This window comes from Rhizobacter sp. P5_C2, from assembly GCF_054049715.1.
The window spans coordinates 1-107,693 of the sequence record NZ_JBFULV010000005.1 but is presented as its reverse complement, the minus strand read 5'-3'; the positions used below and the strand labels follow the sequence as shown (position 1 = coordinate 107,693).

114 protein-coding genes, 2 tRNA genes and 2 pseudogenes (1 of these 118 running past the window's edge) are annotated in these 107,693 nt (G+C 67.6%); 58 read left to right on the top strand and 60 right to left on the bottom strand.

The genetic code is table 11. The features are described 5' to 3' along the window. A protein-coding gene (locus ACXJLU_RS03150; protein ID WP_457329018.1) for an RICIN domain-containing protein crosses the window boundary here: on the top strand, nt 1-1,317 show its 3' portion. The gene continues 807 nt to the left of window position 1, outside the view; the window shows 1,317 of its 2,124 coding nt (coding positions 808-2,124); its start codon lies off the left edge, out of view; it ends in the stop codon at nt 1,315-1,317. 255 nt (nt 1,318-1,572) lie between these two features. On the opposite strand, the gene ACXJLU_RS03145 is transcribed toward ACXJLU_RS03150, so the two are convergent. Both ACXJLU_RS03145 and ACXJLU_RS03140 read right to left on the bottom strand, forming a co-directional pair. Further along, a complete protein-coding gene (locus ACXJLU_RS03145) occupies nt 1,573-2,736 on the bottom strand; it encodes a PepSY-associated TM helix domain-containing protein (RefSeq protein ID WP_457329017.1) in 1,164 nt (387 codons plus the stop codon). Between the two features lie 2 nt (nt 2,737-2,738). Then, the gene (locus tag ACXJLU_RS03140; RefSeq protein WP_457329016.1) at nt 2,739-4,952 is read right to left on the bottom strand and encodes a TonB-dependent receptor; all 2,214 of its coding nucleotides are present in this window, start codon (nt 4,950-4,952) and stop codon (nt 2,739-2,741) included. Between the two features lie 112 nt (nt 4,953-5,064). Here ACXJLU_RS03140 and ACXJLU_RS03135 point away from each other — a divergent pair, with 112 nt between their 5' ends. Then, a complete protein-coding gene (locus tag ACXJLU_RS03135) occupies nt 5,065-5,475 on the top strand; it encodes a hypothetical protein (RefSeq protein WP_457329015.1) in 411 nt (136 codons plus the stop codon). A 12-nt stretch (nt 5,476-5,487) separates the two neighbouring features. Here ACXJLU_RS03135 and ACXJLU_RS03130 read toward each other — a convergent pair whose 3' ends face one another. Then, the gene (locus ACXJLU_RS03130) at nt 5,488-5,856 is read right to left on the bottom strand and encodes a hypothetical protein (RefSeq protein ID WP_457329014.1); all 369 of its coding nucleotides are present in this window, start codon (nt 5,854-5,856) and stop codon (nt 5,488-5,490) included. A 94-nt stretch (nt 5,857-5,950) separates the two neighbouring features. On the opposite strand from ACXJLU_RS03130, the gene ACXJLU_RS03125 reads away from it, so the two are divergent. The 3 genes from ACXJLU_RS03125 to ACXJLU_RS03115 all read left to right on the top strand — a co-directional run bounded on the left by ACXJLU_RS03125 (nt 5,951) and on the right by ACXJLU_RS03115 (nt 7,763). Further along, complete coding sequence (locus tag ACXJLU_RS03125; RefSeq protein ID WP_457329013.1) at nt 5,951-6,718, top strand: class I SAM-dependent methyltransferase; 768 nt, start codon at nt 5,951-5,953, stop codon at nt 6,716-6,718. Further along, nucleotides 6,715-7,152 carry a nucleotide triphosphate diphosphatase NUDT15 gene (locus tag ACXJLU_RS03120; protein ID WP_457329012.1) on the top strand — a complete coding sequence of 146 codons (438 nt, stop codon included), beginning with the start codon at nt 6,715-6,717 and terminating at the stop codon, nt 7,150-7,152. Before ACXJLU_RS03125 ends, ACXJLU_RS03120 begins: the two co-directional genes overlap by 4 nt. A 77-nt stretch (nt 7,153-7,229) precedes the next feature. After that, on the top strand, nt 7,230-7,763 hold the full coding sequence (locus tag ACXJLU_RS03115; RefSeq protein ID WP_457329011.1) for a hypothetical protein: 534 nt from the start codon (nt 7,230-7,232) through the stop codon (nt 7,761-7,763). Here the strand turns inward: ACXJLU_RS03115 and ACXJLU_RS03110 are convergent. After that, nucleotides 7,744-8,691: a ketopantoate reductase family protein gene (locus ACXJLU_RS03110; protein WP_457329010.1), complete on the bottom strand. Its 948-nt coding sequence runs from the start codon at nt 8,689-8,691 to the stop codon at nt 7,744-7,746. The genes ACXJLU_RS03115 and ACXJLU_RS03110 overlap by 20 nt on opposite strands. 57 nt (nt 8,692-8,748) lie before the next feature. Continuing rightward, a complete protein-coding gene (locus ACXJLU_RS03105) occupies nt 8,749-9,606 on the bottom strand; it encodes an oxidoreductase (RefSeq protein ID WP_457329009.1) in 858 nt (285 codons plus the stop codon). A 111-nt stretch (nt 9,607-9,717) separates the two neighbouring features. On the opposite strand from ACXJLU_RS03105, the gene ACXJLU_RS03100 reads away from it, so the two are divergent. Beyond that, entirely contained in the window at nt 9,718-10,686 is a 969-nt protein-coding gene (locus ACXJLU_RS03100) for a LysR family transcriptional regulator (protein WP_457329008.1), read from the top strand. A gap of 203 nt (nt 10,687-10,889) precedes the next feature. After that, on the top strand, nt 10,890-11,213 hold the full coding sequence (locus ACXJLU_RS03095) for a helix-turn-helix domain-containing protein (RefSeq protein ID WP_457329007.1): 324 nt from the start codon (nt 10,890-10,892) through the stop codon (nt 11,211-11,213). Between the two features lie 9 nt (nt 11,214-11,222). On the opposite strand, the gene pssA is transcribed toward ACXJLU_RS03095, so the two are convergent. From pssA to ACXJLU_RS03080, 3 genes are all read right to left on the bottom strand, one after another. Continuing rightward, nucleotides 11,223-11,837 carry a CDP-diacylglycerol--serine O-phosphatidyltransferase gene (pssA, locus tag ACXJLU_RS03090; protein WP_457329006.1) on the bottom strand — a complete coding sequence of 205 codons (615 nt, stop codon included), beginning with the start codon at nt 11,835-11,837 and terminating at the stop codon, nt 11,223-11,225. A gap of 75 nt (nt 11,838-11,912) precedes the next feature. After that, nucleotides 11,913-14,714, bottom strand: coding sequence for an AbfB domain-containing protein (locus tag ACXJLU_RS03085; RefSeq protein WP_457329005.1), 2,802 nt, complete (start codon nt 14,712-14,714; stop codon nt 11,913-11,915). A gap of 172 nt (nt 14,715-14,886) precedes the next feature. Then, nucleotides 14,887-15,978, bottom strand: a complete 1,092-nt coding sequence (locus ACXJLU_RS03080) for a LacI family DNA-binding transcriptional regulator (RefSeq protein WP_457329004.1) — start codon at nt 15,976-15,978, stop codon at nt 14,887-14,889. 142 nt (nt 15,979-16,120) lie between these two features. Between ACXJLU_RS03080 and ACXJLU_RS03075 the strand changes: the two genes are divergently transcribed. The 6 genes from ACXJLU_RS03075 (at nt 16,121) to ACXJLU_RS03050 (ending at nt 22,364) form a co-directional block, all read left to right on the top strand. Then, nucleotides 16,121-17,230: a glycoside hydrolase family 16 protein gene (locus tag ACXJLU_RS03075; RefSeq protein WP_457329003.1), complete on the top strand. Its 1,110-nt coding sequence runs from the start codon at nt 16,121-16,123 to the stop codon at nt 17,228-17,230. A gap of 40 nt (nt 17,231-17,270) precedes the next feature. Further along, a complete protein-coding gene (locus tag ACXJLU_RS03070; protein WP_457329001.1) occupies nt 17,271-17,909 on the top strand; it encodes a phosphoribosyltransferase in 639 nt (212 codons plus the stop codon). Nucleotides 17,910-18,007: 98 nt separating this feature from the next. Further along, nucleotides 18,008-18,292, top strand: a complete 285-nt coding sequence (locus ACXJLU_RS03065) for a helix-turn-helix domain-containing protein (protein ID WP_457329000.1) — start codon at nt 18,008-18,010, stop codon at nt 18,290-18,292. 73 nt (nt 18,293-18,365) lie between these two features. Next, nucleotides 18,366-18,764: a DUF2946 domain-containing protein gene (locus tag ACXJLU_RS03060; protein ID WP_457328999.1), complete on the top strand. Its 399-nt coding sequence runs from the start codon at nt 18,366-18,368 to the stop codon at nt 18,762-18,764. Nucleotides 18,765-18,851: 87 nt separating this feature from the next. After that, nucleotides 18,852-20,276 (top strand): PepSY-associated TM helix domain-containing protein, encoded by a 1,425-nt coding sequence (locus tag ACXJLU_RS03055; protein ID WP_457328998.1) that lies wholly within the window; start codon nt 18,852-18,854, stop codon nt 20,274-20,276. Nucleotides 20,277-20,402: 126 nt separating this feature from the next. Next, nucleotides 20,403-22,364, top strand: a complete 1,962-nt coding sequence (locus ACXJLU_RS03050; protein ID WP_457328997.1) for a glycosyl hydrolase family 18 protein — start codon at nt 20,403-20,405, stop codon at nt 22,362-22,364. A gap of 81 nt (nt 22,365-22,445) precedes the next feature. Here ACXJLU_RS03050 and ACXJLU_RS03045 read toward each other — a convergent pair whose 3' ends face one another. Beyond that, nucleotides 22,446-23,330, bottom strand: a complete 885-nt coding sequence (locus tag ACXJLU_RS03045; RefSeq protein ID WP_457328996.1) for a LysR family transcriptional regulator — start codon at nt 23,328-23,330, stop codon at nt 22,446-22,448. 98 nt (nt 23,331-23,428) lie between these two features. Here ACXJLU_RS03045 and metE point away from each other — a divergent pair, with 98 nt between their 5' ends. After that, nucleotides 23,429-25,756 (top strand): 5-methyltetrahydropteroyltriglutamate--homocysteine S-methyltransferase, encoded by a 2,328-nt coding sequence (gene metE / locus ACXJLU_RS03040; RefSeq protein ID WP_457328995.1) that lies wholly within the window; start codon nt 23,429-23,431, stop codon nt 25,754-25,756. A gap of 72 nt (nt 25,757-25,828) precedes the next feature. On the opposite strand, the gene ACXJLU_RS03035 is transcribed toward metE, so the two are convergent. Further along, nucleotides 25,829-26,197: a DUF1428 domain-containing protein gene (locus tag ACXJLU_RS03035; RefSeq protein ID WP_457328994.1), complete on the bottom strand. Its 369-nt coding sequence runs from the start codon at nt 26,195-26,197 to the stop codon at nt 25,829-25,831. A gap of 123 nt (nt 26,198-26,320) precedes the next feature. Next, entirely contained in the window at nt 26,321-26,971 is a 651-nt protein-coding gene (locus ACXJLU_RS03030) for a tRNA-uridine aminocarboxypropyltransferase (protein ID WP_457328993.1), read from the bottom strand. Nucleotides 26,972-27,111: 140 nt separating this feature from the next. On the opposite strand from ACXJLU_RS03030, the gene ACXJLU_RS03025 reads away from it, so the two are divergent. Genes ACXJLU_RS03025 through ACXJLU_RS03010 form a run of 4 tightly spaced genes read left to right on the top strand, consistent with a single transcriptional unit; the run spans nt 27,112 to nt 29,356 of the window. Then, the gene (locus ACXJLU_RS03025; RefSeq protein WP_457328992.1) at nt 27,112-27,564 is read left to right on the top strand and encodes a nuclear transport factor 2 family protein; all 453 of its coding nucleotides are present in this window, start codon (nt 27,112-27,114) and stop codon (nt 27,562-27,564) included. Between the two features lie 16 nt (nt 27,565-27,580). Next, on the top strand, nt 27,581-27,946 hold the full coding sequence (locus ACXJLU_RS03020) for a COG4315 family predicted lipoprotein (RefSeq protein ID WP_457329034.1): 366 nt from the start codon (nt 27,581-27,583) through the stop codon (nt 27,944-27,946). 19 nt (nt 27,947-27,965) lie between these two features. Then, entirely contained in the window at nt 27,966-28,478 is a 513-nt protein-coding gene (locus tag ACXJLU_RS03015; RefSeq protein ID WP_073462929.1) for an RNA polymerase sigma factor, read from the top strand. A gap of 5 nt (nt 28,479-28,483) precedes the next feature. Further along, nucleotides 28,484-29,356 (top strand): anti-sigma factor family protein, encoded by an 873-nt coding sequence (locus tag ACXJLU_RS03010; RefSeq protein WP_457328991.1) that lies wholly within the window; start codon nt 28,484-28,486, stop codon nt 29,354-29,356. Between the two features lie 356 nt (nt 29,357-29,712). On the opposite strand, the gene ACXJLU_RS03005 is transcribed toward ACXJLU_RS03010, so the two are convergent. From ACXJLU_RS03005 to ACXJLU_RS02995, 3 genes are read right to left on the bottom strand one after another with little or no spacing between them, the layout of a single operon-like run. Then, complete coding sequence (locus ACXJLU_RS03005; RefSeq protein WP_457328990.1) at nt 29,713-29,958, bottom strand: guanosine-3',5'-bis(diphosphate) 3'-pyrophosphohydrolase; 246 nt, start codon at nt 29,956-29,958, stop codon at nt 29,713-29,715. Continuing rightward, complete coding sequence (locus tag ACXJLU_RS03000) at nt 29,955-31,367, bottom strand: M20/M25/M40 family metallo-hydrolase (RefSeq protein ID WP_457328989.1); 1,413 nt, start codon at nt 31,365-31,367, stop codon at nt 29,955-29,957. The genes ACXJLU_RS03005 and ACXJLU_RS03000 overlap by 4 nt, the downstream gene beginning before the upstream one ends. 35 nt (nt 31,368-31,402) lie before the next feature. Continuing rightward, nucleotides 31,403-31,813 (bottom strand): nuclear transport factor 2 family protein, encoded by a 411-nt coding sequence (locus tag ACXJLU_RS02995; RefSeq protein WP_457329033.1) that lies wholly within the window; start codon nt 31,811-31,813, stop codon nt 31,403-31,405. Here ACXJLU_RS02995 and ACXJLU_RS02990 point away from each other — a divergent pair. Next, nucleotides 31,766-32,056 (top strand): annotated as a pseudogene (locus tag ACXJLU_RS02990) (tyrosine-type recombinase/integrase); the annotation flags it as partial. The gene ACXJLU_RS02995 and the pseudogene ACXJLU_RS02990 sit on opposite strands and share 48 nt — an antisense overlap. On the opposite strand, the gene ACXJLU_RS02985 reads toward ACXJLU_RS02990, so the two are convergent. After that, nucleotides 32,013-32,089 (bottom strand) — tRNA-Ile (locus tag ACXJLU_RS02985). The pseudogene ACXJLU_RS02990 and the gene ACXJLU_RS02985 overlap by 44 nt on opposite strands. 72 nt (nt 32,090-32,161) lie before the next feature. Next, on the bottom strand, nt 32,162-33,184 hold the full coding sequence (gene hrcA / locus ACXJLU_RS02980) for a heat-inducible transcriptional repressor HrcA (RefSeq protein ID WP_457328988.1): 1,023 nt from the start codon (nt 33,182-33,184) through the stop codon (nt 32,162-32,164). A gap of 69 nt (nt 33,185-33,253) precedes the next feature. Here hrcA and ACXJLU_RS02975 point away from each other — a divergent pair, with 69 nt between their 5' ends. The 4 genes from ACXJLU_RS02975 to ACXJLU_RS02960 are packed head-to-tail and all read left to right on the top strand — an operon-like array spanning nt 33,254 to nt 37,453. Continuing rightward, entirely contained in the window at nt 33,254-34,126 is an 873-nt protein-coding gene (locus tag ACXJLU_RS02975; protein ID WP_073462925.1) for an NAD kinase, read from the top strand. A gap of 7 nt (nt 34,127-34,133) precedes the next feature. Continuing rightward, the gene (recN, locus tag ACXJLU_RS02970) at nt 34,134-35,831 is read left to right on the top strand and encodes a DNA repair protein RecN (protein WP_457328987.1); all 1,698 of its coding nucleotides are present in this window, start codon (nt 34,134-34,136) and stop codon (nt 35,829-35,831) included. Nucleotides 35,832-35,855: 24 nt separating this feature from the next. Further along, the gene (rapZ, locus tag ACXJLU_RS02965; protein ID WP_457328986.1) at nt 35,856-36,803 is read left to right on the top strand and encodes an RNase adapter RapZ; all 948 of its coding nucleotides are present in this window, start codon (nt 35,856-35,858) and stop codon (nt 36,801-36,803) included. A 29-nt stretch (nt 36,804-36,832) separates the two neighbouring features. Continuing rightward, on the top strand, nt 36,833-37,453 hold the full coding sequence (locus ACXJLU_RS02960) for an LON peptidase substrate-binding domain-containing protein (protein ID WP_457328985.1): 621 nt from the start codon (nt 36,833-36,835) through the stop codon (nt 37,451-37,453). A 6-nt stretch (nt 37,454-37,459) separates the two neighbouring features. On the opposite strand, the gene mutY is transcribed toward ACXJLU_RS02960, so the two are convergent. From mutY to mutM, 3 genes are all read right to left on the bottom strand, one after another. Continuing rightward, the gene (gene mutY, locus ACXJLU_RS02955) at nt 37,460-38,542 is read right to left on the bottom strand and encodes an A/G-specific adenine glycosylase (RefSeq protein ID WP_457328984.1); all 1,083 of its coding nucleotides are present in this window, start codon (nt 38,540-38,542) and stop codon (nt 37,460-37,462) included. A 1-nt stretch (nt 38,543) separates the two neighbouring features. After that, nucleotides 38,544-40,523 (bottom strand): dynamin family protein, encoded by a 1,980-nt coding sequence (locus ACXJLU_RS02950; RefSeq protein WP_457328983.1) that lies wholly within the window; start codon nt 40,521-40,523, stop codon nt 38,544-38,546. Between the two features lie 158 nt (nt 40,524-40,681). Then, the gene (gene mutM / locus ACXJLU_RS02945) at nt 40,682-41,509 is read right to left on the bottom strand and encodes a bifunctional DNA-formamidopyrimidine glycosylase/DNA-(apurinic or apyrimidinic site) lyase (protein ID WP_457328982.1); all 828 of its coding nucleotides are present in this window, start codon (nt 41,507-41,509) and stop codon (nt 40,682-40,684) included. 124 nt (nt 41,510-41,633) lie between these two features. Between mutM and ACXJLU_RS02940 the strand changes: the two genes are divergently transcribed. The 9 genes from ACXJLU_RS02940 (at nt 41,634) to ACXJLU_RS02900 (ending at nt 49,577) form a co-directional block, all read left to right on the top strand. Next, entirely contained in the window at nt 41,634-43,487 is a 1,854-nt protein-coding gene (locus ACXJLU_RS02940; RefSeq protein ID WP_457328981.1) for a tetratricopeptide repeat protein, read from the top strand. Next, nucleotides 43,484-44,023, top strand: a complete 540-nt coding sequence (locus ACXJLU_RS02935) for a lipoprotein insertase outer membrane protein LolB (RefSeq protein WP_457328980.1) — start codon at nt 43,484-43,486, stop codon at nt 44,021-44,023. The genes ACXJLU_RS02940 and ACXJLU_RS02935 overlap by 4 nt, the downstream gene beginning before the upstream one ends. A 30-nt stretch (nt 44,024-44,053) precedes the next feature. Further along, nucleotides 44,054-44,932, top strand: coding sequence for a 4-(cytidine 5'-diphospho)-2-C-methyl-D-erythritol kinase (ispE, locus tag ACXJLU_RS02930; RefSeq protein WP_457328979.1), 879 nt, complete (start codon nt 44,054-44,056; stop codon nt 44,930-44,932). 74 nt (nt 44,933-45,006) lie between these two features. Next, nucleotides 45,007-45,083 (top strand) — tRNA-Gln (locus ACXJLU_RS02925). Nucleotides 45,084-45,222: 139 nt separating this feature from the next. After that, nucleotides 45,223-46,185: a ribose-phosphate pyrophosphokinase gene (locus ACXJLU_RS02920; RefSeq protein ID WP_056809748.1), complete on the top strand. Its 963-nt coding sequence runs from the start codon at nt 45,223-45,225 to the stop codon at nt 46,183-46,185. Nucleotides 46,186-46,290: 105 nt separating this feature from the next. Then, the gene (locus ACXJLU_RS02915) at nt 46,291-46,932 is read left to right on the top strand and encodes a 50S ribosomal protein L25/general stress protein Ctc (RefSeq protein ID WP_457328978.1); all 642 of its coding nucleotides are present in this window, start codon (nt 46,291-46,293) and stop codon (nt 46,930-46,932) included. 177 nt (nt 46,933-47,109) lie between these two features. Continuing rightward, the gene (locus ACXJLU_RS02910; RefSeq protein WP_457328977.1) at nt 47,110-48,468 is read left to right on the top strand and encodes a peptidase inhibitor family I36 protein; all 1,359 of its coding nucleotides are present in this window, start codon (nt 47,110-47,112) and stop codon (nt 48,466-48,468) included. 51 nt (nt 48,469-48,519) lie between these two features. Then, nucleotides 48,520-49,158, top strand: coding sequence for an aminoacyl-tRNA hydrolase (pth, locus tag ACXJLU_RS02905; protein WP_457328976.1), 639 nt, complete (start codon nt 48,520-48,522; stop codon nt 49,156-49,158). Further along, complete coding sequence (locus tag ACXJLU_RS02900) at nt 49,155-49,577, top strand: hypothetical protein (RefSeq protein ID WP_457328975.1); 423 nt, start codon at nt 49,155-49,157, stop codon at nt 49,575-49,577. Before pth ends, ACXJLU_RS02900 begins: the two co-directional genes overlap by 4 nt. An 11-nt stretch (nt 49,578-49,588) precedes the next feature. Here ACXJLU_RS02900 and ACXJLU_RS02895 read toward each other — a convergent pair whose 3' ends face one another. The 14 genes from ACXJLU_RS02895 to ACXJLU_RS02830 all read right to left on the bottom strand — a co-directional run bounded on the left by ACXJLU_RS02895 (nt 49,589) and on the right by ACXJLU_RS02830 (nt 60,315). Next, the gene (locus tag ACXJLU_RS02895) at nt 49,589-49,846 is read right to left on the bottom strand and encodes a YfhL family 4Fe-4S dicluster ferredoxin (protein WP_457328974.1); all 258 of its coding nucleotides are present in this window, start codon (nt 49,844-49,846) and stop codon (nt 49,589-49,591) included. Between the two features lie 25 nt (nt 49,847-49,871). Further along, the gene (coaD, locus tag ACXJLU_RS02890) at nt 49,872-50,372 is read right to left on the bottom strand and encodes a pantetheine-phosphate adenylyltransferase (protein WP_457328973.1); all 501 of its coding nucleotides are present in this window, start codon (nt 50,370-50,372) and stop codon (nt 49,872-49,874) included. A gap of 22 nt (nt 50,373-50,394) precedes the next feature. Then, complete coding sequence (gene rsmD / locus ACXJLU_RS02885) at nt 50,395-51,072, bottom strand: 16S rRNA (guanine(966)-N(2))-methyltransferase RsmD (RefSeq protein WP_457328972.1); 678 nt, start codon at nt 51,070-51,072, stop codon at nt 50,395-50,397. Continuing rightward, complete coding sequence (hisF, locus tag ACXJLU_RS02880; protein WP_457328971.1) at nt 51,069-51,833, bottom strand: imidazole glycerol phosphate synthase subunit HisF; 765 nt, start codon at nt 51,831-51,833, stop codon at nt 51,069-51,071. The genes rsmD and hisF overlap by 4 nt, the downstream gene beginning before the upstream one ends. Continuing rightward, a complete protein-coding gene (hisA, locus tag ACXJLU_RS02875) occupies nt 51,833-52,576 on the bottom strand; it encodes a 1-(5-phosphoribosyl)-5-[(5-phosphoribosylamino)methylideneamino]imidazole-4-carboxamide isomerase (protein ID WP_457328970.1) in 744 nt (247 codons plus the stop codon). The genes hisF and hisA overlap by 1 nt, the downstream gene beginning before the upstream one ends. Before the next feature lie 82 nt (nt 52,577-52,658). Continuing rightward, a complete protein-coding gene (gene hisH, locus ACXJLU_RS02870) occupies nt 52,659-53,315 on the bottom strand; it encodes an imidazole glycerol phosphate synthase subunit HisH (protein ID WP_457328969.1) in 657 nt (218 codons plus the stop codon). Then, nucleotides 53,316-53,915 (bottom strand): imidazoleglycerol-phosphate dehydratase HisB, encoded by a 600-nt coding sequence (hisB, locus tag ACXJLU_RS02865; RefSeq protein ID WP_056809733.1) that lies wholly within the window; start codon nt 53,913-53,915, stop codon nt 53,316-53,318. Continuing rightward, on the bottom strand, nt 53,915-54,994 hold the full coding sequence (hisC, locus tag ACXJLU_RS02860) for a histidinol-phosphate transaminase (protein ID WP_457328968.1): 1,080 nt from the start codon (nt 54,992-54,994) through the stop codon (nt 53,915-53,917). Before hisC ends, hisB begins: the two co-directional genes overlap by 1 nt. Continuing rightward, nucleotides 54,994-56,313: a histidinol dehydrogenase gene (hisD, locus tag ACXJLU_RS02855; RefSeq protein ID WP_457328966.1), complete on the bottom strand. Its 1,320-nt coding sequence runs from the start codon at nt 56,311-56,313 to the stop codon at nt 54,994-54,996. Before hisD ends, hisC begins: the two co-directional genes overlap by 1 nt. Then, on the bottom strand, nt 56,310-56,954 hold the full coding sequence (gene hisG, locus ACXJLU_RS02850; RefSeq protein WP_047506435.1) for an ATP phosphoribosyltransferase: 645 nt from the start codon (nt 56,952-56,954) through the stop codon (nt 56,310-56,312). Before hisG ends, hisD begins: the two co-directional genes overlap by 4 nt. Then, entirely contained in the window at nt 56,954-58,213 is a 1,260-nt protein-coding gene (murA, locus tag ACXJLU_RS02845) for a UDP-N-acetylglucosamine 1-carboxyvinyltransferase (protein ID WP_073462887.1), read from the bottom strand. The genes hisG and murA overlap by 1 nt, the downstream gene beginning before the upstream one ends. Nucleotides 58,214-58,296: 83 nt before the next feature. Then, nucleotides 58,297-58,569 carry a BolA family protein gene (locus tag ACXJLU_RS02840; RefSeq protein WP_457328965.1) on the bottom strand — a complete coding sequence of 91 codons (273 nt, stop codon included), beginning with the start codon at nt 58,567-58,569 and terminating at the stop codon, nt 58,297-58,299. A gap of 52 nt (nt 58,570-58,621) precedes the next feature. Continuing rightward, complete coding sequence (locus ACXJLU_RS02835) at nt 58,622-59,398, bottom strand: ABC transporter permease (RefSeq protein ID WP_457328964.1); 777 nt, start codon at nt 59,396-59,398, stop codon at nt 58,622-58,624. After that, a complete protein-coding gene (locus ACXJLU_RS02830; RefSeq protein ID WP_457328963.1) occupies nt 59,395-60,315 on the bottom strand; it encodes an ABC transporter ATP-binding protein in 921 nt (306 codons plus the stop codon). Before ACXJLU_RS02830 ends, ACXJLU_RS02835 begins: the two co-directional genes overlap by 4 nt. Before the next feature lie 145 nt (nt 60,316-60,460). On the opposite strand from ACXJLU_RS02830, the gene ACXJLU_RS02825 reads away from it, so the two are divergent. Next, nucleotides 60,461-61,162 (top strand): TetR/AcrR family transcriptional regulator, encoded by a 702-nt coding sequence (locus ACXJLU_RS02825; protein WP_457328962.1) that lies wholly within the window; start codon nt 60,461-60,463, stop codon nt 61,160-61,162. A 15-nt stretch (nt 61,163-61,177) separates the two neighbouring features. After that, nucleotides 61,178-61,951, top strand: a complete 774-nt coding sequence (locus ACXJLU_RS02820) for a tetratricopeptide repeat protein (protein ID WP_073462881.1) — start codon at nt 61,178-61,180, stop codon at nt 61,949-61,951. Here the strand turns inward: ACXJLU_RS02820 and ACXJLU_RS02815 are convergent. From ACXJLU_RS02815 to ACXJLU_RS02805, 3 genes are all read right to left on the bottom strand, one after another. Then, nucleotides 61,887-62,714, bottom strand: coding sequence for a Crp/Fnr family transcriptional regulator (locus ACXJLU_RS02815; protein WP_457328961.1), 828 nt, complete (start codon nt 62,712-62,714; stop codon nt 61,887-61,889). The two genes, ACXJLU_RS02820 and ACXJLU_RS02815, sit on opposite strands and share 65 nt — an antisense overlap. Before the next feature lie 403 nt (nt 62,715-63,117). Then, nucleotides 63,118-64,056 carry an ImmA/IrrE family metallo-endopeptidase gene (locus tag ACXJLU_RS02810; RefSeq protein ID WP_457328960.1) on the bottom strand — a complete coding sequence of 313 codons (939 nt, stop codon included), beginning with the start codon at nt 64,054-64,056 and terminating at the stop codon, nt 63,118-63,120. After that, entirely contained in the window at nt 64,056-64,409 is a 354-nt protein-coding gene (locus tag ACXJLU_RS02805) for a helix-turn-helix domain-containing protein (protein WP_457328959.1), read from the bottom strand. The genes ACXJLU_RS02810 and ACXJLU_RS02805 overlap by 1 nt, the downstream gene beginning before the upstream one ends. Nucleotides 64,410-64,603: 194 nt before the next feature. On the opposite strand from ACXJLU_RS02805, the gene ACXJLU_RS02800 reads away from it, so the two are divergent. From ACXJLU_RS02800 to ACXJLU_RS02735, 14 genes and pseudogenes are all read left to right on the top strand, one after another. After that, entirely contained in the window at nt 64,604-65,374 is a 771-nt protein-coding gene (locus ACXJLU_RS02800; protein ID WP_457328958.1) for a multiubiquitin domain-containing protein, read from the top strand. Beyond that, nucleotides 65,349-66,533 (top strand): ThiF family adenylyltransferase, encoded by a 1,185-nt coding sequence (locus tag ACXJLU_RS02795; RefSeq protein WP_457328957.1) that lies wholly within the window; start codon nt 65,349-65,351, stop codon nt 66,531-66,533. The genes ACXJLU_RS02800 and ACXJLU_RS02795 overlap by 26 nt, the downstream gene beginning before the upstream one ends. After that, a pseudogene (locus ACXJLU_RS02790) lies at nt 66,434-66,784 on the top strand (ubiquitination-like system serine protease family protein); the annotation flags it as partial. The gene ACXJLU_RS02795 and the pseudogene ACXJLU_RS02790, both read left to right, overlap by 100 nt. A gap of 18 nt (nt 66,785-66,802) precedes the next feature. Then, a complete protein-coding gene (locus ACXJLU_RS02785) occupies nt 66,803-66,976 on the top strand; it encodes a hypothetical protein (protein WP_457329035.1) in 174 nt (57 codons plus the stop codon). A gap of 220 nt (nt 66,977-67,196) precedes the next feature. Then, complete coding sequence (locus ACXJLU_RS02780; RefSeq protein ID WP_457328956.1) at nt 67,197-67,418, top strand: hypothetical protein; 222 nt, start codon at nt 67,197-67,199, stop codon at nt 67,416-67,418. Between the two features lie 34 nt (nt 67,419-67,452). Further along, a complete protein-coding gene (locus tag ACXJLU_RS02775) occupies nt 67,453-69,048 on the top strand; it encodes a hypothetical protein (RefSeq protein ID WP_457328955.1) in 1,596 nt (531 codons plus the stop codon). Between the two features lie 532 nt (nt 69,049-69,580). Beyond that, nucleotides 69,581-71,527: an AMP-dependent synthetase/ligase gene (locus tag ACXJLU_RS02770; RefSeq protein WP_457328954.1), complete on the top strand. Its 1,947-nt coding sequence runs from the start codon at nt 69,581-69,583 to the stop codon at nt 71,525-71,527. After that, nucleotides 71,524-72,306, top strand: coding sequence for an ABC transporter ATP-binding protein (locus ACXJLU_RS02765; RefSeq protein ID WP_073462875.1), 783 nt, complete (start codon nt 71,524-71,526; stop codon nt 72,304-72,306). Before ACXJLU_RS02770 ends, ACXJLU_RS02765 begins: the two co-directional genes overlap by 4 nt. Next, entirely contained in the window at nt 72,306-73,235 is a 930-nt protein-coding gene (locus tag ACXJLU_RS02760; protein WP_457328953.1) for a branched-chain amino acid ABC transporter permease, read from the top strand. The genes ACXJLU_RS02765 and ACXJLU_RS02760 overlap by 1 nt, the downstream gene beginning before the upstream one ends. 146 nt (nt 73,236-73,381) lie before the next feature. Further along, a complete protein-coding gene (locus ACXJLU_RS02755; RefSeq protein WP_457328952.1) occupies nt 73,382-74,446 on the top strand; it encodes a branched-chain amino acid ABC transporter permease in 1,065 nt (354 codons plus the stop codon). Between the two features lie 32 nt (nt 74,447-74,478). Continuing rightward, nucleotides 74,479-75,813 (top strand): ABC transporter substrate-binding protein, encoded by a 1,335-nt coding sequence (locus ACXJLU_RS02750; protein WP_457328951.1) that lies wholly within the window; start codon nt 74,479-74,481, stop codon nt 75,811-75,813. A 16-nt stretch (nt 75,814-75,829) separates the two neighbouring features. Next, a complete protein-coding gene (locus tag ACXJLU_RS02745) occupies nt 75,830-76,651 on the top strand; it encodes an ABC transporter ATP-binding protein (protein WP_457328950.1) in 822 nt (273 codons plus the stop codon). 12 nt (nt 76,652-76,663) lie between these two features. Next, entirely contained in the window at nt 76,664-76,957 is a 294-nt protein-coding gene (locus ACXJLU_RS02740; RefSeq protein ID WP_457328949.1) for a hypothetical protein, read from the top strand. After that, complete coding sequence (locus tag ACXJLU_RS02735; RefSeq protein ID WP_457329032.1) at nt 76,957-78,231, top strand: phenylacetate--CoA ligase family protein; 1,275 nt, start codon at nt 76,957-76,959, stop codon at nt 78,229-78,231. Before ACXJLU_RS02740 ends, ACXJLU_RS02735 begins: the two co-directional genes overlap by 1 nt. Here the strand turns inward: ACXJLU_RS02735 and ACXJLU_RS02730 are convergent, their stop codons facing one another. Continuing rightward, the gene (locus ACXJLU_RS02730) at nt 78,232-79,209 is read right to left on the bottom strand and encodes a Bug family tripartite tricarboxylate transporter substrate binding protein (RefSeq protein ID WP_457328948.1); all 978 of its coding nucleotides are present in this window, start codon (nt 79,207-79,209) and stop codon (nt 78,232-78,234) included. It abuts the gene before it with no gap. A 35-nt stretch (nt 79,210-79,244) separates the two neighbouring features. Further along, nucleotides 79,245-80,486 carry a pyridoxal-phosphate-dependent aminotransferase family protein gene (locus tag ACXJLU_RS02725; protein WP_457328947.1) on the bottom strand — a complete coding sequence of 414 codons (1,242 nt, stop codon included), beginning with the start codon at nt 80,484-80,486 and terminating at the stop codon, nt 79,245-79,247. Between the two features lie 137 nt (nt 80,487-80,623). On the opposite strand from ACXJLU_RS02725, the gene ACXJLU_RS02720 reads away from it, so the two are divergent. The 3 genes from ACXJLU_RS02720 to ACXJLU_RS02710 all read left to right on the top strand — a co-directional run bounded on the left by ACXJLU_RS02720 (nt 80,624) and on the right by ACXJLU_RS02710 (nt 85,458). Next, entirely contained in the window at nt 80,624-81,316 is a 693-nt protein-coding gene (locus ACXJLU_RS02720) for a GntR family transcriptional regulator (RefSeq protein ID WP_457328946.1), read from the top strand. Then, on the top strand, nt 81,313-84,351 hold the full coding sequence (locus ACXJLU_RS02715; protein WP_457328945.1) for an FAD-binding and (Fe-S)-binding domain-containing protein: 3,039 nt from the start codon (nt 81,313-81,315) through the stop codon (nt 84,349-84,351). The genes ACXJLU_RS02720 and ACXJLU_RS02715 overlap by 4 nt, the downstream gene beginning before the upstream one ends. Nucleotides 84,352-84,486: 135 nt before the next feature. Beyond that, entirely contained in the window at nt 84,487-85,458 is a 972-nt protein-coding gene (locus tag ACXJLU_RS02710) for a tripartite tricarboxylate transporter substrate-binding protein (protein WP_457328944.1), read from the top strand. A 6-nt stretch (nt 85,459-85,464) separates the two neighbouring features. Here ACXJLU_RS02710 and dtd read toward each other — a convergent pair whose 3' ends face one another. The 4 genes from dtd to tyrS are packed head-to-tail and all read right to left on the bottom strand — an operon-like array spanning nt 85,465 to nt 88,392. After that, nucleotides 85,465-85,908 carry a D-aminoacyl-tRNA deacylase gene (gene dtd, locus ACXJLU_RS02705; protein ID WP_457328943.1) on the bottom strand — a complete coding sequence of 148 codons (444 nt, stop codon included), beginning with the start codon at nt 85,906-85,908 and terminating at the stop codon, nt 85,465-85,467. Beyond that, nucleotides 85,905-86,804, bottom strand: coding sequence for a cation diffusion facilitator family transporter (locus tag ACXJLU_RS02700; RefSeq protein ID WP_457328942.1), 900 nt, complete (start codon nt 86,802-86,804; stop codon nt 85,905-85,907). The genes dtd and ACXJLU_RS02700 overlap by 4 nt, the downstream gene beginning before the upstream one ends. Beyond that, nucleotides 86,804-87,160 carry a DUF5329 family protein gene (locus tag ACXJLU_RS02695; RefSeq protein WP_457328941.1) on the bottom strand — a complete coding sequence of 119 codons (357 nt, stop codon included), beginning with the start codon at nt 87,158-87,160 and terminating at the stop codon, nt 86,804-86,806. The genes ACXJLU_RS02700 and ACXJLU_RS02695 overlap by 1 nt, the downstream gene beginning before the upstream one ends. Before the next feature lie 5 nt (nt 87,161-87,165). After that, nucleotides 87,166-88,392 carry a tyrosine--tRNA ligase gene (gene tyrS / locus ACXJLU_RS02690; RefSeq protein ID WP_457328940.1) on the bottom strand — a complete coding sequence of 409 codons (1,227 nt, stop codon included), beginning with the start codon at nt 88,390-88,392 and terminating at the stop codon, nt 87,166-87,168. A 246-nt stretch (nt 88,393-88,638) separates the two neighbouring features. Here tyrS and ACXJLU_RS02685 point away from each other — a divergent pair, with 246 nt between their 5' ends. After that, nucleotides 88,639-90,018, top strand: a complete 1,380-nt coding sequence (locus ACXJLU_RS02685) for a M23 family metallopeptidase (RefSeq protein ID WP_457328939.1) — start codon at nt 88,639-88,641, stop codon at nt 90,016-90,018. A 49-nt stretch (nt 90,019-90,067) separates the two neighbouring features. Continuing rightward, nucleotides 90,068-91,189: an anhydro-N-acetylmuramic acid kinase gene (locus ACXJLU_RS02680; protein WP_457329031.1), complete on the top strand. Its 1,122-nt coding sequence runs from the start codon at nt 90,068-90,070 to the stop codon at nt 91,187-91,189. 57 nt (nt 91,190-91,246) lie between these two features. Here the strand turns inward: ACXJLU_RS02680 and erpA are convergent, their stop codons facing one another. The 5 genes from erpA to rplM all read right to left on the bottom strand — a co-directional run bounded on the left by erpA (nt 91,247) and on the right by rplM (nt 93,914). Then, entirely contained in the window at nt 91,247-91,624 is a 378-nt protein-coding gene (erpA, locus tag ACXJLU_RS02675; RefSeq protein ID WP_073462845.1) for an iron-sulfur cluster insertion protein ErpA, read from the bottom strand. Nucleotides 91,625-91,667: 43 nt separating this feature from the next. Continuing rightward, nucleotides 91,668-92,096, bottom strand: a complete 429-nt coding sequence (locus ACXJLU_RS02670; RefSeq protein ID WP_073462843.1) for a bactofilin family protein — start codon at nt 92,094-92,096, stop codon at nt 91,668-91,670. Between the two features lie 98 nt (nt 92,097-92,194). Then, nucleotides 92,195-92,905: a DUF6776 family protein gene (locus ACXJLU_RS02665; protein WP_457328938.1), complete on the bottom strand. Its 711-nt coding sequence runs from the start codon at nt 92,903-92,905 to the stop codon at nt 92,195-92,197. 178 nt (nt 92,906-93,083) lie between these two features. Beyond that, on the bottom strand, nt 93,084-93,476 hold the full coding sequence (gene rpsI, locus ACXJLU_RS02660) for a 30S ribosomal protein S9 (RefSeq protein ID WP_457328937.1): 393 nt from the start codon (nt 93,474-93,476) through the stop codon (nt 93,084-93,086). Between the two features lie 9 nt (nt 93,477-93,485). Next, entirely contained in the window at nt 93,486-93,914 is a 429-nt protein-coding gene (rplM, locus tag ACXJLU_RS02655; RefSeq protein ID WP_073462839.1) for a 50S ribosomal protein L13, read from the bottom strand. 291 nt (nt 93,915-94,205) lie between these two features. Between rplM and ACXJLU_RS02650 the strand changes: the two genes are divergently transcribed. From ACXJLU_RS02650 to ACXJLU_RS02640, 3 genes are all read left to right on the top strand, one after another. Further along, nucleotides 94,206-94,916: a GNAT family N-acetyltransferase gene (locus ACXJLU_RS02650; RefSeq protein WP_457328936.1), complete on the top strand. Its 711-nt coding sequence runs from the start codon at nt 94,206-94,208 to the stop codon at nt 94,914-94,916. A 161-nt stretch (nt 94,917-95,077) separates the two neighbouring features. Then, nucleotides 95,078-95,893 (top strand): DUF2726 domain-containing protein, encoded by an 816-nt coding sequence (locus ACXJLU_RS02645; RefSeq protein WP_073462835.1) that lies wholly within the window; start codon nt 95,078-95,080, stop codon nt 95,891-95,893. Between the two features lie 38 nt (nt 95,894-95,931). Then, nucleotides 95,932-96,966, top strand: a complete 1,035-nt coding sequence (locus ACXJLU_RS02640; protein WP_457328935.1) for a serine/threonine protein kinase — start codon at nt 95,932-95,934, stop codon at nt 96,964-96,966. 9 nt (nt 96,967-96,975) lie between these two features. Here the strand turns inward: ACXJLU_RS02640 and htpG are convergent, their stop codons facing one another. Next, on the bottom strand, nt 96,976-98,856 hold the full coding sequence (htpG, locus tag ACXJLU_RS02635; protein WP_457328934.1) for a molecular chaperone HtpG: 1,881 nt from the start codon (nt 98,854-98,856) through the stop codon (nt 96,976-96,978). 217 nt (nt 98,857-99,073) lie between these two features. Here htpG and ACXJLU_RS02630 point away from each other — a divergent pair, with 217 nt between their 5' ends. Beyond that, a complete protein-coding gene (locus tag ACXJLU_RS02630) occupies nt 99,074-100,354 on the top strand; it encodes a cation:proton antiporter (RefSeq protein ID WP_457328933.1) in 1,281 nt (426 codons plus the stop codon). Between the two features lies 1 nt (nt 100,355). Next, the gene (locus ACXJLU_RS02625; protein WP_457328932.1) at nt 100,356-101,468 is read left to right on the top strand and encodes a YbdK family carboxylate-amine ligase; all 1,113 of its coding nucleotides are present in this window, start codon (nt 100,356-100,358) and stop codon (nt 101,466-101,468) included. 13 nt (nt 101,469-101,481) lie between these two features. On the opposite strand, the gene ACXJLU_RS02620 is transcribed toward ACXJLU_RS02625, so the two are convergent. From ACXJLU_RS02620 to rpsJ, 12 genes are all read right to left on the bottom strand, one after another. Continuing rightward, complete coding sequence (locus tag ACXJLU_RS02620; protein WP_457328931.1) at nt 101,482-101,988, bottom strand: peroxiredoxin; 507 nt, start codon at nt 101,986-101,988, stop codon at nt 101,482-101,484. Nucleotides 101,989-102,076: 88 nt separating this feature from the next. Continuing rightward, complete coding sequence (rpsQ, locus tag ACXJLU_RS02615; protein ID WP_073462824.1) at nt 102,077-102,364, bottom strand: 30S ribosomal protein S17; 288 nt, start codon at nt 102,362-102,364, stop codon at nt 102,077-102,079. Further along, nucleotides 102,361-102,558: a 50S ribosomal protein L29 gene (rpmC, locus tag ACXJLU_RS02610; RefSeq protein ID WP_047506370.1), complete on the bottom strand. Its 198-nt coding sequence runs from the start codon at nt 102,556-102,558 to the stop codon at nt 102,361-102,363. Before rpmC ends, rpsQ begins: the two co-directional genes overlap by 4 nt. A 19-nt stretch (nt 102,559-102,577) precedes the next feature. Further along, nucleotides 102,578-102,994 (bottom strand): 50S ribosomal protein L16, encoded by a 417-nt coding sequence (gene rplP / locus ACXJLU_RS02605; RefSeq protein WP_047506369.1) that lies wholly within the window; start codon nt 102,992-102,994, stop codon nt 102,578-102,580. Between the two features lie 11 nt (nt 102,995-103,005). Further along, complete coding sequence (gene rpsC, locus ACXJLU_RS02600; protein ID WP_073462822.1) at nt 103,006-103,917, bottom strand: 30S ribosomal protein S3; 912 nt, start codon at nt 103,915-103,917, stop codon at nt 103,006-103,008. 16 nt (nt 103,918-103,933) lie between these two features. Then, on the bottom strand, nt 103,934-104,263 hold the full coding sequence (gene rplV / locus ACXJLU_RS02595) for a 50S ribosomal protein L22 (protein ID WP_073462820.1): 330 nt from the start codon (nt 104,261-104,263) through the stop codon (nt 103,934-103,936). Nucleotides 104,264-104,274: 11 nt separating this feature from the next. Continuing rightward, the gene (gene rpsS, locus ACXJLU_RS02590) at nt 104,275-104,553 is read right to left on the bottom strand and encodes a 30S ribosomal protein S19 (RefSeq protein WP_073462818.1); all 279 of its coding nucleotides are present in this window, start codon (nt 104,551-104,553) and stop codon (nt 104,275-104,277) included. Nucleotides 104,554-104,562: 9 nt separating this feature from the next. Beyond that, complete coding sequence (gene rplB, locus ACXJLU_RS02585; protein ID WP_056809653.1) at nt 104,563-105,387, bottom strand: 50S ribosomal protein L2; 825 nt, start codon at nt 105,385-105,387, stop codon at nt 104,563-104,565. Further along, a complete protein-coding gene (gene rplW, locus ACXJLU_RS02580) occupies nt 105,387-105,701 on the bottom strand; it encodes a 50S ribosomal protein L23 (protein ID WP_047506361.1) in 315 nt (104 codons plus the stop codon). The genes rplB and rplW overlap by 1 nt, the downstream gene beginning before the upstream one ends. Then, nucleotides 105,698-106,318 (bottom strand): 50S ribosomal protein L4, encoded by a 621-nt coding sequence (gene rplD, locus ACXJLU_RS02575; RefSeq protein WP_073462817.1) that lies wholly within the window; start codon nt 106,316-106,318, stop codon nt 105,698-105,700. The genes rplW and rplD overlap by 4 nt, the downstream gene beginning before the upstream one ends. Continuing rightward, the gene (rplC, locus tag ACXJLU_RS02570; protein ID WP_073462815.1) at nt 106,318-106,989 is read right to left on the bottom strand and encodes a 50S ribosomal protein L3; all 672 of its coding nucleotides are present in this window, start codon (nt 106,987-106,989) and stop codon (nt 106,318-106,320) included. The genes rplD and rplC overlap by 1 nt, the downstream gene beginning before the upstream one ends. A gap of 248 nt (nt 106,990-107,237) precedes the next feature. Beyond that, nucleotides 107,238-107,552 carry a 30S ribosomal protein S10 gene (gene rpsJ, locus ACXJLU_RS02565; protein WP_047506357.1) on the bottom strand — a complete coding sequence of 105 codons (315 nt, stop codon included), beginning with the start codon at nt 107,550-107,552 and terminating at the stop codon, nt 107,238-107,240. Nucleotides 107,553-107,693 lie beyond the last annotated feature (141 nt).

Sequence of the window (107,693 nt, the reverse complement as noted above, 5' to 3'; positions counted from 1 at the left end):
CTGATCCAGCAATGGGCCTATGGCGGCGGCGCGAACCAGCGCTTCGTCGTCTCGGATGACGCCGGCGCACTGCGCATCGCGGCCCGCCACAGCGGCCGCTGCGTCGACGTGAGCGGCGTCAGCACCCTGCCCGGCGCGCGCATCCACCAATGGGATTGCCTCGGTGCCGCGAACCAGCGCTGGACGCCGGTGCCCGCCGGCGACACCCCGCCGCCGACCGGCACCTGGGTCGGCACCTGGGGCGCCTCGCCGCAGGGCGGCAACACCAGCTTCAACCAGCAGACGCTGCGGCAGATCGTGCACACCAGCGTCGGCGGCGCGGCCGCGCGCGTGCACCTGTCCAACGTGTTCGGCAACCAGCCGATCACGATCGCCAACGTGCACATCGCGCAGCGGGCCGGTGGGTCGGCCATCGTCGCGGCCAGCGACCGCACGCTGAGCTTCGGCGGGCAGGCCACGGTGGTGATCCCGGCCGGTGGCGAGGCGGTCAGCGATTCGGTCGACTTCAATGTCGCCGCACTGTCCGACGTGGCGATCAGCTTCTACATGCCGAACGCGACGACAGTGAGCACCGAGCACCAGACCGGGCTGCAGACCAACTACGTGGCGGCCGGCAACGTCAGCGGCAACGCGACGATCAACCCCAGTGCGACCAGCGGCAGCTACCGGGTGCTGACCAACCTGGACGTGTCGAACAGCAGCCTGCGCGGCAGCGTCGCGACGCTGGGCGCGTCGATCACCGACGGCGTCGGCACGAACTTCGACGCCAACCAGCGCTGGCCGAACGTGCTGGCGAACCGGCTGAACGCCGCCGGCATCGGCGTCGGCGTGCTGAACCAGGGCATCAGCGGCAACAGCAGCCTGCGCGACGGCGCCGGCCCGAGCGCCGAGAACCGCTTCGACCGCGACGTGCTGGGCCAGGCCGGCGTGAAGTGGGTGATCTACTCGGACGACCCGATCAACGACCTGCGCGGCAACCCGCAACCCACGCTTGAGCAGCTGCTCGGCCCGCTGCAGCGGATGATCGCGAAGGCCCATGCGCGCCAGGTGAAGTTCCTGTGCTCGACGCTGACGCCGTACAGCGACAACGTCTCGACGCCGTCGCAGGAGACGACGCGGCAGGCCTACAACAACTTCGTGAAGAGCAGCGCGAGCGGCTGCGACGGTGTGATCGACCAGGACCTCGCCACGCGGGACCCGTCGAATCCGGCGCGCATGCTGCCGGCGAACGACACCGGGGACCACCTGCACCCGAACACCGCGGGCAATGCGGCGATCGCGAACTCGGTGAACCTGAACCTGTTCACGGTGAACTGAATGGTGTGAGCGAATCGGCGGAGGGAACGCCGATTGCCGGGGGACTGTGTCGCCAACGCACACAGGCTCCGCCATGACATCGATTCGGCCGCTTCTGCTGCACACCGTGCCGGAACCGCCGGCCGCGCCACCCGTGCCGCCGGGCGCTCCGCCGTCCTTGCCCGAGATCGACGACCCGCCGTCACCGCACCCGGCGGATCCGGTGACCGAGCCGGGCGCACCGCCACCGCCGGTCGCGAACCGGGCGCCCTGCGGTCAGGTTTGCGGCAAGTCCTGCGACGCCCCGGCCAGCCGCACGCCGGCCTCGTCGAGCAGCGACCTCGGTTGCCTGCGCTTGAGCCACAAGTACAACCCGCTGCCCAGCACGACGATCGTGATGAGGTCGAGCAGCGCCCAGACGATCTTCAACGGCAAGCCGCCGTAATCGCCGAAGTGCAACGGCTGCGACAGCAGCAGCGTCGCGATGTACCACGGCACCTCGGGCGACGCGGTGACCTGCGCCGTCTGCGCGTCGACCATCACCGGCTGCAGCAGGCGCGCGGTCAGCGGCTCGGTGCCGCGCATGAAGAAGGTGTGGTGGTGCGGGCTCGAGAAGCTCGTGCCGGGGAACGCGATGAAGCCGACGCGCATGTGCGGCGCCTGCGCCTTGGCGGCCACCAGCATGCGCTGCGTCGGTGCGCGCGCGCCCTCGTCGACCAGCGGCTGGCCCTGGTAGGGCGCGAGCAGCGTGGTCAGCGCGTCGTACTGCCACAGCTTGATCAGCAGGTCGGCCCAGGTGTTGATCATGCCGGTGGCGCCGACGACCAACGCCCACACCAGCGTCACGACACCCAGCAGGTTGTGCAGGTCCAGCCACTTGACGCGCGCCGAGCGCTCGCGGCGCACCTCGCCGAAGCGCAGCTTGCGCATGAAGGGCGCGTACAGCACCAGGCCCGAGACGATCGCCACCAGCAGCAGCAGGCCCATCGCGCCGAGGAACAGCTTGCCCGGCAGGCCGGCGAACAGGTCGACGTGCAGGCGCAGCATGATGCTCATGAAGCCGGTGTTGACCGGCACCTCGCCGAGCACGCCGCCGGTGCGCGCATCGACCGCGATCGACTTGAAGTCCTGCGTCGGCGCGGGCGTCGGGGTCAGCGTGATGTGCCAGAGGCGGTCGTCGTCCTCGGGCTGCGACGCGAACTGCACGATGCGCTCCGGGTAGAGCGCACGTGCCGAGGCCAGCACCTGGTCGAGGCTGGCGCGCGGCGCGTCGGCCGGCATCTCCGGCGCCTCGATCTCGCCGCCGGTCAGGTGATCGATCTCATGGTGAAAGATCAACGGCAGCCCGGTCAGGCACAGCAGCAGCATGAACGCGGTGCAGATGAGGCTGCTCCACTTGTGCCACCACGACCAGGTCTTCAGGGCGCTGGCGCTCAGCATGGTCAGAAGTCGATGCTGGCGCTGAGCGACACGGTGCGCGGCGCACCGACGACCAGGTAGCCGCTGTTCGGGTAGCCGCCGGCCGAGGCCCAGTAGTCCTTGCCGGTCACGTTGTCGACGCGCAGCCGCAGCGTGACGAGCCTCTCCTGCACGTCGACCAACCAGCGCGCGCCGAGGTCGAGGCGCGTCCACGACGGCAGCTGCAGCGTGTTGGCCGAATCGGCGTAGCTCGAGCCGGTGTAGACCACGCGGCCGTCGATCGCCAGGCCGTCGACGCCGGGCACGCTGAACTCGCTGCCGACGTTGGCCTGCACGCGCGGCACGCCCAGCGTGCGCTTGCCATCGGTGGCGGCGTTGCCGGTGGACTGCTGCTTCGCATCGAGCCAGGTCACGCCACCCAGCAGCTTGACGCCGGGCGCAGCCTCACCGAACACGTTCAGCTCGGCGCCGCGGTGGCGGTCTTCACCTTCGGACGTGAAAATCTGCGCGGCGTTCGTCAACGCGCGCGGCTTGGTGGTCGAGAACAGCGCCAGGCTGCCGCCGAGGCGGCCGCCGTCGTACTTGACGCCGATCTCCTTCTGCTTGGACACGTACGGGTCCAGCGACTGGCCGGCGTTGAGCGGCACCGGCGAGCCGTCGAAGGTGATGGTCGGCGCGGTGTCGCCCTTCGACAGCCCTTCGACGTAGTTGCCGTAGAACGACAGCTGCGGTCCGGCCTTGGCGACGACGCCGAGCATCGGGCTGAGGCGCGAGCGCACGTACGACGAGTTCTCGACGCCGGTGGTGTAGTCGTAGCTGTTGGTGTCGATGGTCTGGTGGCGCGCGCCGATCGTGACCAGCAACTGGTCGTTCAACAATGACAGCGTGTCGCCGAGCGCGAAGCTCTTCAGGTTGGTCAGGCTGGTGGTCTGCGGCGACTCGAGCTTCCCGCCGAACACCGCATCGGCGCTGAAGGCTGGCTCGGCGTAGCTCACCGGCGCGTAGAGGTTGGTCGTCAGCGGGTGCAGGTAGTCGTACCCGTAGGCGTTCTTGCTGTCGAGGCGGAATGCCGAGTAGGCGGCCACCCACTCATGGCCGACCGGCCCGGTGCGGAACTTGCCGCGCAGGCCCAGCTCGCCGGTGTCGACTTTGTCTTCACGGGCGTTGTCGAAGCGGTAGAAGCTGGCGCTGCCGTCGAGCGACGTGACGGTCGGGCCGGCCAGCGAGTTCGATTCGTCGCTGCGGCGCAGGCCGTAGGCCAGCCACGCGGTCACGCTGTCGCTCAGGTCCCATTCGGCGCGCAGCGTGCCGAACAGGTCGCGCTCGTTCGAGTACGACCAGGGCTGCGCGAAGTTGCCCGTGCTGTCGGGCTCCGACGGCACCGAAGTGACGCCGGACAGCGACACGTTCGGGCGCGGCGCCTTCAGCCGGTTGTCCTGGTAGCCGATGTCGCCCGACACGCGCACGTCGCGGCTGTGCCAGTCGACCCCGACCGACAGCACGCTCAGCTTCGACTTCTCGTCGTCGACGGGGGTGTTGCCATCGCGGTAGATCGCGTTGACGCGCACGCCGGTGGCGTTGTCCGGGCCGAAGCGGCGCGAGATGTCGGCCGAGGCCGATCCCTGCTCGCCGATGACGCCGGCCGTCACGCGGGTCAGCGGCTGGTTGGAGGCGCGCTTGGGCAGCAGGTTGATCGAGCCGCCGACGCCGTCGCCGCCCGGGTTCGCGCCGCTCAGGAAGGCCGAGGCCCCGCGCAGCACCTCGACGCGTTCGAACAGTTCGGTGGCGATGTACTGGCGCGGCAGCAGGCTGTAGAGGCCGTTGTAGGCGACGTTGTCCGAGCTCAGCAGGAAGCCGCGCAGGAAATACGCCTCCTGGAAGTTGCCGAAGCCGCGCGCCATGCGCACGCCGCTGTCGTTCTGCAGCACCTCGCCGACGCTGCGCGCCTGGCGATCCTGGATCAGCTCGTTGGTGTAGCTGGTGATGCTGACCGGGGTCTCCATGTTGTCGCGCGTGCCGAGGATCCCGGCACGGCCGCCGCGGGCCACCTGGCCGCCTGCATACGGCTTGCTCAGGCCGGTCGCCGAGGCGTCGGCGCTCGCGCTGATGTTGACCGTGGGCAGCGTCGTCACCGGCGCACTGGCAGCGGCCTCGGGCACGGCGGCGGTCTGGGCCTGCACGGCGGGCATCAGGCAGGCCAGCGCGGCGGCGCAGGCGATCGGCGTACAACGGTTCATGGGGATCTCACGATTGACAAATAGGAATCGTTCGCATTCTAGTGGAACGCGAAACCGCCCCTGACAGCGCTACCATCGCCGCGCAATCCTTGCGAACAGGGAGTTCCCACCGATGAAGCCGATTTCTTCGCGCACCGTGGCCGTGGCCTTGGCATTGCAACTCGCGGCCGGCGCCGCGATGGCGATGACCGAGAAGGACGCCGCCAGCAACCTGATGCACTTCGCGTTCGCGATGAAAGGCGCGGAGCAGTGCGACAAGCTCGGCTACCCGTCGATGGCAGCGCAGAAGCGCTGGGAAAAATCGCATGCCGCGCTGCTGGTGAGCTCGATGGACCGCATCGAGAAGCACGCGATGGCCTCCGGCAGCGTGACGCCGGCGCAGGCCAGGGACGTCGCGCTCGGCCTGTTCGTGCGCTTCAAGGACCGCTACGACCAGGAGATGGCGCCGACGGTCACCGCCAAGTCGTGCATGCGCTTCAACGAGACGCTGTCGTTCTACGACAGCAAGCTGATCAGCGACTGATCGGACGCCCGATCAGACCGCCAGCATCAGGTGCGGGTGGCTGGCGTAGTTGCGCTGCTCGCTGACCTTGTCCTGCGCGAGTTCGACCGCGATGCCGTCTGACTTGTGCCCGTCGAGCGGCGACTTCTGGCATTGCTGCTGCATGTGCTGCTGCAGCATGAAGTCGAACATCTCGACCAGTTCGGGGCTGCGCGTCGTGTGGGCGACGCCGGGCTCGGCCGGCTTCGCGCCGGGCGCCTCGATGGCAGGATCGCCGGCCGGCCGTCGCAACGCACCGATCGATGCCGCCTGGAAGGCGGACTGACCGGGCTGCAAGGGCATCGGTCCGATCGACCGGTACGAGGCAAGCGGGGACGGTGCGGCGCTGACGGTGATGCTCATGGCGGGTCTTTCTGGAAGGGCCTGTGGTTCCCATGCTGCGCGCCGCCCGGGTCGCGGGCGGCATCGCGTGCGATGTCATGCATGATTTGGCGAAATGACAAGCTCCTTCTACGACCACCTCGCACCGCACTACCACTTGCTCTACGGCGACTGGGAGAGCGCGATCCAGCGGCAAGGGCAGGCGCTGGCCACGCTGCTGGCGGAAGAAGGCGTGCAGCCCGGCGACCCGGTGCTGGACGCAGCCTGCGGCATAGGCACACAGACGCTCGGACTGCTCGCGCACGGCCACCGCGTCGTCGCGTCGGACATCTCGCCCGCGGCGGTGGAACGACTGAAGGCGGAGCTGCAACGCCGCTCGCTGAACGCGCTGGCCGGCGTCGACGACCTGCGGACGCTGGCGCACGTGACCACCGGCTCGATGGCCGCCGTGCTCGCCTGCGACAACAGCGTGCCGCACCTGCTGACGGACGACGATCTGCTGGCGTGCTTTCGCCAGGCCCACCGCTGCCTGCGGCCGGGCGGCAGCCTCGTGATTTCCGTGCGCGACTACGCCGCCGTCGTCCGCAAGACGCCCGACGTGCATCCGTATGGCATGCACAAGCACGCCGACGGCCACCGCTTCATCGCCGTCCAGGTCTGGGAGTGGGACGGTGAGCACTACGACCTGCGCATGTACCTGACGACCGAAGCGCCGGATGGCATCTGCACGACCCGTGTCGCGACAAGCCGCTACTACGCGGTGAGCATCGAGCGACTGACCGAGTTGATGCACGAGGCCGGCTTCGCACAGGTGCAACGCCGCGACGATGTGCTGTTCCAGCCGGTGCTCATCGGCAGGACCCGGAAGGCCGCAGCGCCATGACATACGTCGGGGTGGGCGTGGGCGTGGGCATCCTCGTGCTGCGCGACGGCCAGCTGCTGCTCGGCCGCCGGCGCGGCTCGCACGGCGCAGCCACTTGGTCGGCACCCGGCGGGCGCCTGGAGTACGGCGAGTCGATCGAAGACTGCGCGCGCCGCGAGTTGCTGGAAGAGACGGGGCTCGTGCTCGGCCCCTGCGAGCGCGGCCCATACACCAGCGATGTGTTCGACGAGGTCCGCCAGCACTACCTGACCGTCTTCGTGGTGGCGCGGCACACGCTCGGCGAGCCGGCGACGCTGGAGCCGGACAAGTGCGACGGCTGGCAGTGGTTCGCCTGGTCGGCGCTGCCGCAGCCGCTGTTCGCGCCGCTGTGCAGTCTGCAAGCCACCGGCTTCGATCCAGGCTCGCCTTGTGCGGATTCCGTCTCATCAACGTGAAGGACGCCACGTCATCCGCATCGATATCTGACAGACCGTTCCGTATGATCCGCGGCTTCATCCACTTGGAACGCGTCATGTCCCTTCGCCTGTTGCCCTTCCTCGCCGCGACCGCCCTGATGACCGGTTGTGCCTTCAACGTCGCGCCCTACGGCGCTTCCGTCAAGAACGTGGAAGCCCTCAAGGCGACCAGCATCAAGCCGGTGTCGGTCGCGAAGTTCCAGGCCGCCAAGCCTGGCGACGCTTCGATCTCGTGCCGTGCCGCCGGCTCCGTCAAGGTCGAGCCCAGCTTCGAGACCTACATCGAGAAAGCCTTCATCGACGAGCTGAAGCTGGCCGGCCTGTACGACCCGGCTTCGAGCCTGAAGCTGTCGGGCAAGCTCGAGCAGATCGATTTCAGCTCGGGCATCAGCGATGGCAACTGGACGTTCACGCTGGTCGTCTCGAACGCCCGCAACGAAAGCTTCTCGACCCAGTCGAAGTTCCCGTTCTCGGGCAGCTTCATCGCCGACAAGGCCTGCCAGGAAGTGGCGCAGGCCTTCGGCCCGGCCGTGCAGAAGCTGATCGAGGACGTGGTCCGCAATCCGAAGTTCAAGCAGATCGCGAGCTGAGACTTGGCGCTGATCGGGCTTCGGCCTCGATCAGCGTGACCAGCGTGTGCAGCACGCGGTTGACCGGCGTCGGCACGCCATGCCGTTCACCGCGCCGCACGACCAGCCCGTTCAGGTGGTCGATCTCGCTGGGCTTGCCGCGCATCACGTCCTGCGCGGTCGACGAGAACTGGCCCGGCATCGTCGCGGCCAGCCCGCGCACCGTGGCTTCCACGTCGCCGGGCACCTGCACGCCTTCGGCCTGCGCGACCGCCAGGCATTCGGCGATCACGTCGTGCATCACCTGCGGCACGCCGGGGTGGTCGACGAAGCGGCCGTACGGCACGCGGCCGATCGCCGAGATCGCGTTGTAGGCGCAGTTCAGGATCAGCTTGGCCCATAGCGCGCCGCGCACGTTGTCGGAGACCGTCGCCGGCACGCCGGCGGCGGCCAGCACCTCGACCAGGCTGGCCGCGACGCTGTTCGGCGCGATCACCAGCTCGCCGCGGCCGTGGTGCAGCAGGTGCCCCGGCCCCGCCATCTCGGTGGCCACGTAGACCACGCTGGCGGCCACCTCGTTCGACAGCACGCCGCGCACCCGCTCGTCGTTGTCGACGCCGTTCTGCAGCGTCAGCACCAGAGCACCGGGCGACAGGTGCGGGCGCATCGCAGCGGCGGCGGATTCGGTGTCGGTGGATTTCACGCAGAACAGCACCAGCTGCGCGCCCTGCACCGCCGCCACGTCGGTGCTCGCCTGCAGGCGAACGCGCTCGTCGAACGTGCGCGTCTGCATGCGCAGGCCGTCGCGCGCAATGGCGTCCACATGCTGCGGCCGCGCGATCAGCGTCACCTGGTGGCCGGCGCGCGCCAGCATGCCGCCGAAGTAGCAGCCGACGGCGCCGGCGCCCATCACGGCGACGGTCCAGGGGGTGACGGAGCTGCGGTCCATGGCGGTCTTCGGAGTGGCGAGGGCCGCAGTGTCCGACAGATGCCACCCTGGCGCCGCTCAGGTGCCTTTCGGGAAATCGGTCGACGCCGACAACCGCTCCCACGTCGTCGTCTCGCGCTCGACGAACGCGTGCTTGTCGCGGATCGTCTGCAGCGTGTCGGTGCCCAGCGGCAGCCGCAGCGGCGGCGTGGCCGACTCGACCAGCGCGAGCATCGCCTGCGCAAGCCGCTGCGGATCGCCCGGCTGGTTCAGGCTGATGCGCTTCGCGGCCTCGCGCACCTGGCCGGCGGTGGGCGCGTAGTCGTCGACGATGCGCGGCGACACCACCAGCGACGACTGCTCGAGGAACTCGGTGCGGAAGTAGCCGGGCTCGACGACCGTCGCATGGATGCCCAGCGGTTGCAGCTCGGCATGCAAGGCCTCGGTCAGTCCTTCGACCGCGAACTTGGTCGAGCAATAGACGCCGAAGCCGGCACCCGAGCGGTAGCCGCCGAGCGACGAGATATTGATCACGTGGCCGCTGCGGCGCGCGCGCATCGACGGCAGCACCGCCCGCGTGACGTTCAGCAGCCCGAAGACGTTGGTCTCGTACAGGCGGCGCACTTCGTCGGCGCTCGCCTCCTCGACGGCACCGAGCAGTCCGAAGCCGGCGTTGTTGACCAGCACATCGATGCGGCCGAAGCGCGCCAGCGCGGCCGTGACGGCGGCGGCCGACTGCGCCTCGGACGTGACGTCGAGCGCCACCGCCAGCAGGCCCGGCTGCGCACCGAAGCGCTGTTCCAGCGTGCTCGCATCGCGCGAGGTGGCGACGACCGCATCGCCCTGCGCGAGCGCCGCGTCGACGATGCGTGCGCCGATGCCGCGTGCCGCGCCGGTGACGAACCAGACGCGCTTGAAATCGGAAGTGCTTGCCATGGTGATGTCCTTGATGTGGTGGTGGAGTGACGCAACTTTAGGCACTCGATTGAGCTTGAACTAGCCCACAATCACTGGCGACATCCGCAAGCCAATCGTGACAATCCCACCATGGCCTTCAACGAACTCCGGGCGATCGCCACCTTCATCCACGCCGCCGAGCTGGGCAGCCTGCGCCAGGCCGCCACGGCCCAGGCCATCACGCCGCAGGCGGCCAGCCAGGCGCTCGCACAACTCGAATCACACCTGGGGGTGCGGCTCTTCCACCGCACGACGCGGCGGCTCAGCCTGACCGAAGAGGGCAGCCGTTTCCTCGAGGCCGCTCAGCCGGGCCTGTCGACGCTGCAGCGCGCGCTGCACGGCGCACGCCGCGACCGCGAAGAGATTGCCGGGCCGCTGCGCATCGTCGCGTCGCGCTCGCTGATGCTGCCGGTGCTGTGGCCGGTGCTGGCGGAGTTCTGCGAGCGGCATCCTGAGATCGAGCCGGACGTGCAGCTGGACGATCGCCTGGGCAACTGGGTCGCGGACCGGGTCGACGTCGGCTTCCGCGCCGGCACACCGCCGGACGACGGCGTGATCTCGCGCCGACTCTTCCCGCTGCAGCTGGTGGTGTGCGCGACACCGGGCTACCTGGCGAAGCACGGCACGCCACGGCACATCGACGATCTGGCGCACCACCGCTGCAGCGGCTTCCGGCATCCGTCGACCAACAAGGTGATGCCATGGGAGTTCAAGGTCGGCGCCGAGATCGTCGCGCGCGACTTCGCGCCGGTGCTGTGCACCAACGATGTCGAGCTGGAGGCCAACGCGGTGCTGTCAGGCCATGCGATCGGCCAGTTGGTGGGAGCGACCGCCGCACCGTTCGTGCGCAGCGGCCGGCTGGTGCCGGTGCTGACCGAGCACGTCGCCGAGCACCTGAACCTGTACCTCTACTACGGCAGCCGTGTCGCCCAACCGGCGCGCGTGCGGGCTTTCATCGACCTGGTGGTGGAGCGGGTGGCGGGGAATGCGGCGTTCTTTCTGGAGCCGCATGAGCTGAGCGGAACAAAGCGGCGCAGAAGCGCAAGACAAGGGTCGTGAAAGTGCAGGCAATGAGGACACGACAGCAGGTGCGATTTGATAACTTGTATCGCGTTCCGCCGATTGTGCGCCGCTGTCCTGCAGGCGATTCGCGGCCAGGCTGAGGATCTCGGCGGCGGCGTTTTCAAGAAGCGGCTATGCCGGATTGGATGATTCACAAGTGATCCAGCTGATCGCGAACGGACAGTTCGTGGAGATTTGCAATGCCGACAAAGCGTAAGTTCAAAAGCGATGCCTTTGAGGCCATCCATCAATCCGCGATGGCGCTCAGGCAGGTTGGCGCCATCGACAAGGCGACGATGCGTCAGTTTGACGAAACCTGCGTGTCAGCGCCGTCGGCGATCAGTCCGGTCCAGATCAAGCGCATCCGCGAAGGCGCTCACGTCAGCCAACCGGTCTTTGCCCTCTACCTGAACACCAGTGAATCGACGGTGCAGAAGTGGGAGGCTGGCACCAAACGCCCCAGCGGCATGGCGCTCAAGCTGCTGTCGATCGTGCGCAAACACGGCCTGCAGGTTCTCGCCTGACGCATCCGATCAAGGCTTCGGGATCCTGATCCGGCTGATCATCAGCGACCCCGACAGCCCGAACAGCAGCACCAGCGGGTGGAAGTAGTGCTCGCCGACCATCACCTCGCCGAACCACAGGTTCGGGCCGAGCGCGCCGGCCCAGGCGGCCACGCCGAGCATCAGCACCAGCACGATCGAGGTCGGGATCGGCGTGCCTTCGAAGTGGGTGACCTTGCCGCTGTCGTCCGACAGCGCCTCGGCGGTGACGTTGTAGCGGGCGAGGCGCGACACGCCGCAGGCGACGAAGTACGCGAGCACGATGCGGTCGTACAGGCCGCGCATGCCGCAGCCGTAGGCGATGATCGCCGGCGCGACGCCGAACGAGATCACGTCGGCCAGCGAATCGAGCTCGCGGCCCAGCGCCGAGGCCTTCTGGCGCCAGCGCGCGACGCGGCCGTCGAGGATGTCGAACACCAGCGCGGCGATCACCAGGCCGCAGGCGAAGTGGATGTGCACCACGTTCGCGCTCGCGAGGTAGGACATCATCGAGAACAGCGCGCCGGTGCCCGACACGGCGTTGCCGAGCGTGAACCAGTCGGCGAGGTGGAACTCGCGGATCATCGAAAACGGCTTCGGCTTCATGCGCTGGCGCTCCATCGTCGGTCGGGCGGGCAGTTTAGGGCCTGTTCACCCTGTTGACCGCCCGCCCCTGCCGCATCAAGGCGCCCAGGCGTTCTCCACCGCCCACTTGGTGTCGGCATCGAAGCCGCCCGAGGTGTTCCAGCTGCTGCCGCCCTGGCCGTCGGCGATCCACACCTCGGCCGCGTAGTGGCGCAGGTAGCGGTTCGGGTAGTTCGACGCCGCGAAGCGCGTGCCGGCGCTGCCGTCGGCCGTGCCCTGCGCGCAGAAGGTGGCGTCGGCGCGGTACAGCGCGCTGTCCTGCAGCGCGTCGCGGCGCACGCGCGATGCGCTGTGCCGCAGGTACTCGCCGGGGAAGTTGCGCGACTCGAACGAGTAGCAGCTCGCATCCGCCAGCCCCGGCACCATGCGCCAGCTGGCATCCAGCTTCAGCGTGGCGTCGCTCGCGGCCGTGACGACCTCGGTGTAGGCCAGTGCGTTCTGGTGCCGCAAGTAGCGGTTGTCGAAACCGGGCGTCAGCACGCGCAGCGAGTGCACGGTGTTCGCCCCTACCAGCACGCTGCTGCGCCACCAGCCGGTGGCCGGTGCCCACGACGCATCGGCGCGGTAGCCGCTGGTGTCCTGCAGCGGATTCAGCCAGACCTCCGCATTGGCGTGCCGCACGTAGTGGCCGGGCAGGTTCTTCGACTCCAGCGACAGCCCGCCGCCGCCGTCCAGCGCCTTGCGCGGGCAGAAGGTGGCGTCAGCCTGGAACAGCGCGCTGCCGTCGCTCGGGTCGATGCGCAGCCTGTAGTTCTGGTGGCGCAGGAACTGCCCCGGCTGGTTGATCGATTCGAACGACAGGCAGCTGCTGTCGGCCAGCCCGTTGACGACCTTCCACGAGCTGTCCTTCTTCAGCAGCTCGCTGCTGTTGGCATCGACCACCTCGGTCACGCCCAGGCTGCCGGCGTGACGCAGGTAGCGGTTGGTCACGCCCGGCGTCACGGTGCGGAACGAGTACGAGCTGCCGCGCCGCAGGTACGGCTCGCCGCCGATCAGCGCCTGGTGCGCCGTCTTCAGCCGCGCGAAATCCATCTTGCGCACCTGCCGGTCGTAGGTCAGGAAGCCGTTCAGCTCGTCCTCGACGTCGGTGATCTCGGTGTAGACCGCCGCGCTCAGGCCGCGCGACACCGCCAGCTCGCGCAGGCCGTTCACCTGCTCGAGGTAGACGTTGGTGAGCGTCGCCGCATCGGGGTAGAGCGTGTAGCAGCAGGTCGACGCCGGGTTCCACATGTGGCCGTCGACGCGCAGCCCGTTGCCGCCGAATTCACCGAGCACCGAGATGCGGTTCGGCTGGTACGCCGGTGCGCTCGGCCCCGGGTAGTCGTGGTTGTCGATCAGGTCGCCGGTGCCCTGGTCGCCGGGCGCGAAGTTGATGCCCGAGTGGGTGTCGGTCAGCCGGCTCGGGTCCCAGGCCTTGAACTGGTTGGCCATGCGGACCATGTCGAAATCGCCCCAGCTCTCGTTGAAGATCACCCAGGTGACGACGGCCGGCGACGAACGGTGCTCGTCGACGATCTCGCGGTCTTCGGCCTCGACCTTGGCGCGCACCGCGGCGCTCGATTCGGCGTCCCACGCATGCGGCATGTCCTGCCACACCAGCAGGCCCAGCTTGTCGGCCCAGTAGAACCAGCGCTGCGGCTCCACCTTGATGTGCTTGCGCACCATGTTCAGGCCCAGGTCCTTGATGGCCTGCAGGTCGGACTTCAGCGCCTCGTCGGTCGGCGCGGTGTACAGGCCGTCGGGCCAGAAGCCCTGGTCGAGCGGGCCGTACTGGAACACGAACTTGCCGTTCAGCAAGGGGCGCGGCACGCCGTCGACGGTGCCGACGGCGATCGAGCGCATGCCGAAGTAGCTGCCGACCTCGTCGACCAGCACGCCGTTGTTGCGCACGCGGACCTTCAGGTCGTACAGGAAGGGATCGTCGGGCGACCACCGATGCGCGTTCGGCACCGGCACCGTGAACTCGACATCGGCACTGCCGGTGGCCACGCCCACCTGCGCGCCGCCGCTCGATGCGACGGCTTCGATCGCCTGGCCGGCCAGCCCGCTGCCGCGCACGATCACGCGCAGCCGGTTGTTCGGCAGGTCGGGGGTCAGGTCGAGCCGCGTGATGTGCGGTGCCGCGACCGGCTCCAGCCATACCGTCTGCCAGATGCCCGAGCTCGGCGTGTAGAAGATGCCGCCGGGGTTCAGCGTCTGCTTGCCCAGCATGTCGTCGCCGGTGGTCGGGTCGAACGCGCCGACCACCAGGTCGTTGCTGCCGCTGCGCAGGTACGGCGTGATGTCGAAGCTGAACGCGTCGTAGCCGCCGCTGTGCTGGCCGACCTGCTGGCCGTTGACGTAGACGGTGGCCTTGCGATCGACCGCGCCGAAGTTCAGCTTCACGCGCTTGCCGCTCCAGCCGGCCGGCACGGTGAACGCGCGCTTGTACCAGAGGTTGCGATCGTTCATGCGCTGGATGCCGGAGAGGTAGGACTCCACCGGGTACGGCACCTTGATCTGCTCCGGGTTGGCTGGGAAGCCGGGCGCGGTGGCCGGCGGGCTGTCGGCGTTCGGCGCGGCGCTGCCGCCGTTGTAGCTCCAGGTGCCGTTGAGGTTGAGCCAGTCGGTGCGCGTCAGCTGCGGGCGCGGGTACTCGGGCAGTGGCACCGCGGCCTGCTGCGCGGCGGCGGTCCACGGGGTCGTCAGGCGCGCGCTGACGGCCTGGGCGGATTCGTGGGAAGGGCTCGCCTGCTGCTGCGGGCCATCGGTGGCCGCAGAATCGCTGCCGCCGCCGCAACTGGCGGTGATCAATGGGACGAGCAGAGTCGCCAGCCATCGCCGGTAGGTGGTGTTCATCGTGTCTCCTTCTGTAGCCTCGGAACGGGTGTTTGCGGCGCCAGCTCGATGACGGACGGCTCGCGCCAGGGGCACGGCTCATCGCTAATAATTGACTAATATTAGGCGCACGCCCACCGCTGCGCGTCAACTGGGCAGGTGTAAGGCCGTGTGAGGAGAAAGGATTCCCTGATCAGCCGACCGTCTGGCGCGGTACCAACCGGCCATCGACCTTGACGCGCCGGCGCCGCCCATCCGGCGCGGCGACCTGGGCCAGCAGCATCTCCACCGCGAGCCGCCCCATCTCGTAGTTGGGCAGCACCAGCGTGGTCAGCGGCGGGCTGGTGTGGCGCGCGATCTCCTGGTCGTCGTAGCCGATCACGGCCACATCGCGCGGCACCTGCTTGCCGAGCTCGCGCAGCGCCTCGATGCAACCGACGGCCATCAGGTCGTTGGCGCAGAAAACCGCGGTCGGCGGCTTCGGCTGCTTCATCAGCGACAGCGTGTGGTCGTGGCCTGAAGCGACGTGCCAGTCGCCCTCGCGCACGAGGGCCGCGTCATAGGCGATGTCGGCGCTCGCGAGCGCGCGGCGGTAGCCCTTCAGCCGATCGCGCGCGGCGTCCATCCAGGGTTCGCCGTTGATGAAGGCGATGCGGCGATGACCGGCATCGAGCAGGCATTCGGTCGCGACGAAGCCCCCCAGCACCTCGGACGGCTCGACCGACGAGAAGCGCGGCTCGCCGCCCGACGCGGGCTCGGCCTCGCTGCAGTTCAGCAGCACGGTGGGCACGCGCCCGAGCTGCGGCGGCACGCTGACCTGGCGCGTGAAGATCGTCGAGTAGATGACGCCGATCAGCGCCGGGTTGGCCAGCATCGTCGACAGCACGGCGGCCTCGATGCCGGCGTTCGAGCGCGTCGCGAACACTGCCACCAGCGCGCCCTGGTTCCAGGCCTCGTCCTTCGCGCCGTCGATCGACAGCACCGGGTGCGGGCTGGTGGAGACCTCGTCGACCAGGTAGAGGATCAGCGGCGTGGACGCGGCGACCGTGCGAGCCCGGCCCCGGCGCCCGGAKGCTGCGGCCGTGCCGCGCCGGTCCGGCAGCCGGTAGCCGAGTTCGGCGGCCACGCGCAGCACGCGGGCGCGCGTCTCGTCCGATAGCTGGGTGCCGGTCATGCCGTTGAGCACCAGCGACACCGTCGACTGCGACACCGCGGCCTGCGTCGCGACGTCGGTCATCGTGACGCGGCGGGCGGGCTCGGTGGCGGGCGGCGCTTTGGCGGGCATGTCGACAGCAGGTGGATTACTAATAAGGCGCGGGCTCGGTGCTCATATGGTACGGGAGCGACTACAAGATGTAGCGATCGTCACGCCGGGCTTGCGGGTGGTGGGCGTTGCAGCAGGCATGCTGCGGGCCGGAGGAAGAATCATGACCCTGAACAACACCCGACTTCATTCGATGGCTCGCCTGGCCGCGCTGTGCGCCGGCGTGCTGGCCCTGGCCGCTTGCGGCGGCAGCGACGACACCTCGGCACCGCCGCCGGTCAGCTCGGCGCCTTCACCGGCACCCGCACCCGCACCCGCACCCGCACCCGCACCCGCACCCGCACCTGCGCCGGCACCTGCGCCGGCACCATCGCCCGCGCCTGCTCCTGCACCCACCCCATCGCCTGCACCGGCGCCGGCTCCAGCGCCGGCCCCTTCGCCGGCGCCCGCTCCTGCGCCGTCGCCCTCCCCTGCTCCGGCACCAGCTCCCGCCCCGGCACCCGCACCCGCACCCGCACCGGCTCCAGCCCCGAGCAACGCCCCCGCCGGCTACACCCTCGTCTGGTCCGACGAGTTCGACACCGGCACGCTGCCCGATGCGAGCAAGTGGGTCTACGACACCGAGGCCAACGCGACCGGCTGGTACAACAACGAGCTGCAGTACTACGCGGTGGCCCGCGCCGAGAACTCGAAGATCAGCGACGGCAAGCTGGTCATCACCGCGCGCAAGGAGCGCCTGACCAGCGCGAAGGACTACGGCGGCCAGGACTACAGCTCGGCGCGCCTGATCACGAACGGCAAGGTGAGCTGGACCTACGGCTTCTTCGAGATCCGCGCCAAGCTGCCCTGCGGGCGCGGCACCTGGCCGGCGATCTGGATGCTGGGAAGCACCGGCGACTGGCCGGCCGGCGGTGAGATCGACATCATGGAGCAGGTCGGCAAGAACCCGACCGCGATCGAGGGCACCATCCACACCACCTCGACCGCAGGCACCTTCGGCGACGGCGGCGAGACGAAGATCAACGACGCCTGCAGCGCCTTCCACAACTACCAGCTGACCTGGACGCCCGAGAGCCTGGTCATCGGCGTCGACAACAAGCCCTTCCACACCTACGCCAACAAGCACCAGGGCTCCGCGAGCTGGCCGTTCGACAAGCCGCAGTACCTGCTGTTGAACCTGGCGATCGGCGGCGACATGGGCGGATCGGTCGACGACACGATCTTCCCGGTCAGCATGGAGGTCGACTACGTGAAGGTCTGGCAGAAGAAGTGACGCCGCGGCACAGTCGCTCCTGCTGACGAAGGAGTCGTCGATGCAGGAGCCGTTGTTCCACGACCGCCGCGATGCGGGGGAGGTGCTCGCCCGGCGCCTGTCCGCATACCGTGCCCGGCCGGACACGCTGGTGCTCGCGCTGCCGCGCGGCGGCGTGCCCGTGGGCCACGCGGTGGCGCAGGCGCTCGGCTTGCCGCTCGATGTGTTCGTCGTGCGCAAGCTCGGCGTGCCGGGCCACGATGAGTTCGCGATGGGCGCCATCGCCAGTGGCGGCGTGCGCGTGATGAACGGCGACGTGGTGCGCATGCTGGGCATCGCCGCGGCGCAGATCGAGGCGGTCGCACAGGCCGAGGCGCTCGAACTCGCGCGGCGCGAGCGGCTCTACCGCGATGCGCGCCCGGCGCTGGTGATCGCGCAGCGCACGGTGCTGCTGGTCGACGACGGCATCGCGACCGGCGCGACGATGCGGGCCGCGGCGCGGGCCCTGCGCGCGATGGCCCCGGCGCGCATCGTCATCGCGGTGCCGACCGGCGCCGGCAGCACCTGCCACGCGTTGCGACGCGAGGCCGACGAGGTCGTCTGCGCGACGACGCCCGAGCCGTTCCGCGCGGTGGGTTGCTGGTACGAGGACTTTGCGCAGACGAGCGACGAGGAGGTCCGGAGCTTGCTGCAGCCGTGAAATGCCCCTTATTTTTATGCCGTATATGACATATCTTCTCTGCGGATCCCGTGGATTCACCCGGGGGACCTCACCAAGTCATATAGCAAATACAGCATATGGACAACCTGTCATCACTGGGCCGAGAAATCGCCCGCCTCCGGCAAGCCCAAGGGCTGACGCAGAAGGCCTTGGCGGAGCTGAGCGGCATCGGGTCGTCGACGCTCGCGCGCTTCGAGACCGGCGGCGTCGCCGAGTTCGGATCGGGCAAGCTGCTGCGCCTGCTCGATGCGCTCGGGCATGAGCTGAGCTTCTCGCCGCGCAATCGCGTCTTCACGCTGGACGATGCGCTGGCAGAGCGCCGACGCTCGCTGGACGCCAATGCAGGCAGTGGCGAAGACTGAATCGCTCCGTTGGCGCGCAGCGGTATGCAGCGTCGGACGCCTTGGCATTCGACACCGGCGATACCATCCGCGCATGCCACGCGCCTCGTCGGCCAGACACCTCATTGCATGGATCGCCAGTCTGGCGATCCTGATGGGGGCATTGGCGCCCGCCATCTCCCATGCAGTGGCACGTGGCACCGGCTCGTCGAGTGCCTGGGCGGAAATCTGCTCCGCGCTCGGCGCGAAGCTGGTGCGTGTCGACGACGACGCCGGCGACCAGCGCAACCCGGCCGCGCCCGGTGAGCATGCGTTCCAGCATTGCCTGTATTGCAGCTTCCACGCCGCAGCGCCGGGCTTGCCGCCGACCTCGGCGCTCGAGCTTCAGCTTCCGTTGCTGCAGTTCCAGGCTCCGGCGCCGTTTCTCTCCGGGCCGGCGACTGCCTTCGTCTGGCTGAGTGCGCAGTCGCGCGCGCCGCCCGTCATCTCCTGAACTTTCGGATCGCCCTGGCCGGCTCCTCGCCGGACCACGGTCGTTGCCCATGTGCCGCGGCTCTCGTCGCGGCCGTCAGGAGTTTCCATGAATCACATCGCATCCGGTTCCGGCGCGCGTGCCGACGCAGCCGCCAGGTCGAGCAGCCTCTACCGCGCCGTCTGGCGCTGGCACTTCTACGCGGGGCTGTTGTGCCTGCCCTTTCTCGTGATGATGGCCATCACGGGCGCGCTGTACCTGTTTCGCGACGAGATCGACGCCATCGTCTACCGCGACCTGCTCCAGGTGCCGGCCGCCGCGTCTCGGGCACTGCCGCCCGAGGCGCTGGTCGCGAACGCGGTCGCTGCCGTTCCCGGAAGCGTCCGGCGCTACGTGCCCGCGGCTGCGGCGGGCCGCAGCGCGGAGGTCGGCATCGCGGGCGCCGACGGCCAGCGCATCACCGTCTACCTCGATCCATCGACGGGCGCGGTGCTCGGCCATCTCCGCGACGACCGGAAGCTGATGGAGGTCGTCAAGCACATCCACTCGCTCGTCATTGCAGGAACGGTCGCCAACCATGGCATCGAGATCGTGGCCGGGTGGACCATCGTGCTCGTCGTGACCGGCACCTGCCTGTGGTGGCCGCGCGGTCGCAGCGGCGGCGTCATCAGCGTGCGCGGCTCGCCGGCGAAACGCCTGTGGTGGCGCGACCTGCATGCCGTCACCGGCGCGTTCGCGGCCATCGCGATCCTCTTCCTCGCGGTGACCGGCATGCCCTGGTCGGCCTTCTGGGGCCACCAGTTCGGCGCGTTGACCAATGCCTGGGGCATCGGCCTTCCGGCCTATGTGTGGAGCAAGGCACCTCCATCGACCGTCCCGATGGCGCAGCAAGGCGAGGTACCCTGGACACTGGGCCAGGCGACCGTCCCGCTGTCGGCCGCTGCGCCGGCAGATCCGCATGCAGGGCACGCAGGGCATGGCGGCGGCGGACCGGTGCCGACCGCCACGTCGGGCGCCATCGGCCTCGATGCCGCCATCGCGACATTCGAGAGGCTGCAGCTCGAACCGGGCTACAGCGTCAACCTGCCCAACGGCCCGCGCGGGGTCTACACGGCGATGCTGTTCCCGGACGACGTCACGCATGAACGCGTGATTCACCTGGATCAATACAGCGGCCGGCCGTTGATCGATGTCGGCTATGCCGACTACGGCGTGGCCGGCAAGGCGACCGAATGGGGGGTCAGCCTGCACACCGGCCGCCAGTTCGGGCTGGTGAACCAGCTCGTGATGCTGGCCGGTTGCCTGGCCATCATCGCGTTGGCCGTCACATCCGCCGTGATGTGGTGGAAGCGTCGACCCGGGGGCCAACTGGCCGCCCCCGAGCGCAAGGACGGTGACCGCCTGGCCCGCCCGGTCATCGCCATCGCGGTGGTCCTCGGGCTGCTCTATCCGTTGCTGGGTGCCTCGATGCTGGCCGCGCTGGCCCTCGATGCAGCGTTGCCGCGCGCCTGGCGTGCGCGCTTTGCCTTGTGACGCGTTCTGCGGCCGAGCCCGCTTTGCAAGCGGTTGGAATTGGTATCTTTGAGAAACCGAGATTGGAATACCAATTCAGTACCAGCACACTCCCTCCTGGTTCAAGGATCCACAGGAGAGATGAAGATGAAAACATTGGGTATGACCATGGTTGCCGTCGCGATCGGCAGCATGTGGGGGCAGGTCCAGGCCGCATCGGCCAGCGACACGCAGCGCGTCTGGGCCAGCGACGTGCAACTGGCGCAGTCCAGCGCGCCCGCCTGGCGCGAAGGCGTCACCTACACCGTCGGCACGGTGGTGAGCTATGGCGGCCGCGACTATGTCGCGCTCGTCACGCACACCGCCTGGGCCGGCACCAACTGGACGCCGGCGACCACGCCGTCGCTGTGGTCGCCGACCAACGGCAGCGCACCCGCACCGGCTCCTGCCCCCGCGCCGTCGCCCGCACCGGCGCCGAGCCCCGCTCCCTCGCCGGCCCCCGCGCCGAACCCGGGCGGCACCTGCTACCTCGCGTGGGTGGCTGGAACCGCGTACACCGGCGGCGCGACCGTCAGCTACAACGGCGTGAACTACAAGGCCAACTACTGGACGCAGAACAACAACCCGGCCAGCAGCAGCGGCCCCGCAGGCAGCGGCCAACCGTGGACGGCCGTCGGCAATTGCGCAGGCGCTCCGGCCCCTGCACCGGCGCCCGCCCCTGCACCTGCACCGGCTCCCGCGCCAGCCCCCGCTCCGGCGCCGGCACCCTCGCCTGCACCGGCTCCCGCTCCGGCACCTGCCCCGGCGCCCGCGCCTGCCCCGGCTCCCGGCGGCCGCCAGGTCGGTTCCTACTTCACGCAGTGGGGCGTGTATGGCCGCGGCTATGAGGTCGCCGACATCATCTCGTCGGGCTCGGCCAATGCGCTGACCTTCGTCAACTACGCCTTCGCGAACATCTACCAGAAGAATGGCGGGTACGAGTGTGCACAAGGCATCGACAAGCTCGAGCCGGGTGCGACGAACCCGAACGATCCGAGCGCCGGCACCGGCGGTGACGCCTGGGCCGACTATGGCCGCACGCCGTTGCGCCTGGTCGGTGCCGCGCCGACCTGGGATTCGAAGCTGGCCGGTTCCTTCAACGAACTGAAGGGCCTCAAGGCGAAGTACCCGAACCTGAAGGTGCTGATCTCGCTCGGCGGCTGGACGTGGTCGAAGTGGTTCTCCGCCGCTTCGCAGACCGATGCGCTGCGCAAGCAGCTGGTCAGCTCCTGCCTGAACATCTACATCAAGGGCAACCTGCCGGCCTACAGCGGCAAGGGCGGTGACGGCGTGCTGGCCGGCGTGTTCGACGGCGTCGACATCGACTGGGAATTCCCGGCCGTGATCGGCCAGCCGTACAACACCGTGAGCGCGGCCGACCGCCACAACTTCACGCTGCTGATGAAGGAGTTCCGCACCCAGCTCGACGCGGTGAACGGCAAGCACTACCTGCTGACCGCCGCGCTCGGCTCGGGCAAGGACAAGATCGACGCCACCGAGCCCGGTCAGTACGGCCAGTACATGGACTGGGTCAACCTGATGAGCTACGACTTCCACGGTGGGTTCGAGCCGCAGGGCCCGACCGACTTCCAGTCGAACCTCTATCCGGATCCCTCCGGCCCGAACTACTACGACCCGCTGAAGCCGGGCGTGCGCAGCGTCGCGTCGTACTACAACATCGACGAGGCGGTCGGCATCCTGCTGCAGTCCGGCATGCCGGCGGGCAAGATCAACCTCGGCGTGCCGTTCTACGGCCGGGGCTGGACGGGCGTGGCGAACGTCAACAACGGCCTGTACCAGAAGGCCAGCGCTCCGGCGCGCGGCACCTACGAGGCGGGCATCGAGGACTACAAGGTCCTGAAGAACGCCCCGGGCACGGTGTTCGTGCATCCGGTGACGAAGCAGAGCTACAAGTTCGACGGCACGAACTTCTGGAGCTACGACACGCCGGAAGTGATCCAGACGAAGATCAACTACCTGAAGTCCAAGGGACTGGGTGGCATCTTCAGCTGGTCGCTGGACGGTGACCTGAGCGGCGAGCTGATGAAAGCCACCGCCGGCGCGAAGTAAGCCACGCCGTCGTCGCACACCCGACAGGGTGTGCGACCTGTGCGTCGAGAGGCCTTCCCTGATCGGGACAGGCCTCTTTTTTCATGGCGACCGGCGCGCCAGGTCGACGAAGGCGTGCATGTAGTCGATGTCGATGTCCGCCTCGCGGGCCCCGAGGAAGATCTGCTTGGCAATGCCACGCGGTCCCAGGCGCACGGCCACGACATCCATCTTCTGGGCGTACTCCTCCACCAGCCAGCGCGGCAACGCCGCCACGCCGCGGCCGCTGACGACCATCTGCAACATGATGTCGGTGGTCTCGATGGTCTTGTGCGCCTTGGGCGTCACGCCGGCCGGCATCAGGAACTGCGTGTAGACGTCGAGCCGGTCCGTGGCCACCGGGTAGGTGATCAGCACCTCCGGCGTCAATTGCTTCGGCTTGACGTAGGCCGCCGTCGCCAACGGATGATCACGCCCGACGACCAGCACCTGCTCGTAGTCGAACACCGGCTCGAAGTGCAGCCCCGGCTTGTAGAGCGGGTCGGGCGTCACCAGCATGTCGATCTCGTAGCCGAACAGCGCGCCGATGCCGCCAAACTGGAATTTCTGCTTCACGTCGACATCGACGTCGGGCCAGGCAGCGAGGTAGGGCGACACCACCTTCAGCAGCCACTGGTAGCACGGGTGGCATTCCATGCCGATGCGCAGCGCGCCGCGCTCGCCTTGCGCGAACTGGCGCAGCCGCTCTTCGGCCAGGTCGAGCTGCGGCAGCACGCGATTGGCCACCGCCAGCACGTACTGCCCCGCCTGCGTGAGCCGCAGGCTGCGGCCCTCGCGCAGCCAGATGTCGGTGCCCAGCTGCTGCTCCAGCTTCTTCATCGAATGGCTGAGGGCCGATTGCGTCAGGCACAGCACCGCGGCGGCCGCTGTCAACGAACCCTGCTTCTCGACCTCTTGAACGATGGCCAGATGACTTCGCTCCAGCATGTGTATGAGCCGTTTTCATGGATTGTCAAATTAATACCATTTTACTTCATGCTGAAGGCTCCGTAACCTGGGGTTGTTTCTCCACGATTGCCTCCGCCATGACCACGACCCACAACCTCGGCTTTCCCCGCATCGGCGCCAAGCGCGAACTGAAGTTCGCGCTCGAGTCCTACTGGAAGGGCGACTCCTCGCGCGACGAACTCAAGGCCCTCGGTGCCCACCTGCGCCAGCGCCACTGGATCAACCAGACCGGCCTGGACCTCGTTCCGGTCGGCGACTTCGCGTTCTACGACCAGATGCTCGACATGAGCTTCACGCTCGGCAACCTGCCGGAGCGCGTGAAGGGCTTCCAGGGCGACGTGCTGGACAACTACTTCCGCGTCGCGCGCGGCCGTTCTGCAGAGACGGCCGAAGCCCACGCCGGCTGCTGCGGCGGTGGCGTCGCCGCCGGCGAGATGACCAAGTGGTTCGACACCAACTACCACTACATCGTCCCCGAGTTCACCGCGGCCACGCAGTTCAAGCTCGACGCGTCGCGCCTGCTGGAACAGCTGGAAGAAGCGCGCCAGGCCGGCGTCAAGGCCAAGCCGGTGATCGTCGGTCCGGTCACCTACCTGGCGCTGGGCAAGGCGAAGGACGATTCCAGCAAGCTCGCGCTGCTAGAACGCCTGGTGCCGGTCTACGCCGAACTGCTGGAAAAGCTCGCCGCCGCGGGCGTTGAGTGGGTGCAGATCGACGAGCCCATCCTCGTGACCGAGCTCGATGCCGACTGGCAACATGCGTTCAATACCGCGTACCACGATCTGAAGAGCTGCCGCGTCAAGCTGCTGCTGGCCACCTACTTCGGCCCGCTCGAAGAGAACCGCCACCTCGCCGCCAACCTGCCGGTGGCCGGCCTGCACATCGACGCGATCAACGGGCGTGACGACATCCAGCCGCTGCTCAACATCCTGTCGCCGCTGAAGGTGCTGTCGCTGGGCGTGATCAACGGCCGCAACATCTGGAAGACCGACCTGAACGCGGTGCTCGACTGGATCGAGCCGCTGAAGGAGCGCCTGGGCGATCGGCTGTGGATCGCGCCGTCGTGCTCGCTGCTGCACGTGCCGGTCGACCTGGCGAGCGAGCAGAAGCTGGATGCCGACCTGAAGTCGTGGCTCGCGTACGCGCTGCAGAAGCTGGACGAGCTGAGGCTGCTGGCCGCCGCGCTGAAGAACGGCCGCGATTCGGTCAAGGCCGAGCTGGCCGCCAACCAGGCCGCCATCGAGGCGCGCCGCAACTCTCCGCGCGTCCACAACCCGGCGGTGAAGGCCGCCGTCGCCCAGCTGAACGCCGCCCTCGGCGAGCGCAAGAGCGCCTATGCGACGCGCGCCCCGAAGCAGGCCGCGCTGCTGAAGCTGCCGCCCTTCCCCACCACCACCATCGGCTCGTTCCCGCAGACCGCCGACATTCGCCACGCCCGCAGCGAGTTCAAGGCCGGTCGGCTGGATGAAGCCGGCTACAAGGCCGCGATGCAGGCCGAGATCCAGCGCAGCGTGCGCGAGCAGGAAGCGCTGGACCTGGACGTGCTGGTGCACGGCGAGGCCGAGCGCAACGACATGGTCGAGTACTTCGGCGAGCAGCTCGACGGCTATGCCTTCAGCCAGTTCGGCTGGGTGCAGTCGTACGGCTCACGCTGCGTGAAGCCGCCGATCCTGTTCGGCGACATCAGCCGCCCGAAGGCGATGACGGTCGAGTGGATCCGCTATGCGCAATCGCTGACCAAGCGCCCGATGAAGGGCATGCTGACGGGCCCGGTGACGATCCTGAACTGGTCCTTCGTGCGCGACGACCAACCGCGCTCGGTGTCCTGCCACCAGCTCGCGCTGGCCATCCGCCAGGAGGTGCTGGACCTGGAGCAGGCCGGCGTGCGCGTGATCCAGATCGACGAGGCCGCGCTGCGCGAAGGCCTGCCGTTGCGCAAGTCGCAGTGGAAGGGGTATCTCGACTGGGCGGTCGAATCGTTCCGCATCACCGCGAACGGCGTCGAGGACGAAACGCAGATCCACACCCACATGTGCTATTCGGAGTTCAACGACATCATCGCGTCGATCGCCGACATGGACGCCGACGTGATCACGATCGAGACCTCGCGCTCGGACATGGAGCTGCTCGATGCCTTCGAGAACTTCAAGTACCCGAACGAGATCGGCCCGGGCGTCTACGACATACATTCGCCGAACATCCCGACGCAGGAGCACATCGTGCAGCTGATGAAGAAGGCGGCCGAGCGCGTGCCGGCCGAGCGGCTGTGGGTCAACCCGGACTGCGGGCTGAAGACGCGCCAGTGGGCCGAGGTGATCCCGGCGCTGACCAACATGGTGTCGGCCGCCAAGGCGCTGCGCCAGACCGCCTGCTCCTCGCGTTTTGCCATCCGGTTCAGGGAGTGATTCGGGTTTGCGCCGACGGCGATCCGAGGACGTCGCCGCGCCGGTGCGTGAGAAGAGTCACGAGGTCGCCCCTCAAGCCTTCACTTCGACCACCTGTTCGAAGCCGCCGAAGATCATGCGTTTGCCGTCGAAGGGCATGGGCGGGTTGCCGGGCGTGGAAGGATCCATGCGCGGGTCTTCCATCATCTTCTTCATGCCGGCGTCGCGCGTGGCCTTGTCCGGCCATTCGACCCACGAAAAGGCCACCGTCTCCTCACCCGTGGCCTGGACTGCGCGGCGGAAATCGGTCACTTTGCCGTCGGGGACGTCGTCGCCCCAGCCTTCGATCACGCGGATCGCGCCCAGCTCGATGAACATCGAGTCGAAATGGCGCGCGTGCTCGATGAACTTCTGCTTGTTGGCGGTGGGGACCGCGATCACGAAACCATCGATGTAGGACATGTCTTCGCTCCTGTTGAGTTGAACGGTGGGCGCGCTCGCCTGAGGGCACCTCGTATCCCTTCGACGAACGACGGGAAGCCAAATCGACATCGTTTCAACAACACCCGCTCCTGGCCAGCAGCGTTACGTCTTGACCGAGGGCGCCTGATGCCGCTGACGGGCCGCAACGCCCGCGACGAAGAGGCCGAATGCGTCGAGCAGTGGCGCGGCGTCGAAGGACGGGCCCTCCAGCGTCGCCAGCGCCTGCACGGTAGCCTCCAGTGTCGAGACTTGGTCAGCTCGCCGCGCCGCGCGAATCGCGCGGTAGCGGGTCGGCGCTGGCGCGTCCAGCGACAGCCGCGGCAGCGCCGCCAGGGTCGGGTGCTCCAGAAGCATGCGCAGGCTCTTGCGCCACGTCGCATCGATGACCACCAGACGCACAGACGCACCCGCCGTGGTCCCAGCGGCTGACGACGCCGGGGCCATCGGCACGTCTGGGTAGAGCAGCCGCGTGTCCCTCCCAGGCCTCAGCAACAGTGCCGCCAACGCCCCAGGCTCGAAGCGCTCGCCAACGACCACCTCGCAGTGCGCCAGAGACAGACGCAGCAGCGCGACGCTGTTCTTGGCCTGCCGCTGTTCATGCGGGTGCTGCAGAACCAGCACTTCGGTGCGATGGGCGGTCGCCTTTGTCAGCGCACACAAGCAGGTCACCTGCGGCCGAAGGCAGCGCGCGCAAGCCACGCGGCAGAGGGTTGACGTACCGTTCACGGCGGCATGTTCGCACGCCTGTCCCATTCAGCGGGTACGTCGTTTCGGCGTTGGCCCTCGATCATTTCGGGGGGCGAGCGACCGACTGCACTCAGTCTGCATGGAATATTGCGGTGTGCACTTCCGTCTGTGCAGATGTCATCCACACCTCGAGCAGACACACCGCCATGAAATCCCTCTCCTTCTTCGCGCTCGCCGCACTCACCGTCGCGGGCCATGCCATCGCCAGCCCCGCCAGCGACAACGCCGACACCCATTTCCGCGCCATCGGCAGCGGTGACGTGCAGGTGCTGATGCGCGGCTATCAAGATAACGCCCAGCTGCAATGGGTCGGCGGCCCGCTGGACGGCAGCTACGTCGGCAAGGACGCCATCCGTGGCGTCTGGGAGAAGTTCACCGGCGCGCAGGGCAACCTGGCGGTCACGGTCGAGAACGTGCAGGAGTCGACCAACCCCAAGGGCTCCACCGTCACCGCCAACCTGCTGTTCGTCGGCAAGGCACCGATCAAGGTGCGCTACGCGCTGGTGTACCGCGACAACCTGCTGGTCTCCGAAACCTGGCAGATCGACCCCAAGCTGTCGATCAGCGCCGCTCCGGTCGCCAAGACCGCAGCCTACTGAGCGGGTGCGAGCCATGATGATCCAACGAACTCTCATCGGGGCGGCGCTGGCCGCGGTCACGCTGGCAGCGCTTGCACATGTCGAGCCCCCGCTCAAGGTGGTCGACGGCGTGGCGGCGAATGCCGCCGGCATGACCGTCTACACCTTCGACAAGGACGTGGCGGGCAGCGGCAAGAGCACCTGCAACGGCGGCTGCGCCGCGCTGTGGCCGCCGGTGCCGGCACCCACCGAGGCGCGCGCCGACCAGGTCGTGACACGCGACGACGGCAGCCGCCAGCTGGCCCACCACGGCAAACCGGTCTACCTGTACGCTGCCGACACCAAACCCGGTGACCGCACCGGGGACAAGTTCAAGGACGTCTGGCACGTCATCACGCCCTGAACCTCACCGAGCTGCCACCATGCGTTCAGAGGACGAGGCCGAGATCGTCGCGGGTATCCCGCACCTGCGCCGCTACGCGCGGGGATTGGTGGGCGACCGCGAGCGTGCCGACGACCTGGTGCAGGACACGCTGGAGCGGGCCTGCAGCAAGTTCTCCCTGTGGCAGCGGCGCGGCGAGGTGAGGGCCTGGATGTTCGGCATCATGCACAACCTGTTCATCGACCGCGTGCGCAGCCAGCGCAGCAATCCGGAGCAACTCGTCGACTCCGAACTGCCGGAGCAGCCCGAGCGGCCGATGCAGGCCGACAGGCTGGAGCTGCGCGACCTGGAGCGCGTGCTGGCCCGGCTGCCGGCCGAGCAGCGCGAGGTGCTGTTGCTGGTCGGCCTCGAGGAGATGAGCTACCAGGACGTGGCGAGCGCGATCGGCGTGCCGATCGGCACCGTGATGTCGCGCCTGTCGCGGGCTCGCGAGCGGCTTCGTGCCGAGCTCGAGGGCCGCACCATGCAATCCAGAATCCAGCGGGTGAAGTAACGACCATGGACCCTCTTCAACTGACACCACAAGGCCCCGGCGCTCCGATCACCGAGGCCGACCTGCACGCCCACGTCGACGGCCAGCTGAGCCCGGCACGCGATGCCGAGGTGATGATGTACCTCGACGCCCACCCGAGCGAGCTGGCGCGCGTGCAAGCCTGGCAGCAACAGAACGAGGCCTTGCATCGCCTGCTCGACCCCGTGCTGCATGAGGCGGTGCCGCCGCATCTGCCGGCGCGCATACCGGCCCTGCTGCAGCGCCGTTTGCAGCCGGTGCCGTGGCGTGGTCTCGCGGCCGGCATCGCGATCGCCGCGCTGAGTGCGGGGTCATCGTGGTGGGCGCGCGGATCGGTCGATGCGGAACGCGTGCGCCTGGCCTATGCCGAAGGTGCGCGGTCGACGCAACAGCAGGTGGCGTCGGCCGACGAAGCCTTGCACGGCTTCGCTCACCGCGCGGCCGTGGCCCACGTCGTCTACAGCCCCGACATTCGTCGACCGGTGGAAGTCGGCGCCGACGAGGAACAGGCACTCGTGTCATGGCTGTCCAAGCGCTTGGGCTCGGAGGTCAGGCCGCCGGTGCTCAAGGGCGTGGGCTACGAACTGATCGGCGGGCGGCTGCTGCCTGGCGACAAGGGTCCGGTTGCGCAGTTCATGTACAACGACGCCGCCGGTCAACGCATGACCTTGTACGTGACGCGTGAGACCCCCGCGGCCGCCGATGGCAGCAACACGGCCTTCAGCTTCGGGCGCGACGGTCCGGTGAATGTCTTCTACTGGGTCGACAAGCAGTTCGGCTATGCCATCTCCGGTGGGTCCGACCGCAAGGATCTGCTGCGCGTCGCGCAGGAAGTGCACCGGCAGCTCGCACCTCGCTGACTCCCTTCGTTCTGAAGAGTGATCACTCCCGTGATCACCCGCAGAATTTGGCAGGCCGTCCTGGGCTCGAACCAGCGACCAAAGGATTTGTGAGGCGGTCGCCGCTCCCTTTCGATACCCGGCCACGGGGCACGCGCACTGTGAGGGAGGGAGCGATGGGGCGTGTCAGAACACTGCGAGTCGGTTGGCGTAGCTACGCAGCGGCTACGTTCAAGCCTGCCGCAGACCGGACAGGTTGACGCCTGCCATGGTGACGTACTGAGTTGCGCGATCGGGACCGCCGATAGCCGTGGGGTTGAACGATTGACCGCAGCCTTGGCTTCTCGAAGGAGGCTACCAACGCACGAACCTCACCCTCAAGGCGCCGCACCTGCGTTCGATGCCAATAACAGCGCGCGAACCTGTTCGTATTCCCTGAGACGGGCGAAGTCCTTCTCCGTGGGATTGGGTATGCGGCTGAGGTCCATGTTCTCCGCGTTGTCCGCCAGCTTCACGACGCGAGCAACGGGATCAACCGCCGCACGCGCTGCGGCCTGAAGTCGTGACTCGCCACGGTTCTTTGTGAGGGCCTGCACGGCCGTGACGTATCGGGTGGTTCTCACTGCGCCAACCTCTTGATCAACCGATACATGAACTCCCGCCCGTCGTACAGCTGCTGCACGCCGATGTGCTCGTTCAAGCCATGCACCCCCGTGTTGAGCGGGTCGGCGAACAGGCCCGACACGCCATACATCGGGATGCCCACTTCGCGAAAGTGACGGCTGTCGGTGGTGGACACGCCCATCGTCGGGATCACCGGCACGCCAGGCCACAGCTCGGCGCTCACCGCCTCAATGGGGCCGATCACGTCGGGCCGCAGCGGCGAAGCGGGCGCCGTCGCTTCGCCCTCGCGCGTTACCGTCACCTTCAGCTTGGGGCCGGCGATCTCGGTGAGCTTGCGGGTGACGAAGCCCAGATCCTCGTCGGGCAACATCCGGCAGTTGACGCTGGCCTTGGCGCTCTGCGCCAGCGCGTTGGGTGCGTGGCCGGCGTTCAGCATCGTGGCCACGCACGTGGTGCGCAGCAGCCCGACGATGCTCGACACCTTCGACAGGCGGTCGACGGCCTCGGGGGCCGGACTGGCCTTGGCCATCTCCCGCATGTCGCTGGCCATCTGGCCGGACTGCAGCGCCGCACTGCGCTCGAAGTAGAGGCGAGCCGCATCGTTCAGCCGCACCGGGAACTGGTACTGCCGCAGCCGCGTCAGCGCCTCCGCCAGGTCGTAGATGGTGTTGTCCACCGTCGGCCGCGCGCTGTGGCCGCCAGGGCCGGTCGCCTCGAACTCGGCCTGCACGTAGGTCTTCTCGGCGATCTGCACGATGTGCGAGAGCGGCTTGCCGTCCTTCAGTTCGCCGCGCCCGCCCTCGTTGATGCCGAACTCCGCCTCCACCAATGCGCGCCGGTTCTTCAGCAGCCAGCTGGCTCCGTTGGCGGGGGTGTCGCCTTTCTCCTCGTCGGCCGTGAGCGCCAGGACGATGTCGCGGTTCGGCGCGAAGCCTTCTTTCTTCAACTGCCCCAGCACCGAGACGAAGATCGACGCCATCGCCTTGTCGTCGATGCTGCCGCGGGCGGTGAAGGTGCCGTCCTTCTCCTGCAGCTTGAAGGGGTCCGTCTTCCAGTCGCTGCGCTTGGCCTCGACCACGTCGACGTGGGCCAGCAGCAGCAGGGGCTTCTTCGCACCGCTGCCCTTGTAGCGCGCCACCAGGTTGCCCTTGCGCGGGAAGGGCGCGATCACCTCCACCTCGGCGGCCGCGAAGCCGGCGTCGAGCAGGCGCTTGTGCATGGCCTGCGCCGCCAGGGTGGTGTCGCCCTCCGAATCCGTGGTATTGATCTCGACCAGCTCCTGGTAGATGGAGCGGAACAGCTGCTGCTGCGCCGTCAGGTCCGCCGCATCGGCCTGCGCGGCAAACAGCGCCAGCGCTGCGGCAAAGGGCAGGGCAGCTCGCTTCATCCGGGTGGCTTGTCCGTGCATCGGGTTCACTCCTTGTTGGTCACTTGATGCGGCCATCATGCCTTCATCGCCGCGACGAGCCAGTCCAGCTGGCCACGGACGCGCGCGGAGGTGAGGTGGTCGAGGTAGTCGCGCGAGCTCACGATCTGGCCGTCGCGCACCCGGATCACGAAGATGCCGGGAATCGAGAACGGCTCGTCCGCGCCCTCCACGGTCCCCTGGTACTCGAACTCGGCGATGATGACTTCGGGGTCCTTCGTCTCGTGGATGACGATGTTGGTCGCCTTGCGGTTCAGCCGCGGGCTGGCATCGTTGGGCCGGAAGTGTTCGCGTAGCTCGTCACGGGTGCGCAGGGCGGGGTCACCTGCAAAATTCGTCGATCTCGATCGGCAGCATGCATGGATCCCTGGGAGCAAGCACAAGACTTTCGCTGGCACGACTTGCGACACACCTTCGCGACCTGGCATCGACAGGCGGGAACGCCAACCGATGAGCTGCAGCGGCTCGGCGGCTGGGAGACTGGTGCAATGGTCGAGCGGTATGCGCAGGTAGCGCCGGAGGCGTTGCAAGGCGCGGCTCTGCGATGGGACGCGTTCTTTGGCTACGCTGCGGCTACGCCGGAAGATCGGGGCTCCTGGCAAAACAACGCCAAGTTCTCGATCGTGTTGGTAGGCCGTGCTGGGCTCGAACCAGCGACCAAAGGATTATGAGTCCTCTGCTCTGACCAACTGAGCTAACGGCCCCCGGGGAAGGAGCGCAGATTGTAGGTGCGCGATCCGCACCGCTGTGCAGCCGAACGGACCTGTCTGGGGCCGCTACTTCTGGCTCAGCGCATTGCTCACCAGCCGCGACGTGATGTCGACGATCTGGATCATCCGATCGTAGGCCATCCGCGTCGGCCCGATCACCCCGAGCGTGCCGACCACCTGGCCGTTCACCTCGTATGGCGCCGACACCACCGAGAGTTCCTCGAACGGCACCACCATGCTCTCGCCGCCGATGTAGATGCGCACGCCCTCGGCGCGGCTGCTCACGTCGAGCAGGCGCATCAGCTGCGTCTTCTGCTCGAACAGGTCGAACAGCTTGCGCAGCGAACCCATGTCGCTGCTGAAATCCTGCACCGTCAACAGGTTGCGCTCGCCGGAGATCACCACCTGCTCCTGGCTGTCGGCCATCGCCTCGCTGCCGGCCTGCACCGCCGCCTGCATCAGCGCCGCGATCTCGCCGCGCAACGCATCGACCTCGGTCTTCAGCCGCTCGCGCACTTCTTCGATCGTCAGGCCGGCGTACTGCGCGGTCAGGTAGTTGCTCGCCTCGATCAGCTGGCTCTGCGTGTAGTCCTGCGCGGTGAAGATCACCCGGTTCTGCACGTCGCCATCGGGCGCCACCAGGATCACCAGCACCCGCCGCTCCGACAGGCGCAGGAACTCGATGTGGTGGAACACGCTCGTCTTGCGCGGCGCCGTCACCACGCCGACGAAGCTCGACAGGCTGGACAGCAGCTGCGCCGCGTTCGCGATCACGCGCTGCGGCTGGTCGGGATGCAGCTGCGGCTGCTCCATCGCGGGCGTCGCACGCGCCAGGTCGAGCGGCTGCGCGGTCAGCATCGTGTCGACGAACAAGCGGTAACCACGCGCCGTCGGGATGCGCCCCGCACTGGTGTGGGGGCTCGCGATCAGCCCCAGCTCTTCCAGGTCGGCCATCACGTTGCGGATGGTCGCCGGCGACAGGTCGAGCCCCGACGCCCGCGAGAGCGTGCGCGACCCCACCGGTTGTCCGTCGGCGATGTAGCGCTCGACCAGCGCTTTCAGCAGTGTTTTGGCTCGCTCGTCCAGCATGCTTTCATTGTAGGCGCGAGGCCGTTTTCCGCCCCGGTTCGCGAGGGGCGCTGTGGTGTAATCCCGCGCATGCCGACCCGTTTTCGACACGCAGCGCTGGTGGGAAAGTACCAGGCCCTCGGAATGCGGGGGGTGCTGCAGGACATTGCGCAATTTCTGGGCCGGCAAGGACTCGAGGTCTCGCTCGAAGCCGAAACGGCGCGCAACACCGGCATGACCGACTACCCGGCGCTCACCCCCGAACAGCTCGGCCAGCACTGCGACCTCGCGGTCGTGGTCGGTGGCGACGGCACCATGCTCGGCATCGCTCGCCAGCTCGCCCCCTTCAACCTGCCGCTGGTGGGCATCAACCAGGGGCGCCTGGGCTTCATCACCGACCTGCCGATCGACCAGTTCGAGGAAGCCCTTGCACCGATGATCGCCGGCGACTACGAAGAAGAGCGCCGCACCATGCTCGAAGGCGGCGTCTGGCGCGACGGCCAGGTGATCTTCGAAGGCATCGCGATGAACGACGTGGTCGTCAGCCGCGGCGCCACCGCCAGCATGGTGCAGCTGAAGATCGACATCGGCGACGAATTCGTCGCCAACCACCGCGCCGACGGCCTGATCGTCGGCTCGCCCACCGGCTCCACCGCCTACGCGCTGTCGGCCGGCGGCCCGATCCTGCACCCGGGCATCGCCGGCTGGGTGCTGGTGCCGATCGCGCCGCACGACCTCTCCAACCGCCCGATCGTGCTGCCCGACATCGGTGAGATCTGCATCGAGATCGTCGCCGGCCGCGATGCGAGCGTCAGCTTCGACATGCAAAGCCTCGCCAGCCTGCTGCACGGCGACCGCATCATCGTGCGCCGCTCGGCGCACCAGGTGCGCTTCCTGCACCCGCGCGGCTGGAGCTACTACGCCACGCTGCGCGGCAAGCTCCACTGGAACGCCGGACTCTGAACCCACCATGCTGAAACGACTCGCACTGCGCGACTTCGTCATCGTGACCTCGCTCGAGGTCGAACTGGCCGGCGGCTTCTCGGTGCTGACCGGCGAGACCGGCGCCGGCAAGTCGATCCTGATCGACGCGCTGCAGCTGGCGCTCGGCAGTCGCGGTGATGCCGGCGTGGTGCGCGAAGGCGCGGCTCGTGCCGACATCAGCGCCGAGTTCGACGCCCCCGACAGCCTCGCCGCCTGGCTCGACGACGCCGGCTTCGACAACGCCGACACGCTGTTGCTGCGCCGCGTCATCGACGCGCAAGGCAAGAGCCGCGCGTGGGTCAACGGCAGCCCGGCCACCGTCGCGCAGCTGCGCGAGGCGGCCGATCACCTGGTCGACATCCACGGCCAGCATGCGTGGCAGAGCCTCACGCGCAGCGCCTCGGTGCGCGCGCTGCTCGACGCCTACGCCGGCGTCGATGTCGCGCCGCTCGGCGCGGTGTGGTCGCGCTGGAAGGCTGCCGGCGATGCGCTCGACAAGGCCCGCAGCCAGCAGGCCGACCTCGAACGCGAGCGCGAGCGCCTGGCCTGGCAGATCGGCGAGGTCGACAAGCTCGGCCCCGAAGCCGACGAGTGGGAGACGCTGAATGCCGACCACCACCGGCTGTCGAATTCGCAGGCGCTGATGGACGCCGCCCGCAGTGCGCTCGACGCGCTGAGCGAGGCCGAGGTCAATGCCGAATCGCTGACCAGCAGCGCCGCCGATGCGCTCGGCAACGTGGCCGAATTCGACACCCGCCTCGCCGACGTGGCCGAGGTGCTGCAGAGCGCGCAGGCCCAGCTGCAGGACGCGGCGCACACGCTCAGCGGCTACCTGCACCACACCGAGCTCGAGCCCGAACGGCTGCAGGAACTCGACGAGCGCCTGTCCGCCTGGGTCAGCCTGGCGCGCCGCTACCGCCGCTCACCGGCCGAACTGCCGGCGCTGCTCGACCAGTGGAAAGACGAGCTGCGCGCGCTCGACGCCGCCACCGACCTCGACGCGCTCGAATCCGCGCTGGCTTCGGCCCATGCGGCGTTCAGCGCCGAAGCGAAGCGCGTTTCCGCGGCGCGCAAGGCGGCGGCGCCGAAGCTGGCCGCTGCCGTCACGCAGGCGATGCAGCAGCTCGGCATGGCCGGTGGGCGCTTCGAGGTCGCGTTGACCGCGCAAGAAGCGCCGCAGTCCTTCGGCCTCGAATCGGCCGAGTTCCTGGTCGCCGGCCACGCCGGCAGCACGCCGCGGCCGATGGGCAAGGTGGCCTCGGGCGGCGAGCTGTCGCGCATCGCGCTCGCAATCGCGGTGACGACCAGCCAGCTCTCGCAAGGCGCCGATGCCGCCGGCACGCTGATCTTCGACGAGATCGATTCCGGCGTCGGCGGCGCGGTGGCCGACACCGTCGGCCGGCTGATGAAGCAGCTGGGCCGCGACCGCCAGGTGCTGGCCGTCACCCACCTGCCGCAGGTCGCCGCCTGCGCCGACCTGCATTACGTCGTCTCGAAGCGCACCGAGGCCGGCAGCACGCACAGCGACATCCACGCCGTCGCCGGCGAGGTGCGCGTCGCCGAGATCGCCCGCATGCTGGGCGGCGAGCGCATGTCTGGCACCAGCCTCGCGCACGCGCAGGAGATGCTGTCGGTGGCCGCCGATGCGGTGGCGCCTGCGCCGCGCGGACGCAAGAAATCATGAGCGCGATCCCATGAACGAGATCCCATGAACGAGACCACGCCGGATGTTCCAACGGCACCGGCCGCGGCGTCGCCGCACGAGGTCGTGCTCGTCACCGGCATCTCCGGCTCGGGCAAGTCGGTCGCGCTGCATGCGCTCGAAGACGCCGGCTTCTTCTGCGTCGACAACCTGCCGCCCGAGCTGCTGCGCGATTTCCTGCGGCTCGAGCACGAACGCTCGATGCGCCGCGTCGCGATCGCGGTCGACGTGCGCAGCGCCGGCTCGCTGCCCCACCTGCTGCCGCTGATCGCCGAGCTGCGCGGCGAAGGCATCGCGATCCGCTCGGTGTTCCTCGATTCGAACACCGACACGCTGGTGCGCCGCTTCTCCGAATCGCGCCGCCCGCACCCGCTGTCGCAAGAGGCCTCGGCGCTGTCGCCCGGCCGCCGCAAGGACGACCGCGCGGCCGACGGCCACCGCGCGCTGACCGAAGCGATCGAACTCGAACGCGAGCTGCTCGCCGAGCTGCGCGAGGTCTCCACCGTCGTCGACACCAGCCAGCTGCGCCCGGCCCAGCTGCGCCTGTGGATGCGCGACCTGGTGAAGGCGATGGCGCACCGGTTGACGCTGGTGTTCGAGTCGTTCGCGTTCAAGCATGGCGTGCCGCTCGACGCCGATTTCGTGTTCGACGTGCGCATCCTGCCGAACCCTCACTACATCCGCGAGCTGCGCCCGCAGACCGGGCGCGATCCCGAGGTCGCGGCCTACCTGGAAGCCCAACCCGAAGTGGCCGAGATGCTGGCCCAGATCGAAGCCTTCATCGCACGCTGGCTGCCGTCGTTCGAACGCGACCAGCGCAGCTATCTGACGGTTGCCATCGGTTGCACCGGCGGCCAGCACCGCTCGGTCTACCTCACCGAATCCCTGGCGAAGCGTTTTGCCGCGCGCAGCGGTACATTGATTCGCCACCGCGAGCTCGACGCCCGCGATTGAAAACGCGGCCCACCCGGCCGCGCCGTTGAATGACTTCCGACATCTCCACCACCGACCTTCCGTTGTTCCCGCTTCAGGCGGTGCTGTTTCCTGGCGGGCTGCTGAGCCTGAAGGTGTTCGAAGCGCGTTACCTCGACCTGATGAGCGCCTGCCTGCGCGAGAACACGCCGTTCGGCGTCGTCTCGCTGCGCCAGGGCGGCGAGGTGCGCAAGCCCGGCGAGCCGGTGGCCCTCGAGGAGACCGGCACGCTGGCCGAGTTGCTCGACGTCGACAGCACGCAGTCCGGCATCCTGCAGGTGCGCTGCCGCGGCACCCGGCGCTTCGCGGTGAACCGCATGCGCCAGCAGGCCGACGGCCTGTGGCTCGCCAACGTCGACCTGCTCGCCGACGACGAGGTCTCGCTGCCCACCGACGCGATGATCGAGACGGTGCGCGGCTTGGCCAACGCGATCGCGACGCTGAAGCAGCAGGGCGCGCAGCCCTTCCTGAAGCCCTTCCTGTTCGACAACGCCGGCTGGGTCGCGAACCGCTGGTGCGAGATCCTGCCGATCTCGCTGGCCGCGAAACAGAAGCTGATGGAACTGCCGGACGCCGCGGTGCGGCTTCAGCTGGTCGACGAATTCCTGCGCAGCAAGGGCGTCGTCAAGTAGGTCCCGTCAACCAGGTGGCGTGGTGGTCAGCAGCTTGCGCAGTGGCGCAGGCAAGCCCATCGCGAGCGCCTGCGGCAGCGTGACCCATTCACCGCGTTGACCGTCGCCCGCGAGCGTCGCGGTGATCGCGGCCACCTCGCCGGCCGCGGCATCGCCGGGCAAGGTCCAGCGCACCGGCTGCAGCGTCCAGTCGAGGTGCGTCAGCACATGCGTGAACATCGGCAGGCCCTGCGGCGTGCCGGGCCAGTCGGCCGATGCCGCGTCGAGCGCCTCGGGCGCATCGAACTCCGGCAGGCTCCACAGCCCGGCCCACACGCCGCTGCCGGGCCGCTGCACCAGCCACAGGCGTTCGCCCCATTGCAACCACAGCCAGACGTTGCTGCGCCGGCCGCGCTTCAGCTTGCGCGTCTTCACCGGGTAGCGCTCGGGCGCGCCTTCGCGCAGCGCCTGGCAGCCGGCCTGCACCGGGCACAGCAGGCAGCTCGGCGAGCGCGTGACGCACAGTGTGGCGCCGAGATCCATCAGGCCCTGCGTGTATGACTCAATACCCGACTCGATGCCGTCCTCGGGCAGCTGCCGCGTGGCCTCATCCCACAACGCGCGTTCCTGGCGCGCCTCGGCCAGGTCACCGTCGAAGCCGAGGAAGCGCGTCAGCACGCGCTTGACGTTGCCGTCGAGGATCGCGACCCGCTCGCCGAAGCAGAAGGCCGCGATCGCCGCCGCGGTCGAGCGGCCGATGCCCGGCAACTGCTGCAGCACCGCGCTGCTGCGCGGGAACGCCCCGCCATGCTCGGCCACCACCGCCTTCGCGCAGGCATGCAGGTTGCGCGCACGGCTGTAGTAGCCGAGGCCGCTCCACAGCGCGAGCACGTCGTCCTGCGACGCGGCGGCCAGCGCCTGCACATCAGGAAAGCGTTCGAGGAAGCGCGCGTAGTAGCCCAGCACCGTCGTGACCTGGGTCTGCTGCAGCATGATCTCGGACAGCCACACGCGGTACGGGTCGCGCGTCTGCTGCCACGGCAACGCATGGCGGCCGTGCTCCCGCTGCCACGCGATCAGCGGCTTCGCGAAACTGTCCTGTACTGTCAATTCAAGCCTGGGCCGCGAACAGCGGCATCGCGCCGCTGGGTGAGGTGCTCGCCGTGCCGGTCAGCTCGCGCTGCGCCTGCTGCTTGAGCCGGTTGCCGAGTTCAGTGCTGCGCACCTGCAGCTGCTGCAATTGCGCGTCCTGCGCCTCCAGCTCGGACAGGCGTTGCTCCAGGTCACCGGCGGCCGACTGGATGCGCTCCAGCGCCTCGCGGCGCCGGCGGAACCCGCGGCGGCGTTCGCGCAGCTGCGAATCGACCTGGGCCGAGGCGGTCTTGTTCCACAGCTCGAACTCGCCGCTCGCGTTCTCGAACACCACGCGCAGCTTCGACACCAGCATGCGGCGGAACTGCTCCATGAACTTCGGCTGCGACAGCCGCAGCGCCTGCGTGAGCCCAAGGTACTGCACGTAGTTGCGCTGGATCAGCGTCAGGTCGTTGATGAAGCGCCCGAAGTCGGGCGCCTTCGTGATCGCCAGGCTGAAGCCGAACTCGGCGTTCAGCTTCGCGAACGACGCGCCCAGCATGTCGTGGATCTCGATGCCGCGCACCTGCGCCGCCTCGAGCAGTTCGCGCAGTCGGCCGCACAGCGCGATGAAGGCCTTCTTCGCGCCCAGGTGCAGCAGCGATGCGGTCATCGCGCCCTGCATCTCGATCACCTCTTGGCGCAAGCGGTCGCTGGTCAGGTCGAGTAGCGCGTTCTTCAGCATGCGGCTGTGCACCATGCGCATCGCCTGCAGCCGTGCGGTGCACTGCTCGAACTCGGTGGTCTCGGCCTGCACGCGCTCGAGCATCAGTCGCACCTTGGCGCCGCTCTTGCCGCGCAAGCCGCGCAGCTCGAGCACCTGCTCGGCCATCTGCCGACGGCGGTCGCCGAGGCGCCGGTTGACCTGCGCCTCCATGCGGTTGGCGGATTCCATCACCGTCTGCTGGAAGGCCTCGCGGCGCTGCGGCAGCAACTGCGCGCCGAGCGCTTCTTCGAGGAAGGGCAGGCGGCTCTGCGCCAGGCCCGCGGCATCGCCGTCGATGCGCGCGGCCAGCGCCTGGCGCGCCGACAGCGGGAACACCCTCTCGGCCGCGACATCCAGCGTGCGCGCGGTCGACTGGCGCTGCTGCTCGATCTGTTCCTTCACCCGCTCAACGGTGGCCAGCGGGTCCTGCAGCGCGTCGATCTTGTTCAGCACGACGAAGGCCGAGCTCGACGGCGAGCCGAGGTGGTCGCGCCAGATCGTCATGTCGGACTTGGTGACACCGGTGTCGGCGCCGAGGATGAAGACGATCGCGTGCGCGGCCGGCAGCAGGCTCAGCGTCAGCTCGGGTTCGGCGCCGATCGCGTTCAGGCCCGGCGTGTCGAGCACCACCAGCCCGCGCTGCAGCAGCGGGTGCGGGTAGTTGATCATCGCGTGGCGCCAGGCCGGCACCTCGACCTCGCCGGCGTCGTTCGTCGGCGGGTTGTCCTCGCCGTTGTCGTCGCTCCAGAAGCCGAGCGCGCGCGCATCGTCGACCGACACCCACTGCGTGCGCATCACCTCGCGCAGCGCCTCGGTCAGCTGGTCGGGCGAATGGATGTCGAGCGGGATGTGGCCCCAGGCCTTCGGCTGGCCGCGCAGCTCGGCCAGCGACAGGCCTTCGAGGCGGGTCGCGATCGGCAGCAGCGCGAGTGCCGGCGCCTCGCCGGCCTCGTAGCCGAGTTCCACCGGGCACATCGTCGTGCGGCCCGGCGTGGCCGGCAGCACGCGGCGGCCGGTGTCGGAGAAGAAGATCGCATTGATCAGCTCGGACTTGCCGCGCGAGAACTCCGCGACGAAGGCCACCACGAGCTTCTCGCCCACCAGATTGCGGCGCAGCGCGTCCAGCGCTTCGCTGGCCGCGGGGTCGGCCAGGTCGTTGTCGGTCAGGAAGCGGCCGAACTCGTCGAGCCGGCGCCCGATCGACTGTCGCCACTGGCCCAGCTCATCGACGCTGCTAGCAAAGGAAGTTGACATGGGTGGGCAGGCGCGCAGGCAAGAGGCGCGTCGCGCTTTCATGGTAGCGCAAGGTCGTCGGACGACCTCCGGTGGAAACATCTCGACACCCGAGCCCGGCGCGAAGTGTCGATTCCTTGGGGTTGTGGCGGGCTCCCGGGCGGCGATTCGGGATTGACTCAGCGCTGGCAGTGCGGGCAGAAGAACGTCGAGCGCTGGCCTTGCACGATGCGGCGGATCGGCGTCGCGCACACGCTGCAAGGCTCGCCTTCGCGGCCGTAGACGCCGGCCTGCAGCTGGAACGCGCCGGCCATGCCGTGCGCATCGCGGAAGTCGCGCAGCGTCGAGCCGCCCAGCGCGAGCGCCCGCGCCAGCGTCTCGCGCACCGCCACCGCCAGCCGCTCGGCGCGCGGCCGGCTCAGGCGGTCGCTGCGCAGCCGCGGGTTGATGCCGGCGGCGAACAGCGCCTCGCAGGCGTAGATGTTGCCGGCGCCGACGACGATGTCGCCGCCGAGCAGGGCCTGCTTGATCGCGACGCGCCTTCGCTGCAGCGCCGCATGCAGGTAGGCGCCGGTGAAGGCCGGATCGAAGGGCTCCAGCCCGAGACCGGCAATCAGCTTGCCCGCCGCGCCGCCGTCGAGCGCCTCGGACCAGACGACCGCCCCGAAGCGCCGCGGATCGGTCAGGCGCAGCGTGCCGCGGGTGGTCGCGAGGTCGAAGTGATCGTGGGTCCCCGGCGGGCCGGGCTGGTCGCTGAACGCGAGCGAGCCCGACATGCCGAGGTGCATCAGCAGCCCGGCCCGGCCTTCGACATCGGCCGACAACGGCAGCCACAAATATTTACCTCTGCGGGTCGCGTCGCCGACGCGCTGTCCGACAAGCGCCGCCGGCTCGTGGCCGAGCGGCCAGCGCAAGGGCTTGCCCAGGCGCACGCCGGTCACGCGGGCACCGGCGATGCGCTCGGCAAAGCTTTGTCGGGTGACCTCGACTTCGGGAAGTTCTGGCATGGAGGGAATTATCACGACGCGCCCGGGTCGGACCGGCTTCGGGGGCTTGCGCCGCTTCTCCGGGGTCTTCTCCGGGGGCGCTCACCAGACCCTAGAATCGTCCACGGTTTCAGGAGAGCATTGCATGCCGGCCCTTTCCCTCGTTCCCCACGCAGCGCGCACGGCGCTCGCGGTGGCCTGTGCGCTGGCACTGATGACCGGTGCGCAGGCCCAGGTGCCGCCGCCGGGTGACGACACCTTGCCCGCACCGGCCTCCGAAGCCGCCAGCGGCGTCCCCCCCGAGCCGTTCGAGAACTCGACGATCGACGCGCCGCTCTTCTATCAACTGCTGATCGGCGAGATGGAGCTGCGCTCCGGCGAGGTCGGCACCGCCTACCAGGTGCTGCTCGACGCCGCCCGCAAGACGCGCGACCCCGAGCTGTTCCGCCGCGCCACCGAGATCGCGCTGCAGGCGCGCGCCGGCGACCAGGCGCTGGCGTCCGCGCAGGCCTGGCGCAGCGCGATCCCCGATTCGGTCGAGGCGATGGGCTACCAGGTGCGGCTGCTGATCGCGCTGAACCGGCAGGCCGAGGCCGACGAACCGGTGCGCGCGATGCTCGCCGCGACGCCGGTCACCGAACGCGGCGCGTTGATCGCCTCGCTGCCGCGGCTGTTCGCCCGCACCACCGACAAGACGCAGACCGCGACCCAGCTGCAGGCCTGGCTCGAACCGGCCTTCGGTGTTCCCGAGACGCGCGCCGCCGCGCGGGTCGCGATCGGCCGCGCGTGGCTCGCGGCGGGCGATGCGAAGCGCGCCTTCGAACTCGCGCAGCAGGCCCATTCACTCGACCGCGACGCCGAGGGCCCGGCGCTGCTGGCGCTGGAGCTGCTGACGACCGGGCAGCCGGTCGAGCCGCTGATCGCCGATTACCTCGACGCCCAACCGAAGAGCAGCTCGTTCCGCCTGCTCTACGCGCGGGTGCTGAATTCGGCGCAACGCTATGCCGATGCCGTGCCGCAACTCGAGGCGGTGACCCGTGCCGAGCCGCAGCTGCCGACGCCGTGGCTCACGCTCGGCGCGCTGCACCTCGAACTGCGCCACCCGAAGGAAGCGCAGGCCGCGCTGATGCAGTACGTACAGCGCGCCGGCAGCGGCAGCCTGACGCAGGCGGCGCCGCCGGTCCTGCCCGGCGGCGATGACGATGACGACGAAGCGCCGCCGACCGCGGACCAGGGCCTGGTGCAGGCCTACCTGCTGCTGTCGCAGGCCGCCGAGCAGCAGCGCGACTACGCCGGCGCGGAAGCCTGGCTGAAGAAGGTCGACAGCCCGCAGCGCGCGCTCGAGGTGCAGACGCGGCGCGCTTCGCTGCTGGCCCGCCAGGGCAAGGTCAAGGACGCCCGCGAGCTGATCCGCCGCGCCCCCGAGAAAACCACCGAAGACGCGCGTGCCAAGCTGCTCGCGGAGGCGCAGATCCTGCGCGACGTGAAGCAATGGAACGAAGCCAACACGGTGCTCGCGAAGGCGAACCAGCGCTTCCCGAACGACCCCGACCTGCTGTACGAGCAGTCGATGATGGCCGAGAAGCTGAACCGCATGGACGAGATGGAGCGCCTGCTGCGCCGCGTCATCGAGCTGAAGCCCGATCACCACCATGCCTACAACGCGCTGGGCTATTCGCTCGCCGAGCGCAACCAGCGCCTGCCCGAGGCGCGCGACCTGATCCGCAAGGCGCTCGACCTCGCGCCGGGCGAGCCCTTCATCACCGACAGCCTGGGCTGGGTGGAGTACCGGCTGGGCAACCGCCCTGAAGCGCTGCGGCTGCTGCAGCAGGCCTACCGCTCGCGGCCGGACGTCGAGATCGCCGCCCACCTGGGCGAGCTGCTGTGGATCAGCGGCCAGCGCGACGAAGCCCGCAAGGTGCTGCGCGACGCCCGCACGCGCGACAACGCGAACGACGTGCTGAAGGAAACGCTCGCGCGACTGCGGGTCGACCTGTGAGCCTGCGCGCCCTCGCGACGCTGCTGGCCGGCGTGATGCTGGCTGGCTGCGCCACGCTGCAGCCGGTGACGCCGACCGCGTCGTCCGAATCGCTGTCGGGGCGGATGTCGGTGAAGGTCGACGCGACGCCGTCGACCCCGGCGCGCTCCGTCAGCGCGAGCTTCGAGCTGCAGGGCACGCCGCAGGATGGCCGGCTCGACCTGTCAACACCGCTTGGCACGACCATCGCGCAGGCGCGCTGGTCCGGCCGCAAGGCGCTGCTGACGACCGGCGGCGAACAACGCAGCTATCCGGACCTCGACGCGCTGACACAGGACATGCTCGGCGAGAGCCTGCCGATCGTCGCGCTGTTCGACTGGCTGCGCGGGCGCGCCTGGGCCGGCGCACCGAGCCGGCCGGCCGTGCCGCCGGCCGAAGCGGGCTTCCAGCAACTGGGCTGGGACGTCGACCTCGCCCGCTTCGACGAGGGCTGGGTGGTGGCGCAGCGCGCGCAGGCGCCGGCCGTGGTGGTGCGTGCGCGCATCGATCGCCCTTGATCACCGTCGCTTGAAGAACGCTGCTGCCCGATGAGCCTGACCGCCCTGTACGACGTGCCCGCGCCGGCCAAGCTGAACCTGTTCCTGCACATCACCGGCCGGCGCGACGACGGCTACCACCTGCTGCAGTCGGTGTTCGTGCTGATCGACTGGGCCGATACGCTGCATGTCGAACTGCGCCGCGACGGGCAGCTCGCGCGCCATGACCTGAGCGCCGCGCTGCCGGCCGACGACCTGTGCCTGCGCGCCGCGCGGGCGTTGCAGGCGGCGTCGGGCACGCCGCTCGGCGCCGACATCTCGATCGACAAGCAGGTGCCGTGGGGCGCCGGCATGGGCGGCGGCAGCTCCGACGCGGCCAGCACGCTGCTCGCGTTGAACCGCTTGTGGCAACTGAACTGGCCGCGCGAGAAGCTGATGGCGCTCGGCCTGACGCTGGGTGCCGACGTGCCGTTCTTCCTGGGCCGCGGCAGCGCGTGGGTCGAGGGCATCGGCGAGAAACTGACCCCGCTCGAGCTGCCGGCACAGTGGCTGGCCGTCGTGAAACCCGCAGCAAGCATCGAAACCCGTGGCATCTTTCTCAGCCCGCTGTTGGTTCGCAATACAGATGCTGCTATAGTCGCAGGCTTCCTTGAGGACGGCGGAATACAAAGCCTTCTCGATGGGTTCGGTCGCAACGATTTGCAGCCGCCTGCCGAGAGCCAGTGTTCCGAGGTGGCGCAAGCCGCCCGTCTGCTCGAGGCCCGGTTCGGCAACAGCCGCATGACGGGCTCAGGCAGTGCGGTGTTTTCCAGGGCTGGTATCGCTGGCATAGCCGACGTACCCACGGCGACAATGCCGACGGACCTGCCGTCGGGTTGGGTGGGTCGGATGTGCCGAAGTCTGGTGCAGCATCCCTTGCAGGGCTGGTAGAGACTGACAATGCTGCGCAGAGACTGAAAAAGTTGAAGGTGGGTCGCAATCCGATGATTGCGGTCGACCGGTGTAGGGGAGTCGCCAAGTTGGTTAAGGCATCGGATTTTGATTCCGACATGCGAGGGTTCGAGTCCTTCCTCCCCTGCCAAATTCTTTGATGTGCCTTGTTTCCCGGTGCTCACACCAGCGCACGCGGGGCTGAAACGGAAGGGTCGGTGCGCTGGACCATGAATGCGCCGCTGATCGCACCCCGCAACGCACCCCACAAGAGCGTCGACGGAGGAAACGTGCTTTTCAACACCGTGCTGTTCACCGGCAATGCCAATCCCGCCCTCGCGCAGGAGATCGCATCGCATCTCGGCATCGAACTCGGCAAGGCTTCGGTCGGCCGCTTCTCCGACGGTGAAGTCGCCATCGAGATCCAGCAGAATGTCCGCGCCCGCGACATCTTCGTCGTCCAGCCCACCTGCGCGCCGACGAACGAGAACCTGATGGAGCTGTGCATCATGGTCGATGCACTGAAGCGCGCCTCGGCCCGCCGCGTGACGGCCGTGATCCCCTACTTCGGTTATGCACGGCAAGATCGCCGCCCGCGTTCGACGCGCGTGCCGATCAGCGCCAAGGTGGTCGCCAACATGCTCGAGGCCGTCGGCGTCGAGCGCCTGCTGACGATGGACCTGCACGCCGACCAGATCCAGGGCTTCTTCAACATCCCGGTCGACAACATCTACGCGTCGCCGGTGCTGCTGTCGGACCTGCAAAGCAAGCGGTATCAAGACCTCGTGGTCGTGTCGCCGGACGTCGGCGGCGTGGTGCGCGCCCGGGCGCTGGCCAAGCAGCTCGGCTGCGACCTCGCCATCATCGACAAGCGCCGCCCGAAGGCCAACGTCTCCGAGGTCATGCACGTGATCGGCGACATCGACGGCCGCAACTGCGTGATCATGGACGACATGATCGACACCGCCGGCACGCTGGTGAAGGCGGCCGAGGTGCTGAAGGAACGCGGCGCGAAGAACGTCTATGCGTACTGCACGCACGCGGTGTTCTCCGGCCCGGCGATCGAGCGCATCAAGGGCTCGCAGCTCGACGAGGTCGTCATCACCAACACCATCCCGCTCAGCGACGAGGGCAAGACCTGCTCGAAGGTGCGTCCGCTGTCGGTGGCATTCCTGTTCGCCGAAACCATCCGCCGGATCTCCGACGGTGAATCGGTGACCTCCTTGTTCGCGGAACAGAACAGCAATTTCTGATCCGCAGACGACGGCCGGCGCTTCGGCGCCGGTCGAGTTCGCGGGGCCGCAAGGCCCCATTCGAGACGCCTGGTCGCGGGTGTCTTCCAATCTTTTGGAGTCAACATGAAATTCGTCGCATTCGAGCGCAAGCTGCAGGGGACCGGAGCGAGCCGCCGCCTGCGCTTGGCTGAAAAAGTTCCCGGCATCGTCTATGGCGCCGGCACCCCTTCGATGATCGAACTCGATCACAACGCGCTGTTCCATGCGTTGAAGAAGGAAGCCTTCCACTCGTCGATCCTCGAGATGGAGCTGGCCGGCAAGACCGAACAGGTGCTGCTGCGTGACTACCAGATGCACCCGTTCCGCCAGATCGTGCTGCACATCGACTTCCAACGCGTCGATGCCACCACCAAGATCGTCAAGAAGGTGCCGCTGCACTTCATCAACGAAGAAAACTCGCCGGCCGTCAAGACCGACGGTTGCCTGGTGAACCACGTCGCCACCGAACTGAAGATCCAGTGCCTGGCTTCGCAACTGCCCGAGTTCCTGACGGTCGACCTGGCCGAACTGACCAAGGGCCAGTCGATGCACGTCAGCGACCTGAAGCTGGCCGACGGCATCAAGGTCGTCACGCAGGGCAAGCCGAACCCGGTGATCGTCTCGACCTCGATGCCGGTCGAAGAAGAAGCCGCTCCGGTGGTCGTGGCCCCGGTGGCCGCCGCGCCGACCAAGGCCAAGAAGAGCGAGAAGCAGAACCGAGGCTGAGACCTCCGGCCTGCTGCCCGCACGAAGCCCCGCCTTGGCGGGGCTTTTTTGCTTTCAGCGAAGCTTCGCTTGCATGGGCACGCAGATTGAAAGCGGTTTCAGTCGTCACGTTTGAGACACGTCTTGCACCCGCCGATGGGCTTACCGTCCAGCCCCATCCAACCCCGGGGAGCAAGCATGTCGATTTCCATCACCGATTCACTGCGGCGGGCCGGCTGGGCCGCGCTGCTGGCGCTGGGGAGCGCATTCGCCCCCGCCGCGCAGGCGGCCGACGCCGACGCGGTGTGCTTCTATGAGCACGTCAACTACCAGGGCGCATCGACCTGCAGCGGCACCGGCAGCGGCTGGATCGGCAGCGCCTGGAACGACCGCGCGTCGTCGATCAAGCTGCGCAGCGGCTACCAGGTCGAGCTGTTCGAGCATTCGAACTACGGCGGCCGTTCGCTGAAGCTCGCCGCCGACAACGCCAACCTGGTGCCGCTGGGCTTCAACGACTTCGTCTCGTCGTACAAGCTGACGCAGACCACGAGCTGCGGCGCCGTCGACTGGGTCGAGGGCACCGTCTACCGCACGGTGGGCACGGTCGTGCGCTACGCGCCGAACGGCAACTACTACAAGCTCGTCAACGTCACCGCGAACGGCAGCGACGCGACCAACCCGACGATCAGCACCTGGTACTGGCAGCCGACCACCTGCGACGGCGGTGGCAACGGGAACCCGGGCGGCCTGCCGGCCAAGGTCGCCGGCGGCTACTACCCCGACTGGAAGCCCTCGCCGCTGCGCATCCGCGACCTGCCGGCGAACTACAACCTCGTCTACCTGTTCGCCGCCCGTCCGGTCGGCGGCTCGCCCGGCACGACCGGCGCGGTCACCTGGAGCGCCCCCGGGGATGGCCGCGGCGCCGCGACCAACCTGAAGGCCGACATCCAGTACGCCCGCACGACGCAGGGCCGCAAGATCATCCTGTCGGTCGGCGGTGCCGGCAACGGCATGAGCTTCCCGAACCGCACCAAGTCGCAGACCTTCGTCAACAGCGTGGTCGGGATCGCGAACCAGCTCGGCGGCCTCGACGGCATGGACTGGAACACCTTCGAAGGCAGCCAGGCGCCGGACACCAACGAGATGATCTGGATCAGCCTGGAGCTCAAGCGCCAGTTCCCCGGCTTCGTCATCAGCGCGCCGCCGGCGCCGTGGAACTCGGTCGACAAGGTGTTCTGCAAGTCGATGGTGGACGCCGGTGCGATCGACTACTGCGCGCCGCAGTACTACGACGGCCCGAACCTGGCCGACCCGGCCTACGTCGTCAACAGCATCAAGGAATGGGTCGGGCTGCTGGGCGCCGAGCACGTGGTCGTCGGCTTCGGCATCAACGCCGGCGTCACGAACTACATGACGCGCCAGCAGGCGATCGACACCTGGAACCAGGTCAAGGCCAACCACCCGACGATCCGCGGCGCGTTCGACTGGGAGATCGGCACCGACGAGACGCAGGGCTGGCCGTTCGCGAACGGCGTGGCACCTCTGGTGAAGCAGTGAAGTAAACCTGTACCGGTCCGGTGGGCCGGGCCCCCAGTCGATAATCCGCGGATGATTCGACTGATGGTGGGCCTCGGCAACCCCGGGCCGGAATACGAAGCGACCAACCACAACGCCGGTTTCTGGTGGATCGATGCGGTCGCGCGCGAATGGAAGGCCTCGCTCGTGCCCGAGCGCAGCTACTTCGGGCTGGTCGCGCGGGTCAACCGCCCCGACGGGCCGGTCTGGCTGCTGGAGCCGCAGACCTACATGAACCTGTCGGGCAAGTCGGTGGCGGCGCTGGCGCGCTTCTTCAAGATCGCCCCCGAAGAAATCCTGGTCGCCCACGACGAGCTCGACCTGATGCCCGGCCAGGCCAAGTTCAAGCGCGGAGGCGGCCATGCCGGCCACAACGGGCTGCGCGACATCCATGCGCAACTCGGCACCGCCGACTACTGGCGGCTGCGGCTGGGCATCGGCCACCCGGGCGTGAAGGCCGAGGTCATCGACTACGTGCTGCGCAAGCCCAAGCCCGAGGCGCGTGACGCGATCGAGGAGACGGTCGCGAAGACGATGACCGTGCTCGACCTGATCGCCGCCGGCGAGATGGAGCGCGCGACGATGAAGCTGAACGCGAAGCCGCCACGCCCGAAGCCGCCGCGGCCTGCGGCGCCCGATGCCCCTGGCGCCGCCGCGGAGAAATCCGAATGAAGCGCGCCTTGATCGCCATGCTGTGGACCGCGTGCTGCGCGACTGCAGTGGCCGGGCCGACGGTCTACCGCTGCGGCCCCGACCGCAATGTCTACTCGCAACTGCCGTGCACCGATGGCGAGGCGGTCGACGCCCGCGATGGCCGCACCGCGAAGCAACGCGCCGAGGCCGAAGCGGCGGCGCGCCAGCAGGCCGAGACCGGCTTGAAGATGGAACAGGACCGGCTGGCACGTGAAGCCGCTGTCCGGCCGTCGAGCGCGATGAACCTCGCACCGGTCGCGCACGCGGCCTCGGCACCGAAGACAAAAGTCGCCAAAGGCAAGTCCGGCAAGACGAAGAGCAAGTCCGCGAAGGACCGTCAGGGCGACGACGAGGTGCGCATCATCGTGCCCGCCACCAAGGGCAAGCCCGCGAAGTGATCAGCTGACGATCAACCGGCGGCCTGCGCCTGCAGACGCCGGTACTTGTCCCACAGGCTCTCTTGCGTTTCCACGTGCTCCGGGTTGACCGGGATGCAGGCGACCGGGCAGACCTGCACGCACTGCGGCTCGCCGAAGTGGCCGACGCATTCGGTGCACTTGCCCGGGTCGATCACGTAGTACTCCAGCCCCATCGAGATCGCCTGGTTCGGGCACTCGGGCTCGCACACATCGCAGTTGATGCAGTCGTCGGTGATCATCAAGGCCATGGCACGGGTCCCGCGGAAGGCACGTTCAAGCGTCGGGTTTGACGCGTTGCTGGAGTCGTCGAAGCACCGAGGGTGACACGAACTTCGAGACATCACCGCCCAAGGTGGCAATCTCGCGCACGAAAGTGCCGGAAACGAACTGGTAGTGGTCGCTGGGCGTCAGGAACACCGTCTCCACGTCGGGCATCAGCTGGCGGTTCATGCCGGCCATCTGGAACTCGTACTCGAAATCGCTGACGGCGCGCAGCCCGCGCACCACCACCTTGCCGTCATGCGACACCACGAAGTCGCGCAGCAGGCCGCGGAACGCGATCACCTCGATGTTGGGGTGCTTGGCCGCCAGCTCCTGCGCGATCTCCAGCCGCTCGTCGAGCGTGAACATCGTGCGCTTGTGGTGGCCGGCCGCCACCGCGACGATCAGCCGCTCGAACAGGCGCGCGGCGCGCCGCATCAGGTCTTCGTGCCCGAGCGTCATCGGGTCGAAGGTGCCGGGGTAAACGGCGGTGAGGCGGGTCACAGAGGTCAAGACAGGCTCCTTCGGATCGGGCTCACACGGTTTCCACGGGCGTTTGCGGCGCAGTGTAGCTGCGGCGCAGCAAATGGAAATGCACCGCGCCGGCCCGGCCGTGGCGCTGCAGCACCAAGCCGAGCGGTGCCAGTTCGGCCTCGGTGAAGGCCCGGTCGGCCTCCAGATAGACGAAGCCGCCGTCGACGACCAGCGGCGCCGCGGCCTTCAGCGCCGGCAGGAACACATCGGCGTCGAAGGGCGGGTCGATGAAGACCAGCTCGAAGCGGCCCGGTGCGCTGCGCGCCATCCAGGCCAGCGCGTCTGCCGCCTCGACGCGCACCTGCACGGCCTTCAGCCGCTCCTGCACCTCGCGCAGGCCGCGCGCCAGCCGGCTGTCGCGCTCGATCAACATCACCTCGGCCGCACCGCGCGACGCGGCCTCGAAGCCCAGTGCCCCGCTGCCGGCGTAGGCATCCAGGCAGCGCCAGCCGTCCAGCGATTGGCCCAGCCAGTTGAACAGCGTCTCGCGCACCCTGTCGGGCGTGGGCCGCAGGCGCGGGGCGTCGGCCACCGGCAGCTTGCTGCGCTTCCACACGCCGCCGATCACGCGTACCTCGCGCGGCAGGCCTGCCTTCGGGGCCGCGGCCTTGCCAGGTTTGCCGGCCTTGTCCGGGTTGTCGACCTTCGCGGCGGTCGTGCCCCTCTTCGCGGCCCTCACAGGCGAACCGGGATCCCGCGCGCGGCCATCAAGGCCTTCGCTTCACCGACCGTGTGCTGCCCGTAGTGGAAGATGCTGGCCGCCAGCACCGCATCGGCACCGCCTTGCTGGATGCCCTCGACCAGGTGCTCCAGCGTGCCGACACCGCCCGAGGCGATCACCGGCACGTCGACCGCATCGCTGACCGCGCGCGTCAGCGGCAGGTTGAAACCGATGCGCGTGCCGTCGCGGTCCATGCTGGTCAGCAGGATCTCGCCGGCGCCGTGTTCGGCCATCGTGCGCGCCCATTCGACCGCATCGAGGCCGGTGTTGAGGCGCCCGCCATGGGTGTAGACCTGCCAGCCGGGCTGGCCGTCCTCGCGCGACTTGGCGTCGATCGCCACCACGATGCACTGCGCGCCGTACTTGGCCGACGCATCGCGGATGACCTGCGGGTTGGCCACCGCGGCCGAGTTGAAGCTGACCTTGTCGGCCCCGGCGTTCAGCAGCGTGCGGACGTCGTCCACCGTGCGCACGCCGCCGCCCACCGTCAGCGGGATGAAGACCTGCGCGGCCACCGCCTCGATCATGTGCAGCAGCAGGCCGCGCCCGTCGCTGGTGGCGGTGATGTCGAGGAAGGTGATCTCGTCGGCGCCCTGCTCGTTGTAGCGGGCGGCGATCTCGACCGGGTCGCCGGCATCGCGCAGCTCGACGAAGTTGACGCCCTTGACGACCCGCCCGCCGGTGACGTCGAGGCAGGGAATGATGCGTTTGGCGAGCATCAGGCGTGGTTCAGTTCGTCGGCGCGCTTCTGCGCCAGCGCGAAATCGAGGTTGCCGGTGTAGATGGCCCGGCCGCAGATCACGCCTTCGACGCCCTGGTCCTCGATCGCGCACAGGCGCTCGATGTCGGCCAGGTCGGACAACCCACCCGACGCGATCACCGGGATCGACAGCGCCTGCGCCAGCTTGACGGTTGCATCGATGTTGATGCCGTTCAGCATGCCGTCGCGGCCGATGTCGGTGTAGATCACCCCTTCGACGCCGTAATCCTCGAACTTCTTCGCGAGGTCGACCACCTCGTGGCCGGTCAGCTTGCTCCAGCCGTCGGTCGCGACCTTGCCGTCCTTCGCGTCGAGCCCGACGATGATGTGCCCGCCGAACGCGCTGCAGGCATCTTTCAGGAAGCCGGGGCTCTTGACCGCGGCGGTGCCGATGATCACGAAGCTCAGGCCGTCATCCAGATAGCGCTCGATGGTGTCGAGGTCGCGGATGCCGCCGCCCAGCTGCACCGGGATGTCGTCGCCGACCTCGGCCAGGATGGCCTTGATCGCCGCCTCGTTGACCGGCTTGCCGGCGAACGCGCCGTTCAGGTCGACCAGGTGCAGCCGCCGCGCCCCGGCATTGACCCATCGTCGCGCCATCGCGGCCGGGTCCTCGCTGAAGGTGGTGGAGTCGTTCATGTCACCCTGCTTCAGGCGGACACAGTGACCGTCTTTCAGGTCGATGGCGGGGATCAGCAGCATGGCCGAATCAGTGGGGTGGGGAGAGGTGAGCGAACAAACCGAGAAGGTCGCAAGGAACACGCTGGAAAGCGCTGACGTGTGGTCAAGGAGTCCAATGCAGGAAGTTGCGGTACAGGGCAAGCCCGTGCTCGGCACTTTTCTCGGGGTGGAACTGCGTGGCGAAAATGTTATCCCGAGCCAGCGCGCAGGTAAAGCGAACGCCGTAATCGGTTTCACCGGCGCTGTCGGCCGGATCGGCCGGTTGCGCATAGAAGCTGTGGACGAAGTAGTAGTGCGCGCCATCCGGCACGCCCGCCCAGATCGGGTGCACGCGCGGCTGGGCCCGCTGCCAGACCTGGTTCCAGCCCATCTGCGGCACCTTGAAGCGGCTGCCGTCGGGTTGCAACTGCCCGGCGAGCTGGAAGCGCCGCACCGCGCCGGGGATCAGCCCGAGCCCGTTCGTCGGGCCTTCCTCGCTGGTGGACAGCAGCATCTGCATGCCGACGCACACGCCCATCAGCGGCTTGTTGGCGGCGGCGTGCAGCACGGCCTCCTGCAGGCCGGAGTCGCGCAGTTCGCGCATGCAGTCGGGCATCGCGCCCTGGCCGGGCAGCACGACGCGCTCGGCGGCGTAGACCTCGTCGGGCTTCGAGGTGACGATCACGTCGACCCCTTCGCCACGCGCCACGTGCAGCACCGCCTGCGACACCGAGCGCAGGTTGCCCATGCCGTAGTCGACGACCGCGACGGTGCGTGCCATTTACAGACTGCCCTTGGTCGACGGGATCACCCCGGCCGCGCGCGGATCGATCTCCAGCGCCATCCGCAGCGCCCGCGCGAAGGCCTTGAAGATCGTCTCGCACTGGTGGTGCGCGTTCTCGCCGTGCAGGTTGTCGATGTGCAGCGTGACGCCGGCGTGGTTCGAGAAGCCTTGGAAGAACTCGTAGACCAGCTGCGTGTCGAGCGCGCCGATCATGCCGCTCTTGAAGTCGACCCGCATGTGCAGTCCCGGCCGGCCGGAGAAGTCGATCACGACGCGCGACAGCGCTTCGTCGAGCGGCACGTAGGCATGGCCGTAGCGGCGCAGCCCCTTCTTGTCGCCCACCGCCTTGGCCATCGCCTGGCCGAGCGTGATGCCGACGTCTTCCACCGTGTGGTGGCCGTCGATGTGCAGGTCGCCCTTGGCGTCGATGTCGAGGTCGATCAGCCCGTGGCGGGCGATCTGGTCGAGCATGTGGTCGAAGAAGCCGATGCCGGTGTGGAAGCTCGCGGCACCGGTGCCGTCGAGGTTCAGCGCGACACGGATCTGCGTCTCGTTGGTGTTGCGGACCACCTCCGCCTTGCGTTCCACGGTGCTCATCACAGGCTGTCCTTCAGGGCTTGCAACATCTTCACGTTCTCGTCGGGCGTGCCCACCGTCAGGCGCAGGCAGTTGGCCAGCAGCGGGTGCAGCCCGGCGACGTTCTTCACCAGCACGCCGCGCGCCTTCATGCCGGCGAACGCGGCGGCCGAATCGGCCACGCGCGCGAGGATCATGTTGGCCTCGCTCGGGAACGGCTTGACGCCGGGCAGATCGCGCAACGCGGCCAGCAGCCGGTCGCGCTCGCTGCGGATGATCGCCGCCTGGCGTGCGTACTCGTCGACATGCTCCAGCGCGAACAGCGCCGCCTCGCAGTTCAGCACGCTGATGTTGAACGGCGGGCGCAGCTTGTCGACCTCGCCGACCAGCGGCTTGCGGCCGATCAGGTAGCCGATGCGCACGCCGGCCAGCCCGAACTTGCTCATCGTGCGCATCAGCAGCACATGCTCATGGCGCCTCAGGCGCGCCATCGAATCGCGCGCGGCGAACGGCTGGTAGGCCTCGTCGATCACCACCAGGCCGGACGCGGCCTCGATGATCGCGTCGATCGCCGCATCGTCCCAGAGGTTCGCGGTCGGGTTGTTCGGGTAGGCCAGGTACACCAGCGCCGGCTGGTGCTCGCGCACCGCGGCCAGCATGGCAGGCAGGTCGAGTTCGAAATCGGCCGTGGTCGGCACGCCGATGAACGGCAGGCCCTGCAGCTTGGCCGACATCGCATACATCACGAAGCCCGGCAGCGGTGCCAGCACCGTGTTGCCCGGCACGTCGCAGGCCAGCGCCAGCAGCGAGATCAGCTCGTCGGAGCCGTTGCCCAGCATGATGTCGCAGTCGGCCGGCATGCCGGCGTGCTCGGCGAGCTTCGCGCGCAGCAGGTCGCCGCGCTCGGCCGGATAGCGGTTCAGCGCCACGTCGGCCAGCCGCTTGCCGAGGGCCTCGCGCAGCGCGGGCGGCAGCGGGAACGGATTTTCCATCGTGTCGAGCTTGACCAGCCCCGCCGACGGCTGCACCGCGTAGCCGTGCATCGACTGGATGTCCTGGCGGATCACCCGCTTCATGCGTTGTTCCAGCGCGGCGCTCATCAACGGTTTCCTTTCAGTCGAAGTTCGGCGGCCCGGGCATGCGCCTGCAGGCCTTCGCCATAAGCCAGCTCGGCCGCGATCGGCCCCAGCACCTGGGCACCGGCCTCGCTGACCTCGATCAGGCTGGAGCGCTTCTGGAAGTCGTAGACGCCCAGCGGTGACGAGAAGCGCGCGGTGCCCGAGGTCGGCAGCACATGGTTCGGGCCGGCGCAGTAGTCGCCCAGGCTCTCGCTGGTGAACGCGCCGAGGAAGATCGCCCCGGCATGGCGCAGCAGCGGCTCCCAGCGTGCCGGCTCGGCCGAGCTGACCTCCAGGTGCTCCGGCGCGATGCGGTTGCTGATCTCGCAGGCCTCTTCCATGCTGCGGGTGTGGATCAGCGCGCCACGCCCTTCGAGCGATGCGCGGATCACGTCGCGGCGCGGCATGTCCGGCAGCAGGCGCTCGATGGCCTCGGCCACGCGCGCGATGTAGGCGGCGTCGGGGCACAGCAGGATGCTTTGCGCGAGCTCGTCGTGCTCGGCCTGGCTGAACAGGTCCATCGCGACCCAGTCGGGCGGCGTGCTGCCGTCGGCCAGCACCAGGATCTCGCTCGGCCCGGCGATCATGTCGATGCCGACCTTGCCGAACACGCGGCGCTTGGCGCTCGCGACGTAGGCGTTGCCCGGGCCGGTGATCTTGTCGACCGCCGGCACGGTGGCGGTGCCATAGGCCAGCGCGGCTACGGCCTGCGCGCCGCCGAGCGTGAAGACGCGGTCGACGCCGGCGATCGCGGCCGCGGCCAGCACCATCGCGTTGCGCTCGCCCTTCGGCGTCGGCACCACCATCACGATCTCGCCGACGCCGGCCACCTTGGCCGGCACCGCGTTCATCAGCACGCTGGACGGGTACGCCGCCTTGCCGCCCGGCACGTAGATGCCGACGCGGTCGAGCGGCGTGACCTTCTGGCCGAGCAGCGTGCCGTCTTCGTCGCGGTAGCTCCACGAGCGGCCGCAGGCGTCGAGCTGGCGTTGGTGGTAGCTGCGCACGCGCTGGGCAGCCGCTTCGAGCGCCGTGCGCTGCGCCGGCGTGATCGCGTGCAGCGCGGCCTGCAGCTCGTCGCGCGTGATCTCGAGCGAGGCGACCGAGGCAGCCGTCAGCCCGTCGAAGCGCTGCGTGTATTCCAGCAGCGCGGCGTCGCCGCGCGCCTGCACGTCGGCCAGGATCGCGGCCACGCGCTCCTCGATCGCATGATCCGTCTCCGCCGACCAATGCAGCACCCGCTGGAAATCGGCCTCGAAGCCGGGGGCGGTGGTGGTGAGCTGGCGGATCTTCACGCTCATGGTCGGGACTCTATGGCAGTGGAAAAGGCATCGATGATGCGGCGCAGCGGCTCGCGCTTGAGCTTCAGCGCCGCCTGGTTGACGACCAGGCGCGACGAGATCTGCATGATCTCCTCGACCTCGACCAGGTGGTTGGCCTTCAGCGTGCTGCCGGTCGACACCAGGTCGACAATGGCATCGGCCAGGCCGGTCAGCGGCGCCAGCTCCATCGAACCGTACAGCTTGATCAGGTCGACGTGCACGCCCTTCTCGGCGAAGTGGTCGCGCGCGACGCCGACGTACTTGGTCGCGACGCGGATGCGCGAGCCCTGCTTGACGGCCGCGGCGTAGTCGAAATCGGCCCGCACCGCGACGCTCATGCGGCACTTCGCGATGCGCAGGTCGAGCGGCTGGTACAGGCCCTGGCCGCCGTGCTCCAGCAGGATGTCCTTGCCGGCCACGCCGAGGTCGGCGCCGCCGTACTGCACGTAGGTCGGCACGTCGGTCGCACGCACCAGCACCACGCGCACCTCGGGCTGGTTGGTGCCGAGGATCAGCTTGCGCGACTTCTCGGGGTCTTCGGTCACCTCGATGCCAGCCGCCTTCAGCAGCGGCAGCGTCTCGTCGAAGATCCGACCTTTCGACAGTGCAAGGGTCAGCATCACTTCACCCGCTCGATGTCGGCACCGATGCCGCGCAGCTTGGCTTCCATCTGGTCGTAGCCGCGGTCCAGGTGGTAGATGCGGTCGACCACCGTCTCGCCGTCGGCCACCAGGCCGGCGATCACGAGGCTGGCGGAGGCGCGCAGGTCGGTCGCCATCACGGTGGCGCCCGACAGGCGCTCGACGCCGTTCATCACCGCGGTGTGGCCGTCGACCTCGATCTTCGCGCCCAGCCGCACCAGCTCGTTGACGTGCATGAAGCGGTTCTCGAAGATGGTCTCGGTGACCTTGGCCGAGCCTTCGGCGATGCAGTTCAGCGCCATGAACTGCGCCTGCATGTCGGTCGGGAAGGCCGGGTACTCGCTGGTGCGGAAACTCACCGCGCGCGGGCGCTTCGCGTTCTTCACGCGGATCCAGTCGTCGCCGGATTCGATCGTGACGCCGGCCTCGCGCAGCTTGTCGATCACCGCATCGAGGTGATCGGCGCGCGCGCGCCGCAGCACGACGTCGCCGCCGGTGGCGGCCACCGCGCACAGGAAGGTGCCGGTCTCGATGCGGTCGGGAACGATCCGGTGCTGCACGCCACCCAGCCGCTCGACGCCCTGGATGCGGATCCGGCTGCCGCCGTGGCCTTCGATCTTCGCGCCCATCGCGATCAGCATCTCGGCCAGGTCGCGGATCTCGGGCTCCTGGGCGGCGTTCTCCAGCACCGTCTCGCCCTCGGCCAGCGTCGCGGCCATCAGCAGGTTCTCGGTGCCGGTCACGGTGACCATGTCGGTCGTGATGCGGGCGCCCTTCAGGCGCTTCGTCTTCGCGATGATGTAGCCGTGCTCGACGACGATGTCGGCACCCATCGCCTGCAGGCCCTTGATGTGCTGGTCGACCGGGCGCGAGCCGATCGCGCAGCCGCCCGGCAGCGAGACGGTGGCCTCGCCGAAGCGGGCCAGCAGCGGGCCCAGCACCAGGATCGACGCGCGCATCGTCTTGACCAGGTCGTACGGGGCTTCGGGGGAGGTGACGGCCGCGGCGTTCAGCGAGACGGTGTCAGGCTCGGATTCACTGCGCTCGGCGCTGACGCCCATGTTGCGCAGCAGCTTCAGCGTGGTGCTGACGTCCTGCAGGCGCGGCACGTTGGTCAGCGTGACCGGCTCGGCCGTCAGCAGCGCGGCGCACAGCTCGGGCAGCGCGGCGTTCTTGGCCCCGGAGATCGTGACGTCGCCGTTCAGCTGGCGGCCACCGCGGATGAGGAGTTTGTCCATGGCGTGGGAATCGCCCAGGCCCGACACGGCTGGATGACCTGCACCCGCAGGCCCGCCAGCCGCAGCGGACACTGCGGCTGGGTTCAGTGGTGGTGGTGGACCGAGGCGGGCTCGGCAGCGTGGGCCCACTCGGCGGGCGTGAGGGTCTTCATCGACAGCGCGTGGATTTGCTCGCGCATTCTATCGCCCAGGGCCTGGTAGACGCGCTGGTGGCGCGCGACGCGGCTGGCACCTTCGAACTCCGCCGACACGATGGTGGCGAAGAAGTGGCGGCCATCGCCCTCGACCTGCAAGTGCTCGCAGGCGAGCCCTTGCGCGATGTAGCGCTGGACGTCGTCGGGGGTGGGGTCGGCCATAAGGAGCGCGATTATCACCCAGGCTCGTAGCCCGGATGCCAATCCGGGTTGTTCAGTTCCGGATCTTGTAGCCGATGCGCAAGAGGTGCAGGCACAGCCCGCAGACGACGGCCAGGCTGCCCGCCACCACCGCCAGACTGGTCCACGGCGACACGTCGCTGACGCCGAAGAAACCGTGCCGGAAGCCGTCGATCATGTAGAAGAACGGATTCAGGTGGCTCACCGCCAGCCACACCGGCGGCAGCGAATGCACCGAGTAGAAGACGCCCGACAGGAAGGTCATCGGCATCACGATGAAGTTCTGGAAGGCGGCGATCTGGTCGAACTTCTCGGCCCACAGCCCGGCCACCAGCCCGAGCGCCCCCATCAGCGCGGCCCCGGCGATCGCGAACACCAGGATCCAGAGCGGCTGCGCGACCGTCAGCGGCGCGAACCATGCCGTCACCAGCAGCACGCCCAGACCAACCACCACCCCGCGCACGATCGCCGCGCCGACGTAGGCCAGGAACCAGGCCCAGTGGCTGAGCGGCGTGACCAGAAGGAACACCAGGTTGCCGGTGATCTTGCTCTGGATCAGCGACGAGCTGCTGTTGGCGAACGCGTTCTGCAGCACGCTCATCATCACCAGGCCGGGGATCAGGAATGCGGTGTAGCTGACGGTGCCATAGACCTTGACGTGATCTTCCAGCGCGTGGCCGAAGATCAGCAGGTACAGCACGGCCGTCAGCACCGGCGCGGCCACGGTCTGGAAGCTGACCTTCCAGAAGCGCAGCACCTCCTTGTAGAGCAGCGTGCGCGTGCCGGAGAGAAGCCCTGGAACGGCGCTCATGCCTTCACCTCGGGGCCGTTCATGATGTCGAGGAACACATCCTCCAGGTCGGCGCGGCCGATCTCCAGGTCTTCCGGCTGGCAGCCGGCGGCGCGCAGAACGCCCAGCACCGTCTCGACCTCGTGCGCGTCATGCGCCTTGATCTGCACGATGCGCCCGGTCACCCGCGACTGCGCGGCGAGCGAGGCCGGCAGCGGCGCATCCATCTTGAAGCGCAGCATCGTGCTCGCGGTGCCGGCCAGCAGCGCCGAGGTGCGGTCGAGGGCCACCACCCGGCCCTGCTTCAGCATCGCGATGCGGTTGCACAGCGCCTCGGCTTCTTCGAGGTAGTGGGTGGTCAGCAGCACCGTGTGGCCTTCCTTGTTGAGGCGCGCGATGAAATGCCACAGCGTCTGGCGCAGCTCGACGTCGACGCCAGCGGTCGGCTCGTCGAGCACGATCACCGGCGGCCGGTGCACCAGCGCCTGCGCGACCAGCACGCGGCGCTTCATGCCGCCCGACAGCTGGCGCATGTTGGCATTCGCCTTGTCGGTCAGGCCGAGGTGGTGCAGCAGTTCGTCGATCCAGGCGTCGTTGCCGCGCACGCCGAAGTAGCCGCTCTGGATCACCAGCGCCTCGCGCACCGTGAAGAACGGGTCGAACACCAGCTCCTGCGGCACGATGCCCAGGCTGCGGCGCGCGGCGGCATAGTCGGTGACGACATCATGGCCATGCACCAGCACGCGTCCGCTGGTGGCCTGCGACAGGCCGGCGAGGATGCTGATCAGCGTGGTCTTGCCGGCGCCGTTGGGCCCGAGCAGCCCGAAGAACTCGCCGGGCTCGATGTCCATGCTGACTTCGGACAGGGCGCGCACTTCGTTGTGCGCACTCTTTGAGCGATAGGTCTTGCTGACCTGCTGGAACGAGATGGCTGGCATGTTGATCCGGAAGAGGCGGCGATTGTAGGCAGCGCCCGCCATTCCTGCTGGCACGGGCAAATACCGGCCGGACGGCGCGGCACTTGGTGCTAGATTGCCCGCGCAAGGGACCTGCCCCGCGCTCCACGCCAGAACGACAACGACGATGGCCACCGCATCGAAAGACCCGAAGCCGCCGCGCCGCACTGCCGAGCGCATCCTCGAAGTGGCACTCGACCTGTTCAACCGCTTCGGCGAACCGAATGTCTCGACGACGCTGATCTCGGCCGAGCTGAAGATCAGCCCGGGGAACCTGTACTACCACTACCCGGCCAAGGACGAGCTGATCAACACGCTGTTCGGCCGCTACGAGCAATCGCTGATCTCGCTGCTGCGCGCGGCCGACGACGTGCGCCATGTCGAGGACGCCTGGCTGTTCTTCCACATGCTGTTCGAGCTGATCTGGCAGTACCGCTTCCTGTACCGCGACCTGAACGACCTGCTGTCGAAGAACCGCCGGCTGGAGACGCAGTTCCAGAAGATCCTCGACGAGAAATCGCGCGCGGTGCGTGCGGTGCTCGCCGGCCTGGTGCGCGGCGGCGCCATCACCAAGCCCGGCAAGTCCTCCTTCGACAGCCGCGAGACCGAACCCGTCGCCACCGCGATGGTGGTGGTGCTGACCTACTGGCTGAGCTACGAGTACGTGCGCGACCCGCGCCGCGCGCTCGAACCCGAGGGTGCCGGCGCGGCGCTGCTGCGTGGTGCCTTCCATGTGCTGAGCCTGCTGACGCCCTACCTCGATGCCGCTGCGCGCGAACACCTGCTCGCGCTGGTCGGCAACTACCAGACTGCGCTGCCGAAGCGCTGACCCCAGGAGACAACCATGGCCAAGTGGACCGCTTTCCCGTACGACGCCGCCGAGTACAGCTTCGACGCCGCGAGCCTGAAGAAGAAGTGGGCCCGGCTGCATGCCGGCGATGCCGAGCCGCTGCCGAAGGACGACAAGGTGCTGGCCGCCTGGGCGCTGTTCCATGCCGGCGAGTTCCAGAAGGCGACCGAGGCCGGCTTGAAGGCGGGCGGTGCCGGCATCACGGTGGCCAACAAGGCACAGGCCATCTATGCGAACTACCTGGAGAAGAACGAGAAGACGAAGCTCGCGCTGTTCCAGGAGGTCGCCGAGCGCGCCGAGGCGCAAGCCGCCGAGGACCCGAAGAACGCGAACGCCTGGTACCTGTCGGCCTACGCGTTGGGCCGCTACAGCCAGGGCATCAGCGTCGCGAAGGCGTTGACGCAGGGGCTGGGCAGCAAGGTCAAGGGCGCGCTCGAGACGGCGATCAAGCTGCAGCCGAAGCATGCCGATGCGCACATCGGGCTCGGCACCTTCCACGCCGAGGTGATCGACAAAGTGGGCTCGCTGCTCGGGCGCACGCAGGGGGCGAGCAAGGAGGCGGGTCTTGCAGCGTTCAAGACCGCGCTGAAGCTGAACCCGGATTCGGCGATCGCGATGGTGGAGTACGCGAACGGGCTGGTGATGCTCGAGGGCGACAAGAAGATGAAGGAGGCCGAGCAGCTGTATGCCGATGCGGCCGCCTTCAATCCGGCCGATGCGATGGAGCGGCTGGATGTGGAGATGGCGAAGGCGGAGCTGGAGGAGTAGCGCCAGCCTCGGCGGGGCGCTGCAGCCGCCGCCGCAAGCCTTCGAGGTCGATCACGCGCAGCCCGCCGTACTCGATGCGGATCAGCCCCTCGGCCTGCAGCGCATGCAGCGCCTCGTTGACCCGCTGCCGCGACAACCCGACCAGGTAGCCCAGCTCCTGCTGCGTGATGCGCAGCAGCGTGCCGACCCCCGGATACAGCACCGGATGGAACAGCGACGCCAGGCTGCGCGCCACCCGCGCATCCGGATCGTTCAACCGATCGATCTCACGCGCCCCGATGAACTGTCCGAGCCGCTCGTTCAGCTGCTGCATCACGAAGCGGTTGAACGGGATGCTGCGGTCGATCAGCCAATGGAAGGTCTCGACCGTGATGCCCGCCACCACGCTCTTGCGCAGCGCCTGGATGTTGTAGCGGTAGACCTCGCGCTTCAGCACCGTGCCCTCGCCGAACCAGCCGCCGGGCGGCACGCCGGTGAAGGTGATCGGCATGCCGAGCGCCGAGTCGTTGCTCATCTTCAGCAGGCCGTCGACCACGCCGAACCAGAAGGTCGCCGGCTTGCCGACCCGGCACAGCAGCTCACCGGCCTCCACCTGCACCACCTTCAGGTCGTCGACGGCACGCTCGCGTTCGTCGGCCTGCAGCGACTGCAGCCACGGGATGTCGCGCAGCTCGTCGGCGCTGGCCTGGCGGGCGCGCACCCGCAGCGGCGGCTGCCCCGTTCCCGGCAGGTTCGACACGCCCGATGGAATCGCTGCACCCATGGAATCGGCTTCGCTGTCCTTGCGCGCGGCATGTCCCGCACACATGCATCATGCCCTGACCTTCAAACGAAGTTCACATGGAGCAGGCGGGGAGCGCCACGAACCAGAGCCTGCGCCAGATCGGACACTCGACCCTCCGTTGGCTGAGCGCACGCAGTTGCCATGGACCGTCAGATTCGTCATCGTGACGATCCTCGGCAACATGTACTCCTGCGTCGCACGCTCTGAGCAAGGCCATCAGGATTGAGATCGAGTAGCAACTGCTCGGTCATGCCTCCTTGGGAACGACGACAGTCTATGTAGCTACGGAGGGCGAGCGAGTCATGAAGATGACGACGGCCTTCTGGAATGCGACTCGGTGATGGGTTTCGTTCTCTGCGGGAAGACCTCGCATCGCCAAGTACTACTTCGTCAGCAGACTTTGATATTGCTCTGGCAGGGCGATGAGTGATCCGGACAGTGCTCGCGTGGGGTAGATGAGGAGCAGCACGTTGTGGGTCGTATCGAACGCCTCGCCGAGGCATTCGTGTCTGTCGCCATTGCGGTCGCTGTACACCAGTTGCGTTGGCTTGGTCATCTTCCGGCCTATGGGCAGCAGGTGGCCTAGCGCGTGTGAAACATCGATCCGCTCATCGTTGGGAATGCCGAATTGCTGCGCGAAGGCCGGTGAGCCCTCTATGCGACGCACGTCTGCATGTGCTGGAACACCCGGCGCCAACTGGATGGGCTCCAAGATGTAGACGAGGCAGGCTCGGTGATTGGTTCTCGCAAATTCGCGCGCCGACGCATAGACGGAAGCGCCGAACTTCTTAGAAAGCGTGATCGGAGTCTTCACGGCCATGGGCATGTCGGCGGCCATCTGCTTGTAGGCCGCGCCCTGGAACAGGGTGTAGCGCGCAAAGTTGTTGGCCTCGCGCTCGAACTGGTCCGCGATGGTGGGCGCCAGGGTCCGTTCGCAGTCCTGGAACAGCCGGAAGATCTTTCTGTGGGCCGGCAGCTCGTGATGCCCAGTCTCGTGCAGCTTCAGGAAAGTCTGTTTGGACACCCCGACGCTCTCGTCAACGTGGATGATTTGCTCGTTGGCGTCGTAGAGCCCGAGTACCTTGGACAGGGCGGACTTCAGCGTCTGCGCCGCCTCGACCGTCTTCTTCTTGACGTACGCGAGGAACGCAGCGGCATCAAACATCCCCTTGGATGCCACGCGCAGCTTTGCTGCGCCCAGGATGTCGTCGACTGGTGTGGGGAATCGCCCCCATGCCGACGCGCGATTGAGCAGGTCCTGAGCCTGTCGTTCGACAGCGGCCAGTTCAAACGATTGAAGACTGCTGTCGTCGGGTTTCATCAACCGCCCTTCTCCGAGCGCATGAACTTCAAGAATTTCAAGAGCTGCGCCTCCTCATCCTGGGTCAAGTTGTGCTCAGCAAAGGTGGCGATTCTTCCGTGACGCTCACCATCACCACGTGTTGCGGCCGCTGGCAGATAGCCGGCGAGATCCATCAGCGTGGTGTAGTCGATCTTGTAGATCTCGGACAGCTTGTTGAGGATGGTCGGGCTCGGTTGCAGAATTTTTTCGTTCTCGAGCTGGCTCAGGTAGGCGTTCGAGACCTCCTTGCCGCTGGCCTCTTCGACCTGCCTGAGCGACATCTTCCTGTCGTTGCGGATCGACGCTAGGTACTGACCTAAGGTGACTTTCACGGGCTGTCTGTGATGGCGACAGCACCCGGGACTTCCCACGGATACCCGCCTGACGTGAGTCTAGGCGCTACCGCTAAGTTTTGGAAGCATGCTTGATGTGCTTGACAAACTTAGCATGCTTGTTCATAGTTGCATCAAGCGCTCAGCAGCGGTCTCGTTGAGCAAGCGCGAAATCGAAGTGCGCGGCTCTCCGCGTGACCAACAGAAAGCTGCAGATGGGCAAGCAATTTGAAGAAAATGTTGAAGACGTCTACGCCGCCGTGTCGGCCGGGCGTCCCGTCCGTGAGCATGGGCCGTTCGGAATTCAGATCGGCGATCAGTCCATGCAATTCGTCCCCAAGGTCGTCGACGACCCGGTGGTGACCGGCGGCCAGATCCTGGCGGCCGCTGGCGCGCGCCCCGCGAGCGACTTCCTGGTTTTCCAAGTCCTGGGCGATGGTGTGCTGGAAGTGGTTCGCCCGGAGGGAACCGTGGATCTGCGCAGCGCCGGCGTCGAGAAGTTCCTCGTGTTTCGCAGCGACCGCTCGTTCCGCTTTTTCCTGGATGAGCGCGCGTTCGACTGGGGCGCGTCGCACATCTCGGGTGGAACGATCAAGCGGCTCGCAGGCGTGCCGAGCGAGACCACCGACGTTTGGCTCGATGCTGCGGGTGGCCATGACCGCGTGATCGAGGACAAGGAAATGGTTGACCTCGCGCAGCCGGGCACCGAACGATTCATCACGCGCCCGATTCGGATCACGATCAAGGTCAATTCCCGCGATCGCGAGGTCGACCGCCGCGTGCTGACTTATTGGGACGTGGTCAAGCTGGGCTACCCCGAAGCGGTGCCCAGCGATCTGATCATCTACTCGATCGACTACGCCTCTGGTCCCCGCCAGAACCCCAATGGTTCTTTGGTTGAAGGCCAGTCCGTCATCGTCAAGGAAGGGATGAAGTTCTATGTCACGCCTACTGATAAGTCGTAACGCCGAGCTGCAGCGCCTGATCAACGAGGGCTACGAAATCGAGATCCGGTCCGGCCACCTGCTGGTCCACTCGGTGCCGTACGTCAACTCCAAGAAGGAGGTGGCACGCGGTGTGATCGTGTCCGAGCTGAGCACGTCGACCCCGGACGTGCTCGGCCGCCCGAGCACGCACCAGGTCCACTTCATCGGGGAGCACCCCTGCAAGGCGGACGGCACTGACCTTGTACAAATCCGCTGCCAGAGCGGCGAGTACAAGCTGGCCGAAGGGGTTACAGCTCAGCACTGGTTCTCCAACAAGCCCAAGCGTGGCCACTACGAGAGCTACTACGAGAAGGTCACCAGCTACGTGCGAGTCATCTCAAGCCAGGCCAGGGCATTGGACGCCAGCGTCGACGCGCGAACGTTCCGAACACGTGAGCCCATCGAGGACGATTCAGTGTTTCTGTACCAGGACACTGCGTCGAGCCGCGCGGGCATCCAGCGCTTGGCGGCGCGCTTCCGTCAGCAGCGGATCGCATTCGTCGGCTTGGGTGGAACCGGAAGCTACGCACTCGACTTGGCGGCCAAGACTCATGTCGTGGAGATCCACCTCTTCGACGCTGACATGCTGCGACCGCACAATGCCTTCCGCTTCCCGGGCGCCATCTCACGGGAGACCCTCGACCGCGGGATCACGAAGGTAAAGTACCTCAGCGAGCACTACTCGACGATGCGTCGTGGCGTGGTTCCCCACGAGGTCATGATCCACGAGGACAACGTGATGGAGCTCGCGGGCTTCGACTATGTGTTCTTGTGCGTCGACCGCGGAGACGTCCGACAGCTCGTGCTGCGCGCCCTGGCCAACACGGGGGTGAAGGTGATCGATGTCGGCATGGGCTTGAACCTCTCCCATGACCAGGAGTCGATCTGGGGCACCTGCCGCGTGACGGCCAGCACGCCGTCGACCCGCGACATCGCGCTCGCCCGCATCCCCAAGGCGGACCGCGATGAGGAGCTGTACGCGTCAAACATCCAGGTCGCCGACTTCAACTGCCTGAACGCAGCGCTGGCGGTCGCGAAGTGGAAGCGAATGTGTGGCTTCTACTTGGACGACCACGACGAATACGAGACGACGTTCAGCGTGAACCTGAACCAGCTCAGCCGGCTGGAGCAGCGGTGAAGCAGGCGCGATTCAAACACGAGGTGGTGGGCTCCATTCCGGAGGTCTTGGAGCCCAACACCCTGTACGTCACAGCGGACAGGGACGTGGCCGGCCACCTCTGTGCGTGCGGATGTGGGCGTGAGGTCATTACGCCCCTTTCGCCGACAGACTGGTCGATTTCGTTCGACCGAAGCGGGGCGAGCCTGTCTCCGTCCGTCGGAAACTGGGCCTTCCCTTGTCGGTCGCACTACTTCATTTGGGATGGTGTTGTCGTATGGGCTCGCGACATGTCCGACGAGGCCATCGCGCGCGGGCGCCGGCGCGACAAGATCCGCAAACAGAAGTATTACGACCAGCAGAGTGAGTTGCCCGCAAGGCATCGAGAGACCCCACCGTTACCCTCGCCGCATCAGTCATTGCTGCAGAAGTTGCAGGTATGGTGGAAACGGCTGCTGCCTTGACGGGCCCGCCGGCGACCTGTTCAGTGGGGGGAGGAGAGGGAGCTATGGCTCCCTTTTCCTCTCTTCAGGAACAGAAATTGCCATGGAAACTTCACTGTCGGGTCGCACAGCGATGTGCTAGTGTTCCTTTGAGCAAAGCCACGGCGATGCTCTCTGGACAAGCTGACAGTCTTCCGCTCATAATCCCGGATTTTTACCCGCCAAACCTAGGAGCCCGATCATGCCGAACATCGACAGTGGCGCTCTGGAGTTTGCTGTAGATCTTGGTCAGTCGATGGTCGAGCAGACTCTCGCCAAGCCTGGCCAAGCCGTGCCTATACCGCCTCAGCTGAGTGCGAAGCTCAACGAGTTGCTCTCCAACGCAATGCTTGAAGACGTGCTGGCGCTGCGGGAGCGGGAACGTACGGTGCCGATCGAGAACTTGCGTCTGACCGTGCGTTGAGTAGCTAGACGGTTTGTGCGTGCAGAATGCGCGCATGGGCCTTCGCTACCGATTCATCGACTTCGCGTCGATCGCTGACGAATCTGAGCTTCTTCGCGCCATCGCGCCTCCTGCATCAGAAATGCAGGCGTTTGCGCTCATCGGGCAACCGATCGTTCCTTTCCAGCACGTAGTCCAGCATCTGCGGAAGATCGGTGCGCAAACACTGCTCGTCCAGGAATCCGTACGGGATCCCGATTTTCTGGCCGAACACGAAGCCTTCTACAGCAAGCAGCACCGAGTCATTTCAAGACTCTGTACACGCCTGCATGCGTTTGGTGCTCCAGCACCTGTTCTCCAAAATGGCCTAGCTCTCGACGCCCGGGCCGTGCTCGCATTTCTCGACACCCTGGCCGACCCCGATCGGCAATACCTGGGCTTCGTCACAATCCGTCCACTTCGACACGCACCGATCGGTGCATCGATCCTGATGCCATCCAACGCAGCGGATGTGACTTGCCACGAGCGATTTCCTGTGCACATCGCCGGACGAACTTTCCAGGTATGTGGCACACCCTATTTGCAGCAGGACAACGCAGTCGGCGCGTGTGCGCAGGCCAGCATCTGGATTGCGCTGCGTACCCAAATGAAGCGAGTGGGGAACACCGCCTACAACCCGGCCGACCTCACGCGTGCCGCCACCCGGTACTTGGCGCTGGATCGCGTGTTTCCGGGCAGACAAGGCCTTGTCATCGAACAGATGCTCGAGGCAGTTCGTTCGTCTGGTCACGATCCGCTGACCCTCACTTGTGACCCCCTACCGCCTGGTGTGACGCCGACTGCAGCCCAGGTCATCGAGCAGGCGGCGCCGTACATCGAATCTGGATTGCCAGTAATCGGAACCCTATTCCCTCGCAGTGGTGGTCATGCAGTTGTATGTATTGGACGTCAGCTCGCTGGTAGGCCGGTCGTCGATTCAAGCCGGACCGTGACGCCACTCGGCATTCGTTGCAGACCGGCATCCGACTGGATTGAGGCGCTTGTCATTCACAACGACAACACTGGACCGTACCTGCCGATAGCGAAGGGCGATCCCAAGTCAAACGACTACTGTCTCGAGCACGCTAAGAACCTCATCATTCCACTGCCGGAAACCGTGCACATGACCGCGAAGGAGGCTGAGCAAGCGGCATTGAAGGCATTGGCCTTCACCTGCGTCCTGCTTTCGCGGTACGACACATCCAAGCAGGTGCTGCGGCTGAGTCCCGAGATCGATATCGTGTTGCGAACTTTCCTGGTTCGCCGTCATGCCTTCAGGCGGTGGGCACTGGAGGACGGAGAACTCGACCCAGTGCTGAAGGACTGGTATCGAACGATCGAACTGCCGCGGTTGGTATGGTTCGTCGAGTTGCATGACGCCAACCTCTTCGACCCGCGGAATCCCGGCACCTGTAGTCGCGTCGGCGAGGTCGTATTGGATGCTTCTGCCGACACGCTCAATGGTGACGTCACTTTAACGGCGAGGCTTAGTTGTCATCTGCTGCCAAGCTACTCTGTACCTCAGGCGCTTCTCGTGCTGGACTATGGAAAAGACGTAGTGGCGCTTTCTTCAGGAGCTCCCGGCAAGTCATTGACTAATCCGTGGGAGTAAGCCGCGAAGTCCATCCAATGCGTAGCACCCAGGTTGAGTAGTGAGGCCGTTCGTCATCGCCAGCGAGCTGAGTTCAGGTGCGGGCGATGGTGAGGCGTCGACGCTTCACGATGACTGTTGGCAATTTGGGCGGCGTCGCGCCCTGGACGCCGTGTCTTGGCGGCGCTGCCATTGCAGGTGCAGCGCGCAAGGCGGCTTCTACCAGACTGGAATTCAGCGGTTGAACGATGTCTCCGTTGACTTGTGCATACCACCATCCTGAAACTGCACCAGCGCCCCGACCTGGAAGCCTCGATCTCAGGCAGGCACTGTTCGCCAAGTCCCGAAGATGCGCTTCCACCAGCTGCGCTTGGGCGACGACCTCTTTCTCGAAGTCATCGCGAAGAATCCCGACGGCCTGCGCACGATCGGCGCGTAGCCGCGGGTAAGACCGAAGGGGGATGTCCCGAAGATTGTCGTCAGAACGACAACCTGGCGTCAAACTTGTTCGTACAGTCGTCGCAAACGGCAGGACACAACAAGGAGACACGCGGTGCTGACGACGTTCCCCCGTCTGATGCTCGACCATGCCGCGCAACGGCCGGACGCCCCGGCGCTGCGCGAGAAGGAGTTCGGCATCTGGCAGACGCTGAGCTGGGCGCAGCTCGCCACGCTGGTCCGCGAGCTCGCCGGCGGCCTGGCGCAGGCCGGCCTGCAGCGCGGCCAGCATGTGATCGTCGTCGGCGAGAACCGGCCGCGGCTGTACGCGACGATGCTCGCCGCGCAGTCGCTCGGCGCGATCCCGGTGCCGCTGTACCAGGATGCCGTCGCGACGGAGTTCGTGTTCCCGATCGTCAACGCCGGCGTCGCGTTCGCGATGGTCGAGGACCAGGAGCAGGTCGACAAGCTGCTCGAGATCCGCCCGCAGTGTCCCGCTCTCGCCCACATCTGGTTCGACGACCCGCGCGGGCTGCGTCACTACGACGAGCCCGGCCTGGCCTCGCTCGACGCGCTGGTCGCCGCCGGACGCCTCTTCAATGCCGCGCACCCGACGCAGGTCGACGACGAGCTGCAGCGCAACCGGCCCGAGGACGTGGCCGCGATGTTCTTCACCTCCGGCACCACCGGCCACCCGAAGGGCGTGGTGCACACGCATGCGAGCCTGATCGACCGGGCCCGCGCCGGCGCGCGCTTCGACAGGCTGACCGATCGCGAAGAGGTGCTCGCCTACCTGCCGCCGGCATGGATCGGCCAGAACGTGTTCTCGTACGCCCAGTGGCTGGCCTGCGGCTACGTCGTCAGCTGCCCCGAGTCGGCGGCCACCGTCGGCATCGACCTGAAGGAGATCGGGCCGACCTACTACTTCGCGCCGCCGCGCGTGTTCGAGGCGCTGCTCACCAGCGTGATGATCCGCATGGAAGACGCGAGTGCGCCCAAGCGCTGGCTGTTCCGGCGCTGCATGGCGCTCGCGCGGCGCATCGGCCCGGCGCGCATGGACGGGCAGCGCCTCGGCCTGCTTGATCGCATTGCGTACGGCCTCGGCAACCTGCTGATCTACGGCCCGCTGCGAAACACGCTGGGCCTGTCGCGGGTGCGCGTGGCCTACACCGCCGGCGAGGCGATCGGGCCGGACCTGTTCAGCTTCTACCGCTCGATCGGCATCAACCTGAAGCAGCTCTACGGCTCGACCGAGACCGCCGTGTTCGTCTGCCTGCAACCCGACCACCAGGCGCGCGCCGACACGGTGGGCGTGCCGATCGACGGCGTCGAGCTGAAGGTTGCTGCCGACGGCGAGGTGCTGGTGCGCTCGGCTGGGTTGCTGAAGGGCTACTACCGCAACGAGGCGGCCACCGCCGAGGTGCTGTCCGCCGACGGCTGGTACCGCACCGGCGACGCCGGCTTCCTCGACGCGCACGGCCACCTGAAGATCATCGACCGGGCGAAGGACGTCGGCCGGCTGCTGGGCGGCGCGAACGACGGCGCGATGTTCGCGCCCAAATATGTCGAGAACAAGCTGAAGTTCTTTCCGTACATCAAGGAGGCGGTGGCCTTCGGCGACCGGCGCGAGAAGGTCTGCGCCTTCATCAACATCGACATGGAGGCGGTGGGCAACTGGGCCGAGCGCCGCAACCTGCCGTACGCCGGCTACACCGACCTGGCGCAGAAGCCCGAGGTGTACGAGCTGGTGCGCGACTGCGTCGAGCAGGTCAACGCCGACCTCGCCGCGGACGAGAAGCTCGCCGGCAGCCAGATCACCCGCTTCCTGGTGCTGCACAAGGAGCTCGATGCCGACGACGGCGAGCTGACGCGCACGCGCAAGGTGCGGCGCGGCTTCATCGGCGAGCGCTACCAGGTGCTGGTCGATGCGCTGTACGGCGGTCGGGCCTCGCAGTACATCGAGACCGCGGTGAAGTTCGAGGACGGCCGCAGCGGCATGGTCGCGGCCGACCTGCGCATCGCCGACGCGAAGACCTTCGCCGCGGTCAGGAGCGCCGCATGACAAGACAGGTCGGCGACGTGATCCTCGACGTGAAGAACATCAGCCTGTCGTTCGGCGGCGTGAAGGCGCTGACCGACATCAGCTTCGACCTGCGCGAGCACGAGATCCGCGCCATCATCGGCCCGAACGGTGCCGGCAAGAGCTCGATGCTGAACTGCATCAACGGCGTCTACCAACCGCAGCAGGGCTCGATCGCGCTGCGCGGGCGCACCTTCCGCCACATGAACTCGCGCCAGGTGGCCGAGATGGGCGTCGCGCGCACCTTCCAGAACCTGGCGCTGTTCAAGGGCATGAGCGTGCTCGACAACATCATGACCGGCCGCAACCTGCGCATGAAGAGCAACCTGCTGCTGCAGGCGCTGCGCTTCGGGCCGGCCGAGCGCGAGGAGATCGAGCACCGGCGCGTGGTCGAACGCATCATCGATTTCCTCGAGATCCAGCCGTACCGCAAGACGCCGGTCGGCAAGATGCCGTACGGGCTGCAGAAGCGCGTCGACCTCGGCCGCGCGCTCGCGATGGAGCCGCAGGTGCTGCTGCTCGACGAGCCGATGGCCGGCATGAACGTCGAGGAGAAGCAGGACATGAGCCGCTTCATCCTCGACGTGAACGACGAGTTCGGCACGACCATCGTGCTGATCGAGCACGACATGGGGGTGGTGATGGACATCAGCGACCGGGTGGTGGTGCTCGACTATGGCAAGAAGATCGGCGACGGCACGCCGTCGGAGGTGCGCGGCAACCCCGACGTGATCCGCGCCTACCTGGGGGTTCAACACTGATGGGCTTTTTCCTCGAAACCCTGTTCGGCGGCCTGATGGCCGGCATGCTGTATTCGCTGATCGCGCTCGGCTTCGTGCTGATCTACAAGGCCTCGGGCGTGTTCAATTTCGCGCAGGGCGCGATGGTGCTGTTCGCGGCGCTCGCGATGGCGCGCTTCTCCGGCTGGTACCCGCAGTGGTTCCACTTCGAGAGCAAGCTGCTCGCGAACGTGCTGGGCTTCGTCACCGCGGCGGCGTTGATGGTGGTGGTCGCGTGGCTGATCGAGCGGCTGTGCCTGTCGCGGCTGGTCAACCAGGACGGCATCACGCTGCTGATGGCGACGCTGGGCATCGCGTACTTCCTCGACGGCCTCGGCCAGACGCTGTTCGGCAACGACATCTACAAGATCGACGTCGGCATGCCGAAGGAGCCGCTGCTGGTGCTGCAGGGCACGTTCGACGGCGGCGTGCTGATCAGCCAGGAGGACCTGGTGGCGGCGCTGGTCGCGGCCACGCTGGTCGCGCTGCTGGCGCTGTTCTTCCAGAAGACGGCCACCGGGCGCGCGCTGCGTGCGGTGGCCGACGACCACCAGGCGGCGCAGTCGATCGGCATCCCGCTGGATCGCATCTGGGTCATCGTGTGGTCGGTGGCCGGCATCGTCGCGCTGGTGGCCGGGATCATCTGGGGCAGCAAGCTGGGGGTGCAGTTCTCGTTGTCGCTGGTGGCGCTGAAGGCGCTGCCGGTGGTGATCCTCGGCGGGCTCACCTCCATCCCGGGGGCGATCCTCGGCGGGCTGATCATCGGCGTCGGCGAGAAGCTGTCGGAGATCTACCTCGGGCCGATGCTGGGCGGCGGCATCGAGATCTGGTTCGCGTATGTGCTGGCGCTGCTGTTCCTGCTGGTGCGCCCGCAGGGCCTGTTCGGCGAGAAGATCATCGACCGCGTATGACGCAGCGCGCCCGTCACCCCCACCCCGTTCGGGCTGAGCCTGTCGAAGCCTGCGGACAGCGCTTCGACAGGCTCAGCGCGAACGGTTTGTGCGCGCGGCACTTCGACAAGCTCAGTGCGAACGGTTGAGTGAAATCGGACTAGACCATGCTGTACAGAGAAAACGGCCAGTTCAAGACCAGCTACCGCGCCGACCAGCAGATCTTCCCGGTGCTGCAGGACCGCATCGCGATCCTCGCGCTGCTGGCGGTCGCCTTCGTCGTGCTGCCGCTGACCGCCCCCGAGTACCTGTTCCGCGCGATCCTGATCCCGTTCCTGATCCTGTCGCTCGCGGCCCTGGGCCTCAACATCCTCGTCGGCTACTGCGGCCAGATCTCGCTCGGCACCGGCGCCTTCATGGCGGTCGGCGCGTACGCGGCCTACAACTTCCAGGTGCGCATCCCGGGCATGCCGCTGATCGCATCGCTGCTGCTCGGCGGCGTGTGCGCCACCGGCGTCGGCGTGCTGTTCGGCATCCCGTCGCTGCGCATCAAGGGCCTGTACCTCGCGGTCGCGACGCTCGCCGCGCAGTTCTTCACCGACTGGGCCTTCCTGCGCATCAGCTGGTTCACCAACAACTCCTCGTCCGGCTCGGTCAGCGTGTCGGGCCTGAACGTGTTCGGGCTGCCGATCGAATCGCCGGTGTCGAAGTACCTGCTGTGCCTCGTGTTCGTCAGCGTGTTCGCATTGCTCGCGAAGAACCTGGTGCGCGCGAGCATCGGCCGCGAATGGATGGCGATGCGCGACATGGACGTCGCCGCCGCGGTGATCGGCATCCGCCCGATGTACGCGAAGCTCACCGCGTTCGCGGTCAGCTCGTTCATCGTCGGCGTGGCCGGCGCGCTGTGGGGCTTCATCCACCTCGGGGCCTGGGAGCCGGCCGCCTTCAACATCGACCGCTCGTTCCAGCTGCTGTTCATGGTGATCATCGGCGGGCTCGGCTCGATCAGCGGCAGCTTCATCGGCGCGGCCTTCATCATCCTGCTGCCGCTGCTGCTGAACCAGGTGCCGCGCTGGTTCGACATGCCGCTGTCGACCGCGCTCGCGTCGCACCTCGAGTCGATGATCTTCGGCGCGCTGATCGTGTTCTTCCTGATCGTCGAGCCGCACGGGCTCGCACGGCTGTGGTCGACCGCGCGCGAGAAGCTGCGGCTGTGGCCCTTCCCCCATTGAGCTCGCATTCAACAACCACAACGGAGACAGACATGGAATTCAAGTCGTTCGCACGGGTTGCCGCGATCGCCGCGGTGGGTTGGGCCGGCCTGCTTGCGGCGCCAGCCGCGCAGGCGCAGGCCAAGGAACAGTTCTTCCCGCTGCTCGTCTACCGCACCGGCGCCTACGCGCCCAACGGCACGCCGTGGGCCAACGGCAAGCAGGATTACCTGAAGATGATCAACGCCCGCGACGGCGGCATCAACGGCGTCAAGCTGAGCTTCGAGGAATGCGAGACCGGCTACGCGACCGACCGCGGCGTCGAATGCTACGAGCGCCTGAAGGGCCGCCCCGGCGTGACGCTGTTCGACCCGCAGGCCACCGGCATCACCTTCGCGCTGACCGACAAGGTGCCGGCCGACAAGATCCCGCTGATCACGCTCGGCTACGGGCTCGCGGCGTCGCAGGACGGCGGCGTGTTCAAGTGGAACTTCCCGCTGATGGGCTCGTACTGGACGGCCGCCGACATCCTGATCCAGCACATCGGCAAGAAGGAAGGCGGGCTCGACAAGCTGAAGGGCAAGAAGATCGCGCTCGTCTACCACGACTCGCCGTTCGGCAAGGAGCCGATGCCGCTGCTGGAAGAGCGCGCGAAGACGCACGGCTTCGAGCTGGTGAAGATCCCGGTGACCGCGCCCGGCGTCGAGCAGAAGTCGGCGTGGCTGCAGGTGCGCCAGCAGAAGCCCGACTACGTGCTGCTGTGGGGCTGGGGCGTGATGAACTCGACCGCGCTGAAGGAGGCGATCGCCACCGGCTACCCGCGCGAGAAGATGTACGGCGTGTGGTGGGCCGGCGCCGAGCCGGACGTGAAGGACGTCGGCGATGCGGCCAAGGGCTACAACGCGCTCGCGCTGAACACCTCGGGCCAGCAGCCGAAGGTGATCCAGGACATCCTGAAGTACGTGCACGACAAGGGCCAGGGCGCCGGCCCGAAGGACGAGGTCGGCTCGGTGCTGTACACGCGCGGGCTGATCATCCAGATGCTCGGCGTCGAGGCGGTGCGACGCGCGCAGGAGCGCTACGGCAAGGGCAAGGTGATGACCGGCGAGCAGGTGCGCTGGGGGCTGGAGAACCTGGCGCTCGACCAGAAGAAGCTCGACGCGCTCGGCTTCGCGGGCGTGATGCGGCCGGTCAGCACCTCGTGCCTGGACCACATGGGCACCAGCTGGACGCGGGTGCACACCTGGGACGGCAGCAAGTGGAATTTCAGCTCCGACTGGTACCAGGCCGACGAGCAGATCCTGAAGCCGATGGTGAAGGCGGCAGCGGACAAGTACGCGGGCGACAAGAAGCTGACGCGCCGCACGCCTGAGGACTGCCAGAGCTGATGTGGGAACTGATGCCATGAACGCGCCGGTCTTGCTCAACGTCAACGGCATCGAGGTGATCTACCACCACGTGATCCTGGTGCTGAAGGGCGTTTCGCTGCAGGTGCCCGAGGGCGGCATCGTCGCGCTGCTGGGCGGCAACGGCGCCGGCAAGACGACGACGCTGCGCGCCGTCAGCAACCTGCTGGCGGGCGAGCGCGGCGCGGTCACCAAGGGCAGCATCGAGCTGCGCGGCGACCGCATCGAGGCGCTCTCCACCGCCGAGATGGTGAACCGCGGCGTGGTGCAGGTGATGGAAGGCCGGCACTGCTTCGCGCACCTGACGATCGAGGAGAACCTGATGACCGGCGCGTACACGCGACGCGACGGCAAGGCCGCGATCGCGCAGACGTTGGAGAAGGTCTACGGCTACTTCCCGAGGCTGAAGACGCGGCGCGGCTCGCAGGCGGCCTACACCTCGGGCGGCGAGCAGCAGATGTGCGCGATCGGCCGCGCGCTGATGGCGAACCCGAAGATGGTGCTGCTCGACGAGCCGTCGATGGGCCTCGCGCCGCAGATCGTCGAGGAGGTGTTCGAGATCGTGAAAGACCTGAACCAGCGCGAGCACGTGACCTTCCTGCTGGCCGAGCAGAACACCGCGATGGCGCTGCGCTATGCCGACCACGGCTACATCCTCGAGAACGGCCGCGTCGTGATGGACGGTGCGGCGAAGGCGCTGGCCGAGAACGAGGACGTGAAGGAGTTCTACCTCGGCACCGGCGGCGCGAAGGACGACGTGGAACGCAAGAGCTTCCGCGACGTGAAAAGCTACAAGCGCCGCAAACGCTGGCTGAGCTGAAGGGAGACGACGATGTCCGATGATTTCTTGGCGCCACCGGCCTTCAAGCCCGACGAGACGCTGGTCACGCTGAAGCGCCAGCTGCGCGAGCTGAAGCCGCTGGCCGAGCGCGGTGCGGCGTTCGACTGGAAAGGCAAGCCGGTGCTTCAGCTCGCGAGCGATGCCGCAGCGATCACCGCGCGCATCGCGCGCCGTCCGATCACGACGCCGGAATGGGACACGCAGGTGCTGAAGAGCGGCGCCGACGTGCGCAAGCTGGTCGACGAGATGCGCAAGCGCCTGGCCCGCTGGGCGGATGACGAATGATGGCGGCCTTCTTCGACGCCCTCGAAACCCGCGAGCCGGCCGAGCGCGAGCGCGCGCTGTTCAGCGCCCTGCCCGCGCTGCTGGCCCATGCGCAGGCCCATGCCCCGGCGTTCGCCGCGCTGCCGAGCGGCCTGCAGGCCGACCGCGTGACCGATCGCGCGGCACTCGCGGCCCTGCCGGTCACGCGCAAGAGTGAACTGCTCGCGCGCCAGCAGGCCGAGCGCAGCAGCGGTGTCGTCGACGATGTCTTCGGCGGCTTCTCGACCATCGGCTGGCGCGGCCTGCGCCGCCCGAACGGCGCGCGCCGGGTGTTCCAGTCGCCCGGGCCCCTCTACGAACCCGAGGGCGAGGCCACCGACTACTGGCGCGCGGCCCGCGCGCTGCATGCCGCCGGCTTTCGCGCCGGCGACCTGGTGCACAACAGCTTCAGCTACCACCTGACGCCGGCCGGCTCGATGATGGAAGGCGGCGCGCTCGCGATCGGCTGCACCGTGTTCCCTGGCGGCGTCGGCAACACCGAGCTGCAGTTGCAGGCGATGCGCGAGCTGCGGCCGCACGGCTACGTCGGCACGCCGAGCTTCCTGAAGATCCTGGTCGACAAGGCGCTCGAGGCGGGCGGATCGCTCGGCTCGGTGCGGCGCGCGCTGGTCAGCGGCGAGGCCTTTCCAGCGGCGCTGCGCGACTGGCTGCGCGGCCACGGCATCGAGGCTTACCAGTGCTATGCGACGGCCGACCTCGGGCTGATCGCGTACGAGACCGAGGCCCGCGAAGGGCTGGTGCTCGATGAAGGCGTGATCGTCGAGATCGTGCGGCCCGGCACCGGCGACCCGGTGCCCGAGGGCGAGGTCGGCGAGCTGGTGGTCACGACGTTGAACCCGGACTACCCGCTGGTGCGCTTCGGCACCGGCGACCTGTCGGCGGTGCTGCCCGGCCGCTGCCCGACCGGGCGCACCAACACCCGCATCAAGGGCTGGATGGGGCGCGCCGACCAGACGGCCAAGGTGCGCGGCATGTTCGTGCACCCGTCGCAGGTGGCGGAGGTGCTGCGGCGCTTTCCGGAGATCGCGCGGGCGCGGCTGGTGGTCAGCGGCGAGATGGCGAGCGACCGCATGACGCTGCGGGTGGAGGTGGCCGGCGGTGCCGAGGGCCTGGCCACGCGCATCGCCGACGCGATCCGCGACGTGACCAAGCTGCGCGGCGACGTGGAGCTGTGCGCGCCGGGCAGCCTGCCGAACGACGGGCGCGTCATCGAGGACGCGCGCAAATACGACTGATCAGGTGTCCGACTTGACGTTGCCTTCCTTGACCACCTTCGCCCACTTCGCGATCTCGGTGTGGATGAACGCGGTGAACTTCTCCGACGACCCGCCGCCATCTTCGGCACCGTAGCTGTCGAGCCGCTCCTGCACGTCGGGCATCGCCATCACCTTGTTGGCGTCCTCGTTGATCTTCTGCGCCAGCCCCTTCGGCAGCTTGCCCGGGCCGACCAGGCCGTACCAGGTGGTGGCCTCGAAGTCAGGGAAACCCTGCTCGGCCATGGTCGGCACCGTCGGGTGGCCCTTCGCGCGCTTGATGCGCGTCTGCGCGATCGCGATCACCTTGCCGCCCTTCACATGCGGCGTGGCCGCCGTCATCGTCTCGAAGCAGTAGTTGATCTGCCCGCCGATCAGGTCGGTGATGGCCGGCGCACTGCCCTTGTACGGGATGTGCAGCGCATTCACCTTCGCACTCAGCTTGAACATCTCCAGCGCCAGGTGCTGCGCCGAGCCCGAGCCGGCCGATCCGAAGCTGATCTCGCCGGGCTTGGCCTTGCACAGCGCGACGATGTCCTTGACCGTGACGGCCGGCTGCATCGTGCCGGCGATCAGCAGGTTGGGCGTGACGCCGACCAGCATGATGGGCACGAAGTCGCGCTCGACGTTGTAGTTCAGCTTGGGCTGCAGGCTGGGCGCCAGCGCATGGCTGTTGATGTGCGCCATCAGCAGCGTGCTGCCGTCGCTCGGCTGCTGCGCCACGTAGTCGGCCGCGAGCACGCCCGCGACGCCGGCCTTGTTCTCGATGATCACCTGCTGGCCCCACATCACGCCCAGCTTCTGGCCCAGCACGCGGGCCAGCGCATCGGTGCCGCCGCCGGGCGGAAAGCCCACGATGATGCGGATCGGGCCCGAGGGCAGTCCCTGCGCGAACAGGCGCGGTGCCCCGAGGCTGGCGACCGTGCCGGCCGCGGCCTGGAGTAGCGAACGACGTTGCATGCGAACCTCCTTGACTGTTATGGGATGCGGTGTCTTCAGGCAGCGGCCTTCAGGGCCGGGCTCTGTGGATGCGAAGAGAAATAGTCCATCGCCGCCTGCACGCCGCTGCCCGCGGTGACGACGCCCGACAGCTTCAGCCCCATCTCGACGCCCGACAGTGCCGCCATCAGCGTCAGGTCGTTGCAGTCGCCGAGGTGGCCGATGCGGAACATGCGGCCCTTGACCCGCCCGAGCCCGGTGCCGAGCGACAGGTCGAAGCGCTGGTGGATCAGCTTGCGCAGCACGTCGGCGTCGACGCCCTCGGGCGTGATCACGCCGGTCAGCACCGGCGAGTACACCGCCGGGTCGGCGCACTGGATCGGCAGCCCCCAGGCCCGCACCGCGCTGCGCACCGCCTCGCCCCAGCGCTGGTGGCGGGCGAACACGCTGTCGAGCCCCTGGTCGAGCAGCATGTCGAGCGCCTCGCTCAGGCCATACAGCAGGTTGGTGTTCGGCGTGTAGGGCCAGTAGCCCGACTTGTTCATCTCGATGATCTCGTCCCAGGCCCAGAAGGCCTTCGGCAGCGTGGCCTTCCTGCTGGCCTCGATCGCCTTCGGCGAGACCGCGTTGAAGCTGATGCCCGGCGGCAGCATCAGGCCCTTCTGCGAGCCGCTGACGGTGACGTCGACGCCCCAGTCGTCATGCCGGTAGTCGGCACTGGCCAGGCCCGAGATCGTGTCGACCAGCAACAGCGCCGGGTGCTTCGCGGCGTCGATCGCGCGGCGCACCGCGGCGATGTCGGAGGTGACGCCGGTCGAGGTTTCGTTGTGCACCACGCAGACGGCCTTGATCGCGTGGCCGCCATCGGCGCGCAGGCGCTGCTCGATCAGGTCGGCCTGCACGCCGTGGCGCCAGCTGTTCGGCAGGCCGGTCAGCGCATCGGTGCCGGGCAGCGCGAGGAACTCGGGCCTCAGGCCCAGCCGCAGCGCCATCTTCTGCCACAGGCTCGCGAAGTGGCCGGTCTCGTACATCAGCACCGCGTCGCCCGGGCTCAGCACGTTCGCCAGCGCCGCCTCCCACGCGCCGGTGCCGGACGCCGGGTAGATCACCACCGGGTGGCGCGTGCGGAACACCTGCTGGATGCCCGAGAGCACCTTCAGCCCCAGCACGCCGAACTCCGGCCCGCGGTGGTCGATGGTGGGCAGGCTCATGGCCCGCAGGATGCGATCCGGCACCGGGCTGGGCCCGGGGATCTGCAGGAAATGACGGCCGCTGGGATGCTGGTCTAGCGCGATCATGACGACTCCTGACGAGGTCCGAATGCGATTTAGTTTTGCATACAAAATTCATTTGTCAATGGTTGTCACCCGCGATGGCATCCGTATGATGACCATCGACCTGCACAGAAAATGAATACAAATTCAGAAAGCTCGCCATGGCCGACATCATTTCCATCCCCCGCCAGGTGCTGCACCAACAGGTGTGCACGCGGCTGCGCCAGCTGATCGTCGAGAACCACATCCCGCCGGGCAGCAAGCTCAACGAGCGCGCGCTGTGCGAGGAGCTGAAGGTGTCGCGCACGCCGTTGCGCGAGGCGATCAAGATGCTGGCCGCCGAAGGCCTGGTGGACCTGCTGCCGAACCGCGGCGCGGTCGCGATGGAGCTGTCGGCGCAGGACATCGCCGACACCTTCGAGGTGATCGCCGGGCTCGAAGGCCTGTCGGGCGAGCTGGCCGCGCAGCGCATCACCGACGCCGAGCTGGCCGAGATCCGCGCGCTGCACTTCGAGATGCTGGCCGCCTACACGCGGCGCGACCTGCCGACCTACTACAGCATCAACGCGGTGATCCACAAGCACATCAACGCGGCCGCGCGCAACCCGGTGCTGACGCAGACCTACGGCACGGTGAACGCCCGGCTGCAGGCGCTGCGCTTCCGCTCGAACTGCGACGAGGCCAAGTGGGCGCGCGCGATGAGCGAGCACGAGCGCATGATCGAACTGCTGTCGGCACGCGATGGCGCCGGCCTGCACCGGCTGCTGGTGCAGCACCTGCTGAACAAGCGCGACGTGGTGCTCGAGCTGATGAAGCACGGCGAACTCGATTCCTCCCCGAAGGTGTCCGCATGACTGCATTGGTCGATGTCGATGTCGCCCGCGAGGCCGGGCGCTCGTTGCGCGATTTCGGGTCGCCCGAAGCCGCCGAGCTGGCGAAGCGGCTCTCTGCCCACACGCAGGGCGAGACGCTGTTCGACATCGCGTCGCGCGGCCGCTATGCGACCGATGCGTCGATCTACCAGATCATGCCGGTCGGCGTGTTCGTGCCGCGCACCGCGCAGGACATCGGCATCGCGATCGACATCGCGCGCGACCTGAAGATCCCGCTGCTGCCGCGCGGCGGCGGCACCTCGCAGTGCGGCCAGACCACCGGCGCGGCGCTGGTGATCGACACCAGCAAGCACTACCGCCGCGTGCTCGCGTTCGACCGCGACGCGATGACGGTGCAGGTCGAGCCCGGCATCGTGCTCGACCACCTGAACGCGTTCCTGAAGCCGCACGGGCTGTGGTACCCGGTCGACGTGTCGACCAGCGCGCAGGCCACGCTGGGCGGCATGGCCGGCAACAACTCCTGCGGCTCGCGCAGCATCGCCTACGGCAACATGGTGCACAACGTGCTCGCGGCCGAGGCCTGGCTGAGCGACGGCAGCAACGTGCGCTTCGGCCGCGTCGACCAGCTGGACGCGAAAGAAGCCGCGATCGCCGATTTCGTGCGCGAGCTGGCGAGCGCCGAGCGCGACGAGATCGACCTGCGCTGGCCGAAGGTGATGCGCCGCGTCGGCGGCTACAACCTCGACATCTTCCGTCCGCAGAGCGAGCGGCCCTACACCAGCGACGGCAGCGTCAACCTCGCGCACCTGCTGATCGGCGCCGAGGGCACGCTCGGCTTCACGCGCACGCTGACGCTGAAGCTCGCGCCGCTGCCCGGCAACAAGGTGCTCGGCGTCGTCAACTACCCGAGCTTCCACGCGGCGATGGATTCGGCGCAGCACATCGTGAAGCTCGGCCCGAGCGCGGTCGAGCTGGTCGACCGCACGATGATCGAGCTGTCGCGCGCGAACCCGGCCTTCCGCCCGACCATCGACGCGGCGCTGATCGGCGAGCCACAGGCAATCCTGCTGGTGGAATTCAGCGGCGACGACAAGGCGGTGCTGCTGGCGCAGCTGAAGCAGCTGGTCGAGCTGATGGGCGAACTGAAGCTGCCCGGCAGCGTGGTCGAGATGCGCGACGAGGCGCCGCAGAAGGCCTTGTGGGAGGTGCGCAAGGCCGGCCTGAACATCATGATGAGCCTGAAGGGCGACGGCAAGCCGGTCAGCTTCATCGAGGACTGCGCGGTGCCGCTCGAACACCTGGCCGAGTACACCGACGCGCTGACCGAGGTGTTCCGCCGGCATGGCAGCAAGGGCACCTGGTATGCGCACGCCTCGGTCGGCACGCTGCACGTGCGGCCGATCCTCGACATGCGGCAAGGCGGCCCGGGCGGCGGCGCGCACAAGATGCGCTCGATCGCCGAGGAAGCGAGCGCGCTGGTGCGCAAGTTCAAGGGCGCCTACAGCGGCGAGCACGGCGACGGCCTGTGCCGCGGCGAGTGGATCGAATGGCAGTTCGGGCCGCGCATCAACGAGGCCTTCCGCGCGATCAAGCAGCACCTCGACCCGATCAACCTGATGAACCCGGGCAAGATCATCGACCCGCCGAAGATGGACGATGCGAGCCTGTTCCGCTATGCGCCGGGCTACAAGACCATCGCGCTGAAGCCGGTGTTCGACTGGTCGGCCTGGAACGTCCAGAACGACCCGGCGACCGAAACCACCACCGCGCCCGGCACCGGCGGCGACACGAGCGGCGGCTTCGCGAAGGCCGTCGAGATGTGCAACAACAACGGGCACTGCCGCAAGTTCGACGCCGGCACCATGTGCCCGAGCTACCGCGTCACGCGTGACGAGCAGCACCTGACGCGCGGCCGCGCGAACACGCTGCGCCTCGCGCTGTCGAACCAGCTCGGCGAACAGGGCTTCGCGAGCGACGCGGTGCGCGACGCGATGGACCTGTGCGTCGGCTGCAAGGGCTGCAAGCGCGACTGCCCGACCGGCATCGACATGGCGAAGATGAAGCTCGAGTTCACCGCGCACGACAAGGCGCTGCACGGCCACACGCTGAAGGACCGGCTGATCGCGCACCTGCCGGCCTATGCGCGGCTCGCGAGCGCCGCACCGTGGCTGTTCAACCTGCGCGAGACGCTGCCCGGCGCCAAGGGGCTGGCCGAGCGCTGGCTCGGGCTGTCCGCCAAGCGCAGCCTGCCGCGCTTTCGCCGCGACACCTTCCGGCGCGTCGCGCCGCACATCGGCCTCGCCACGCGCGCCGACGTGCTGAAGGCCGACAAGCCGGTCGTGCTGTTCGTCGACACCTTCAACGGCAGCTTCGAGAGCGAGAACGCGACCGCCGCAGTGCGCGTGCTGCAGGCGGCCGGCTACACCGTGCATGCCGCGAGCCGGCCGGGCGCGGCGTTGTGCTGCGGGCGCACCTACCTGGCCGCCGGCATGCCGGAGCGGGCGAAGGCGAATGCGCGCGAGCTGCTGAAGGCGCTGCTGCCGTTCGCGCAACGCGGCATCGCGATCGTCGGGCTCGAGCCGTCGTGCCTGCTGACGATGCGCGACGAGATGCTGGTGATGGGACTGGGCGACGACGCCAAGGTGCTGGCCGACCAGGCGCTGCTGCTCGAGGAGTTCCTCGCGCGTGAGGCGATCGCGGGCCGCTTCGCGCCGCGCTTCAAGCCGGCGGCGCAGGCGATGCGGGTGCACGGCCACTGCCACCAGAAGGCGTTCGGCGCGATCCAGCCGGTGCTCGACGTGCTGAAGCTGATTCCCGGCGCGCAGCCGACGCTGATCGAGAGTTCGTGCTGCGGCATGGCCGGCAGCTTCGGCTACGAGGCGAGCCACCACGAGGTGTCGATGCAGATGGCCGAGCTGAGCCTGCTGCCGGCGGTGCGCGAGGCGCCGGACGCGATCATCGTCGCCGACGGCACCAGCTGCAGGCACCAGATCGCCGACGGTGCGCAGCGCGAGGCCCTGCACGTCGCCCGGGTGCTGGCCGACCACCTTGCTTGAGCCGACCACCATCACGTTACCAATGGCCTTGCGTCGCCTCCGGGTTACGTAGTTTCCGCCATGCCGGTGCCTCGGAGCTTCCTTAAGCTCGGGCCTTCTGACTCACCGACACGCTTGCTCGAAAGGAACACGACCATGAAGAAACTCCTGCTGGCCGGCGCCGCACTGCTGACGGCGACCGCCGCCCTGGCCGAGTACCCCGAGAAGCCGGTGACCATCGTCGTCCCGTTCTCCGCCGGCGGCCCGACCGACAAGGTCGCGCGCGACCTGGCCGAGGCGCTGCGCAAGCCGCTGGGCGGCCAGGTCATCATCATCGACAACGTCGGCGGTGCCGGCGGCACGCTGGGCGCGACCAAGGTCGCGAAGGCCTCGAACGACGGCTACACGCTGCTGCTGCACCACATCGGCATGAGCACCTCGCCGGCGCTGTACCGCAACATGCAGTACAAGACGCTGGAAGACTTCGAGTACCTCGGCATGATCAACGAGGTGCCGATGACGCTGATCGGCAAGCCCTCGCTGCCGGCCACCAACTACGCCGAGCTGACCAAGTGGCTCGATGCGAACAAGGGCAAGATCAACCTGGCGAACGCCGGGCTCGGATCGGCCTCGCACCTGTGCGGCCTGCTGTTCATGAGCACGACCAAGGTCGACATGACGACCGTGCCGTACAAGGGCACCGGCCCGGCGATGACCGACCTGCTCGGCGGCCAGGTCGACCTGATGTGCGACCAGACCACCAACACCACCAGCCAGATCGCCGGCGGCAAGGTGAAGGCGTTCGCGGTGACCAGCACCAAGCGCCTGACGACGCCGGCGCTGGCCAAGCTGCCGACGCTCGACGAATCGGGGCTGAAGGGCTTCAACGTCAGCATCTGGCACGCGCTGTACGCGCCGAAGGGCACGCCGAAGGCCGTCACCGACAAGATCAATGCGGCGCTGAAGATCGCGCTGAAGGACCCCGACTTCATCCACCGCGAAGAAGGCCTGGGCGCCGTCGTGATGACCGACGCGCGCGTGAACGGCCCGGAGCACAAGAAGTTCGTCGAGGCCGAGATCAACAAGTGGGGCCCGATCATCAAGGCCGCCGGGCAGTACGCCGACTGAGTGGTTTCAGGCCCGCAACGTGATCGGGATGGTCACCGGGCCGTCGTTGACGAGGTGCACCTTCATGTCCGCCCCGAACTCGCCGCTGGCGACGTTCGGGTGCTGTGACCGCGCAGTGGCGAGCACCCGCTCATAGAGTTCACGCCCCAACGCCGGCGGCGCCGCGGCAGTGAAGCTCGGCCGGTTGCCGCCCGAGGTGTCGGCCGCCAGCGTGAACTGGCTGACGATCAGCAGCCCGCCGCCGATGTCGGTGACGCTGCGGTTCATCTTGCCGTTCTCATCGCCGAAGATGCGCAGCTTCAGCAGCTTCGCGACCAGCTTGTCGGCAATCGCCGGCGTGTCGTCCGGCTCGGCGCACACCAGCACCAGCAGGCCGGCGTCGATCGCGCCGATCACCTGCCCGGCCACCTCGACGCGCGCCTGCGACACCCGCTGCGTGATGGAGATCATCGCGCCAGCCCGTCGGCGGACTGCGCCTCGACATTCGTCGGCAGCAGCTGGATCGACGCCCGCAAGCCGGGCACGTCATGCATCAGCGCCTGCTCGACATCGGCGCGCAGCGCGGCCGCGCGACCGAGCGTCCAGTCGGCCGGCACGTGCATGTGCATGTCGATGAAGCGCCGCTGCCCCGCGCGCCGCGTGACGACGTGGTCGAAGCGGATCGGGTGGGGGGCGAACTGCGCCAGCGTGCCGTCGATCTGTTCGCGGATCTCGGGCTCGACCGCGCTGTCCATCAGCCCCTCGATCGAGCGCCACGCCAGGTGCCCGCCTTCGCGCAGGATGTTCAGCGCGACGCCGATCGCGAGCAGCGGATCGAGCCACAGCCAGCCGGTCAGCTTGGCCAGCAGCAGGCCGGCGACGACACCGGCGGAGGTCCACACGTCGGTCATCAGGTGGCGCGCGTCGGCCTCCAGCACGATCGAGCGGTGCTGCCGCGCGCCGGCCATCATCCGCCAGGCCAGCAGCCCGTTGATCGCCGAGCTGGCGACCGACAGCGTCAGGCCCCAGCCGAGCGATTCGAGCGGCTGTGGGTGCGCAAAGCGCTGCACCGCGGCCCAGACGATGCTCACCGCGGCCGCGGCGATCAGCATGCCTTCGAAGCCGCTCGAGAAGTACTCCGCCTTCGTGTGGCCCGACGGATGGTCTTCGTCGGCCGGCCGCCGCGCGATGTTCACCATCAGCAGCGCGAACAGTGCCGAGGCCAGGTTGACCACCGACTCCATCGCGTCCGACAGCAGCCCGACCGAGCCGGTGACCCACCACGCCCAGGTCTTCAGCCCGATGGTCGCGAGCGCCGCGACCACCGACAGGCGCAGCAGTGCCTCGACACCCATCGGCGTGCCCATCAGCGGTCCATGCGCTTGAGTTCGTCGCCGAGGAACTGCGCCACGGGCAGGCTGCGGCCGTCGGCGAAACGGATCTGGTAGGCCTGCCCGGTGGTGCTGGAGCGGCTCGCGATCTCGTCGATGAACTGCTGCGCGGTGGTGACGTGCTCGCCCATCTTGTCGAACTTGCCGCGCAGGAACTTCGCCGCATCGGCCGGCGAATAGGCGCTGCCGTTGCGGACGAATTTCAGGCCGGTCTGGCCTGCGACGTAGGCGATCAGCCGCTCGATGCGCGCCCGTTCGGCCTCGGACGGCGCGGCCTGCGCAGTCGACGCGAATGCAGCCGCCAGCAGGACGAGGACGATCCGCCGCCGCATCGCGATCAACCCAGCGTGACGCGCGCGAACTTGCGCTTGCCGACCTGCACGACGTAGCTGCCGGCGTTCAACTTCAAGCCCTTGTCGCTGACCGCGTCACCGTCGACGCGCACGCCGCCGCCTTCGATCAACCGCCCCGCCTCGCTGGTCGACGGCGCGAGGCCGGCCTGCTTCAGCAGCGCGGTGATGCCCAGCGGCGCGCCCGACAGCGCGACCTCGTCGATCACATCGGGGATGCCGCCCTTCGCCCGGTTGTTGAAGTCGGCCTCGGCCGCCTCGGCCGCCGCCGCGCTGTGGAAGCGGGTGGTGATCTCCTTGGCGAGCAGCACCTTCGCGTCCTTCGGGTTGCGCCCGCCGTCGACCGCGGCCTTCAGCGCCGCGATCTCCGCCTCGGGGCGGAAGCTCAGCAGCGTGAAGTACTTCCACATCATCGTGTCGCTGATCGACAGGATCTTCGCGAACATGTCGTTCGGCGCGTCGGTGATGCCGATGTAGTTGTTCTTGCTCTTCGACATCTTGTCGACGCCGTCCAGCCCCTCGAGCAGCGGCATCGTCAGGATGCACTGCGGCTCCTGGCCGTACTCGCTCTGCAGCGCACGGCCCACCAGCAGGTTGAACTTCTGGTCGGTGCCGCCGAGCTCGAGGTCGCTCTTCAGCGCGACCGAGTCGTAGCCCTGCATCAGCGGGTACAGGAACTCGTGCACGCTGATCGGCGTGCCGGCCTTGAAGCGCTTCGTGAAATCGTCGCGCTCCATCATGCGGGCCACCGTGTAGCGCGACGCGAGCTGGATCATGCCGCGCGCGCCCAGCGGATCGCTCCACTCGGAGTTGTAGCGGATCTCGGTGCGGCTCTCGTCCAGCACCAGCGCGGCCTGCCGGTAGTAGGTCTGCGCGTTGGCCTCGATCTGCTCGCGCGTCAGCGGCGGGCGGGTGCTGTTGCGCCCCGACGGGTCGCCGATCATCGACGTGAAGTCGCCGATCAGGAAGATCACCGTGTGCCCCAGGTCCTGCAGCTGGCGCATCTTGTTCAGCACCACCGTGTGGCCGATGTGGATGTCGGGCGCGGTCGGGTCCAGCCCGAGCTTGATTCGCAGTGGCACGCCGGTTGCTTCAGAGCGTGCGAGCTTGTTCAACCATTCGGCCTCGGGTAACAGCTCGTCACAGCCCCTCAATGACACCGCCAGCGCCTCGCGCGTGCGGTCGGTGATCGGAAAAGGCGGCTGGGCGGACATGGTTTTCGGGGCCGGTTGCAGAACGAACTTGTGGGGGTATTCCGGGATTAGCGCCAGAAACATTGGCGCGGAAGTCGGTGGCTATACTGCGCCGCTTCCGGGTGCCGGCCCCCTCCAGACACAGGGGCCCGCAAGCGACCGCGATTCTAGTGGACGCCTGCAGGCAGCAAGACAGACCAGAGCGCGGCGTCCGATGGCGGTGTGCTTGCAGACAGGGCTTCACCGCCCTTCACAGCAGTGAACTCGTTGGATTCTCTCGATCAAGCGCTGGCCTCGGCCGGCACCACCACCCAGCATTTCGTCCACCGCCATCCGCGCACGCTCGCCGGCATGGTGGTCGCGTTGCTGATGGGCGCCGGCGTCACCGCCTTCGCCATCGCGCCGATGGCCCCCGATGCGTCCGACCTGCCGCGCCGCGTGGTGACGGAAAGCGTCACTCCGGAAGACGTCGGGTCGCAGCTCGAGGTGCTGGCCAGCCACGACTTGTCGCTCTACCGCAGCGATCTGACGCGCAACGCCGACACCGCCGACAGCCTGCTGCGCCGCGTGAACGTGACCGATGTCGCGGCCGCCACCTTCTTGCGCACCGACAAGACCGCCCGCCTGCTGCTCGAAGGCCGCGCCGGCAAGATGGTGCAGGTGCGCAGCGGTGAATCCGGCCAGCTCGAGGAGCTGGTGGCGCGCTTCCCGGCCGCCGACCCGGCGCAGTGGTCGACCCATTTCTCGCGGCTCAGCGTGAAGCGCGTCGACGGCCGCTTCGAGGCCCGGGTCGAACTGGCCCCGCTGGCCGCCCAGGTGCGGCTGGGCAGCGGCACGATCCGCAGCTCGCTGTTCGCCGCCACCGACGAATCGCGCATCCCCGACCCGGTGGCCGTGCAGGTCGCCGAGATCTTCTCGACCGACATCGACTTCCACCGCGAGCTGCGCAAGAACGACACCTTCAGCGTCGTCTACGAAGCCCTCACCGCCGATGGCGAAGTGATCACCTGGAACCAGGCCGCCGGCCGCGTGCTGGCCGCCGAGTTCGTCAACAACGGCCGCAGCTACTCGGCCGTGTGGTTCAAGGACCCGTCCGGCAAGGGCGGCTACTTCGGCTTCGACGGCCAGAGCAAGCGCCGTGCGTTCCTCGCGAGCCCGCTGGAGTTCTCGCGCGTGACCTCGGGCTTCTCGATGCGCTTCCACCCGATCCTGCAGAGCTGGCGCGCCCACCTGGGCGTGGACTACGGCGCGCCGACCGGCACCTCGGTGCGCAGCGTCGGCGACGGCGTGGTCGATTTCGCCGGCTGGCAGAACGGCTACGGCAACGTCGTCAAGGTTCGCCACAGCAACGACCGCGAGACGGTCTACGCCCACCTGAGCCGCATCGACGTGAAGCGCGGCCAGCATGTCGAGCAGGGCATGCACATCGCCAACGTCGGCATGACCGGCTGGGCGACCGGGCCGCACCTGCACTTCGAGTTCAAGCTGAAGGGCCAGCAGCAGGATCCGCTGGTGGTCGCCAAGACCTCGGAAGCGATCGTGCTGACCGCCTCGGCGCAGCAGGAGCTGGCGAAGGTCACCGGCACCTGGCGCCAGCAGCTCAAGGGCGCCGAATCGCTCGCGAGCTACACCGGCGACGCCGAGTAAGCCCGGCGGGCCGCGCAAGGCTGCGCCGCGCGGCTACCATCGCGCGATGATGGAACACACCCTCGCCGAACGCTACATCGGGTTGATGTCCGGCACCTCGCTGGACGGCGTGGACGGCGTGATCGCCGATTTCAGCGGCACACGCATGAAGGTGCTGGCGCATGCCCACCTTCCTTTTGCCGCGCATGTGCGCGAGGCCTTCATGGCCTTGCAGCGCGCCGGTGACGACGAACTGAACCGCGCGGCCCACGCCGGGCACGCGCTGGTGCAGGTCTATGGCGGCGTTGTGAGCCTGCTGCTGGCGCAGAGCGGCCTGGCCGCGGCCGACATCCGGGCCATCGGCGCGCACGGGCAGACGGTGCGGCACCGGCCGGGCGACGAGCTGCCGTACACCGTGCAGGTGAACGCGCCGGCCGCGCTGGCCGAGCTGGTGGGCATCGACGTCGTCGCGGACTTCCGCAGCCGCGACATCGCCGCCGGCGGCCAAGGCGCGCCGCTGGTCCCGGCCTTCCATCGCGCGGTGTTCAACCAGGTCGACCGCGCCGGTGCGGTGCTCAACATCGGCGGCATCAGCAACCTGACCGCCTGGTCCGCGCACGACGGGCAGACGGTCGGCTTCGACTGCGGCCCCGGCAACGCGCTGATGGACCACTGGTGCCAGCGCCACTGCCACCGCCCCTTCGATGCCGGCGGCGCCTGGGCGGCATCGGGGCGCGTCGAGGCCAGCCTGCTGACGCCGATGCGCGCCGATCCGTATTTCGCGCTGACGCCGCCGAAGAGCACCGGTCGCGACCTGTTCAATCCGGAGTGGCTGGACGATCAGCTGTCGCGCGTCGGCCATGCACTGCGCCCGGAAGACGTGCAGGCCACCTTGTGCGAGCTGACGGCCCAGGCCTGCGCCGATTCGGTCGACCGCCATGCCGCTGCGGCGCCGGAGGTGGTGGTGTGCGGCGGCGGCGCGTTCAACGATCAGCTGATGGGCCGATTGGCCGCGCTGCTGCCGCGCCGCAAGGTGGTCCGCAGCGATGACCGAGGCCTGCCGGCCAGCGAGGTCGAGGCCGCCGCGTTTGCGTGGCTGGCGCGGGCGCATGTGCGCCGCGAACCGGGCAACCTGGTGTCGGTCACCGGGGCGCGCGGCCCGCGGGTGCTGGGCGCGCTCTATCCGAAATGAACGATGAAGAAATGACGAAGGCCGCTCGAAAGCGGCCTTGCGCGGGAGCCCGAAAGCTCAGACCGAGAAGCTGGACCCGCAGCCGCAGGTCGTCGTCGCGTTCGGGTTCTTGATCACGAACTGCGCGCCTTCGAGGTCGTCCTTGTAGTCGATCTCGGCGCCGGCCAGGTACTGCAGGCTCATCGCGTCGATCAGCAGCGTGACGCCGTTCTTGCTCATCTGCGTGTCGTCGTCGTTGACGATTTCATCGAAGGTGAAGCCGTACTGGAAGCCGGAGCAACCGCCGCCCTGCACGAAGACCCGCAGCTTCAGCTCGGGATTGCCTTCTTCATCGACCAGTTCCTTGACCTTGCTCGCGGCGCTGTCGGTGAAGACCAGCGGCACCGGCGGCTCGCTGGAATCAAGGCTCTGGATGTTCTCTGCAACTGCGCTCATGGGGTATTCCTTGGGAGACGAACGGACCGATTATCCGTCGGGCTCACGCCGCTTGTGCCGTTGTGGGATTGATTGCCGGCCCCGAATTCGCGGTGGCGAGCTTCAAAGGGGCTTTTTCGTCGGCCTTCAGCGGGTGAAGTTCGCCGTCGATCCGGGCGCCCTGGTGCATTTCGAGCGATTCGTAGCGCACGTCGCCGACGATGCTGGCCTTGGGCTGCAATTCGAGCAGCTGATCTGACAGAACGGGGCCGATCACGGTGCCGTTGATGATCACGTGGCCGGCCTTGACCTTGCCGATCACCTTGGCTTTCTCGCTGATCACGAGAATGCTGTAGGCCTCGCTGCTGGCGATCACGTCGCCCTGCACTTCGCCGTCGATGCGCAGGCCGTCGGCAAAGCGCAATTCGCCGGTGATCACGGTGCCCTCGCCGATCAGGGTGCGGATGGGAGGCTGCTTGGTTTTGCCGAACATGGTGGTTGCTCCAACGTGATCCAACGAGGGGTGCCGTCTGTGTGGCTCTTGCCAGGGTCTTGCGGCGGGTGCGCTCAGTGCTTCTTCGGAGGCTGGCTTCAGAGCTTGAGCATCTGCGTCGCCCTGACAGCGCCGCGGCTGTCGATGACCTTGACCTGCACGGTTTTTACCACGGCCTGCAGCGGGTGATCGATCATTCCTTCGAGACGGAGGTACTGCTTCACGGCGAGCGGCAGGCCCCCGTTGGGCATCGACATCGACCAGGGTTTCCCGTCGAGCAGGCCGGTCAACACGATGTCGTAGCGACCGGTGAATTCCGGGGCCGACTTGCCCATCTGCATCACCAGCAATTGGTAACGAAGTTGTCCCGGCGCCTTGGCCTCGGCCTGCAGCGCGCGCACCGTCAAGGCCTCGGTGGCGCCGGCCGGCAACAGGCGCTCGAAGAACCCGAGATCGGCCTTCAACGCCATGTTCTCCGACTCGAGCTGCTTGAGTTGCTGGGCGAGCTTGTCCTGTGCCACCTTCTCGGTGCGCAGCAGGCTGCCGGCGGTGTTGGCGATCGACTGGGCGCCTTCGCGTTCGGCGCGCAATTGCGCGACCTCGACCCGCAATTGCCCCAGCTCGGCCTTGGCATCGCGGTCCAGGCCGGCGATGTCCTTGCCGAACTCGAAGGCCCACAACGCCAGCGCCGCGGAGAAGCCGAACACCAGGGCCACGAGCGCCCAGCGCAACGGCCACGGCAGGTGGCTTCTGACGATCATGCGCGGTGCGCTGATGGACATGCGACGACGAAGCAGTTTCCAGCGCATGGGGTCAGGAGAAGAGGAAGTGAAGGGCTCGTGCTGCGGAGCCCGGCGCCCCTGTTCGAGCTAGGGATTGTAGAAGCGGCCGACCGCGTGCTTGTTTCCAAACCTTGCCGGAACCGCGACCCCAAAAAGCAAAAGGGCCGCTCGAAAGCGGCCCCTTCTTGCAACGCGTGAGCGTCGATCAGCGCTTGCTGAACTGCTTCCTGCGGCGAGCACCGTGCAGGCCGACCTTCTTGCGCTCGACTTCACGCGCATCGCGCGTCACGAAGCCAGCGTGCTTGAGGGCGGGCTTGAGCGTCTCGTCGTAGTCGATCAGCGCGCGGGTGATGCCGTGGCGCACCGCACCGGCTTGGCCCGACTCGCCACCGCCGTGCACATTGACCTTGACGTCGAACGCGCCGTCGTTGGCGGTCAGCACCAGAGGCTGCTTGACCACCATGATCGACGTCTGGCGACCGAAATACTCGTCGACGGTCTTGCCGTTGACGACGATCTGGCCGGTGCCCTTCTTGATGAAGACGCGAGCCACCGAAGACTTGCGGCGGCCGGTTCCGTAGTTCCAATTTCCGATCATCACCGCTCCTTAGATTTCCAGCACTTTGGGCTGCTGGGCGGTGTGGGGGTGGGAACCACCGGCATACACCTTCAGCTTCTTGACCATCGCGTAACCCAACGGCCCCTTGGGGAGCATGCCCTTGACAGCCTTTTCCAGCGCGCGGCCGGGGTGCTTGGCTTGCATGTCCTTGAAGGTCGTGGCGTGGATACCGCCCGGGTGGCCCGAGTGACGGTAGTAGATCTTGTCGGTGGCCTTGTTGCCCGTGACGCGGATCTTGTCTGCGTTGACGACGACGATGAAATCTCCGGTGTCGACGTGAGGCGTGTAAATGGCCTTGTGCTTGCCGCGCAAACGGAGTGCCACTTCGCTGGCAACACGTCCGAGCACCTTGTCGGTGGCGTCAATCACAAACCACTCGTGCGTCACTTCGGCCGGCTTGGCGCTGAAGGTCTTCATGAGGTTCTTTCAATGAGCCGGTCGCGACATGCGACCAGCGGTTTACGGCCTGACTTCCTTCGCTGCGATCGGTGCTGCTTGTTCGGGCAGCCTCTCAGGCAGGATGGCGTCGCGGTGCGCCTGGTGGACGCGCCATCCCGTGGTTTTCGCACGGTTCTCTCCGGGCCATGACGGAAAAGCCCTCTAGTGTAGCGGATCACGGTCGGAACTGGCTAGAGGGCTCGCTTGCTTCGCCTCGTTCGCAAGAGGAGGTCTGAACTGGTACATTAGGGTTTCTACCAAGACGCGCCCATGAACAGCATCGCCACCTCTCCCGAACGTTCGTCGCCCTTGGCGTCGAACCCTGGCGGTGCGCCCGAGTCATCTCGCTTCAGCTGGGTGCCGATCCGGTCGATGTCCGAGCGCCATCGGGAGCGCATCTCGACGCACCTTCTGGCGCTGAACGAAAGTGATCGCTATCTTCGATTTGGCTATCCGGCCACCGATGCGCAGATCGAGCGCTACGTCGCATCGCTGAATTTCGAGCGCGACGAGCTGTTCGGCATTTTCAATCGGCGCCTCCAGTTGATCGCGCTGGCCCATCTCGCCTACGCGCCGGTCAGCCGGCCTGAAGACGCGGCGATGGCGGAGTTCGGCGTCTCGGTGGCCAGCCATGCGCGCGGCCGAGGCTATGGCGCCCGGCTCTTCGAACGCGCCGTGTTGCAGGCGCGCAACCGCGGCTGCGATCGCCTGTTCATCCATGCGCTCAGTGAGAACACCGCGATGCTGAAGATCGCCCGCCGCGCGGGTGCGTTGGTCGAGCGCGACGGCTCCGAATCGGAAGCCTGGCTGAAGTTGCCGCCCGACAGCCTCGCGTCGCAGATGGGCCAGCTGGTCGAGCGCCATGCCGCCGAGCTGAACTACCAGTTCAAGCGCCATACACAGCGCATCGGCAGCCTGCTCGACACCGTCACGGAAGTGAAGGCCCACGTGAGCGGTACGCGACGCGTCGCGTCGGAATGAGCGAAGAAACGCGTTTTCAGACACCATTCTCACAACTGTACGGCCCCGATGTGGGGGATGCGGCCCCGCAGCCCGGCCGCTAGGATGCCTTTCGGTTCGTCGCTCGACGGGTGCCTTCGGCCCCGGTCCGATGGACACCAATCCGAGTCTGTGCCCTGATCATGCAAGTCCTGCCCTGGATCGCCGCATTGGCAGTCACCACGCTGCTGGCCCTCGCGCTCCTCGTGCTGCTGTGGCGCGGTCGCAAGCCGCCGCAACCCAAGCCGCTGCCGACCGAGTGGGCGCTCACCGCCCGCCCCGTCTTCAGCACCGACGAGCGCCGCATCTACCGCCTGCTGCGCGAGGCGCTGCCGCACCACATCGTGCTGTCGAAACTGCCGCTGGTGCGCTTCTGCCAGCCGAACGATCCGGCCGAGGTCCGTTTCTGGTTCGACCTGCTCGGCTCCAACCATGTGACCTTCGCGGTCTGCAGCGCGAACGGCCGCGTGCTCGCCGCCATCGACCTCGATGTCGAACGCGGCGGTTCGCGCCGGCTGCAGCAGATCAAGCAATCGGTGCTGGCCGCCTGCCGCGTGCGCTACCTGCGCTGCTCGACCGAGCACCTGCCGTCGATCGCCGAACTGCAGTTGCTTGTCCCGCACAGCGGCGCCGCCTCGCGCGCACCGCAACCCGCGCCGACCCACACGCTGCACGAGGCGCGCGACACGCTGTCGACCACCGTCGCGACCAAGCGCGCCGAGCGCACCGCGCTGTGGAGCGATTCGACGCTGTTCCAGGATTCGTTCTTCTCGCCCGACAGCCGGCTCGATGCCTTCTCGAGCAGCGAGTTTTCCGGGCTCACCGACCGCAGCGGCAAGCCCGCCGCGCGCCAGGGCCCGGCGTTCGCGACCACCAACCCGGGCGACAGCACGCTGGGTGACGAGGTCGGCGGCGTCGTGGTCGATCCGCCGCACTACGCGTCGAGCACCCGGCATTGATTCGCGGCGGCGGTGCGGCTGCCGCTTACGATGCGGGCATGTCATCCGCCTCGCCGATTGAAACCCCCTACGCCGGCCTCACGCCGGAAGTCGTCCTCGACGCCCTCGATTCGGTCGGCCTGCGCGGCGACGGCCGGCTGATCCAGCTGAACTCCTACGAGAACCGCGTCTTCCAGGTGTTCCTCGAAGACAAGCGCGTCGTGGTCGCGAAGTTCTATCGCCCTGGCCGCTGGAGCGACGAGCAGATCCTTGAGGAGCACGCGTTCGCGAACGAACTCGCCGAGGCCGAGATCCCCATCGTCAACCCGTGGTCGCTGACCAGCGAGCAGAGCGGCATCACCTCGACGCTGTGCCGCTTCACCGGCGGCGCCGACCCGCACCGCTTCGCGATCACCGAGCGCCGCTCGGGCCGCGCGCCCGAGCTGGAGGACGAGGCCACGATGGAGTGGATCGGCCGCTTCGTCGGTCGCATGCACCTGGTCGGCGCGAAGTCGGCTTTCGCGCACCGCCTCACGCTCGACATCGCGACCTACGGCCAGGGCCCGCTCGACTGGCTGCTCGCCGGCGACATCATCCCGCCCGATGCGAAGCCGGGTTGGGAGCGCGCGGCGCGCGATGCGCTGGCCGAGATCGCCGCCTGCTTCGAGGCCGTCGGCCCCATGCGAACGATCCGCCTGCATGGCGACTGCCACGCCGGCAACGTGTTGTGGACCGACGCCGGCCCGCATTTCGTCGACCTCGACGATGCCTTGTCCGGGCCGGCCGTGCAGGACCTGTGGATGCTGCTGTCGGGCGAGCGCAGTGTCGCGACCCGCCAGCTGCATGCGCTGCTGAGCGGCTACGAGGACTTCATGGAGTTCGACTGGCGCGAGCTGCGCCTGATCGAAGCCTTCCGCACGCTGCGCATGATCCACTACAGCGCCTGGCTCGCGCGGCGCTGGAACGACCCGGCCTTCCCGATCGCGTTCCCGTGGTTCGGCGCCCCGGTCTACTGGACCGATCAGGCGGTGCGCCTGCGCGAGCAGATCGCGACGCTGCGGGAGCCACCGGCCTTCGGCGGCCCCGCGTACTGAGCAGTTCGATCAGGCCGTCAGCAAGGCCGTGACACGGCGCACGTACGCCGCCGGGTCCTCGAGCTGACCGCCCTCGGCCAGCACGGCCTGGTCGAACAGGATGTTCGCGAGCTCGTCGAACTGCGCGCTGTTCTCGAGCCGCTTCACCAGCGCGTGTTCGACGTTCACCTCGAGCACCGGGTTCGTCTTCGGCGCGCTCTGGCCGGACTGCTTCAGCAGCCGCGCGAGGTGCCCGCTGATGTCGCCCTCCTCGACGACCAGGCAGGCCGGCGAATCGACCAGGCGCGAGGTCGCGCGCACGTCCTTCGCGCGGTCCTTCAGTGCCTCCTTCAGGCGATCGAGCACCGGCTGGAACGCGGTCGCGACCTCTTCCGCCTGCTTCTTCTCGGCCTCGTCCTGCAGCTTGCCGAGGTCGACCGAGCCCTTCGCGACGCTCTGCAGCGACTTGCCCTCGACCTCGTACAGGTGGCTCAGCAGCCACTCGTCGACGCGGTCGACCAGCAACAGCACCTCGATGCCCTTCTTGCGGAAGATCTCGAGCTGGGGGCTGCTCTTGGCGCCGGCCAGGTTGTCGGCCGTGATGTAGTAGATCGTGTCCTGGCCTTCCTTCATGCGGCCGAGGTAGTCGGCGAACGAGACGCCTTCATCGGCGTGCGTCGACGCGAAGCGCAGCAGCTTGGTCAGCCGCTCCTGGTTCGCGTGGTCCTCGCCGACGCCTTCCTTCAGCACCGCGCCGAAGTCCTTCCAGAACGCGGCGTACTTCGCACGCTCGGCCGCGTCCTCGCTGTCGGCCAGCGACTCCAGCATGCCCAGCACGCGCTTGGTCGAGCCCTCGCGGATGGCCTTCACGTCGCGGCTTTCCTGCAGCAGCTCGCGCGAGACGTTCAGCGGCAGGTCGGCGCTGTCGATCACGCCCTTCACGAAGCGCAGGTAGACCGGCATCAGCGCCTCGGCGTCGTCCATGATGAAGACGCGCTTCACGTAGAGCTTCACGCCGCCGCGCTTGTCGCGGTTCCACAGGTCGAACGGCGCCTTCGCCGGCACGTACAGCAGCTGCGTGTATTCGCTGCGGCCTTCGACGCGGTTGTGCGTGAACGCGAGCGGCGCCTCGGTGTCGTAGCTGATCTGCTTGTAGAACTCGGTGTACTGCTCCGGCGTGATGTCGCTCTTGCTGCGCGTCCAGAGTGCCGCAGCCTTGTTGACCGGCGCCCACTCTTCCTGCACGACCTGCTCCTGCTTGTCGGCGTCCCACTCCTCTTTCTGCATCAGGATCGGCAGCGAGATGTGGTCGGAGTACTTGCTGATGATGGAGCGCAGCTTCCAGGCCGTGAGGAACTCTTCTTCGCCGTCGCGCAGGTGCAGGGTCACCGAGGTGCCGCGCTGCGCCCGCGTGATCGTCTCGACCTCGAAATCGCCGCTGCCTTCGGAGCTCCAGCGCACGCCCTGCTCGGCCGGCACGCCCGCGCGGCGCGACTCGACGGTGATGCGGTCGGCGACGATGAAGCCGCTGTAGAAGCCGACGCCGAACTGGCCGATCAGCTGCGCGTCTTTCTTCTGGTCGCCTTCGAGCTTGCTCATGAACTCGCGCGTGCCGCTCTTCGCGATGGTGCCGAGGTTGGCCACCGCCTCGTCGGCCGACAGCCCGATGCCGTTGTCGGTGATCGTCAGCGTCTTGGCGGCCTTGTCGAATGCGATGCGCACCTCGAGGTTCGGCGCGTCTTCGTACAGCCCGGCGTTGTTCAGGGCCTCGAAGCGCAGCTTGTCGCAGGCGTCTGATGCGTTCGAGACCAGCTCGCGAAGAAAGATCTCCTTGTTGGAGTACAGCGAATGCGTAACGAGGTGCAGGATCTGCTTGACCTCGGCCTGGAAGGAAAGTGTTTGCTTGTCCATGGTCTTGCTGAAGCTGAAATGTGGTTGAGGACGTGCGTTGAGAGCGAACGTCCGAGGGCGAGTTTGTAGGCGCTGTCTGACACAAGTTTGCGCCGCGCAGGCGCTGCACCTGAGGTCGGATACGGTTACCTTCAAGGCCCCCGAAGTTTCCACCATCCTTGCGGCGATCCGGGCGACCGTCGCGTCTTTCGCTTGCCGCCTGCCGATGCCCCTGCCGATGTCCCTGTCCTCCACGCTCGAGAACTGGTTCGCCCCCTCCGCCGCCACCGCCTCCTGGACGCTCGACAGGTTGCGCGGGATCGACCCGGTGCTGGGTTTCGCGATCGTGATGGTCGTCGCCGTGGTGCTGGGCGAGATCCTGAGGCGGCGCTTCCGGCTGCCTCGGCTGTGCGGCCACATGCTGACCGGCGCGCTGGCCAGCCCGCTGGCGCTGCGGCTGCTGGAGCGCACCGACCTCGATCCGGTCAAGCCGCTGATCGACCTGGCCATCGGCGTGCTGGTGTTCGAACTCGGCAGCCGGATCCGGCCGCGCTGGCTGATCGACAACCCGTGGCTCGCGCTGACCTGCGTGCTGGAGGGCGTGCTGTCGGGCCTGGCGGTCTACGTCGGGCTGCTGGCCTTCGATGCGCCGTCGATCTCGGCCGCGCTGGCCGGCGCGGTCGCGATGTCGACCTCGCCGGTCATCGTGCTGGCGCTGGTGCACCAGATGCGGCCGCGCGGCCAGGTCACCGAGCGCCTGCTGATGATGTCGGCCATCAACAGCGTGCTCGCGGTGGTGGCGCTGAAGGCCTGGGGCGTGCTCGCCGCGAGCGGTGGCCTCGCCGTGGAGCCCGGGCTGGAGCCGGCCATCACCAGCGCGCTGCTGGTGGTCAGCGGCTCCTTCCTGCTCGGCGTCGCGGCCGGCTGGGTGCTGACGCAACTCACGAAGCAGGTGCGCGGACTCACCACCGCGCCGGTGCTGCAGATCGCGCTGGTCATCATCGCGGCGATGCTGGCCGCCCAGTGGCGGCTGTCGCCGTTGCTGGCGCTGCTGGTGGCCGGCATGGTGGCGCGCTCGCGAATGGCCCACGGCCTGACCGTCGAGCCGCAGCTCGGCACGGCCGGCGCCACGCTCAGCGTGATGCTGTTCATCTGCCTGGGCATGCTGTTCACGCTGGACGGCTTCTCGACGCTGTGGCCGTGGGTGCTCGTGATCATCGTGGCGCGGCTGATCGGCAAGGGCATCGCGATCGCCGTGCTGACCCGGCCCAGCGGCCTCGGTTGGCGCCAGGCCGGCGCGCTGACCATCGCGCTGCAGCCGATGAGCAGCCTCGCGGTGCTGCTCACCGCCGACACCTTCGGCTGGCCGTCGCAGCTGCCCGGCGCCAACGGTGGCGTGCTGCAGGCGCTGCTGATCTCGACCACGCTGCTGCAATTCATCGGCCCGCTGCTGGCCGAGCGCGCCGTGCGCGACCTGGCGCAGGAGTGCGCGCCCGTCACGAACAAGAAGGCCCCCTGACATGGCACTCGCCGAATTCACCACCTCCGACCCGCTGACGCTGGGCGTCGAGCTCGAGCTGCAACTCGTCAGCACGCACGACTTCGACCTGGCACCGCAAGCCGAGGATCTGCTGCGCGTGCTCGCGAAGCACACCGGCGCCTGGGACGTGAAGCCCGAGATCACGCGCAGCATGATCGAGATCGGCACCTCGATCCAGCGCGAGCACAGCGGGCTTGTCGCCGAGCTGCATGACCTGCGCGGCCAGTTGTCGCAAGCGGCCCGCAAGCTGAACATCGGCATCGCCGGCGGCGGCACGCATGCGTACCAGCACTGGAGCGACCAGCAGATCTTCCCGACCGAGCGCTTCCACTACATCAGCGAGCTGTACGGCTACCTGGCGAAGCAGTTCACCGTGTTCGGCCAGCACGTGCACGTGGGCTGTGAGGATGGCGACACGGCGTTGTGGTTGCTGCATGCGCTGTCGCGCTACGTGCCGCACTTCATCGCGCTGAGCGCGTCGTCGCCGTTCGTGCAGGGCGTCGACACCGGCTTCGATTCGGCGCGCCTGAACTCGGTGTTCGCGTTCCCGCTGTCCGGGCGCGCGCCGTTCGTGACCACCTGGGACGACTTCGGGCTGTACTTCGACAAGATGACGAGCACCGGCGTCGTGCAGTCGATGAAGGACTTCTACTGGGACATCCGCCCGAAGCCCGAGTTCGGCACCATCGAGCTGCGCGTGTGCGACACGCCGCTCGACGTCGACAAGGCCGCGGCGCTCGCCTGCTACCTGCAGGCGATCTGCCGCTACCTGCGCGAGGAGCGGCCGTTCGAGCCCTCGGAAGACGATTACCTCGTCTACACCTTCAACCGCTTCCAGGCCTGCCGCTTCGGGCTCGACGGCGAGATCGTCGACCCGCAGACCAAGCAACGCGAGAAGCTGCGCGACAACATCGTGCGCACGCTCGCGCGGGTCGACGAGCATGCGCTGGACCTGCGCTCGCTCGACGCGAGCAACCTGATCCGCGACAGCCTGCGGCACGGCAACGATGCGCAGTGGCTGCGCGGGCTGCGCGCCACCGGCGAGCCGCTGTCGTCGGTGGTGCACAGCGCCACCGAACGCTGGATGGGCTGAGGGCCCGCGGGCGTCAGCCCTTGGCTTGCGCCAGGATCGTCTCGGCGTTGCTGACCTCGAACTTGCCCGGTGCCTCGATGTTCAGCGTCTTGACGACACCGTTGTCGACCAGCATCGAGTAGCGCTGCGAGCGCACGCCCATGCCGCGGGCGACCAGGTCCAGCGTCAGGCCTGCAGCCTGCGTGAACGTGCCGCTGCCATCGGCCATCATCCGCACCTTGCCCTGGGTGTGCTGGTCGCGGCCCCAGGCGCCCATCACGAACGCGTCGTTGACCGACACGCACCAGATCTCGTCGACGCCGGCGGCCTTCAGCGCCTCGGCGTTCTTCACGTAGCCCGGCACGTGCTGGGCCGAGCAGGTCGGCGTGAAGGCACCAGGCAGCGCGAAGATCGCGATCTTCTTTCCGGCAGTTTCCTTCTCGACGTCGAAGGTGTTCGGGCCCAGGCTGCAGCCATTGCCTTCGACCTCGATGAATTCCTGCAGCGAGCCTGCGGGCAGCTTGTCACCAACTTTGAGCATGCGGATCTCCAAATGAAAAAACGGCCGGACGCCAGTATCCCAGCGTTCCGACCGTCTTGTGCGGAGCCCTCAGGCTCCGTTGTCTTGCTTAGACTTCGCGAGCCTTCTCGACGAGACGCGTGACCACCCAAGACTTGGTCTTGGAGATCGGACGGCCTTCGGCGATCTCGACCACGTCGCCCAGCTTGTACTCGCCCTTTTCGTCATGGGCGTGGTACTTGCTCGACTTCCCGACGATCTTGCCGTACAGCTCGTGCTTGGTGCGGCGTTCGATCAACACGGTGACGGTCTTGGCGCGCTTGTCGCTGACGACCTTACCCACCAGCGTGCGGGTGTTCTTCTGCGGCGCTTCGGTCGTGGTTTGCGTGGTGCTCATTTGGCAGCCCTCTTCTTCTCGGCCAGGACGGTCTTCGCACGCGCGATGTCGCGGCGCGTGTTGCCCAGCGTCGAGTGATTGGTCAGTTGCTGAGTCGCCTTCTGCATGCGCAGACCGAAGTGGGCCTTCAGCAGGTCAGCCACTTCCTTTTCAAGGCCGGCGACGTCCTTGGTGCGGAGTTCAGATGCTTTCATGTGTTTCTCCAGTCAGGCCTCAAGAGCCGACCTGACGCGACACGAAGGTGGTGCTCAGCGGCAGCTTGGCCGAAGCCAGCTTGAACGCTTCGCGGGCCAGCTCTTCGGGCACACCGTTGAGTTCGTAGAGCACCTTGCCGGGCTGGATTTCAGCGACGTAGTACTCCGGATTGCCCTTGCCGTTGCCCATGCGGACTTCGGCAGGCTTTTGCGAGATCGGCTTGTCCGGGAAGATGCGGATGAAGATCCGGCCGCCACGCTTGATGTGACGCGAGATCGCACGACGTGCGGCCTCGATCTGGCGCGCGGTCAGGCGACCACGCTCCGTGGCCTTCAGGCCGAAATCACCGAACGACACGTTCGCGCCACGGGTGGCGACGCCGGTGTTGCGGCCCTTCTGCTCTTTGCGGTATTTCCGCCGAGACGGTTGCATCATGCTAGTTCTCCTTAGGCCTTGCCCGAGCCGGTGGCGTCGGGGGCCTTGCGCACGCGCTTGGCTGCGCTGGTCGGCGCGTCGGTGGCGGGAGCACCCGTCGCCTCGGCCGGCTTGTCGCTGCCTTCAACCGGGGCACCGCCTTGGCGGGGTGCACGGTCTCCACCGCGATCGCCACCACGGTCACCGGCACCGCCACCCGGGCGGCCACGGCCAGCCGGGGCACCGGGGCGCGTGTTGCGACGCGGACGGCGATCGTCTTCAGGCACCTCGGCCTTCAGTTGCGGCACTTCGCCATTGGCGAGGCGGTCGCCACGGTAGACCCAGCACTTCACGCCGATGATGCCGTAGGTCGTCTTGGCTTCGGAGAAGCCATAGTCGATGTCGGCCTTCAGGGTGTGAAGCGGCACGCGGCCTTCGCGGTACCACTCGCAGCGGGCGATTTCAATGCCGTTCAGGCGACCCGACGACATGATCTTGATGCCCTGGGCGCCCAGGCGCATCGCGTTCTGCATCGCGCGCTTCATGGCACGGCGGAACATGATGCGCTTCTCGAGCTGCTGGGTGATGCTGTCGGCGATCAGCTGTGCATCGATTTCGGGCTTGCGCACTTCTTCGATGTTGACCGCGACCGGCACGCCCATGCGGCGCGTCAGTTCGGCCTTCAGCTTCTCGATGTCCTCGCCCTTCTTGCCGATCACCACGCCCGGACGAGCCGAGAAAATGGTGACGCGGGCGCTCTTGGCGGGGCGCTCGATCAGGATGCGCGAGACGGCGGCGCTCTTCAGGCGGATCTTCAGGAAGTCGCGGACCCTCAGGTCTTCGGCCAGCATCGTCGCGAAATTCGCGTTCGATGCGTACCAGCGCGAAGCCCAGTTGCGGGTGACCGGCAGCCGGAAACCGGTCGGATGGATTTTCTGTCCCATGGTTTTCCTTCTGCGCTCAGTTGCCCACGGTCACGAAGATGTGACACGTCGGCTTGCTGATGCGGTTGCCGCGGCCCTTGGCCCGTGCGGAAAAGCGCTTGAGGGTGGCGGCTTGCTCGACGAAGATCGTCTTGACCTTGAGCTCGTCGATGTCGGCACCGTCGTTGTGCTCGGCGTTGGCGATTGCCGACTCCAGAGCCTTCTTGATGATGCCGGCGGCCTTCTTGGGCGTGAAGCTCAGGATGTTCAGCGCCAGGTCGACCTTCTTGCCGCGGATCAGGTCGGCCACCAGCCGGCCCTTGTCGGCAGAGAGGCGGACGCCGCGAACGATTGAACGGGTTTCCATCGTCGTCATCCTTACTTCTTGTTGGCCTTCTTGTCGGCCGGGTGGCCCTTGAACGTGCGGGTCAGCGCAAATTCACCGAGCTTGTGGCCGACCATCTGGTCGGTGATGTACACGGGCACGTGCTGCTTGCCGTTGTGCACCGCGATCGTCACGCCGATGAAGTCCGGGAGGATCGTCGAGCGACGCGACCAGGTCTTGATAGGCTTCTTGTCCTTGATGGCAACGGCCTTCTCGACCTTGGCCATCAGATGGTGGTCGACGAACGGACCTTTTTTGAGCGAACGGGTCATGGCAGCCCCTTACTTCTTGCGACGCGAGACGATGAACGTCTGCGTGCGCTTGTTGTTGCGAGTGCGGTAGCCCTTGGTCATCGTGTTCCACGGCGACACAGGCACCTGGCCCTCGCCGGTACGACCTTCACCACCACCGTGCGGGTGATCCACCGGGTTCATCGCGACACCGCGAACCGTCGGACGGATGCCCTTCCAGCGACGCGCACCGGCCTTGCCGTACTGGCGCAGGTTGTGCTCTTCGTTGGACACTTCACCGATCGTCGCGCGGCAGTCGATGTGGATGCGGCGCACCTCACCGGAGCGCAGGCGCAGCTGGGCGTAGGTGCCTTCGCGTGCCAGCAGCGTCACCGAGGTGCCGGCCGAGCGTGCGATCTGGGCACCCTTGCCCGGCAGCAGTTCGACGCAATGGACCGTCGAGCCCACCGGGATGTTGCGGATCGGCAGCGTGTTGCCGGCCTTGATCGGTGCTTCAGCGCCGCTCAGCACGGTGGCACCGACATCGAGGCCACGCGGGGCGATGATGTAGCGGCGCTCGCCGTCGGCGTAGCACACCAGCGCGATGTGCGCCGTGCGGTTCGGGTCGTACTCGATGCGCTCGACCTTCGCCGGAATGCCATCCTTGTTGCGCACGAAGTCGACCACGCGGTAGTGGTGCTTGTGACCACCGCCCTTGTGGCGCATCGTGATGTGGCCGTTGTTGTTGCGACCCGCATTCTGCATTTGCGGTTCGAGCAACGAGGCTTCCGGACGACCCTTGTAGAGGTGGCTGTGAACCACCTTCACGACGGCACGGCGGCCGGGCGACGTCGGTTTGACTTTGATGACGGCCATTACGCGGCCTCCCCGGAGAAGTTGAGCTCCTGGCCAGCCTTCAGCGACACATACGCCTTCTTGACGTGGTCGCGGCGGCCGATGGAACGGCCGAAGCGCTTGACCTTGCCCTTTTGAATGACGGTCTGCACCGACTCGACCTCGACCTTGAACAGCAGTTCGACTGCTGCCTTGATCTCGGGCTTGGTGGCATCGCGCAGCACCTTGAACAGCACCTGGTTGTGCTTCTCGGCAGCGGACGTGGCTTTTTCGCTCACGATCGGCGCCACCAGCACCTGGGCCAGGCGGCCCTCGTCATGCTTGGTCGTGCTCATCCCAGCATCTCCTTGAGTTGCTCGATCGCACCCTTGGTCACCAGGATCTTCTTGAAGAAGACCAGGGACAGGGGATCGGCGTAACGCGGCTCGACCACCATCACGTTGGCGAGGTTGCGCGCGGCGAGCAGCAGGTTGTCGTCGACCTGGTCGGCGATCACCAGCACCGAGTCGAGGCCCATGGCCTTGAACTTGGCGGCGAGCTGCTTGGTCTTCGGCGAGTCGACGGTGATCGAATCGACCACCGCGACACGGCCTTCACGGGCCAGCTGCGAGAAGATGGCGGCCATACCGGCGCGGTACATCTTCTTGTTGACCTTGTGCGTGAAGTTCTCGTCCGGGCTGTTCGGGAAAATCCGGCCGCCTCCGCGCCACAGCGGCGACGAGGTCATGCCGGCACGGGCGCGGCCCGTTCCCTTTTGGCGCCACGGCTTCTTCGTCGAGTGCTTCACGACGGCGCGGTCCTTCTGGGCGCGCGTGCCTTGGCGGGCGTTGGCCTGGAACGCGACGACGACCTGGTGGACCAGGGCTTCGTTGTAGTCACGGGCGAACACGGTGTCAGGTGCGTCGACCTTGGAGGTCGCCTGGCCTTGATCGTTGAGGAGCTCGAGTTGCATCAGTGGGCTCCCTTCTTGGCTTTCACCTTGACGCCGGGGCGCACGACCACGTGGCCGTTCTTCGCGCCCGGCACCGCGCCGCGGACCAGCAGCAGCTGGCGAGCTTCGTCGATGCGGACGATGTCGAGGTTCTGGACGGTCTTGGTGACGTCGCCCATCTGGCCGGACATCTTCTTGCCCGGGAACACGCGACCCGGATCCTGCGCCATCGAGATCGAGCCCGGCACGTTGTGCGAACGGCTGTTGCCGTGCGACGCGCGCTGCGACTTGAAGTTGTGGCGCTTGATGGTGCCCGTGAAGCCCTTGCCGATGGAGGTGCCTTGCACGTCCACGAGCTGGCCCACGGCAAACGTCGTCACCGGCACCTGCGCGCCGGGCTTGAAGCCTGCGACGACGTCGGCGGTGACGCGGAATTCCTTCAGGACGACACCGGCTTCGACCCCTGCTTTCGCAAAGTGGCCGGCTGCCGGCTTGATGACGCGCGATGCTTTGCGCGCGCCGAACGCCACTTGAATGGCGTTGTAGCCGTCGGTGGCTTCGGTCTTGACCTGGACGACACGGTTGTTCGACACATCGAGCACCGTCACGGGAACGGCATCGCCGTCGTCCGTGAAGATGCGCATCATGCCCACCTTGCGGCCCAGCAAACCGACTTGTTCGCTAAGACTCATGAATATTCTCCAGCCCCCGCGCCACCCCCAACAACTGGGAGCGCTTGGAAGCCTTTGTTTGACATGCCCGACATCGATTGGCCGGACTGACTTGGTGGCGTCTTGCTCCTGGGAACAAGCGCCGAACCAGCCCGCAAGGGCCGGCTAATTCTTCAGTAGTCAACCTCGAAAGGCTGGCTACTGCGGAAAGCCTGCGATTCTAGCCAGCTGCAGCCAAAGCCGCAACCACTTCCTCGCAGGCGTCCCGATTACTGCAGCTTGATCTCGACGTCGACGCCAGCCGGCAGGTCGAGCTTCATCAGCGCGTCCACGGTCTTGTCGGTCGGGTCGACGATGTCCATCAGGCGTTGATGGGTGCGGATCTCGAACTGGTCGCGCGAGGTCTTGTTGACGTGCGGCGAGCGCAGGATGTCGAAACGCTGCATGCGGGTCGGCAGGGGCACCGGGCCCTTGACGATCGCGCCGGTGCGCTTCGCGGTGTCGACGATCTCGAGCGCCGATTGGTCGATCAGCTTGTAGTCAAACGCCTTCAGGCGAATGCGGATCTTTTGCTTGGTGGCCATGGCAGTTTCCTGAAAAGAGCATGCGGTCCTCGCGGACCGCGAAATCGATGGAGGGAGAGAGTGGCCGGCCCGCGCGATGCCGAAGCAGCACGCCAGCCGACCGATGACTCCACCTTATTCGCCAAGATCCTCGAATAAGGT

Excerpts from the sequence above, each read along its gene's own strand:
- hisH (WP_457328969.1), bottom strand. The coding sequence starts at position 53,315 with ATGGCACGCACCGTCGCGGTCGTCGACTACGGCATGGGCAACCTGCGC.
- ACXJLU_RS02785 (WP_457329035.1), top strand. The coding sequence starts at position 66,803 with ATGTCCGACGAGGCCATCGCGCGCGGGCGCCGGCGCGACAAGATCCGC.
- ACXJLU_RS03110 (WP_457329010.1), bottom strand. The coding sequence starts at position 8,691 with ATGGACCGCAGCTCCGTCACCCCCTGGACCGTCGCCGTGATGGGCGCC.
- hisF (WP_457328971.1), bottom strand. The coding sequence starts at position 51,833 with ATGCTCGCCAAACGCATCATTCCCTGCCTCGACGTCACCGGCGGGCGG.
- ACXJLU_RS03100 (WP_457329008.1), top strand. The coding sequence starts at position 9,718 with ATGGCCTTCAACGAACTCCGGGCGATCGCCACCTTCATCCACGCCGCC.
- metE (WP_457328995.1), top strand. The coding sequence starts at position 23,429 with ATGACCACGACCCACAACCTCGGCTTTCCCCGCATCGGCGCCAAGCGC.
- ACXJLU_RS02625 (WP_457328932.1), top strand. The coding sequence starts at position 100,356 with ATGGCACTCGCCGAATTCACCACCTCCGACCCGCTGACGCTGGGCGTC.
- rplC (WP_073462815.1), bottom strand. The coding sequence starts at position 106,989 with ATGAGTCTTAGCGAACAAGTCGGTTTGCTGGGCCGCAAGGTGGGCATG.
- ACXJLU_RS03085 (WP_457329005.1), bottom strand. The coding sequence starts at position 14,714 with ATGAACACCACCTACCGGCGATGGCTGGCGACTCTGCTCGTCCCATTG.
- ACXJLU_RS02715 (WP_457328945.1), top strand. The coding sequence starts at position 81,313 with ATGACTGCATTGGTCGATGTCGATGTCGCCCGCGAGGCCGGGCGCTCG.
- ACXJLU_RS02695 (WP_457328941.1), bottom strand. The coding sequence starts at position 87,160 with ATGCGGCGGCGGATCGTCCTCGTCCTGCTGGCGGCTGCATTCGCGTCG.
- hisG (WP_047506435.1), bottom strand. The coding sequence starts at position 56,954 with ATGCTGACCCTTGCACTGTCGAAAGGTCGGATCTTCGACGAGACGCTG.
- ACXJLU_RS02680 (WP_457329031.1), top strand. The coding sequence starts at position 90,068 with ATGGAACACACCCTCGCCGAACGCTACATCGGGTTGATGTCCGGCACC.
- ACXJLU_RS02975 (WP_073462925.1), top strand. The coding sequence starts at position 33,254 with ATGCCGACCCGTTTTCGACACGCAGCGCTGGTGGGAAAGTACCAGGCC.
- rpsS (WP_073462818.1), bottom strand. The coding sequence starts at position 104,553 with ATGACCCGTTCGCTCAAAAAAGGTCCGTTCGTCGACCACCATCTGATG.
- ACXJLU_RS03045 (WP_457328996.1), bottom strand. The coding sequence starts at position 23,330 with ATGCTGGAGCGAAGTCATCTGGCCATCGTTCAAGAGGTCGAGAAGCAG.
- ACXJLU_RS02640 (WP_457328935.1), top strand. The coding sequence starts at position 95,932 with ATGTCATCCGCCTCGCCGATTGAAACCCCCTACGCCGGCCTCACGCCG.
- ACXJLU_RS02630 (WP_457328933.1), top strand. The coding sequence starts at position 99,074 with ATGTCCCTGTCCTCCACGCTCGAGAACTGGTTCGCCCCCTCCGCCGCC.
- ACXJLU_RS03065 (WP_457329000.1), top strand. The coding sequence starts at position 18,008 with ATGGACAACCTGTCATCACTGGGCCGAGAAATCGCCCGCCTCCGGCAA.
- ACXJLU_RS02940 (WP_457328981.1), top strand. The coding sequence starts at position 41,634 with ATGCCGGCCCTTTCCCTCGTTCCCCACGCAGCGCGCACGGCGCTCGCG.
- ACXJLU_RS03105 (WP_457329009.1), bottom strand. The coding sequence starts at position 9,606 with ATGGCAAGCACTTCCGATTTCAAGCGCGTCTGGTTCGTCACCGGCGCG.
- ACXJLU_RS03075 (WP_457329003.1), top strand. The coding sequence starts at position 16,121 with ATGACCCTGAACAACACCCGACTTCATTCGATGGCTCGCCTGGCCGCG.
- ACXJLU_RS03025 (WP_457328992.1), top strand. The coding sequence starts at position 27,112 with ATGAAATCCCTCTCCTTCTTCGCGCTCGCCGCACTCACCGTCGCGGGC.
- ACXJLU_RS02895 (WP_457328974.1), bottom strand. The coding sequence starts at position 49,846 with ATGGCCTTGATGATCACCGACGACTGCATCAACTGCGATGTGTGCGAG.
- rpsJ (WP_047506357.1), bottom strand. The coding sequence starts at position 107,552 with ATGGCCACCAAGCAAAAGATCCGCATTCGCCTGAAGGCGTTTGACTAC.
- ACXJLU_RS02650 (WP_457328936.1), top strand. The coding sequence starts at position 94,206 with ATGAACAGCATCGCCACCTCTCCCGAACGTTCGTCGCCCTTGGCGTCG.
- ACXJLU_RS02665 (WP_457328938.1), bottom strand. The coding sequence starts at position 92,905 with ATGCGCTGGAAACTGCTTCGTCGTCGCATGTCCATCAGCGCACCGCGC.
- ACXJLU_RS03020 (WP_457329034.1), top strand. The coding sequence starts at position 27,581 with ATGATCCAACGAACTCTCATCGGGGCGGCGCTGGCCGCGGTCACGCTG.
- hisD (WP_457328966.1), bottom strand. The coding sequence starts at position 56,313 with ATGAGCGTGAAGATCCGCCAGCTCACCACCACCGCCCCCGGCTTCGAG.
- pth (WP_457328976.1), top strand. The coding sequence starts at position 48,520 with ATGATTCGACTGATGGTGGGCCTCGGCAACCCCGGGCCGGAATACGAA.
- erpA (WP_073462845.1), bottom strand. The coding sequence starts at position 91,624 with ATGAGCGCAGTTGCAGAGAACATCCAGAGCCTTGATTCCAGCGAGCCG.
- rplB (WP_056809653.1), bottom strand. The coding sequence starts at position 105,387 with ATGGCCGTCATCAAAGTCAAACCGACGTCGCCCGGCCGCCGTGCCGTC.
- ACXJLU_RS03060 (WP_457328999.1), top strand. The coding sequence starts at position 18,366 with ATGCCACGCGCCTCGTCGGCCAGACACCTCATTGCATGGATCGCCAGT.
- ACXJLU_RS02825 (WP_457328962.1), top strand. The coding sequence starts at position 60,461 with ATGGCCACCGCATCGAAAGACCCGAAGCCGCCGCGCCGCACTGCCGAG.
- ACXJLU_RS03015 (WP_073462929.1), top strand. The coding sequence starts at position 27,966 with ATGCGTTCAGAGGACGAGGCCGAGATCGTCGCGGGTATCCCGCACCTG.
- rplV (WP_073462820.1), bottom strand. The coding sequence starts at position 104,263 with ATGGAAACCCGTTCAATCGTTCGCGGCGTCCGCCTCTCTGCCGACAAG.
- murA (WP_073462887.1), bottom strand. The coding sequence starts at position 58,213 with ATGGACAAACTCCTCATCCGCGGTGGCCGCCAGCTGAACGGCGACGTC.
- ACXJLU_RS02780 (WP_457328956.1), top strand. The coding sequence starts at position 67,197 with ATGCCGAACATCGACAGTGGCGCTCTGGAGTTTGCTGTAGATCTTGGT.
- ACXJLU_RS02620 (WP_457328931.1), bottom strand. The coding sequence starts at position 101,988 with ATGCTCAAAGTTGGTGACAAGCTGCCCGCAGGCTCGCTGCAGGAATTC.
- ACXJLU_RS03125 (WP_457329013.1), top strand. The coding sequence starts at position 5,951 with ATGACAAGCTCCTTCTACGACCACCTCGCACCGCACTACCACTTGCTC.
- hisA (WP_457328970.1), bottom strand. The coding sequence starts at position 52,576 with ATGCTGCTGATCCCCGCCATCGACCTGAAAGACGGTCACTGTGTCCGC.
- ACXJLU_RS02760 (WP_457328953.1), top strand. The coding sequence starts at position 72,306 with ATGGGCTTTTTCCTCGAAACCCTGTTCGGCGGCCTGATGGCCGGCATG.
- ACXJLU_RS03120 (WP_457329012.1), top strand. The coding sequence starts at position 6,715 with ATGACATACGTCGGGGTGGGCGTGGGCGTGGGCATCCTCGTGCTGCGC.
- ACXJLU_RS03055 (WP_457328998.1), top strand. The coding sequence starts at position 18,852 with ATGAATCACATCGCATCCGGTTCCGGCGCGCGTGCCGACGCAGCCGCC.
- ACXJLU_RS02775 (WP_457328955.1), top strand. The coding sequence starts at position 67,453 with ATGGGCCTTCGCTACCGATTCATCGACTTCGCGTCGATCGCTGACGAA.
- ACXJLU_RS02995 (WP_457329033.1), bottom strand. The coding sequence starts at position 31,813 with ATGCCAGGTCGCGAAGGTGTGTCGCAAGTCGTGCCAGCGAAAGTCTTG.
- ACXJLU_RS02710 (WP_457328944.1), top strand. The coding sequence starts at position 84,487 with ATGAAGAAACTCCTGCTGGCCGGCGCCGCACTGCTGACGGCGACCGCC.
- ACXJLU_RS02910 (WP_457328977.1), top strand. The coding sequence starts at position 47,110 with ATGTCGATTTCCATCACCGATTCACTGCGGCGGGCCGGCTGGGCCGCG.
- ACXJLU_RS02795 (WP_457328957.1), top strand. The coding sequence starts at position 65,349 with ATGTCACGCCTACTGATAAGTCGTAACGCCGAGCTGCAGCGCCTGATC.
- hisC (WP_457328968.1), bottom strand. The coding sequence starts at position 54,994 with ATGAGCGCCGCGCTGGAACAACGCATGAAGCGGGTGATCCGCCAGGAC.
- ACXJLU_RS02960 (WP_457328985.1), top strand. The coding sequence starts at position 36,833 with ATGACTTCCGACATCTCCACCACCGACCTTCCGTTGTTCCCGCTTCAG.
- ACXJLU_RS02750 (WP_457328951.1), top strand. The coding sequence starts at position 74,479 with ATGGAATTCAAGTCGTTCGCACGGGTTGCCGCGATCGCCGCGGTGGGT.
- rplM (WP_073462839.1), bottom strand. The coding sequence starts at position 93,914 with ATGAAGACCTTCAGCGCCAAGCCGGCCGAAGTGACGCACGAGTGGTTT.
- ACXJLU_RS02735 (WP_457329032.1), top strand. The coding sequence starts at position 76,957 with ATGGCGGCCTTCTTCGACGCCCTCGAAACCCGCGAGCCGGCCGAGCGC.
- ACXJLU_RS03135 (WP_457329015.1), top strand. The coding sequence starts at position 5,065 with ATGAAGCCGATTTCTTCGCGCACCGTGGCCGTGGCCTTGGCATTGCAA.
- ACXJLU_RS03145 (WP_457329017.1), bottom strand. The coding sequence starts at position 2,736 with ATGCTGAGCGCCAGCGCCCTGAAGACCTGGTCGTGGTGGCACAAGTGG.
- rpsI (WP_457328937.1), bottom strand. The coding sequence starts at position 93,476 with ATGATCGGAAATTGGAACTACGGAACCGGCCGCCGCAAGTCTTCGGTG.
- ACXJLU_RS02725 (WP_457328947.1), bottom strand. The coding sequence starts at position 80,486 with ATGATCGCGCTAGACCAGCATCCCAGCGGCCGTCATTTCCTGCAGATC.
- ACXJLU_RS02820 (WP_073462881.1), top strand. The coding sequence starts at position 61,178 with ATGGCCAAGTGGACCGCTTTCCCGTACGACGCCGCCGAGTACAGCTTC.
- rplW (WP_047506361.1), bottom strand. The coding sequence starts at position 105,701 with ATGAGCACGACCAAGCATGACGAGGGCCGCCTGGCCCAGGTGCTGGTG.
- ACXJLU_RS02700 (WP_457328942.1), bottom strand. The coding sequence starts at position 86,804 with ATGGGCACGCCGATGGGTGTCGAGGCACTGCTGCGCCTGTCGGTGGTC.
- ACXJLU_RS02810 (WP_457328960.1), bottom strand. The coding sequence starts at position 64,056 with ATGAAACCCGACGACAGCAGTCTTCAATCGTTTGAACTGGCCGCTGTC.
- ACXJLU_RS02740 (WP_457328949.1), top strand. The coding sequence starts at position 76,664 with ATGTCCGATGATTTCTTGGCGCCACCGGCCTTCAAGCCCGACGAGACG.
- ACXJLU_RS02830 (WP_457328963.1), bottom strand. The coding sequence starts at position 60,315 with ATGCCAGCCATCTCGTTCCAGCAGGTCAGCAAGACCTATCGCTCAAAG.
- ACXJLU_RS03030 (WP_457328993.1), bottom strand. The coding sequence starts at position 26,971 with ATGGGACAGGCGTGCGAACATGCCGCCGTGAACGGTACGTCAACCCTC.
- rpsC (WP_073462822.1), bottom strand. The coding sequence starts at position 103,917 with ATGGGACAGAAAATCCATCCGACCGGTTTCCGGCTGCCGGTCACCCGC.
- ACXJLU_RS03115 (WP_457329011.1), top strand. The coding sequence starts at position 7,230 with ATGTCCCTTCGCCTGTTGCCCTTCCTCGCCGCGACCGCCCTGATGACC.
- ACXJLU_RS02915 (WP_457328978.1), top strand. The coding sequence starts at position 46,291 with ATGAAATTCGTCGCATTCGAGCGCAAGCTGCAGGGGACCGGAGCGAGC.
- ispE (WP_457328979.1), top strand. The coding sequence starts at position 44,054 with ATGAGCCTGACCGCCCTGTACGACGTGCCCGCGCCGGCCAAGCTGAAC.
- ACXJLU_RS03000 (WP_457328989.1), bottom strand. The coding sequence starts at position 31,367 with ATGCACGGACAAGCCACCCGGATGAAGCGAGCTGCCCTGCCCTTTGCC.
- ACXJLU_RS02645 (WP_073462835.1), top strand. The coding sequence starts at position 95,078 with ATGCAAGTCCTGCCCTGGATCGCCGCATTGGCAGTCACCACGCTGCTG.
- ACXJLU_RS03130 (WP_457329014.1), bottom strand. The coding sequence starts at position 5,856 with ATGAGCATCACCGTCAGCGCCGCACCGTCCCCGCTTGCCTCGTACCGG.
- htpG (WP_457328934.1), bottom strand. The coding sequence starts at position 98,856 with ATGGACAAGCAAACACTTTCCTTCCAGGCCGAGGTCAAGCAGATCCTG.
- rplP (WP_047506369.1), bottom strand. The coding sequence starts at position 102,994 with ATGATGCAACCGTCTCGGCGGAAATACCGCAAAGAGCAGAAGGGCCGC.
- rplD (WP_073462817.1), bottom strand. The coding sequence starts at position 106,318 with ATGCAACTCGAGCTCCTCAACGATCAAGGCCAGGCGACCTCCAAGGTC.
- dtd (WP_457328943.1), bottom strand. The coding sequence starts at position 85,908 with ATGATCTCCATCACGCAGCGGGTGTCGCAGGCGCGCGTCGAGGTGGCC.
- hisB (WP_056809733.1), bottom strand. The coding sequence starts at position 53,915 with ATGAGCACCGTGGAACGCAAGGCGGAGGTGGTCCGCAACACCAACGAG.
- ACXJLU_RS02730 (WP_457328948.1), bottom strand. The coding sequence starts at position 79,209 with ATGCAACGTCGTTCGCTACTCCAGGCCGCGGCCGGCACGGTCGCCAGC.
- ACXJLU_RS02835 (WP_457328964.1), bottom strand. The coding sequence starts at position 59,398 with ATGAGCGCCGTTCCAGGGCTTCTCTCCGGCACGCGCACGCTGCTCTAC.
- ACXJLU_RS02950 (WP_457328983.1), bottom strand. The coding sequence starts at position 40,523 with ATGTCAACTTCCTTTGCTAGCAGCGTCGATGAGCTGGGCCAGTGGCGA.
- ACXJLU_RS03095 (WP_457329007.1), top strand. The coding sequence starts at position 10,890 with ATGCCGACAAAGCGTAAGTTCAAAAGCGATGCCTTTGAGGCCATCCAT.
- ACXJLU_RS02900 (WP_457328975.1), top strand. The coding sequence starts at position 49,155 with ATGAAGCGCGCCTTGATCGCCATGCTGTGGACCGCGTGCTGCGCGACT.
- rpsQ (WP_073462824.1), bottom strand. The coding sequence starts at position 102,364 with ATGAGCACCACGCAAACCACGACCGAAGCGCCGCAGAAGAACACCCGC.
- ACXJLU_RS03010 (WP_457328991.1), top strand. The coding sequence starts at position 28,484 with ATGGACCCTCTTCAACTGACACCACAAGGCCCCGGCGCTCCGATCACC.
- ACXJLU_RS03035 (WP_457328994.1), bottom strand. The coding sequence starts at position 26,197 with ATGTCCTACATCGATGGTTTCGTGATCGCGGTCCCCACCGCCAACAAG.
- ACXJLU_RS02815 (WP_457328961.1), bottom strand. The coding sequence starts at position 62,714 with ATGGGTGCAGCGATTCCATCGGGCGTGTCGAACCTGCCGGGAACGGGG.
- ACXJLU_RS02755 (WP_457328952.1), top strand. The coding sequence starts at position 73,382 with ATGCTGTACAGAGAAAACGGCCAGTTCAAGACCAGCTACCGCGCCGAC.
- ACXJLU_RS03070 (WP_457329001.1), top strand. The coding sequence starts at position 17,271 with ATGCAGGAGCCGTTGTTCCACGACCGCCGCGATGCGGGGGAGGTGCTC.
- pssA (WP_457329006.1), bottom strand. The coding sequence starts at position 11,837 with ATGAAGCCGAAGCCGTTTTCGATGATCCGCGAGTTCCACCTCGCCGAC.
- ACXJLU_RS02765 (WP_073462875.1), top strand. The coding sequence starts at position 71,524 with ATGACAAGACAGGTCGGCGACGTGATCCTCGACGTGAAGAACATCAGC.
- tyrS (WP_457328940.1), bottom strand. The coding sequence starts at position 88,392 with ATGTCCGCCCAGCCGCCTTTTCCGATCACCGACCGCACGCGCGAGGCG.
- recN (WP_457328987.1), top strand. The coding sequence starts at position 34,134 with ATGCTGAAACGACTCGCACTGCGCGACTTCGTCATCGTGACCTCGCTC.
- mutM (WP_457328982.1), bottom strand. The coding sequence starts at position 41,509 with ATGCCAGAACTTCCCGAAGTCGAGGTCACCCGACAAAGCTTTGCCGAG.
- ACXJLU_RS02840 (WP_457328965.1), bottom strand. The coding sequence starts at position 58,569 with ATGGCCGACCCCACCCCCGACGACGTCCAGCGCTACATCGCGCAAGGG.
- ACXJLU_RS03140 (WP_457329016.1), bottom strand. The coding sequence starts at position 4,952 with ATGAACCGTTGTACGCCGATCGCCTGCGCCGCCGCGCTGGCCTGCCTG.
- ACXJLU_RS02745 (WP_457328950.1), top strand. The coding sequence starts at position 75,830 with ATGAACGCGCCGGTCTTGCTCAACGTCAACGGCATCGAGGTGATCTAC.
- rapZ (WP_457328986.1), top strand. The coding sequence starts at position 35,856 with ATGAACGAGACCACGCCGGATGTTCCAACGGCACCGGCCGCGGCGTCG.
- hrcA (WP_457328988.1), bottom strand. The coding sequence starts at position 33,184 with ATGCTGGACGAGCGAGCCAAAACACTGCTGAAAGCGCTGGTCGAGCGC.
- ACXJLU_RS03050 (WP_457328997.1), top strand. The coding sequence starts at position 20,403 with ATGAAAACATTGGGTATGACCATGGTTGCCGTCGCGATCGGCAGCATG.
- rpmC (WP_047506370.1), bottom strand. The coding sequence starts at position 102,558 with ATGAAAGCATCTGAACTCCGCACCAAGGACGTCGCCGGCCTTGAAAAG.
- ACXJLU_RS02670 (WP_073462843.1), bottom strand. The coding sequence starts at position 92,096 with ATGTTCGGCAAAACCAAGCAGCCTCCCATCCGCACCCTGATCGGCGAG.
- ACXJLU_RS02720 (WP_457328946.1), top strand. The coding sequence starts at position 80,624 with ATGGCCGACATCATTTCCATCCCCCGCCAGGTGCTGCACCAACAGGTG.